101 protein-coding genes, 2 tRNA genes and 3 pseudogenes (1 of these 106 cut by a window edge) are annotated in these 114,227 nt (G+C 64.4%); 44 read left to right on the plus strand and 62 right to left on the minus strand.

The annotated features are described in order from the left end of the window. The 11 genes and pseudogenes from H4I97_RS13425 to H4I97_RS13475 form a co-directional block, all read left to right on the plus strand. Positions 1-98, plus strand: partial view of a FadR/GntR family transcriptional regulator gene (locus H4I97_RS13425; RefSeq protein ID WP_244658651.1) — the final stretch only. 757 nt of this gene lie to the left of the window's left edge; 98 of the gene's 855 nt are visible here — the last part of the coding sequence; the start codon falls outside the window, past its left edge; the stop codon is at positions 96-98. Beyond that, the gene (locus tag H4I97_RS13430) at positions 95-874 is read left to right on the plus strand and encodes a (Fe-S)-binding protein (protein WP_182305170.1); all 780 of its coding nucleotides are present in this window, start codon (positions 95-97) and stop codon (positions 872-874) included. Before H4I97_RS13425 ends, H4I97_RS13430 begins: the two co-directional genes overlap by 4 nt. An 11-nt stretch (positions 875-885) precedes the next feature. Continuing rightward, on the plus strand, positions 886-2,316 hold the full coding sequence (locus tag H4I97_RS13435) for a LutB/LldF family L-lactate oxidation iron-sulfur protein (RefSeq protein ID WP_182305171.1): 1,431 nt from the start codon (positions 886-888) through the stop codon (positions 2,314-2,316). A gap of 5 nt (positions 2,317-2,321) precedes the next feature. Beyond that, positions 2,322-3,005 carry a LutC/YkgG family protein gene (locus H4I97_RS13440; RefSeq protein ID WP_182305172.1) on the plus strand — a complete coding sequence of 228 codons (684 nt, stop codon included), beginning with the start codon at positions 2,322-2,324 and terminating at the stop codon, positions 3,003-3,005. 134 nt (positions 3,006-3,139) lie between these two features. Beyond that, positions 3,140-4,480: a glycosyltransferase family 4 protein gene (locus tag H4I97_RS13445; RefSeq protein WP_182305173.1), complete on the plus strand. Its 1,341-nt coding sequence runs from the start codon at positions 3,140-3,142 to the stop codon at positions 4,478-4,480. After that, positions 4,462-5,238: an HAD-IIB family hydrolase gene (locus tag H4I97_RS13450; protein WP_182305174.1), complete on the plus strand. Its 777-nt coding sequence runs from the start codon at positions 4,462-4,464 to the stop codon at positions 5,236-5,238. Before H4I97_RS13445 ends, H4I97_RS13450 begins: the two co-directional genes overlap by 19 nt. 194 nt (positions 5,239-5,432) lie before the next feature. Next, positions 5,433-5,902: pseudogene (locus H4I97_RS13455) on the plus strand (NUDIX hydrolase). A gap of 174 nt (positions 5,903-6,076) precedes the next feature. Beyond that, entirely contained in the window at positions 6,077-7,582 is a 1,506-nt protein-coding gene (locus H4I97_RS13460) for an inorganic phosphate transporter (protein ID WP_182305175.1), read from the plus strand. A gap of 18 nt (positions 7,583-7,600) precedes the next feature. Further along, entirely contained in the window at positions 7,601-8,338 is a 738-nt protein-coding gene (locus H4I97_RS13465) for a 16S rRNA (uracil(1498)-N(3))-methyltransferase (RefSeq protein ID WP_182305176.1), read from the plus strand. 139 nt (positions 8,339-8,477) lie between these two features. Then, positions 8,478-9,851 carry a glutamate--cysteine ligase gene (locus tag H4I97_RS13470; RefSeq protein ID WP_182305177.1) on the plus strand — a complete coding sequence of 458 codons (1,374 nt, stop codon included), beginning with the start codon at positions 8,478-8,480 and terminating at the stop codon, positions 9,849-9,851. Between the two features lie 123 nt (positions 9,852-9,974). Next, positions 9,975-10,889 (plus strand): DUF937 domain-containing protein, encoded by a 915-nt coding sequence (locus H4I97_RS13475; protein WP_182305178.1) that lies wholly within the window; start codon positions 9,975-9,977, stop codon positions 10,887-10,889. Positions 10,890-10,943: 54 nt separating this feature from the next. On the opposite strand, the gene H4I97_RS13480 is transcribed toward H4I97_RS13475, so the two are convergent. Continuing rightward, positions 10,944-13,415: a methyl-accepting chemotaxis protein gene (locus H4I97_RS13480; RefSeq protein ID WP_182305179.1), complete on the minus strand. Its 2,472-nt coding sequence runs from the start codon at positions 13,413-13,415 to the stop codon at positions 10,944-10,946. A gap of 216 nt (positions 13,416-13,631) precedes the next feature. Beyond that, positions 13,632-13,931 (minus strand): DUF1127 domain-containing protein, encoded by a 300-nt coding sequence (locus tag H4I97_RS13485; RefSeq protein ID WP_182305180.1) that lies wholly within the window; start codon positions 13,929-13,931, stop codon positions 13,632-13,634. A gap of 206 nt (positions 13,932-14,137) precedes the next feature. On the opposite strand from H4I97_RS13485, the gene H4I97_RS13490 reads away from it, so the two are divergent. Next, positions 14,138-15,091 (plus strand): LysR substrate-binding domain-containing protein, encoded by a 954-nt coding sequence (locus H4I97_RS13490; RefSeq protein ID WP_182305181.1) that lies wholly within the window; start codon positions 14,138-14,140, stop codon positions 15,089-15,091. Between the two features lie 174 nt (positions 15,092-15,265). Here H4I97_RS13490 and katG read toward each other — a convergent pair whose 3' ends face one another. After that, positions 15,266-17,476: a catalase/peroxidase HPI gene (gene katG / locus H4I97_RS13495; protein ID WP_182305182.1), complete on the minus strand. Its 2,211-nt coding sequence runs from the start codon at positions 17,474-17,476 to the stop codon at positions 15,266-15,268. Positions 17,477-17,584: 108 nt separating this feature from the next. Here katG and H4I97_RS13500 point away from each other — a divergent pair, with 108 nt between their 5' ends. Next, positions 17,585-18,556, plus strand: coding sequence for a hydrogen peroxide-inducible genes activator (locus H4I97_RS13500; protein ID WP_182305183.1), 972 nt, complete (start codon positions 17,585-17,587; stop codon positions 18,554-18,556). Here the strand turns inward: H4I97_RS13500 and H4I97_RS13505 are convergent. The 6 genes from H4I97_RS13505 to guaB form a co-directional block, all read right to left on the minus strand. Beyond that, complete coding sequence (locus H4I97_RS13505; RefSeq protein WP_182305184.1) at positions 18,521-19,303, minus strand: 3-hydroxybutyrate dehydrogenase; 783 nt, start codon at positions 19,301-19,303, stop codon at positions 18,521-18,523. The genes H4I97_RS13500 and H4I97_RS13505 overlap by 36 nt on opposite strands. A 72-nt stretch (positions 19,304-19,375) precedes the next feature. Further along, a complete protein-coding gene (locus H4I97_RS13510) occupies positions 19,376-20,497 on the minus strand; it encodes a DUF3734 domain-containing protein (RefSeq protein WP_182305185.1) in 1,122 nt (373 codons plus the stop codon). Between the two features lie 117 nt (positions 20,498-20,614). Then, positions 20,615-21,640 carry an alcohol dehydrogenase AdhP gene (gene adhP / locus H4I97_RS13515; protein ID WP_182305186.1) on the minus strand — a complete coding sequence of 342 codons (1,026 nt, stop codon included), beginning with the start codon at positions 21,638-21,640 and terminating at the stop codon, positions 20,615-20,617. A 195-nt stretch (positions 21,641-21,835) separates the two neighbouring features. Further along, the gene (locus tag H4I97_RS13520) at positions 21,836-22,711 is read right to left on the minus strand and encodes a dienelactone hydrolase family protein (RefSeq protein WP_182305187.1); all 876 of its coding nucleotides are present in this window, start codon (positions 22,709-22,711) and stop codon (positions 21,836-21,838) included. 97 nt (positions 22,712-22,808) lie between these two features. Continuing rightward, positions 22,809-23,363, minus strand: coding sequence for a hypothetical protein (locus H4I97_RS13525; protein WP_182305188.1), 555 nt, complete (start codon positions 23,361-23,363; stop codon positions 22,809-22,811). Positions 23,364-23,389: 26 nt separating this feature from the next. Beyond that, complete coding sequence (gene guaB, locus H4I97_RS13530; protein WP_182305189.1) at positions 23,390-24,883, minus strand: IMP dehydrogenase; 1,494 nt, start codon at positions 24,881-24,883, stop codon at positions 23,390-23,392. A gap of 315 nt (positions 24,884-25,198) precedes the next feature. Here guaB and H4I97_RS13535 point away from each other — a divergent pair, with 315 nt between their 5' ends. Continuing rightward, positions 25,199-26,605 (plus strand): DHA2 family efflux MFS transporter permease subunit, encoded by a 1,407-nt coding sequence (locus H4I97_RS13535; RefSeq protein ID WP_182307648.1) that lies wholly within the window; start codon positions 25,199-25,201, stop codon positions 26,603-26,605. 4 nt (positions 26,606-26,609) lie between these two features. Here the strand turns inward: H4I97_RS13535 and H4I97_RS13540 are convergent, their stop codons facing one another. From H4I97_RS13540 to H4I97_RS13550, 3 genes are read right to left on the minus strand one after another with little or no spacing between them, the layout of a single operon-like run. Continuing rightward, complete coding sequence (locus H4I97_RS13540; protein WP_182305190.1) at positions 26,610-26,993, minus strand: VOC family protein; 384 nt, start codon at positions 26,991-26,993, stop codon at positions 26,610-26,612. A 6-nt stretch (positions 26,994-26,999) separates the two neighbouring features. Next, complete coding sequence (locus H4I97_RS13545) at positions 27,000-27,731, minus strand: RlmE family RNA methyltransferase (RefSeq protein ID WP_182305191.1); 732 nt, start codon at positions 27,729-27,731, stop codon at positions 27,000-27,002. 16 nt (positions 27,732-27,747) lie between these two features. Then, the gene (locus H4I97_RS13550; RefSeq protein WP_182305192.1) at positions 27,748-29,298 is read right to left on the minus strand and encodes a Ppx/GppA phosphatase family protein; all 1,551 of its coding nucleotides are present in this window, start codon (positions 29,296-29,298) and stop codon (positions 27,748-27,750) included. Positions 29,299-29,562: 264 nt separating this feature from the next. Here H4I97_RS13550 and H4I97_RS13555 point away from each other — a divergent pair. Further along, a tRNA-Gln gene (locus H4I97_RS13555) sits at positions 29,563-29,636 on the plus strand. A 291-nt stretch (positions 29,637-29,927) separates the two neighbouring features. Here H4I97_RS13555 and H4I97_RS13560 read toward each other — a convergent pair. The 6 genes from H4I97_RS13560 to H4I97_RS13585 form a co-directional block, all read right to left on the minus strand. Then, positions 29,928-31,217 (minus strand): hypothetical protein, encoded by a 1,290-nt coding sequence (locus H4I97_RS13560; RefSeq protein WP_182305193.1) that lies wholly within the window; start codon positions 31,215-31,217, stop codon positions 29,928-29,930. 144 nt (positions 31,218-31,361) lie between these two features. Next, a complete protein-coding gene (locus tag H4I97_RS13565) occupies positions 31,362-31,766 on the minus strand; it encodes an OsmC family protein (RefSeq protein WP_182305194.1) in 405 nt (134 codons plus the stop codon). 94 nt (positions 31,767-31,860) lie between these two features. After that, entirely contained in the window at positions 31,861-32,283 is a 423-nt protein-coding gene (locus tag H4I97_RS13570; protein WP_182305195.1) for a rhodanese-like domain-containing protein, read from the minus strand. Then, positions 32,280-32,510, minus strand: a complete 231-nt coding sequence (locus tag H4I97_RS13575) for a thioredoxin family protein (protein ID WP_182305196.1) — start codon at positions 32,508-32,510, stop codon at positions 32,280-32,282. The genes H4I97_RS13570 and H4I97_RS13575 overlap by 4 nt, the downstream gene beginning before the upstream one ends. 38 nt (positions 32,511-32,548) lie before the next feature. Further along, positions 32,549-33,556 carry a permease gene (locus H4I97_RS13580; RefSeq protein ID WP_182305197.1) on the minus strand — a complete coding sequence of 336 codons (1,008 nt, stop codon included), beginning with the start codon at positions 33,554-33,556 and terminating at the stop codon, positions 32,549-32,551. A gap of 47 nt (positions 33,557-33,603) precedes the next feature. After that, the gene (locus H4I97_RS13585) at positions 33,604-33,897 is read right to left on the minus strand and encodes an ArsR/SmtB family transcription factor (protein ID WP_182305198.1); all 294 of its coding nucleotides are present in this window, start codon (positions 33,895-33,897) and stop codon (positions 33,604-33,606) included. Positions 33,898-34,026: 129 nt separating this feature from the next. Between H4I97_RS13585 and H4I97_RS13590 the strand changes: the two genes are divergently transcribed. Beyond that, positions 34,027-34,197 (plus strand): hypothetical protein, encoded by a 171-nt coding sequence (locus tag H4I97_RS13590; protein WP_182305199.1) that lies wholly within the window; start codon positions 34,027-34,029, stop codon positions 34,195-34,197. Between the two features lie 135 nt (positions 34,198-34,332). On the opposite strand, the gene H4I97_RS13595 is transcribed toward H4I97_RS13590, so the two are convergent. The 9 genes from H4I97_RS13595 to H4I97_RS13630 form a co-directional block, all read right to left on the minus strand. Beyond that, the gene (locus H4I97_RS13595) at positions 34,333-34,902 is read right to left on the minus strand and encodes a DUF2478 domain-containing protein (RefSeq protein ID WP_182305200.1); all 570 of its coding nucleotides are present in this window, start codon (positions 34,900-34,902) and stop codon (positions 34,333-34,335) included. Positions 34,903-34,960: 58 nt separating this feature from the next. Continuing rightward, positions 34,961-37,420 (minus strand): arsenate reductase (azurin) large subunit, encoded by a 2,460-nt coding sequence (locus tag H4I97_RS13600; protein WP_182305201.1) that lies wholly within the window; start codon positions 37,418-37,420, stop codon positions 34,961-34,963. Between the two features lie 10 nt (positions 37,421-37,430). Then, positions 37,431-37,958: an arsenate reductase (azurin) small subunit gene (locus tag H4I97_RS13605; protein ID WP_182305202.1), complete on the minus strand. Its 528-nt coding sequence runs from the start codon at positions 37,956-37,958 to the stop codon at positions 37,431-37,433. Positions 37,959-38,108: 150 nt separating this feature from the next. Further along, positions 38,109-39,314, minus strand: a complete 1,206-nt coding sequence (locus H4I97_RS13610) for a sigma-54-dependent transcriptional regulator (RefSeq protein WP_182305203.1) — start codon at positions 39,312-39,314, stop codon at positions 38,109-38,111. Then, on the minus strand, positions 39,307-39,543 hold the full coding sequence (locus H4I97_RS24920; protein WP_425306236.1) for an ATP-binding protein: 237 nt from the start codon (positions 39,541-39,543) through the stop codon (positions 39,307-39,309). Before H4I97_RS24920 ends, H4I97_RS13610 begins: the two co-directional genes overlap by 8 nt. Before the next feature lie 2 nt (positions 39,544-39,545). Then, positions 39,546-40,733, minus strand: a complete 1,188-nt coding sequence (locus tag H4I97_RS13615; RefSeq protein ID WP_210297077.1) for a histidine kinase dimerization/phospho-acceptor domain-containing protein — start codon at positions 40,731-40,733, stop codon at positions 39,546-39,548. After that, the gene (locus H4I97_RS13620) at positions 40,730-41,578 is read right to left on the minus strand and encodes a PhnD/SsuA/transferrin family substrate-binding protein (protein ID WP_182305204.1); all 849 of its coding nucleotides are present in this window, start codon (positions 41,576-41,578) and stop codon (positions 40,730-40,732) included. The genes H4I97_RS13615 and H4I97_RS13620 overlap by 4 nt, the downstream gene beginning before the upstream one ends. A 631-nt stretch (positions 41,579-42,209) precedes the next feature. Beyond that, positions 42,210-43,148: a cation diffusion facilitator family transporter gene (locus H4I97_RS13625; protein WP_182305205.1), complete on the minus strand. Its 939-nt coding sequence runs from the start codon at positions 43,146-43,148 to the stop codon at positions 42,210-42,212. Further along, positions 43,138-43,365, minus strand: coding sequence for a hypothetical protein (locus tag H4I97_RS13630; RefSeq protein ID WP_182305206.1), 228 nt, complete (start codon positions 43,363-43,365; stop codon positions 43,138-43,140). Before H4I97_RS13630 ends, H4I97_RS13625 begins: the two co-directional genes overlap by 11 nt. A gap of 347 nt (positions 43,366-43,712) precedes the next feature. Here H4I97_RS13630 and H4I97_RS13635 point away from each other — a divergent pair, with 347 nt between their 5' ends. The 4 genes from H4I97_RS13635 to H4I97_RS13650 all read left to right on the plus strand — a co-directional run bounded on the left by H4I97_RS13635 (position 43,713) and on the right by H4I97_RS13650 (position 48,846). Continuing rightward, the gene (locus H4I97_RS13635) at positions 43,713-44,417 is read left to right on the plus strand and encodes an SDR family oxidoreductase (RefSeq protein WP_182305207.1); all 705 of its coding nucleotides are present in this window, start codon (positions 43,713-43,715) and stop codon (positions 44,415-44,417) included. Positions 44,418-44,624: 207 nt separating this feature from the next. Further along, positions 44,625-45,878 carry an NAD(P)/FAD-dependent oxidoreductase gene (locus H4I97_RS13640; protein ID WP_182305208.1) on the plus strand — a complete coding sequence of 418 codons (1,254 nt, stop codon included), beginning with the start codon at positions 44,625-44,627 and terminating at the stop codon, positions 45,876-45,878. A 300-nt stretch (positions 45,879-46,178) separates the two neighbouring features. Then, on the plus strand, positions 46,179-47,537 hold the full coding sequence (locus H4I97_RS13645) for a glutamine synthetase family protein (protein WP_182305209.1): 1,359 nt from the start codon (positions 46,179-46,181) through the stop codon (positions 47,535-47,537). Positions 47,538-47,550: 13 nt separating this feature from the next. Further along, positions 47,551-48,846 (plus strand): NAD(P)/FAD-dependent oxidoreductase, encoded by a 1,296-nt coding sequence (locus tag H4I97_RS13650; RefSeq protein WP_182305210.1) that lies wholly within the window; start codon positions 47,551-47,553, stop codon positions 48,844-48,846. Between the two features lie 38 nt (positions 48,847-48,884). Here the strand turns inward: H4I97_RS13650 and H4I97_RS13655 are convergent, their stop codons facing one another. The 3 genes from H4I97_RS13655 to rirA all read right to left on the minus strand — a co-directional run bounded on the left by H4I97_RS13655 (position 48,885) and on the right by rirA (position 51,768). Continuing rightward, entirely contained in the window at positions 48,885-49,370 is a 486-nt protein-coding gene (locus H4I97_RS13655; protein ID WP_182307649.1) for a gluconokinase, read from the minus strand. 129 nt (positions 49,371-49,499) lie between these two features. Beyond that, positions 49,500-51,101: a GMC family oxidoreductase gene (locus H4I97_RS13660; RefSeq protein ID WP_182305211.1), complete on the minus strand. Its 1,602-nt coding sequence runs from the start codon at positions 51,099-51,101 to the stop codon at positions 49,500-49,502. A 193-nt stretch (positions 51,102-51,294) separates the two neighbouring features. Then, positions 51,295-51,768, minus strand: coding sequence for an iron-responsive transcriptional regulator RirA (rirA, locus tag H4I97_RS13665; RefSeq protein WP_182305212.1), 474 nt, complete (start codon positions 51,766-51,768; stop codon positions 51,295-51,297). Positions 51,769-51,948: 180 nt separating this feature from the next. Here rirA and H4I97_RS13670 point away from each other — a divergent pair, with 180 nt between their 5' ends. Beyond that, entirely contained in the window at positions 51,949-52,992 is a 1,044-nt protein-coding gene (locus H4I97_RS13670) for a Fe(3+) ABC transporter substrate-binding protein (RefSeq protein ID WP_182305213.1), read from the plus strand. A 101-nt stretch (positions 52,993-53,093) separates the two neighbouring features. On the opposite strand, the gene H4I97_RS13675 is transcribed toward H4I97_RS13670, so the two are convergent. After that, complete coding sequence (locus H4I97_RS13675; RefSeq protein WP_182305214.1) at positions 53,094-54,590, minus strand: CoA-acylating methylmalonate-semialdehyde dehydrogenase; 1,497 nt, start codon at positions 54,588-54,590, stop codon at positions 53,094-53,096. Positions 54,591-54,964: 374 nt separating this feature from the next. Between H4I97_RS13675 and H4I97_RS13680 the strand changes: the two genes are divergently transcribed. After that, the gene (locus tag H4I97_RS13680) at positions 54,965-55,846 is read left to right on the plus strand and encodes a LysR family transcriptional regulator (RefSeq protein WP_182305215.1); all 882 of its coding nucleotides are present in this window, start codon (positions 54,965-54,967) and stop codon (positions 55,844-55,846) included. A 3-nt stretch (positions 55,847-55,849) separates the two neighbouring features. On the opposite strand, the gene H4I97_RS13685 is transcribed toward H4I97_RS13680, so the two are convergent. The 3 genes from H4I97_RS13685 to H4I97_RS13695 are packed head-to-tail and all read right to left on the minus strand — an operon-like array spanning position 55,850 to position 57,791. Beyond that, the gene (locus H4I97_RS13685; RefSeq protein WP_182305216.1) at positions 55,850-56,446 is read right to left on the minus strand and encodes a DUF1007 family protein; all 597 of its coding nucleotides are present in this window, start codon (positions 56,444-56,446) and stop codon (positions 55,850-55,852) included. Beyond that, on the minus strand, positions 56,443-57,189 hold the full coding sequence (locus tag H4I97_RS13690) for a hypothetical protein (protein WP_182305217.1): 747 nt from the start codon (positions 57,187-57,189) through the stop codon (positions 56,443-56,445). The genes H4I97_RS13685 and H4I97_RS13690 overlap by 4 nt, the downstream gene beginning before the upstream one ends. Next, positions 57,189-57,791, minus strand: coding sequence for a HupE/UreJ family protein (locus H4I97_RS13695; protein ID WP_182305218.1), 603 nt, complete (start codon positions 57,789-57,791; stop codon positions 57,189-57,191). Before H4I97_RS13695 ends, H4I97_RS13690 begins: the two co-directional genes overlap by 1 nt. A 146-nt stretch (positions 57,792-57,937) precedes the next feature. Between H4I97_RS13695 and H4I97_RS13700 the strand changes: the two genes are divergently transcribed. Both H4I97_RS13700 and hemN read left to right on the plus strand, forming a co-directional pair. After that, positions 57,938-58,573 carry a HupE/UreJ family protein gene (locus H4I97_RS13700; RefSeq protein WP_182305219.1) on the plus strand — a complete coding sequence of 212 codons (636 nt, stop codon included), beginning with the start codon at positions 57,938-57,940 and terminating at the stop codon, positions 58,571-58,573. 110 nt (positions 58,574-58,683) lie between these two features. Next, a complete protein-coding gene (gene hemN, locus H4I97_RS13705; protein WP_182305220.1) occupies positions 58,684-60,036 on the plus strand; it encodes an oxygen-independent coproporphyrinogen III oxidase in 1,353 nt (450 codons plus the stop codon). A 94-nt stretch (positions 60,037-60,130) separates the two neighbouring features. Here the strand turns inward: hemN and H4I97_RS13710 are convergent, their stop codons facing one another. The 6 genes and pseudogenes from H4I97_RS13710 to H4I97_RS13735 form a co-directional block, all read right to left on the minus strand. After that, positions 60,131-62,029, minus strand: coding sequence for a nitric oxide reductase activation protein NorD (locus H4I97_RS13710; RefSeq protein WP_182305221.1), 1,899 nt, complete (start codon positions 62,027-62,029; stop codon positions 60,131-60,133). Between the two features lie 12 nt (positions 62,030-62,041). After that, positions 62,042-62,851: a CbbQ/NirQ/NorQ/GpvN family protein gene (locus tag H4I97_RS13715; RefSeq protein WP_182305222.1), complete on the minus strand. Its 810-nt coding sequence runs from the start codon at positions 62,849-62,851 to the stop codon at positions 62,042-62,044. An 81-nt stretch (positions 62,852-62,932) separates the two neighbouring features. After that, on the minus strand, positions 62,933-64,279 hold the full coding sequence (locus H4I97_RS13720; protein WP_182305223.1) for a nitric-oxide reductase large subunit: 1,347 nt from the start codon (positions 64,277-64,279) through the stop codon (positions 62,933-62,935). A gap of 25 nt (positions 64,280-64,304) precedes the next feature. Then, positions 64,305-64,756, minus strand: a pseudogene (locus H4I97_RS13725) (c-type cytochrome). A gap of 164 nt (positions 64,757-64,920) precedes the next feature. Further along, positions 64,921-65,199: a cytochrome C oxidase subunit IV family protein gene (locus tag H4I97_RS13730; protein ID WP_182305224.1), complete on the minus strand. Its 279-nt coding sequence runs from the start codon at positions 65,197-65,199 to the stop codon at positions 64,921-64,923. A 4-nt stretch (positions 65,200-65,203) separates the two neighbouring features. Continuing rightward, complete coding sequence (locus H4I97_RS13735) at positions 65,204-65,755, minus strand: cytochrome c oxidase subunit 3 (RefSeq protein WP_244658652.1); 552 nt, start codon at positions 65,753-65,755, stop codon at positions 65,204-65,206. 125 nt (positions 65,756-65,880) lie between these two features. Between H4I97_RS13735 and H4I97_RS13740 the strand changes: the two genes are divergently transcribed. Genes H4I97_RS13740 through H4I97_RS13750 form a run of 3 tightly spaced genes read left to right on the plus strand, consistent with a single transcriptional unit; the run spans position 65,881 to position 67,190 of the window. After that, the gene (locus tag H4I97_RS13740) at positions 65,881-66,036 is read left to right on the plus strand and encodes a hypothetical protein (protein ID WP_182305225.1); all 156 of its coding nucleotides are present in this window, start codon (positions 65,881-65,883) and stop codon (positions 66,034-66,036) included. A gap of 10 nt (positions 66,037-66,046) precedes the next feature. Beyond that, the gene (locus H4I97_RS13745; RefSeq protein WP_182305226.1) at positions 66,047-66,493 is read left to right on the plus strand and encodes a hemerythrin domain-containing protein; all 447 of its coding nucleotides are present in this window, start codon (positions 66,047-66,049) and stop codon (positions 66,491-66,493) included. 10 nt (positions 66,494-66,503) lie between these two features. Further along, the gene (locus tag H4I97_RS13750; RefSeq protein ID WP_182305227.1) at positions 66,504-67,190 is read left to right on the plus strand and encodes an NnrU family protein; all 687 of its coding nucleotides are present in this window, start codon (positions 66,504-66,506) and stop codon (positions 67,188-67,190) included. Between the two features lie 3 nt (positions 67,191-67,193). On the opposite strand, the gene H4I97_RS13755 is transcribed toward H4I97_RS13750, so the two are convergent. Both H4I97_RS13755 and H4I97_RS13760 read right to left on the minus strand, forming a co-directional pair. Further along, positions 67,194-67,766, minus strand: coding sequence for a UbiX family flavin prenyltransferase (locus H4I97_RS13755; protein WP_182305228.1), 573 nt, complete (start codon positions 67,764-67,766; stop codon positions 67,194-67,196). After that, positions 67,763-69,271, minus strand: coding sequence for a UbiD family decarboxylase (locus H4I97_RS13760; RefSeq protein ID WP_182305229.1), 1,509 nt, complete (start codon positions 69,269-69,271; stop codon positions 67,763-67,765). The genes H4I97_RS13755 and H4I97_RS13760 overlap by 4 nt, the downstream gene beginning before the upstream one ends. Positions 69,272-69,376: 105 nt before the next feature. Here H4I97_RS13760 and ubiT point away from each other — a divergent pair, with 105 nt between their 5' ends. The 4 genes from ubiT to H4I97_RS13780 are packed head-to-tail and all read left to right on the plus strand — an operon-like array spanning position 69,377 to position 72,216. Beyond that, the gene (ubiT, locus tag H4I97_RS13765; protein WP_182307651.1) at positions 69,377-69,886 is read left to right on the plus strand and encodes a ubiquinone anaerobic biosynthesis accessory factor UbiT; all 510 of its coding nucleotides are present in this window, start codon (positions 69,377-69,379) and stop codon (positions 69,884-69,886) included. Then, positions 69,877-70,854, plus strand: a complete 978-nt coding sequence (ubiU, locus tag H4I97_RS13770; RefSeq protein ID WP_182305230.1) for a ubiquinone anaerobic biosynthesis protein UbiU — start codon at positions 69,877-69,879, stop codon at positions 70,852-70,854. The genes ubiT and ubiU overlap by 10 nt, the downstream gene beginning before the upstream one ends. Positions 70,855-70,867: 13 nt before the next feature. Further along, positions 70,868-71,803 (plus strand): ubiquinone anaerobic biosynthesis protein UbiV, encoded by a 936-nt coding sequence (gene ubiV, locus H4I97_RS13775; protein ID WP_182307652.1) that lies wholly within the window; start codon positions 70,868-70,870, stop codon positions 71,801-71,803. Next, positions 71,800-72,216 (plus strand): hypothetical protein, encoded by a 417-nt coding sequence (locus tag H4I97_RS13780; RefSeq protein ID WP_182305231.1) that lies wholly within the window; start codon positions 71,800-71,802, stop codon positions 72,214-72,216. Before ubiV ends, H4I97_RS13780 begins: the two co-directional genes overlap by 4 nt. Positions 72,217-72,284: 68 nt before the next feature. Here H4I97_RS13780 and H4I97_RS13785 read toward each other — a convergent pair whose 3' ends face one another. From H4I97_RS13785 to H4I97_RS13795, 3 genes are all read right to left on the minus strand, one after another. Continuing rightward, positions 72,285-73,607 carry a TRAP transporter large permease gene (locus H4I97_RS13785; protein ID WP_182305232.1) on the minus strand — a complete coding sequence of 441 codons (1,323 nt, stop codon included), beginning with the start codon at positions 73,605-73,607 and terminating at the stop codon, positions 72,285-72,287. A gap of 3 nt (positions 73,608-73,610) precedes the next feature. Next, entirely contained in the window at positions 73,611-74,252 is a 642-nt protein-coding gene (locus H4I97_RS24560; protein ID WP_182305233.1) for a TRAP transporter small permease, read from the minus strand. 229 nt (positions 74,253-74,481) lie between these two features. Next, a complete protein-coding gene (locus H4I97_RS13795) occupies positions 74,482-75,489 on the minus strand; it encodes a TRAP transporter substrate-binding protein (RefSeq protein ID WP_182307653.1) in 1,008 nt (335 codons plus the stop codon). 312 nt (positions 75,490-75,801) lie between these two features. Here H4I97_RS13795 and H4I97_RS13800 point away from each other — a divergent pair, with 312 nt between their 5' ends. The 3 genes from H4I97_RS13800 to H4I97_RS13810 all read left to right on the plus strand — a co-directional run bounded on the left by H4I97_RS13800 (position 75,802) and on the right by H4I97_RS13810 (position 78,958). Continuing rightward, a complete protein-coding gene (locus tag H4I97_RS13800; RefSeq protein WP_210297078.1) occupies positions 75,802-76,164 on the plus strand; it encodes an SHOCT domain-containing protein in 363 nt (120 codons plus the stop codon). 179 nt (positions 76,165-76,343) lie between these two features. Further along, positions 76,344-78,326 (plus strand): PAS domain-containing sensor histidine kinase, encoded by a 1,983-nt coding sequence (locus tag H4I97_RS13805; RefSeq protein WP_210297079.1) that lies wholly within the window; start codon positions 76,344-76,346, stop codon positions 78,324-78,326. After that, complete coding sequence (locus H4I97_RS13810) at positions 78,323-78,958, plus strand: response regulator transcription factor (protein ID WP_182305234.1); 636 nt, start codon at positions 78,323-78,325, stop codon at positions 78,956-78,958. The genes H4I97_RS13805 and H4I97_RS13810 overlap by 4 nt, the downstream gene beginning before the upstream one ends. 13 nt (positions 78,959-78,971) lie before the next feature. Here H4I97_RS13810 and H4I97_RS13815 read toward each other — a convergent pair whose 3' ends face one another. The 4 genes from H4I97_RS13815 to H4I97_RS13830 are packed head-to-tail and all read right to left on the minus strand — an operon-like array spanning position 78,972 to position 84,185. Then, on the minus strand, positions 78,972-80,051 hold the full coding sequence (locus tag H4I97_RS13815; RefSeq protein WP_182305235.1) for a lipocalin-like domain-containing protein: 1,080 nt from the start codon (positions 80,049-80,051) through the stop codon (positions 78,972-78,974). Then, positions 80,041-82,449: an ABC transporter permease gene (locus H4I97_RS13820; protein WP_182307656.1), complete on the minus strand. Its 2,409-nt coding sequence runs from the start codon at positions 82,447-82,449 to the stop codon at positions 80,041-80,043. Before H4I97_RS13820 ends, H4I97_RS13815 begins: the two co-directional genes overlap by 11 nt. After that, positions 82,449-83,105: an ABC transporter ATP-binding protein gene (locus H4I97_RS13825; RefSeq protein WP_182305236.1), complete on the minus strand. Its 657-nt coding sequence runs from the start codon at positions 83,103-83,105 to the stop codon at positions 82,449-82,451. Before H4I97_RS13825 ends, H4I97_RS13820 begins: the two co-directional genes overlap by 1 nt. Before the next feature lie 45 nt (positions 83,106-83,150). Then, positions 83,151-84,185, minus strand: coding sequence for a hypothetical protein (locus H4I97_RS13830; RefSeq protein WP_182305237.1), 1,035 nt, complete (start codon positions 84,183-84,185; stop codon positions 83,151-83,153). Between the two features lie 186 nt (positions 84,186-84,371). Here H4I97_RS13830 and H4I97_RS13835 point away from each other — a divergent pair, with 186 nt between their 5' ends. After that, positions 84,372-85,865, plus strand: coding sequence for a ribose-phosphate diphosphokinase (locus H4I97_RS13835; protein ID WP_244658653.1), 1,494 nt, complete (start codon positions 84,372-84,374; stop codon positions 85,863-85,865). An 11-nt stretch (positions 85,866-85,876) separates the two neighbouring features. Here the strand turns inward: H4I97_RS13835 and H4I97_RS13840 are convergent, their stop codons facing one another. Next, a complete protein-coding gene (locus H4I97_RS13840) occupies positions 85,877-86,560 on the minus strand; it encodes a phosphoribosyltransferase (RefSeq protein WP_182305238.1) in 684 nt (227 codons plus the stop codon). A 93-nt stretch (positions 86,561-86,653) separates the two neighbouring features. Continuing rightward, entirely contained in the window at positions 86,654-86,920 is a 267-nt protein-coding gene (locus tag H4I97_RS13845; protein WP_244658654.1) for a hypothetical protein, read from the minus strand. A 260-nt stretch (positions 86,921-87,180) separates the two neighbouring features. Between H4I97_RS13845 and H4I97_RS13850 the strand changes: the two genes are divergently transcribed. Then, on the plus strand, positions 87,181-87,612 hold the full coding sequence (locus tag H4I97_RS13850; RefSeq protein WP_182305239.1) for a DUF1810 domain-containing protein: 432 nt from the start codon (positions 87,181-87,183) through the stop codon (positions 87,610-87,612). Between the two features lie 78 nt (positions 87,613-87,690). Here the strand turns inward: H4I97_RS13850 and H4I97_RS13855 are convergent. Both H4I97_RS13855 and H4I97_RS13860 read right to left on the minus strand, forming a co-directional pair. Next, positions 87,691-87,767 (minus strand) — tRNA-His (locus tag H4I97_RS13855). A 137-nt stretch (positions 87,768-87,904) separates the two neighbouring features. Then, positions 87,905-88,354: a phasin gene (locus H4I97_RS13860; RefSeq protein WP_182305240.1), complete on the minus strand. Its 450-nt coding sequence runs from the start codon at positions 88,352-88,354 to the stop codon at positions 87,905-87,907. 229 nt (positions 88,355-88,583) lie between these two features. Here H4I97_RS13860 and H4I97_RS13865 point away from each other — a divergent pair, with 229 nt between their 5' ends. Continuing rightward, on the plus strand, positions 88,584-92,027 hold the full coding sequence (locus tag H4I97_RS13865) for an ATP-binding protein (protein ID WP_182305241.1): 3,444 nt from the start codon (positions 88,584-88,586) through the stop codon (positions 92,025-92,027). Positions 92,028-92,241: 214 nt separating this feature from the next. Then, complete coding sequence (locus H4I97_RS13870) at positions 92,242-93,813, plus strand: ABC transporter permease (protein ID WP_182307659.1); 1,572 nt, start codon at positions 92,242-92,244, stop codon at positions 93,811-93,813. Positions 93,814-93,835: 22 nt separating this feature from the next. Here H4I97_RS13870 and H4I97_RS13875 read toward each other — a convergent pair whose 3' ends face one another. Beyond that, positions 93,836-95,788, minus strand: coding sequence for an acetoacetate--CoA ligase (locus H4I97_RS13875; RefSeq protein WP_182305242.1), 1,953 nt, complete (start codon positions 95,786-95,788; stop codon positions 93,836-93,838). 181 nt (positions 95,789-95,969) lie between these two features. Here H4I97_RS13875 and H4I97_RS13880 point away from each other — a divergent pair, with 181 nt between their 5' ends. Beyond that, the gene (locus H4I97_RS13880; RefSeq protein WP_182305243.1) at positions 95,970-97,787 is read left to right on the plus strand and encodes an AsmA family protein; all 1,818 of its coding nucleotides are present in this window, start codon (positions 95,970-95,972) and stop codon (positions 97,785-97,787) included. A gap of 9 nt (positions 97,788-97,796) precedes the next feature. Here the strand turns inward: H4I97_RS13880 and H4I97_RS13885 are convergent, their stop codons facing one another. The 5 genes and pseudogenes from H4I97_RS13885 to H4I97_RS13905 form a co-directional block, all read right to left on the minus strand. Next, positions 97,797-98,612, minus strand: coding sequence for an ABC transporter permease (locus H4I97_RS13885; RefSeq protein ID WP_182305244.1), 816 nt, complete (start codon positions 98,610-98,612; stop codon positions 97,797-97,799). A 9-nt stretch (positions 98,613-98,621) separates the two neighbouring features. Next, complete coding sequence (locus tag H4I97_RS13890; RefSeq protein ID WP_210297081.1) at positions 98,622-99,527, minus strand: ABC transporter permease subunit; 906 nt, start codon at positions 99,525-99,527, stop codon at positions 98,622-98,624. A 10-nt stretch (positions 99,528-99,537) separates the two neighbouring features. After that, positions 99,538-100,698: an ABC transporter ATP-binding protein gene (locus tag H4I97_RS13895; RefSeq protein WP_182305246.1), complete on the minus strand. Its 1,161-nt coding sequence runs from the start codon at positions 100,696-100,698 to the stop codon at positions 99,538-99,540. Positions 100,699-100,787: 89 nt separating this feature from the next. Next, positions 100,788-101,885: a polyamine ABC transporter substrate-binding protein gene (locus H4I97_RS13900; protein ID WP_182305247.1), complete on the minus strand. Its 1,098-nt coding sequence runs from the start codon at positions 101,883-101,885 to the stop codon at positions 100,788-100,790. A gap of 126 nt (positions 101,886-102,011) precedes the next feature. Next, a pseudogene (locus H4I97_RS13905) lies at positions 102,012-103,435 on the minus strand (helix-turn-helix domain-containing protein). 237 nt (positions 103,436-103,672) lie between these two features. Between H4I97_RS13905 and aceA the strand changes: the two are divergent. Next, positions 103,673-104,962, plus strand: coding sequence for an isocitrate lyase (gene aceA, locus H4I97_RS13910; protein WP_182305248.1), 1,290 nt, complete (start codon positions 103,673-103,675; stop codon positions 104,960-104,962). A gap of 160 nt (positions 104,963-105,122) precedes the next feature. Continuing rightward, a complete protein-coding gene (locus tag H4I97_RS13915) occupies positions 105,123-105,368 on the plus strand; it encodes an SMc00767 family acetate metabolism repressor (protein ID WP_182305249.1) in 246 nt (81 codons plus the stop codon). Positions 105,369-105,478: 110 nt separating this feature from the next. Here the strand turns inward: H4I97_RS13915 and H4I97_RS13920 are convergent, their stop codons facing one another. Beyond that, a complete protein-coding gene (locus tag H4I97_RS13920; RefSeq protein WP_182305250.1) occupies positions 105,479-108,010 on the minus strand; it encodes a methyl-accepting chemotaxis protein in 2,532 nt (843 codons plus the stop codon). 155 nt (positions 108,011-108,165) lie between these two features. Continuing rightward, positions 108,166-109,035, minus strand: coding sequence for a LysR family transcriptional regulator (locus H4I97_RS13925; RefSeq protein ID WP_182305251.1), 870 nt, complete (start codon positions 109,033-109,035; stop codon positions 108,166-108,168). Between the two features lie 91 nt (positions 109,036-109,126). Between H4I97_RS13925 and H4I97_RS13930 the strand changes: the two genes are divergently transcribed. Continuing rightward, positions 109,127-109,489 (plus strand): hypothetical protein, encoded by a 363-nt coding sequence (locus H4I97_RS13930; protein ID WP_182305252.1) that lies wholly within the window; start codon positions 109,127-109,129, stop codon positions 109,487-109,489. Between the two features lie 150 nt (positions 109,490-109,639). Here the strand turns inward: H4I97_RS13930 and H4I97_RS13935 are convergent, their stop codons facing one another. Next, a complete protein-coding gene (locus H4I97_RS13935) occupies positions 109,640-110,773 on the minus strand; it encodes a BaiN/RdsA family NAD(P)/FAD-dependent oxidoreductase (protein ID WP_244658786.1) in 1,134 nt (377 codons plus the stop codon). A 192-nt stretch (positions 110,774-110,965) separates the two neighbouring features. On the opposite strand from H4I97_RS13935, the gene H4I97_RS13940 reads away from it, so the two are divergent. Beyond that, entirely contained in the window at positions 110,966-112,384 is a 1,419-nt protein-coding gene (locus H4I97_RS13940; protein ID WP_378143214.1) for a glutamine synthetase family protein, read from the plus strand. 8 nt (positions 112,385-112,392) lie between these two features. Further along, positions 112,393-113,679: an NAD(P)/FAD-dependent oxidoreductase gene (locus H4I97_RS13945; RefSeq protein WP_378143213.1), complete on the plus strand. Its 1,287-nt coding sequence runs from the start codon at positions 112,393-112,395 to the stop codon at positions 113,677-113,679. Positions 113,680-114,227 lie beyond the last annotated feature (548 nt).

Here is a 114,227-nt window from a genome sequence, read left to right on the forward strand (position 1 = left end):
GTGTCGCACGCCTGCGGCTCCTGAGCCGCGCGGCACAGCCGGTTTCCGGCCGTGCTTCGAAACAGACGACAACCGAAGGAACGGATCTCTCCAAATGACCCCAGAACTGCAGCAAGCGCGGCCGCGCGTCGGCCTCTTCGCAACCTGTCTCGTCGATCTGTTCCGACCGAGCGTGGGATTTGCCGCCGCCAAGCTGATCGAGGATGCCGGCTGTGAGGTGCATGTTCCGATGGCACAGACCTGCTGCGGGCAGCCGGCCTACAATTCCGGAGACAAGGCCGATACGCGCGCACTTGCCAAACAGGTAATCGAGCTCTTCGAAGGGTTCGACTACGTCGTCGCGCCCTCCGGCTCCTGCGGCGCCATGCTGAAGAAGCACTATCCCGAACTCTTCAAGGATGACCCCGCCTGGGAGGCGCGCAGCCTCGCCTTCGCCGAAAAGGTCCATGAACTCGTCTCCTTCCTCACCGACGTGATGTTCGTGCCGAAGGTCGACGCGACTTTCGAGGGCAGCGTCACCTATCACGACAGCTGTTCGGGCTTGCGGGAACTCGGCATCAGCAAGCAGCCGCGCAAGCTTCTTGCCGGCGTCGAGGGGCTGGAACTCAAGGAAATGGCCGACAGCGACGTCTGCTGCGGTTTCGGCGGCACCTTCTGCATCAAGTATTCCGACATTTCCGGCAAGATCGTCGGCAAGAAGACGGAAAACATCGAAGCCGCCGGGGCCGACGTCCTGCTCGCCGGAGATATGGGGTGCCTGATGAACATGGCCGGCAAACTGCGGCGGGAGGGTTCGAAGGTCGAGGTCCGTCACGTGGCGGAAGTTCTCGCCGGCATGACGGACACGGCGCCGATCGCCGGCTCAGGCAAGTGAGGGAGGGGTCGATGCAGTTCACCGCTCCGCAGTTCAAGGAAAACAGCGCCGCCGCCCTTCACGATCCGCAGCTCCAGAAGGCGCTTAAGAATGTCGAGACCGGCTTCATCGCCAAGCGCGCGACGGCCGCCGCGGCACTTCCCGAGTTCGACCTCCTGCGCGACAACGCCCGGGACATCAAGAACCATACGCTCGCCCATCTCGACCTCTATCTCGAAGCCTACGAGGCGAAGGTGAAGGCGGCCGGCGGCCATGTTCACTGGGCCGAGAGCGCGGAAGACGCCCGCCGGATCATCCTCGACATCTGCCGCAAGGTGAACGCGAAGACGGTCACCAAGGGCAAATCGATGATCACCGAGGAGATCAACCTCAACGAATTCCTCGAAACCCAGGGCGTCGAGCCGGTCGAGACCGACCTCGGCGAATACATCATCCAGCTGCGGGGCGAGCATCCGAGCCACATCATCGCCCCGGCCGTGCACCTCAATAAGGACCAGGTGGAGGCCGATTTCCGCCGGGTCCACACCCACCTTCCGGCCGATCGCGACCTGACCGCACCGGAAACGCTGCTCTCCGAGGCGCGCGAGGTGCTGCGCAAGCGCTATTTCCAGGCGGATGTCGGCATCACCGGCGCCAATTTCCTGGTCGCCGAGACCGGTACTTCGGTCATCGTCACCAACGAGGGCAACGGCGACCTCACCCAGACGCTCGGCAAGGTGCATGTCGTCGTCGCCTCGCTGGAAAAGATCGTGCCGACGCTGGAGGACTGCGCGCAGATCCTCCGGCTGCTCGCCCGCTCTGCGACGGGCCAGGACATGTCGGTCTACACCACGTTCTCAACCGGCCCCCGCCGTCCGGAAGATCCCGACGGCCCGGAGGAATACCATGTCGTCCTGCTCGACAACGGCCGCTCGGCGATGCTCGGAACCGAGTTCGAGGAGATGCTGCGCTGTATCCGTTGCGGCGCCTGCATGAACCATTGTCCGGTCTACCATGCGGTCGGCGGCCACGCCTACGGCTCGGTCTATCCCGGCCCGATGGGTGCGGTCCTCACGCCGTCGCTTTTCGGCATCGACCAGTCCGGTCACCTGCCGAACGCCTCCACCTTCTGCGGACGCTGCGAGAGCGTCTGCCCGATGCGCATCCCGCTGCCGAAGATGATGCGGCACTGGCGCGAGCGGGAGTTCGAGCGACATCTCGCCCCGGCGACGAGCCGCTACGGGCTCGGCGTCTGGGCCTTCTTCGCCAAGCGGCCGGCGCTCTACCGGCTGGCGGCGTCACTCGGCGCCCGGACGCTCGCGATGCTCGGCGGCGACAAGCGGAGGATCGGCGCGCTGCCGCTCGCCTCCGGCTGGACCAAATATCGCGACCTGCCCGCACCGGAAGGCCGGACCTTCCTTCAGCAATGGGCAGATCGCCAGGCAAACAGGCGGGAGGCGTGAGCGTCATGGACGGAAAGTCGGCAATTCTCAAGAAGATCCGCACCTCGCTGAAGGCCTCGCCGGACGACGGCACACGCCGCACCGCCGTCACCTCGCGCCTCGCCGAGACGCCGCGCGGCATCATTCCTGCCCGCGGCCAGTTGCCGGGCCCGGCACGGGTCGATCTCTTCGTCGCGATGGCGGAAAAATACAGTGCGACTACGACACGCATCGCCGATCTCTCGGCGCTGCCGACGGCGGTCGCGGACTATCTGAAAGGCCGCAACCTTCCGGCCGCCGTGCGGATCGGCAATGATCCACGGCTTGCGGTCGCGCCCTGGGGCGAGGAGCGGACGCTCGAAATCCGTCACGGCGCCTCCGACGGCCACGACCTTGCCGCCGTCAGCCATGCCTTCGGCGCAATCGCCGAGACGGGAACGCTCGCGCTTCTCTCGGGTCCGGATAATCCGGTGACACTGACCTTCCTGCCGGAACACCATATCGTCGTCCTTGATGCACGCGACATCGCCGGCGACATGGAAGCGGTGTGGTCGAGGCTTCGCGCGGTGAACGGCAAGGCCGTCATGCCACGCACGGTGAACCTGGTTACCGGTCCCTCGCGCTCCGCCGACATCGAGCAGACGCTGCTGCTCGGCGCCCACGGGCCACGCGCACTGCACATCATCGTCGTCGGCGAACCTTCGACATGAAGCGGATGGCCCGCGGGCCATTCGTCCTTGCCGTCACCGGCGAAAAATAGAAATTTCGTTCTCATACAGGAACAAAGTCCGCCTTTTGGCATTAGAAACTTGCCTTTTATGAACCAAATTTCTACTGTTGCGGGATGACAAATACAATCAACGGATTAAACGAAACGCCGCGGATCGCGCTCGTCTCGACCCACGGCTATGTCGCCGCCCATCCGCCGCTCGGCGCCGCCGATACCGGCGGACAGGTGGTCTATGTCCTCGAACTGGCCAAGAAGCTCGGGCAGCTGGGTCATAAGGTCGATATCTATACGCGGCTCTTCGAAGACCAGCCGCAGATCGACACCGTCGACGAGAATGTGCGGGTCATCCGTATTCCGTGCGGCGGACCGGACTTCATCCCGAAGGAGTACCTGCACCGGTACCTGACGGAGTGGAGTGAAAAGGCCCTGCGTTTCATGAAGAACGAGAATCTCTCGTATCTCTTCGTCAACAGCCATTACTGGGACGGCGGCGTCGCCGGCCAGCGACTTTCCGAGGCGCTGTCGATCCCGCATATCCACACGCCGCACTCGCTCGGCATCTGGAAGAAGCGCCAGATGGAGACCGATTATCCGGAGCGCGCCGACAAGTTCGAGGAAGAATTCAACTTTCGTGAACGCATCCAGCACGAACTCATCGTCTACCGCAGCTGCCAGCTGGTGGTCGCCACGACACCGATCCAGCTCGACATGCTGATCGAGGATTATGGGCTCTCGCGCAATCGCGTCCACATGATCCCGCCCGGCTACGACGACAACCGCTTCTTCCCGGTCTCGCAGGCGTCGCGCCAGATGATCCGCCAGCGGCTCGGTCTTTCCGGACGTGTGGTGCTGGCCCTCGGGCGGCTCGCCACCAACAAGGGTTACGACCTGCTCATCGACGGCTTCTCGGTGCTGGCCAGCCGTATTCCGGATGCACGGCTGCGACTGGCGCTCGGCGGCGAGAATCTCGACCCGCAGGAGAGCACCCTCCTCAGGCAGTTGCACGAGCAGGTCGAAGCGCTCGGCCTCTCCGACCGCGTCGATTTCTCGGGCTTCGTTCCGGACGAGGAACTGCCGGACTACTACCGTGCCGCCGACCTCTTCGTGCTGTCGAGCCGCTACGAGCCCTTCGGCATGACGGCGATCGAGGCGATGGCCAGCGGCACGCCGACCGTGGTCACCATCCATGGTGGCCTCTTCCGTGCGGTCAGCTACGGCCGACACGCACTCTTTGCCGATCCCTTCGACAAGGAGGATCTCGGCATCACGATGATGAAGCCTCTCAAGCATCCGCGCCTCTATGATCGCCTGTCGAGGATGGGCGCACACAAGGCGCGCAGCCTCTTTACCTGGACCGGGATCGCACAGCAGCTCGTGGCACTCGTCGAAGGGCGGCCGGTGGCCAAAGCGCTCGACGATGCCGACTGGGACGAACCATGGAACGACGGCGACTGAGCCCCGTGCGGATCTTCTCCTCCGACCTCGACGGCACGCTTGCCGGGGATCGCGACGCCTCGCGGCGGTTCGCCGACTACTGGATGAGTCTCGATGACGCCAGCCGTCCGCTGCTCGTTTACAACAGCGGCCGGCTGATCGAGGACATCCTGGCCTTCATCGCCGAAGAGGGCCTGCCGGAGGCAGACTACCTCATCGGCGGCGTCGGTACGATGATGCACGCCGCGACGGTGCCGGAGATCGCGGAAGCCTACGCCGCGTCGCTCGACCGGGACTATGACCCGCTGCGGATTGCCGAACGCCTGCAGTCGCTTCCCGACATCAGGCGCCAACCGGAACGCTACCAACATGCGCTTAAGTCCAGCTGGTATCTTCACGATGCCCCGCTCGAACGGATCGAGGCGCTGGAAGAGGAACTGCGGGCCGAAGGACTTTCGGTGAAACTTGTTTATTCGAGCGGACGCGATCTGGACGTCCTGCCCGGCAATGCCGACAAGGGCAAGGCGCTGATCTGGCTTTGCCGAGAGCTCGGCATCGGCTTGCATGAGGCGGTCGTCGCCGGCGATACGGGCAACGATCTCGGCATGTTCCTGCTCGACGGCGTCCGCGGCATCGTCCCCGCCAACGCCCTTCCCGAACTGCGCCGGCTCGGGGAAGAACGCGACGACGTCTATCTTGCCGAACGGACCACGGCGGACGGCGTCATCGACGGACTTCGGCATTGGCGCGCGCAAGGTCGGCAACCGACCGACGGATAGCCCAAAAGTGGGCAAGCGCAACACTTGACCTGACGAACGGTTGATCCAACATCGACGGTTAAACGATCGCTTGACTGATTCGCCGTGCGTATCCGGAGAGGTCACCGAACGAACACAACCACAGCGTAAACTTCGAAAACAGGAGACAGCGGGAATTGACCATCATGAGCCGGATAGCTTCGGACGTGCAGTTGATGTTGCGGCGGCCGCCGCGCCAGCAATATGCCGCCCTGTGTTATCGCCCGCGCAAGAAGCAGGGGGCATAGAGATCCTTCTGCTGACCAGCCGCGACACCGGCCGATGGGTGATCCCGAAAGGCTGGCCGATGGCCGGCAAGAAGTCCCATACCGTCGCCGAGCGTGAGGCATGGGAGGAAGCAGGCGCCCGCGGCAAGATCTCTCGCGATCCGATCGGCTATTACAGTTACGCCAAAGGCATGGAAGGCGGCCTCAAGGTGGCGTGCCGAGTTCAGGTGCACGCACTCGAGGTCAAGGAGATGACCAAGGATTTTCCCGAGAAGGGAATGCGGCGGCTTGAATGGGTGAGCCCCGAGGAAGCGGCTGCCCGCGTCCGGGAGCCGGAACTGAAGGTGTTGCTGCACGCGTTCGCCGAAAAGACGGCCAGTGCGCTCACCAAGCCCAAGAATTCTGTCGAAGACCGGTAAAATCGGACTGTCACAAAACTGTCATATTGCGCGCGCGCGCCTTTGCTACTAGGGCAAGGGGCGAATTCGGAACCGCGCGCAGAACCGGACGGGCTCAGCGGCGTTTCGTCGTCACTACAGAAATTCGCGAAAGGGTGGCTCTCGGGGGTCGTCCCTCAGGAAGGCAGTATCGTCATGGCCAAGTCGCCACCCAGCCTCGTCAAGCCCACCCTCGACAAGGACCTCGACAAGTTCGCTTACGTCGAGGAGGCGGCCCACCACATTTCCCGTGGCTACGCGCCGGTCGGCATCGGCCTGATCTTCCTCGTGACGACGATGATCTTCGCCGGCGCCTATGTGATCAACCAGCCGGGCGCGGTCATGGTGGTCGCGGCGGCTGCCATCGGCGCCTATATGGCGATGAACATCGGCGCCAACGACGTGACGAACAATGTCGGCCCGGCGGTCGGGTCGCGGGCGATGACCATGGCGACGGCGCTCGTCATCGCGGTGATCTTCGAATCCGCCGGCGCCCTGATTGCAGGCGGCGACGTGGTCTCGACCATTTCCAAGGGAATCGTCGACCCGGCACAGGTGCCGAATGCACAAATCTTCGCCTGGGCGATGATGGCCGCGCTGCTTTCCTCGGCTCTGTGGGTCAATCTCGCGACCTGGATCGGCGCGCCTGTCTCGACCACTCATGCCGTCGTCGGCGGGGTGATGGGTTCGGGAATTGCCGCCGCCGGGGTCAAGGCGGTCAACTGGGAATCGATGATCGGGATCGCCGCGAGCTGGGTGATCTCACCGCTGCTCGGCGGCGTCATCGCCGCCCTGTTCCTCGCATTCATCAAGGAATTCATCATCTACCGGCACGACAAGATTGCGGCCGCGCGCCGCTGGGTGCCGATCCTGATCGCACTGATGCTCGGAACCTTCTCCGCCTATCTCGCGCTCAAGGGACTGAACCAGATCGTGCGCATCAGCCTGCCGGTCGCCGTGCTCATCGGCCTGGCGACGGGAGTGATCGGCTGGGCGCTCAGCGTGCCCCTCATCCGGCGCCAGTCGATCGGGCTCGAGAACCGCAACCAGTCGCTGCGCAAGCTCTTCCGCCTGCCGCTGATCTTCGCAGCAGCACTTCTTTCCTTCGCCCATGGTGCGAACGACGTGGCGAACGCCATCGGTCCGCTGTCGGCGATCGTCCATGCCGTCCGTGCGAACGAGATCGCCGCCAAGGTCGAAATCCCGATCTGGGTGATGGTGATCGGCGCGACCGGCATCTCGCTCGGCCTCTTCCTCTTCGGGCCGAAGCTCATCCGCCTCGTTGGCGAGCAGATCACCAAGCTCAATCCGATGCGCGCCTATTGTGTGTCGCTGTCGGCAGCCGTCACGGTTATCGTCGCCTCATGGCTCGGCCTTCCCGTCAGTTCCACTCACATTGCCGTCGGCGCGGTCTTCGGCGTCGGCTTCTTCCGCGAATGGTACACCCGCAACTCCAAGCGGCGCATGGACTACATCCGTGCCAAGTCGGACCGCTGGGTGGTCGAGGAAATCGCAGAGCGCAATTCCGACGAAATGCGCCGCCGCTATCTCGTCCGACGCTCGCACTTCATGACGATCGTGGCCGCCTGGGTCATCACCGTTCCGGCTGCCGCAGGGCTTGCGGCGCTGATCTACTGGGTTATGTTCCAGCTCTTCGTCTGAAGAGGGACCATCAGGACCATGCGCGCCAACTACCGGATGCAGAGGCTGTTCGTCGATGCCCCGCTTTTAGCGGGCGCAACGGTCGAGGCGAGCCCGGAGCAGTTCAACTACCTCGCCAACGTGCTCCGCATGACGGACGGCTCCGAACTCCTCCTCTTCAACGGCCACGACGGCGAATGGAGGGCGACGCTCGCCTTCCCGACCCGCAAGCGTATCCTCATGACCGCCATGGAGCAGACGCGGGAGCAGCCCGAACCCTGCGACCTGCGCTTCCTCTTCTCGCCGCTGAAGGTCGGGCGCATGGACTATCTCGTGCAGAAGGCCGTCGAGATGGGAGCCGGCGTGCTGCAACCGGTAATGACGCAGCACGTCCAGGGCAAGATCACCAATCTCGACCGGCTGCAGGCAAATGTCGTGGAGGCTGCCGAGCAGTGCGGCGTCCTTTCGATCCCGACCGTCGAGGCGCCGAAGCGGCTGAGAGACCTCCTGGAGCGCTGGCCGGAGACGCGGCGGATCATCTTCTGCGACGAGGACAGCACGACGCAGAATCCGCTCGCCGCCCTTCAGGGCATCCGCGAGCGGTCGCTCGCCCTGCTCGTCGGGCCGGAGGGCGGTTTTTCCGACGAGGAACGGGCGCTCCTGCGCGGGCTCGACTTCGTCACGGCAATTCCGCTCGGGCCGCGCATCCTGCGCGCCGATACCGCTGCGGTCGCAGCGCTTGCCGTCGTTCAGGCGACCGTCGGCGACTGGCATTGACGAGAGGGGCTTGACCTGCCGCAAGCTTCCGATTTTTTGACGAAGACTTGAGAGAATTTCACTTGCGCACCGGCTTCATTCCGGTCCATTCACGCGATGGTCCGATCCTTGGGCCGACCTCGCCAACAAGGTTCACCGCATGGCCCGCGACACCACCGATCACACTCCCCTCACATCGGTCGACGAAATGGTCGCCTACCTCGCAGAAGGCTGCAAGCCGCGCGAGGCCTTCCGGATCGGAACGGAACACGAGAAATTCGCCTTCTTCCGGGCAGACAACAGTCCTGTCCCCTATTTCGGCGAGGCGAGCATCTCAGCGCTGCTCAACGGCATGCAGCAGAAGCTCGGCTGGGAACCGATCATGGACGGAGAGAACATCATCGGCCTTGCCGGCGGAGACGGCGAAGGCGCGATCTCCATCGAGCCCGGTGGACAGTTCGAACTCTCCGGCGGTCCGCTCGAAACGCTTCACCAGACCTGCCGGGAATCGAACCAGCATCTCTCGGTGCTGCGCGACGTCGCCGAGCCGATGGGCATCCGCTTCCTCGGCATGGGCGGCAGCCCCAAGTGGACGCTGGCCGAGACGCCCCGGATGCCGAAGTCGCGCTACGAGATCATGACGCGCTACATGCCGACGGTGGGCAGCAAGGGCCTGGACATGATGTACCGGACCTGCACCATCCAGGTGAACCTCGACTTCTCCTCCGAAGAAGACATGCGCCGGAAGATGCGCGTGTCGATGAAACTGCAGTCGGTCGCGACGGCGCTCTTTGCCTCCTCGCCGTTTACCGAGGGCAAGCCGAACGGCCTGGTCTCCTGGCGCGGCGACATCTGGCGGGATACCGACAATGCACGCGCGGGCGCCCTGCCCTTCACTTTCAACGAGACGTTCGGCTTCAAGGATTACGTCGAATGGGCGCTCGACGTTCCGATGTATTTCGTCGTCCGCGACGGGCACTACCACGACTGCACCCATATCACCTTCCGCCAGTTCATGGCCGGAGCCCTGAAGGGTGAAATCGCCGAATGGGAACCGACGCTCGGCGACTGGACGAATCATCTTTCGACGCTCTTCCCGGACGTCCGGCTGAAGCGGTTCCTCGAGATGCGCGGCGCCGACGGCGGCCCGTGGCGGCGGATCTGCGCGCTGCCGGCCTTCTGGGTCGGCCTCCTCTACGACGATGCAAGCCTCGCAGCCGCCGACGACCTCACCCGCAGCTGGACCCATGCCGATGTCATCGCCATGCGCGATACCGTGCCGGCAAAGGGACTGGCCGCCGAAATCGCCGGCCGCAGTGTGCTCGACGTCGCGAGGCAGGTGGTCGATATCTCACGGGCAGGTCTCAAGTCACGGCGCCACCTCAACAGCGAGGGTCAGGACGAGAGCCTCTTCCTCGCACCGCTCGATGAAATCCTCGCCAAGAAGACGACGCTCGCCGAAGACATGCTGGCACTCTACGACGGACGCTGGAACCGCGACATCGACCACGTCTTCGAAGACTACCAGTACTGAGGTCGGGCGTCCTCCGCCGAATGCACGCTCGCGGCGGGTGGCGCTAAAAAGCGGTTTGCGCTCGGCTTTTTCCGGTTATAGTGCGGGAACGACGCGCTGTATGCAACCGGAGGGCCGCCATCCATGCTACCACTGTTCGAGATGATGTTGCGGGCACAGAACGGCACGGCGATGGAGGCAGTCGCGAGGCAGTTCAACCTCGCACAGGAGCAGGCGGCGCAAGCCGTGGCCGCGCTCATGCCGGCATTTTCCTCCGGATTCAAGCGCAACACCGCCAATCCGTATGACATGACGGCGCTCCTGGGCGCCATGGCCTCCGGCAACTATGCGAAATACTTCGAGGACATGACCGCGGCCTTCACGCCCCAGGGTGTCGCCGACGGCAACACGGTGCTTGAACAGCTCTTCGGCTCGAAAGAAGTGTCGCGGGCGATCGCAGCCCAGGCGGCGCAGTTCACCGGCATCAGCCAGGATATCTTCAAGAAGATGATGCCGGCTATGGCCGACACGATCATGGGCGGGCTTTCCAAGCAGACCACCGGACAGTTCGACGCTTCCGCATTCGCCAACTCGCCGATGGGCGCGATGACACAGCAATGGCTCGAAGGCATGGGCTTCGCACCGAAGGCGAAGCCCAAGGAACCGAACCTCTTCGACAACCCGTTCACGCAGGCCATGCAGACGATGTTCGGCGTGAAGCCGAACCAGCCGCAGCCCGCCCCCGCCGCCGGCAACCCCTTCTTCGACAATCCCTTCGCCAAGGCCTTTCAGGAAATGATGGCGAGCTACACCGGAACGGCGCCGGCCCCCAAGAGCGAAGCCGCCAAACCCGCCGGGAAGCCGGCGGATCAGGCCGCCGAAGCGAGCGAGCAGTTCACAACCATGGTGAACACCATGTTCGACAGCGGCCTCGAAGTGCAGAAGAGCTATCAGAAGAGCATGGAACAGATCTTCGAAAGCTATCTCGGCAAGGCGGGCGAGGCTCCCGACGAAAAGCCGGCTCCGCAAGGCGATGCCCCGCCGAACGGCAAGGCCTGATCCTTTCGCGTCAGCCCGCTCGCAGGCGGCAGCGAAAACCGCTGCCTGCCCGCCTTAAAATTCTTCCCAGTCTCCGCCCTTGGAAGCCTCGGTGCCGGACGCGCCGGTCTTCACGTTCAGCCGGTTGGTGATCTTTCCAAGAAGTGCACGGGCCGGCGAACTGACGGGACGCGAGGTCTGGCTGGCGGGGGTCACGCGCGGACGCGGCGACGGCGCAGAGGCCTGGAAGACGCGCGGCTCCACGGGGGCGCCGCCCGGCATCTGCCTCAGGCCGGACGCGCCCTGCGGCGCTAGGTTCCCGTCGACGTTGAACTGCCCGACAACATCGGAAAGCGTCTGCGTATCATTCGACAGCGTGGTCATCTCGCGGTCGGTCTGTTCGGCGGCGCGCGCGTTCTGCTGGGTGACGTCCTCCATACGCCCGACGGCCGAGTTGATTTCCTTGAGACCCTCCGACTGCTGCCGCGCTGCGGTAGCGATCGAATGGATGTGGTCGTTGATCTCGACCACCTGACCGGCGATCGACGACAGCAGGTCGCCACTCTCCTTGACGAGCCCGACGCCGCTTGCGACTTCGTCGCCCGACTTGATGATGAGTGCCTTGATCTCACGTGCGGCGTTTGCGGAACGCTGCGCGAGTTCGCGGACTTCCTGCGCGACGACGGCGAAGCCCTTGCCGGCTTCGCCCGCACGCGCCGCCTCGACGCCGGCATTGAGCGCCAGCAGGTTGGTCTGGAAGGCGATTTCATCGATGACGTTGATGATCTTCGAAATCTCCGAGGAGGCGTTCTCGATACGCGCCATGGCGTTCACCGCCTCGCCGACGATCCCGGCCGAGCGGTCGGAATTGTCCCGTGCCGTGCCGGCGAGCCGGGAGGCGGTTTCGGCGCGTTCGGAGGACTGGCGGATCGCCTCCATGATCTGGCGGATCGAATTGGTGGTTTCTTCGAGCGCCGCCGCCTGTTCCTCAGTCCGGCGCGACAGATCCTCGGTCGAGGCCCGGACCTTGACACTCTTGGCGTTGATCTCGTGGACATTGGAGTGGACGGCGGAGATCGTGCGCGACAGGCGTTCGAGCGAGGCGTTGAAGTCAACCCGCAGGCGGTCGAGGCCACTCGCAAAAGGCTTTTCGATCGTCGCGGTGAGATCGCCGCCGGCGAGCCGCTGCAATGCGTTACCAAGAACCTCGACGGCCTCGCTCATGCGCGCCTGCTCGGCGGCACGCTCGGCATCGCGGTCGCGGCGGTCCTTTTCGTCGGCCAGCCGGCGTGCTTCGGCGTCGGTTTCAAGCGTCCGCTTCTCGAGCGCCGCCTGACGGAAGACTGCGACCGAGCGAACCATCTCGCCGATCTCGTCCTGCCGGCCCTCGCCTTCGAGGGCGATCGCCGTGTTGCCGCTCGCGAGTTCGCCCATCGACTTGACGAGACGCGTGATCGGGCGCGTCAGCGAACGCGAGTAGAGAACGGCGATCACGATGCCGAGAAGCACGATCGGAGCACCGAAGAGCACGGACACCAGTGCCGTGCCGCGAAGGTTTGCCGCAACCTCGTCCTCGCCGATGAGCGCGAAGACGGCCCAGCGGGTGCCGGCGAATTCGAGCGGCACGCCGGCGGCGAGGCTGGTCATATCGCGGTAACCGGATAGTGTTCCAAAGGCGTCGCCGCCTTCCATGACCACCGGCAGCATCGTCGTGTCGACCTTCGCGGAAAGGATATCCTTCTCGGGCGTCAGCGTGCTGTCGTTCAGCAGCGTGCCCGCGGAGTCGACGAGAACGGTTTCGCCGGTCTCGCCGAGCCCCTTACGGTTGGCGAAGAGCGTGTCGAGGCGGTGGTTCGGCAGGCGGTAGGCGACGACGCCGATCGTGCGGCCGTTCATTGTGATCGGAACGGCAAGGAAGGATGCCGGAGCGCCTTCGGAAGGCGCATAGGCCGCAAAGCCGGACATTGCGACGGCGTTCGGATCGTTGGCGGCAATGACCTTGGCGAAGACCTCCGCCAGGCCGGAATCCTTGTACGGCCCCTTCGTGACGTTGGTGCCGTAGTCCTTCTCCTTCTGGACCGAATGGACGACGTTGCCGTCGAGATCGATCATCAGGATATCGTCGTAGCCCTGCGCCTGCAGATGATTGAGATAGTAGGCCTGATACTGCTTGTGGGCACGGTCGAAGGCATCCTTCTTGGCGCTGTCGAGCTTGTATTTCTCGCCGACCGGATTCGGATTCTCGTCGATATAGCGGCGGTGAAGCTCGGCAGCCGGGTCCTCGCCGAGGAATTTCCATGCTCCGGTGAAGCCGTAAAGCGCCTGCTGGGTGGTGACGTTCGAGGCGACCGCCGCAATATCGAGGCGCACGCTTTCGAGATAGCCCTTCGCTTCGTTGCGCCTTCCGTCGGCCGTCGCTTCCAGCTTCTGATAGACCTGCTGGCGCAGCGCACGGCTTTCGAGAAAGAGCGTCAAGGCGACCGATGCGCTGATGGCGACGATGGTGAAGACCGCCGCCGCGAGAGGAAGCTTCCTGGAAATCCGCATTGAAAAAGGCTCCGTGACCGTGCCCGGAGGAACCGGGGCCGCTGGCAATGGGAAAGAGAATCTCGTGCGGAAGTTAGAAATCTCTTACCGCGAACGGAAAACCTGTGGGAGGCTGGCGCAAAGATTCGCGCGCATAAAAAAATGCCCGGGACTGGGAGGGTCACCGGGCAAGTCGGCAGGGTTATTGGCAGTCACCCTGCGGGGATTGGGAGAGGGTCATTCGGACTTCGTCGACAGCAACGAACGGACGGCGCGACGGCGCGCGGTACGGGTGAGGAGGCGCGAAGGATCGTCCGCAATGCCGGAGGTTCGAAGGATGCTCTCGACGTCGGCGCGGGAAAGTCCGATGTCGCGCAACAGTGCATCATCGAGTTCGGCAAGGCGGTTCGCAGCTCGTCGGTTCCTGAGTGCGCGCAGAACGGACTTCGTCGCTTCCCACGTCACGGCGAGACGCGTGGCAAGCGTCGGCCGGGAAACCGCAAGATCGAGTTCTATCATCCGTTCGGTCGTGCTCATGGCGACGAAGTCCTTTCGATTTCGGCACGAATGGAGGCGGGCTCGTACCCGGAAAAGGGTAGAGCCAACCGTCGGGGCATGGAGGTTGGGGGGAGCCGATGGCGGCGGCTCCGGTTGAATTGCATCGTGATGATGCTGAAAAGCTATTGATCAGTCCAACGAATGTTTCTAATAGTTATCATCAATCCATCTGATGGAATTCCCCCATGTCAGCGCCACTCGATATCGATCAGCTCCAGACCTTCATCGCGATCGTCGACACCGGAAGCTTCACGAAGGCCGCGGGCCGTGTCTTCAAGACACAGTCGGCCGTTTCGATGCAGATGCGGCGGCTCGAGGAGCGCATCGGCAAGCAGCTCTTCATCAAGGACGGTCGCGGCAACCGACTGACAGCCGAAGGGGAGAAGCTCCTGAATTACGCGCGACGGATCATCCGGCTGAATTCGGAGGCGATCGCCGCCTTTGACGACAACCGGCTGGAAGGCACGCTGAGAATCGGCACGCCGGACGACTACGCCGACCGTTACATGCCGGAAATCATCGGACGGTTTGCGAAGACACACCCAAACGTCGAGCTCTACATCGTCTGCGAACCCTCGGTGGATCTCGCCGAGAAGATGGCCCGCGGCGAGCTCGACATTGCGCTTGTCACCCACAATCCGCGCGCGCGCAGCTCGGACGTCGTCCGCACCGAACCGCTCTGCTGGGTCGCATCGGCCAACCATCCGCTGCGTGACGACGCGCCGGTGCCGCTCGCCGTCGGGCGACGCGACTGCAACTGGCGCCAGCTCGCCTGCTCGGCTCTGGACGCCGACGGCCGCGATTACCAGATCCTGTTCACCAGCTGGTCCTCGACGGTGGTGGCTGCCGCCGTTCTTGCCGGCATGGCGGTTTCCGTGCTCCCGGAATCGGCGCTCCGCACCGGCATGAAGGTGCTGACCCAGTCCGACGGCTTTCCCCCCTTGCCGCCGGTGCAGATCGGCCTGATGAAGCGGCCGGGGCTTTCCACCTCGCTGATGAACGCGATCACCGACCACATCACCGCCTGCCTCGACAACATCACGCCATCGGCAGTCGATGACGATCTCGACGGCGACGTGAAAACCTATCCGCGATACTATCCGCGACTGCGCGCCGGCCACATGATCCCGGGCTGGTAAGCGGCCCGCAAAAATTGGTATCGACAGCAGAACAGAAACAGCCGGGGTGAACCCGGCTGTTTCTGTTTCCGGCCGGCACCCGAGTGCAGCGCGGGGTGCGGCGCTCTCCCGGTCCGGCTGCCGCTGTGCGACCCTGGCGGCGGGCCGCACAGCGGTGTTCCGTTCGCCCGGCGATCAGGCGACGTCGAAGCGGTCGGCGTCCATCACCTTCGCCCAGGCGGCGACGAAGTCGTCGACGAACTTCCGACGGGCGTCGTCCTGCGCATAGACTTCGGCAAGCGCGCGCAGCTGCGAATTGGCGCCGAAGACGAGGTCGACGCGCGTCGCCGTCCACTTTACCGCACCGGTCTTGCGGTCGCGGCCCTCGAACAGCGTCTCAGCCTTCGAGGTCGACGCCCAGGCCGTGCCCATGTCCGTCAGGTTGACGAAGAAGTCGTTCGTCAGGACACTCGGCCGGTGGGTGAAGACACCGTGCTGCGCATCGCCGTGGCTTACACCGAGCACCCGCAGGCCGCCGACGAGGACCGTCATTTCCGGTGCGCTCAAGGTCAGGAGCTGCGCCTTGTCGATCAGGAGTTCCTCGGGCGAAATGCTGAACTCGGTTTGCTGGTAGTTGCGGAAACCGTCGGCGACGGGTTCGAGAACGGCAAAGGCTTCGACGTCGGTCTGTTCCTGCGTCGCGTCGGTGCGGCCCGGCGTGAACGGTACCTCGATCGCCTCTCCCGCCGCCTTTGCCGCCTGTTCCACCGCGGCCACGCCGCCGAGGACGATCAGGTCGGCGAGTGACACCTTCTTGCCGCCGGACTGGGCGGCGTCAAAGGTGGCACGGATCGACTCGAGAACCGCCAGCACCTTGGCGAGCTGCTCGGGCTGGTTGGCTTCCCAGTCCTTCTGCGGCGCGAGGCGAATGCGGGCGCCATTGGCACCGCCGCGCTTGTCGGAGCCGCGGAACGTGGAGGCCGAGGCCCAGGCGGTGGAAACGAGCTCGGCGATCGTCAGGCCGGATGCGAGGATGCGGGCCTTGAGGTCGGCGATGTCCTTGGCATCGATCAGCGGATGATCGGCAGCCGGAACCGGGTCCTGCCAGATCAGGTCTTCCGCGGGAACTTCCGGACCGAGATAGCGGGCTTTCGGCCCCATGTCGCGGTGGGTGAGCTTGAACCAGGCGCGGGCGAAGGCGTCGGCGAACTTGTCGGGATTGGCGAGATAGTCGCGCGCGATCGGCTCGTAGACTGGATCGAACTTCAGCGAAAGGTCCGCCGTCGTCATCATCGGGCGATGCTTCTTCGACGGATCGTGGGCGTCGACGACCATGTCCTCTTCGTCGACATCCTTCGCCAGCCACTGGTGCGCGCCTGCGGGGCTCTTCACCAGCTCCCAGTCGTATTTGAAGAGGACCTTCAGATAACCCATGTCCCAGGTGGTCGGGTTCGGTTTCCAGGCACCTTCAATGCCGCTGCCGATCGCATCGCCGGCCTTGCCGATGCCATAGCTCGATTTCCAGCCGAGGCCCATTTCCTCGATCGGCGCTGCTTCCGGTTCCGGACCGACGAAGGCCGGGTCGCCGGCGCCGTGCGCCTTGCCGAAAGTGTGCCCGCCGGCGATCAGCGCGACGGTTTCCTCATCGTTCATCGCCATGCGCGCGAAAGTCTCGCGCACGTCGCGGCCGGAGGCGACCGGCTCGGGATTGCCGTTCGGACCTTCCGGGTTCACGTAGATCAGGCCCATCTGCACCGCGGCGAGCGGGTTTTCCAGCATGCGTTCGCCGGTATAACGCTTGTCGCCGAGCCACTCGGTCTCAGCACCCCAGTAGATGTCCTCTTCCGGCTCCCAGATGTCGGCACGGCCGCCGCCGAAACCGAAGGTCTTGAAGCCCATGGATTCGAGCGCGCAGTTGCCGGCAAGGATCATCAGGTCGGCCCAGGAAAGCCGGTTGCCGTATTTGCGCTTGATCGGCCAGAGCAGCCGCCGGGCCTTGTCGAGGTTGACGTTGTCCGGCCAGCTGTTGAGCGGGGCAAAGCGCTGGGTGCCGGCGGAGGCACCGCCACGGCCGTCACCCGTGCGGTAGGTGCCGGCGCTGTGCCAGGCCATGCGGATGAAGAGCGGCCCGTAGTGCCCGTAATCGGCCGGCCACCAGTCCTGGCTGTCGGTCATCAGCGCATAGAGATCGGCCTTCACTTCTTTGAGGTCGAGCTTGCCGAACTCCGCGGCGTAGTCGAATGCCGGGCCCATCGGGTCGGAAAGCGCCGAATTCTGATGGAGGATCTTGAGATTCAGCTGGTTCGGCCACCAGTCGCGGTTGGAGCGCATCGATACGTTGGTGGCTCCGTGCACGACAGGACACCTGGCCTGGCTGTCGTTGATCTCCTTGAGCTTCGCGTCCATGTTTGCCTCCTGTTTGTCTGCAGCAGTTGTCTTCGGGCGCCAGCTTCTTCCAAGCAGGTGATAATTTCCAATTGTATTTGATGTTATTGGCGATAGGATATTCCTATCATGATTACCATTCGTCAAATGCGCTACTTCGAGGCGCTCGCCGCAACACTGCATTTCGGCCGTGCGGCCGAAATGGTGCATGTCAGCCAGCCCGCTCTTTCGGCACAGATCATGGAGATGGAGAAGCATCTGGGGGTGGTGCTGGTGGAGCGGACACGTGGAGCGACGCTGCTGACGGCCAAGGGCGAGGAAATCCTTGCGCACGTGCGCAGCGTGCTCGCCGGCATCGACCGGCTGGAGGAGGCAGCGCGCCGCAGGAGCGGCATGCTGGAGGGCATGATCCGCATCGGCATCATTCCGACGGTGGCGCCCTATCTGGTGCCGCAGATGGTGCCTTATCTCCGGCGCGAGCATCCGCTGATCGAAATCGAACTCAAGGAGGCGGTGACGGACCGGCTGCTCGCCGACCTCGCCGAGGGCAGGCTCGACGCGGTGATCGCGGCCCTGCCGGTCGAAGCGGAGAACGTCGCCACCCGCAGCCTCTTCACCGACCGCTTCTTCGTCGCCATGGCCGACAACGAAAGCGACGTCCTTGTCTCACCTCTCGCCGAAACGCAGGTCGACCCGAACCGGCTGCTGCTGCTCGAAGAGGGACACTGCCTGCGTGAACAGGCGCTCGCCGTCTGTAAGTCGGCCAACAGGCGAAATCTCGTCAATGTAGGTGCGACCTCGATGACGACCCTTCTGCAGATGGTGTCGCACGACATGGGCATGACGCTCATTCCGGAAATGGCCGTCGATACGGAAACGGCGCGCACGGCGATCCGCATCGTGCCCTTCGCCGACCCGGCGCCGTCCCGCGAGATCGGCCTCGTCTGGCGACGGTCGAGCCCGCGCCGGCAGGACATGGAAGCGCTGGCCGCCGGCATCGTGGCGAGCCGCGGCAAGTTCCGCGAGGGCGGGCGTGGCCACGAGACCGACGCCCTTCCGTCGGGCTCAGTTCATGAACCAGCCATGGCTGACGACCAGTGACTGCCCCGTCAGCGCATTGGTCTCGAAACCGGCAAACATCAGCGCGACCTCGGCGACGTCCTCCACCGTGGTGAATTCGCCATCCACAGTCTCACCGAGCATGACCTTGCGGATCACGTCGTCCTCGGAAATGCCGAGTTCCTTCGCCTGTTCCGGGATCTGCCTGTCGACCAGCGGCGTCCGCACAAAGCCGGGGCAGATGACGTTCGCTCGAATGCCGGACGAGCCGCCTTCCTTGGCCACCACCCGCGCCAGCCCGAGCAATCCATGCTTGGCGGTGACATAGGCCGACTTCAACGGCGAGGCCTCGTGCGAATGCACCGATCCCATGTAGATGATGGCACCACCGCCCTGGCTCTTCATGTGCGGGATGCACGCTTTCGTGGTCAGGAAAGCGCCGTCGAGATGGATCGACAGCATCTTCTTCCAGTCGGCAAACGGAAAATCCTCGATTCGGTGGACGATCTGAATGCCGGCATTCGACACCAGAACATCGACACGTCCCCATTTTTCGACCGTCTTCGCCACGCCGGCATTGACCGCCGCCTCATCCGTCACGTCCATGGCGATGCCGAAGGCTTCGCCCGGGCCCATCGATGTCAGGGCATCGGCTGCCGCCTGGGCCTGATCTTCCTTCAGATCGGCGATGACGACTTTCGCACCCTCTTCCACATAGCGCTTGGCGATTGCGTGGCCGATGCCGCTGGCCGAGCCGGTGATGATGCAGACTTTACCTTCGAGTTTCATGGTCATTCTCCTTGTTGCCTGTCCGGGGTCGTGCGTCCTGCTGGCGCCGGTACCGGACGACGAGACGTGATGTCAGCTCTTCCCGTGCCGTTCGTGGGCGAGGTCGAAAATCTGAATTCCGTCGCGCGGGCGGCCACGGTTTTTCCACTTGTCGTGGTTGAGCGTGTGCATGACGTCGTCGTAACCCGCTGCCCAATGCTCCGTTATCGACGCCCGTGAAAATTCGGCATCCATGGCGTGCGTGGCAGAGGCCGCCCGCCGGTGGATGAGATGCACGATCGTCACGTCGTATTCGACGCCGATGGATCTCAGAATTCTGGCATCCTCGTCATCGGCGAATTCGGGCGGCAGCTTTTCGAGGAGCCGCTTGGCGGCACGGCGGACGACCTGCCTGCGGGCGAACTCGTCGGTGTTCAGGCGCGTCCGGCTGGAATAGCGGATCTCCTTAATACGGCTCTCCGCCTCGAAGTGATCCTTGGGCATGGTCCCGCGGGCGCTGAAGAGGTCGATCTGGAAGATCTCGAGGTCCCGGTTGGAGGCGTTGGTCGACAGGACGTGCTGTAGAGGCGTGTTGGAGACGAGGCCGCCATCCCAGTAGAAACGGCCGTCAATTTCGACCGGCGCGAACCCCGGCGGCAAGGCGCCCGAGGCGGCGATGTGCCGGGCATCCAGCGCCTGACGGCGGCTGTCGAAATAGGCGAAATTGCCTGACACAACCTCGACCGCGCCGAGACTGATGCGGGTCCGACAATTGTTCAGGAGGTCGAAGTCGACCAGTTCCTCCAGCGTCTTGAGCAGGGGCTCCGTGTCGTAGAAGCTGATGGTGGCGTCGCGATTGTAGAGGATCTGGTAAGGGGTGTAGAGGCGCGGTGAAAAGAATCCGGGTATGCCGGTGAGCGCTCCGGCCATCGCCGAAATCTCGTTGGAGATACGGCGAACATCGGCGCCGTCATGGCCGAACCCGAAGGTCAGGTTCGACGAAACCTTGTCCCAGAACTTCCGGAGATTTTCGACCCGGCGTTCCTTCGGCGCTCCGGCGATCAGCGCGGCATTGACGGAACCGATCGAAATTCCGGCGACCCAGTCGGGGTCGATATCATGTTCGTGCAGCGCCTCGTAGGCTCCCGCCTGATACGCTCCGAGCGCACCACCCCCTTGAAAGACAAAGATCTGTTCGCACTTGGAATTCGACATGGTGCCCTGCAACTTGAATATTGCACTGCACTATAAGTAGGAGATTCTGAACGGCTCGCCAGAGCAAGAGGCCGCATACGCGACCCCTTGCATTCACGTTTCGGTGTATGCACCGGTTCAGTTGAGATCGAGGACGATGCGGCCGTCGATCTTGCCTTCCTCCATGCGGTGGAAGATGTCGTTGATGTTCTCCAGCTTGTCCCAGGAGAAGTGCGAGGCGACCTTGCCCTCGCCCGCGAAGACCAGCGATTCCTCGAGATCCTGGCGGGTGCCGACGATCGAGCCGCGCACCGTGATGCGCTTCAGCACCGTGTCGAAGACCGGCAGCGAGATGAAGCCCGGCGGCAGACCGACCAGCGCCATCGTGCCCTTGGAGCGCAGGAAGCCATAGGCCTGCTCCATCGCCTTCGGGGAGACGGCGGTGACGAGTGCGCCGTGCACGCCGCCGGTCGCCTTCTGAACCTGCTCGATCGCATCGGCTGCACGGCCATTGACGGTGATGTCGGCGCCGAGCTCCTTCGCAAGCTTCAGCTTTTCATCAAAGATGTCGGCCGCCACGACATGCATGCCCATGGCCTTGGCATATTGCACGGCCATATGGCCGAGCCCGCCGATACCAGAGATGACGACCCATTCGCCGGGGCGCACCTCGGTCTCCTTCAGCGCCTTGTAAACGGTGACGCCGGCGCAGAGCACCGGAGCCGCAGGGCCGAATTCGAGATTGTCCGGCAGACGGCCGACGAAATCCGGATCGGCTAGGCCATACTGGGCGAAGGTGCCATTGACCGAATAGCCGGTGTTCTGCTGGCTGCCGCAGAGCGTCTCCCAGCCGGTGCGGCAGGGCGTGCAGCAACCGCAGGCGGTATGCAGCCACGGCACGCCGACGCGATCGCCTTCCTTAATGCGGGTGACGCCGGCGCCGAGCTTGGCGACATAGCCGACGCCCTCATGCCCCGGAATGAAGGGCGGGTTGGGCTTGACCGGCCAGTCGCCGTTCGCCGCATGCAGGTCCGTATGGCAAACGCCTGTCGCCAGATACCTGACGAGAATCTGACCCGGACCGGGGTCTGGTATCGCCATTTCCTCGATCACCAGCGGCTTGCCGAATTCCCGCACGACGGCGGCTTTCATGCTCGATGCCATTCTTTTCCTCCTCGACAGAAATCGTGTTGCGGAATCATCTGGCCGCCGGGATACACCCGTCACGACGTATGCATCCTAGCGTTGTCCCCGTCGAATTTCTTGATCCGGGTCAAGCCTGCGGCGCTTCACGACGGTTTCTGTCGCAGGGTTGCGACAGCCCCGGAAAGTTTCCGGCGCCATCGCAACAGCGAATATTCAGGAGAGATATTTCTTCAGGAAAGCAACCGTCCGCGACCAGGCAAGGTCGGCCGCCGCCTTGTCGTAGCGGGCTGCGGAGGTGTCATTGTTGAAGGCATGGTTCACGCCCTCATAAACATGGATCTCGTACGTCTTCTTGTTTGCGTCGAGGGCCGCCTTGTAGGCGTCGATGCCGGCATTGATGCGCTCGTCGAGCCCGGCATAGTGCAACAGAAGCGGCGCCTGGATGGACGGCACCTGATCGGCGGGGACCTGGGCGCCATAATAGGCGACCGCGGCGCCGAGCGCCGGCGAGGCGACCGCCAGACGATTCACCATGCCGCCGCCCCAGCAGAAGCCGACGGCGCCGACATTGCCGTTGGAATCGGCGTTGCCGGCCAGATAGACGCGGCCCGCCTCGGCATTGTTGACGGCCGCAGCCATGTCGAGGGTGGTGAACATCTCACGCGCCTTGTCCTCGTCGTCCGGCGTTCCGCCGTAGGGAGAGAGGAAATCCGGCGCCAGCACGACGAAGCCCTCGAGTGCTATGCGGCGGGCGACGTCGCGGATGTGCGGATTGAGACCGCGGTTTTCGTGAATGACGATGACGCCGGGCAGCGGGCCTGCGGCGTCCTTGGGGCGGACGAGGTAGGCCTGCATCTCGGTCGTTCCGCCGGGATAGGTCACATCCTCGGCCTTCAGGCGGGCGTCGCCCTCGGGGACGACGGCGGCACTCGCCTTGCTCGCGGCAAGCAGCGGCGCGATGGTGGCGGCAGCCGCTCCCGAGCCGGCGATTGCCGTCAGTCTTTCCATGAATGCACGGCGATCCAGAGTAAGATGAGTGTATTCGTCATAGGCGTCGATCATCGCCTGCGTGACTTTCGGCGTGTCCATGATGCTCCTCCGTTCAGGGTATCTGGATGGCGGCCCGAACGCAGGCGCGCCGAAGGCAGGATAGTGCCCACCGGCGATTGCGGGCAACACATCTTCGTTACCGGGCCGAGCGGCCGGAGAATAGCGTGACCCGCAAGGCAAGCAGCGCGGACACGAACAGCAGGACAAACTTGATGCGGGAAACCCATGGCAGGATGTCGGGCAGGTTTTCGGCGAGCCACGGACCCGGCTCGGCCGGCGGGAAATAGCTGAGGAACCCGATGTTCTCGATATAGTCAGAGACGCCGTAGGCGATCGGCAAAAGGCAAAGCAGCCAGGCATGGCGGACATCGAGGCGTCGGCCGTAGAGCACGACGCCGGGGGCATGGCCGCGAAAGAGCAGGCAGAGCGAGAGGGTGAGCGCAAACGGCAGGACGAGGTCCGGGCCGAGATACATCAGCTGAAGCAAGTCGCGTGCCTCGGCCCGTGCCGGATCGGCAAGTGCCGCCTGGAGGCCCCGCACCGCATCGGCCTCATAGCCGGACAGGCGGGCATCGAGGAAGCCCCCTGCCCCGCTCAGGTGCCGGAACTCCGGATCGAGCCCGAAGAACATCCAGGCGAGAAGGGCGCCGGAGAGGGCGAGCAGCAGCAGGATCACCTTGTTCGCTCCCATCTGCCGCTCCCCTCCATCCACTCGCCTCAGCCGCCGGCGCCCGGATAGTTCGGGCTTTCGCGGGTGATGGTGACGCCGTGCGGATGGCTTTCGCGCAAGCCCGCGCCGGAGATGCGGACGAAGGTCGCCTTCTCCTGGAAGTCCTTGATGTCGCGGCCGCCGACATAGCCCATGGCCGCCTTCAGGCCGCCCGCGAGCTGGTGCAGCACGGCCGAAACCGGGCCCTTGTACGGGACCTGGCCCTCGATGCCTTCCGGCACCAGCTTCAGCGTGTCGCGCACTTCCGCCTGGAAGTAGCGGTCGGCCGAGCCGCGCGCCATGGCGCCAACGGAACCCATGCCGCGATAGGCCTTGAAGGAGCGGCCCTGGTAGAGGAAGACCTCGCCCGGGCTTTCGTCCGTGCCGGCAAGCAGCGAGCCGACCATGACTGCGGAGGCGCCGGCGGCGATTGCCTTGGCAAGGTCGCCGGAGAACTTGATGCCGCCGTCGGCGATCACCGGAATGTCGCTCTTGGCGGCCTCTTCGGCAGCGGCCATGACCGCTGCAAGCTGCGGCACGCCGACGCCGGCGACGATGCGGGTGGTGCAGATCGAGCCGGGGCCGATGCCGACCTTGATGCAGTCGGCGCCGGCCTCGATGAGCGCGCGGGTGCCTTCGGCGGTCGCGACGTTGCCGGCGATGATGCGCACCGCGTTGGACATCTTCTTGACGACGCTGACGGCATCCAGAACCTTCTGCGAGTGACCGTGCGCGGTATCGACGACGATCACGTCGACGCCGGCGTCGATCAGCCGTTCGGCGCGCTCCCGGCCGTCTTCGCCGGTCGAGATGGCCGCGGCGACGCGCAGGCGCCCGTGGAGATCCTTGGCGGCGTTGGGATTGAGCTGGCTCTTCTCGATATCCTTGACGGTAATCAGGCCGACGCAGCGACCGTCGCCATCGACCACCAGCAATTTCTCGATACGATGGCTGTGCAGCAGGCGCTTGGCTTCCTGCTGGTCGACGCTTTCCTTGACGGTGACCAGGTTTTCCTTGGTCATCAGCTCATGGATCTTCTGCGAGGGATCGGAGGCGAAGCGGACGTCGCGGTTCGTCAGGATACCGACGAGGCGACCCGGGCGGCCACCGTTCTCGACCACCGGAATGCCGGAAATGCCGTGCGCCTTCATCAACGCCAGCGCCTCGGCGAGCGTCGCGTCGGGGCCGATGGTCACCGGGTTGACGACCATGCCGCTTTCGAACTTCTTGACCTGGCGGACTTCCTCGGCCTGTTCGCTGGGCGTGAGGTTGCGGTGGATGACGCCGATGCCGCCGGCCTGGGCCATAGCGATCGCGAGGCGGCTTTCGGTCACCGTGTCCATGGCGGAAGAGAGGATCGGCAGGCTGAGATCGATATCCTTGGCAATCCGCGTCGCGATATTGGTCTGCCCCGGCATGACCTCGGAATGTCCCGGCTGCAGAAGGACATCGTCGAAAGTCAGGGCTTCGGCTCCCGTGGCCGAAATTACGATGCGTGCCATTGCCAATTTCCTCTTTTCAAAAAATGCAGTGGCTCTCCGGGACGAATCGTCCGCCCGGCCGCTCCTGCAGGACAACGTGGAAGTTGGCGAGGGCTGGTAACACGTCTATGACAGGAAGGGAACAGAAAAATCCGCACAGGCACCGGTGCCGGGATTCTCCGGGCTCACCGGTGGCGAGGCTCCCCCTCACGCACACGTGAAATCTCTATTTTCACGCCGACCGATTCGCCGTTGGCAACGAAAGCAACCCTCGGATAGAAAAGGCGCCGCGCGACGCACTGGCGAAAGACACTCCTTCCCGTGAGCACTGCCCGCATGAACCGCATCGTTCCGCTGATCCTCGCCGTCGCGCTCTTCATGGAGCAGATGGATTCGACCGTCATCTCGACGGCGCTGCCGGCGATCGCCGCCGACCTCGGCGTCGGTCCGATCACACTCAAGCTCGCGCTCACCTCCTACATGGTGGCGCTCGCGATCTTCATTCCGGCCAGCGGCTGGATGGCCGACCGGTTCGGCGCGAAGGTCATCTTCCGCATGGCGATCCTCGTCTTCATGGCAGGCTCCGTCCTCTGCGCGGTTTCCGGATCGCTGCTCGCCTTCGTCGCGGCCCGGTTCCTGCAGGGCATGGGCGGCGCGATGATGACGCCGGTCGGACGCCTGGTGCTCCTGCGCACGACGGAGCGGAGCGAGCTCGTCTCGGCGATGGCGCTGCTGACGATTCCCGCCCTCATCGGTCCCTTGAGCGGGCCGCCGATCGGCGGCTTCATCACCACCTATTTCAGCTGGCACTGGATCTTTCTGATCAACGTACCGATCGGCCTTGCCGGCATCTGGCTGGCGACCGTCCACCTGCCGGAGGTGCCGCCGGTCGAAACGCCGCCGATCGACTGGTACGGTTTCGCGCTGAGCGCGCTTGCCGCCTCCGGCGTCGTCTTCGGTCTGTCGGTCATGAGCCTTCCGGCGCTGCCGCCTGCCGCCGGTGTGGGAGCGACGGCCATCGGCCTTGCCGCCGGCCTCCTCTATGTCCGCCATGCGCGACGCCATCCGGCGCCGCTTCTCGACCTCGGCCTCTTCCGTAACGCCACCTTCCGCGCCGCCGTCACCGCCGGGACGATCTTCCGCATCGCCGCGGGGGCAATCCCCTTCCTGATGCCGCTGATGCTACAGCTCGGCTTCGGCCTCACGCCTTTCCAGTCCGGCCTCATCACCTTCGTCGGCGCGATCGGCGCGATCACCACCAAATTCCTCGCGCGCCGGGTCTTCGCGGCGGTCGGCTTCCGCACCGTGCTCATCACGGCGGCAATCACCGGTGCCGCGACGACGGCGGCGAACGCCTTCTTCACGCCCGGCACGCCCTATCCGCTGATCATGGGAATGCTGCTGGCTGCAGGCTTCTGCCGGTCCTTCTTCTTCACCGGCATCAATGCGCTGAGCTATGCGGAGATCACCGATGCGAAGGCGAGCCAGGCGACCTCGATGAGCTCGGTGCTGCAACAGGTGAGCCTGGCGCTCGGAGTGGCAGCGGCCGCCGCCATTCTCGAGGGGAGCACGGCACTCGGGGGCCGTGCGCTCGGGCTTGCCGATTTCCATCTCGCCTTCGCGGTGGTGGCAGGTCTCTCGCTGCTCGCCGTCCTGCCCTTCCTGCGCATGCCGCGCGATGCCGGCGCCAACGTCTCGGGTCACGGACGAGCGCCGGAGCCCGACGGCGTCGCGGTGAAGTGAGCGCCTATTGCGGCTTCTCGCAAACGGCGGCGAGCTTGTTTCCGTCCGGATCGCGAACGAACGCCGCGTAGAAATTCGGATGGAAGGGCCGCAGCCCCGGAGGACCTTCGTCGGTGCCGCCATTCGCCAGCCCGGCCTTGTGGAAGGCATCGACGGCGACACGGCTCGGCGCCTCGATCGCGATCGTCGTGCCATTGCCGAATGTGGCGGGCTTGCCGTCATAGGGTTTCGTCACCCACAGGCGGCAGCGGCGGTCGTCGGCGGCCTCGTAACCGATCTCGTCCGCCTCAGTAACCCTGCGCTCATATCCGAGGGCCGCGAGAGCTGCGTCGTAAAAACGCTGAGCGCGCGTGAGATCGTTCGTTCCGAGCGTTACGTAAAGGAGCACAAGATTTCACCGATCCTGCTTGACGGCCTCCTCAGCCGTCGCGGGTTTACGTCCCTTGAACCCCTTGGCGAGCAGGAACATTTCGACCGATTCGGAGCGCGAGGCACCGGGCTTCACGTGCACGACCTGACGGAAGTTCTGTTTCAGCAGAGTCAAAAGCTCCCGCTCCGTGCCGCCCTGGAAGGTCTTGGCGAGGAAGTGACCGCCCTCGGCAAGCACCTCGATCGCAAAATGGGCGGCGACCTCGCAGAGATGCATGGTGCGCAGGTGGTCGGTCTTCTGGTGGCCGGTGGTCGGGGCGGCCATGTCGGAGATCACCAGATCCGGCGTGCCGCCGACGGCTTCGATCAGCTTTTCCGGCGCCTCCGGATCGAGGAAGTCGAGCTGCAGGATCTTCACGCCCGGCAGCGGCGCCATTTCGAGAAAGTCGATCGCGGCGACCCGCACGTCAGCATCGGTCGACCCGGTGACGTTGGCGGCGATCTGCGACCAGCTCCCCGGCGCGGCCCCGAGATCGATGATGCGGCGGGCGCCCTTCAGGATGTTGTGTTTCTCGTCGATTTCCAGCAGCTTGAAGGCCGCGCGGGCGCGATAGCCCTCGAGCTTGGCGCGCTGCACGTAGGGGTCGTTGATATGCCGTTCCAGCCAGCGGCGCGACGAAGCCTTGAGCTTGGTCTTCTTGACTTTCTGGCCGAGCTTGCGGCCGGTGCGGTTTCCGGCGACCGGAGCTTTGGTCATCTTCGTTCTTTCCTGTTCAGCGCCCGCGGTCGCGGAAGGGACGACGGCTGCGCGCGCGCCGCCAGACGCCGTCGTCGGCCATCATGTCGGTGAGCAGGCCTTCCCTCAAGCCCCTGTCGGCGACCCGCATGCGCGGCGAGGGCCAGCGGCGGCGGATCGCCTCGAGGATCGCGCAGCCGGCGAGCACGAGGTCGGCGCGGTCAGGACCAATGCAGGGATTGGCGGCGCGGCCCTTGTAATCCCAGGAAAGCAGCTTCGCCTGCATGGCGCTCACTTCGGCGTCGGAGAGCCAGAGCCCGTCGACGCGCCGGCGGTCATAGCGCGGCAGGTCGAGATGGACGCCGGCGAGCGTGGTCACCGTTCCCGACGTCCCGATCAGGTGAAAATCCTGAGGCACCGCGCCGTCTGCCGCACCGTCGAGCGGCGGGCAATCGAAGCGGGCAAGCATCTCTCCGACCTCGGCGGTCATCGCCTCGAACACCTCCGGCGTGACGTCGCGGCCGCCATGGCGCTCGGAGAGCGTCACGACCCCGACCGGCAGGGAGGTCCAGTGGGTGATGTGATTGGCGAGCCGGCTCGAACGGTTCTCGCCGATGCGAATAACGGCGATCTCGGAGGAGCCGCCGCCGATGTCGAAGAGCACGACCGACCGCGCCTCGCGGCCGACCAGCGACGAGCAGCCGGAAACGGCAAGCCGCGCTTCCGTCTCGCGGTTGATGATCTCCAGCTCGAGGCCGGTCTCGACGGTCACGCGGCGCAGGAATTCCTCGCCGTTCTCCGCCGCACGGCAGGCTTCGGTCGCGATCAGGCGCATGCGGCGGATCTGCCGGCCGGCGAGTTTCGCCGCGCAGACGCGGAGCGCCTCGACCGCGCGGTCCATCGCCTCGGCCGAAAGCCGGCCGCTCGCCGCAAGCCCCTCACCCAGGCGCACGATGCGCGAGAAGGCATCGACCACGCGGAATTGCCCGGGGCGTGTCGGCTGGGCGACGAGAAGACGGCAATTGTTGGTGCCGAGATCGAGCGCCGCGTAGAGATCGTTGGACCACTGCGAAACGGCAGCAGGCGGGCGCGGGCGTTCCGCGGCCGGCTGATGCTGCGGCCTGGCCGCAGGAGGCGTCTTGGCGGGAGCCGCGGCCGGTGTCGGCGAGGCCGAGGGGGCGGCGGTCGGCTTGCCGGAGGCGAGCGGACGGCCCTGCAGGCTGCGGCGATTGCGGTTGCGACGACGCTTCTTGCCGGATTTTCCGGGATGGGAATGCTCGGCCTCGGCCGAAGATACACCCGCCCTGTCGGCGTGTGCGGCACGCGGCAGATCGACGGTCTGGGCCTGTCCCGAATGACCGCGGCGCCGGCGCTTTCGCTTGCGAACCGGCTCATGCGCCTCGTTGGTGGCGGAACGTCCAGCCGGAGCCGACGTCGCCGCCTGCCCCTCGCCGGCCACGACGGCGGCGCCCGAAACCTTCGGCGCATTCGTCCTGGCCTTGCCGCGCCGGAGGGTTGCCTCCCCGCTGCGACTTTCTGCCGACGCCCCCTCGCTTGACGGCCTGAAGCCGCGATCGGGGTCTGTCACTTATCTATTCCGTTGCGCCGCGCAAGGCCGACTGCGGCATGCCGCTGGCGCCATATTCGATTTTCGTTGGCGCGATGATATCAGCGGGTCCGGTTTTAGCCAAACTGTTTTTCCGTCGAAGTCCGGCGAGCAACCGGGTCCCGGGCGCGTCTTCGCGTTAGCGGAATTTTTTCCGAATTTTTTGAGAACGGGTATTTGCAAGTCGCCGGCTTTTGTTTATAAGCCCGCCTCACCGACGGATCGCACACTTACGCGATCCACTGCTGGGGAATAGTTCAACGGTAGAACGACGGACTCTGACTCCGTTAATCTTGGTTCGAATCCAGGTTCCCCAGCCAATTCTCCCTAAAAGCCCTTAATTCCTTGATTTTCCAGTCGTGCCGGATATCGTTTTGGCGTCATTGGCGACCTGATGCCCACAGGTGATGCCCACGCGAAAAAGCGCGCGGGACGAACCTCCGGGAGAAGACAGGGCATTCGTCATGGCCGTGTTCAAACGGGTCTCGAAAAGTTGGCTGGGGACCCAGTTCCCTGAAACAGCATCTTCCGTCTCGCACCAGCAGCAGTCAGGCTTGTCCTCTGAGCATCGGAAGCGCCGGGAGGTTCCGGCACAATTGGCCTCAACGTCGTCAGACGGCCAATACCGAGGCGAATCCGCCGCCCGGCGTTCTGAAGTTCGTCGTCTGCCCCTGATAGAGTCGCGCGGCGGCCAGCAGAATGCGCCCGCCATAGGTGTAGAGCCGGACATCCATCTTGCGCGCCACGGCCGCGCCGTCGAGCCTGACCGCACGCTCGCCCGGCGAGGCGAAACGCTGGGCGACATATCCGCCGCGCGCGATCTCGGCCCAGACGCCGCGCGTCACCTTGTCACCGCGATAGACCGCCTTACTGCCATGGCCCGCGGCCGGCTTGAAAAACAGGTCCTTGCGCGTATGCCAGAGCAGATCGGCATTTTCGGGGGTGACCACAATTGTTTGCGGGATGCCGGCCAATTGCGCACGCAGTTCCGGCGAGGCTCCGAAAGCCTCCAGTGCCGCCGGGTCGGACAATAGCGTCAGATTGCGTTTGTCGGCCAAGAGCGCATGGTTGTGCGGATTCGGCGTCAGCACCACGGCACCCTCCCGATAGGCGGCGTTCAAAGCGGCGTGCTCGGGGCGCTCCAGCGCAAAGTCGACCAGGCGGTTGTAGACCATGCCGATCTCCAGATCACCAGCCAGGAGCCGTCCCTGCTCATAGCGGAGCTGGCTCGCATCGGCGATCACCGCATCGAGCCCTGCCTTCAGGAAGAGCTGCCGGGCCAGCACGAACTCCGGATAGAGATACTGCTCTTCGGGCCGGTCATCGATGATGGCAATCCGGGCAATGGGCGTGTCGCCACGTTGGCGATGCCACTCGTTCCGGAACATGCGCACGACCTCAACCTCGAAATCGCTTGCCCTTGCGGCGGTGATCGCGCCCTCGACCTCGGCGCAGCAGGCGAGCTGGGCGCGGGCGAGGAGCGCGTTGAGGAAGGCGCCGCCCGCGTTCGTGTTGATCTCGATCAGCTTCGGGCCGTCGTCATCGAGGTGGAAATCATAGCCCATGAAGGCACCGAGCGGCCCATGATCCTGCCGTGCGATCTCGGGCGCCCATGAGAGAACCGCGGCGCGGTAGGCAGGCAGTCGTGCTGCCTCCTCGATCGCCACAACGATCTTGCCCATTTTCACAATGGCCTCGGAAGGCAGGAACACCGGGACATTGGAAAACAGGTGCGGTTTTGTCTGGATGAAGGCGGCGCAGAATGCAGGGTCTTCGGACTCCCGCTCCAGGGCGCGGCAGAGCGCGTCCCGATCGAGCGTGATGCAGAAGCAACTCTGATTGAGCCGGTCCGCACTCGAAGCTGTCGAGATCCTTGGCGCCGGAATTGCTGTCGAACTCATCTTGCTACCTCAATCAGGTGTCTCGACAACGAGGGCAATGCCTCGACGGCGGCATAGGCCATGTTGAGCCCGGCGGCCCAATGGAAAGCGGGGCCAAGGCCGGTTGGCGGCGTCCGCGTGTGTGCTTGATCACGGGCCAAAAGATCAGCCTTTCCGCCGAATGCTACCGACAAGCTCAGTCGCATCGGCCAGCGTGTTGTAGATCGTACCGTATTTCTGAAGATTCCGGTGCAACAGGTCGAGCCGCGCATCTGACTCGGCAGTGTCGACCACGATTTCGTAGGCGATCCGCACCATTTTCGGCGGGCTGTCCTGCCGCAGTCCGTGCAGTTTGACCTCGATCCCCCGCAGATCGAAAGCCAGCATCGGGATCACCCGCTCGGCGCCCTTCAGGATGCAGGCCGCAAGGCTCGCCAGCAACATTTCGGCCGGGTTGAAGGCGTCGGGACGTCCGGCCATGTCGGTGTCGAGAACTATGCGGGCATCCTTGGCGAAGGCTTCCGATCCGTGGCTGTCGATCCGACGTGCCGACACTTTGTATTCAAGCATTCCGTCTCTCCTTTCGGGCAGTCCACTGAGCTTTGGCGCCTCTTGGCAAAGCCTGACCAGCTAACAGAAGGAAGCCGTGGTCGGCACCGACCGTTCAACAGCGGGCGTCAGCCTTCGGGCTCGCCGCGCCGCAGCCGCAACCGACCTCGGCGGCGGTCGACGATACCGACGCCTCGCCGATGACGGGGAAGCCGCGCTCGATCCAGCGCACCACGCCCTGCTTCATGTTGGTGACGCGATCGTAGCCCTCGTACATCAGGAAATAGGTCGCCTTGAGGCTTGCCTCGCCGTTCGTGCTGGCCACCACCACATCGCGGTTGCGCGGCACCTCGGACCAGCGCTGTTCGAAGGCGCTCAGCGGGATGTTCAGCACCTCGCAGTCGGCGAAGGAGACGCGCTCGACTTCGTCCTTTTCGCGGACATCGAGCAGCAGCGCACCTTCGGCCAGCAGACGTCGCGTCGTTGTCGGACAGACTTCGCGGGCCTCGGGCAGTTCCTTCCTTGCGGCCTCGGTCATTTCATCCACCCTTCCGCCTTTTCGGATGTCGGCACCGAGCCGACATGCACCACCTTGCCATCGATGACGACGCCGGGCGTCGACATCACGCCATAGCTGACGATTTCGCGCATGTCCTCGACCTTGGTGATCGAGACGTCGGCGCCTTTGGCCTTCGCCGCCTTTTGCAGAACGTCGACGGTCGCGGCGCACTTAGCGCAGCCGGGTCCGAGAACCTTGATTTCCATTGCGTGTCTCCTTTGCGTTTGAGGCGAGGACACCCGCCTCAGATGAACAGGTAGGCGATTGCGTTGAACAGGAAGCCGATCAGCAGGATGCCGATCGCGACGATGACGGTGAACAGCACCAGAAGCGGCATCTTCACCACCCGCTTCAGCATGATCAGCGAGGGCAGCGACAAAGCCGTGACCGCCATCATGAAGGCGAGCGCGGTGCCAAGGCCGACGCCCTTGGCGACCAGCGCCTCGGCGATCGGCAGCGTGCCGAAGATGTCGGCATACATCGGGATGCCGACCACGGTCGCGACCGGGACGGACCACCACTTGTCCTGGCCGAGCAGGCCGGTGATGACCTCTTCCGGCAGCCAGTTATGGATCGCCGCACCGATGCCGACACCGATCAGGATATAGGGCCAGACGCGCCGGACGATATCGGCGACCTGCTCCTTCGCATAGGCGGCGCGATCGCCACGCGTCATGACCTGCTGTTCCAGCTCGACATTCGGCATGGCGTAGACGAAATCCTCGACTTGGCCTTCCATGCCCGCCCGGCCGATGAACGTCCCGCCGATGACGGCCAGAACCAGTCCGACCGCCACATAGGCAAGCGCGACCGACCAGTTGAAGATGCTGGCGAGCAGGATCACCGAGGCGAGATCGACGAGCGGCGAGGAAATCAGGAACGAGAAGGTCACGCCGAGCGGCAAGCCGGCCGCGGTGAAGCCGATGAACAGCGGGATCGACGAGCAGGAGCAGAAGGGCGTGATGGTGCCGAGCAGGGCGCCGAGAATGTTGGCTCCGATGCCGTTGTAGCGGCCGAGGATGCGCCGAGTGCGCTCCGGGGGAAAATAGCTCTGCACCCAGGAGATCGAGAAGATCAGCACCGAGAGCAGGATGAAGATCTTGATGACGTCATAGATGAAGAAATGGATGCTTGCGCCGACCCGGCCGGCAAGATCGAGCCCCGCCAGATCGTGCAGCACATAGGCGACCAGATCCGACAGCCATTGCATGCGCAGCAACTGGTCATTCAGCCAGCCGAAGAGTGTTGTCATGGGGCATGCTCCGCGGAGACGGCGTCCCGCCGCTCCGTCCGTATGGGTCAGGCGGCGTTCTTTCTTTCGGCGGCATCGGTCGCGGCCATGACGGCGGCAAGCACGTTGCGCACCTCGGGCCTCATGTCAGGGTTCAGGCGATAGCGCACCCACTGCGCATCGCGTCGGTCCACCACCAGACCCGCCTGCTTCAGCGTCTGCATATGCCGGGACATGCGGCTCTGCGTGGCGTCGAGCCGCTTCATCAGTTCGCAGACACAGTGCTCGGAGCCGTCCCAGAGGATGGAAACCGCCGCAAGCCGGGTCGGTTCGGCAAGGGCCATCAGGGGAGAAAGTATCATGCATCACCTTTTGCGCTTATGCGCATAGACGCGTACGCCAGGGTACAGGATTTTGCAAGACGGCAGGAGGAGGGAAACGGCCTGCCGGACGAGATGTCGCAGGCGCGGCATCCCCGGACCACTTGGGCCTTGCGCAAGGACAGCGTGGACGTACCTGCCTGCGTGAACGGCAAGAAAGGTGAAACTTTTGCGGGAGAAGCAAAGGAGGTTTTACGGATGCGTCCGCAAGATCACGACGCGCTGATCCTGCTTCTCGGTGTCGCCCAGATCGTGCTCGTCTTGTTCATTCAAGGATATTGATCGGCACACGTGGTCTGCCGCTTATGATTGCGACATCCGACGGTGATTTGCGCTGAGAAGCCGTGGCAACCAGGCTTCCATATATAGGCCGGAGCCAACTCCCGGTGAAAGCGCCGGCTCCGCTTTCAGCAAGGATCAACAGAGGAGGCTAAGTTCGCGGGTTCGGGGCTCGTCCGCGCTGGGCGAAGACGCTCGGGCACCTTCCACCCGGGCCGAAGCCTTGCACCATTGGGCGATCAGGGCGGAGTCGGCCGGCAGGGCGAAGACGTCTTCCCCGGCGAAGGCGAGGAAGGCCGCAAGGTTGAGGCCATTCACGCCGATCAGGACGGGCAGACCCATCTCGAGCGCTTCGGCGATCACGGGGACCAGGCCCTTACCCTCGGCCTCACGCTTGCCGAACTTGTTGACGATCAGCATTTCTGCCCCCGGCAGTCGCTGCTGAACGGCGACCACCGTCTGCTCCAGCGCGCCGGAGTCGAGCGTGCAGCCGCGGGCCAGATCGCCCCGATCCTCACTGATCCGGACGATCGGCCCATCGGGCAGAACGGCCAGGTCCATGTCGCATTTGCGCCGGTCCGGGCGTTCGTGGTTTGACTGCACGGTCCCGGCCAGCCGGACCCCATCGGCCGCCAGCAGATGCGCCACTTCGGCGATCAGGGCATCGGTGCGACCGCGGCCCTGCAAGGTGACATAGGCAAGTTTCATGCGGCTTCCCCGAGACGAAGGCGCCGCCCGGACCCGTTCCGGGCGGCGTAGGCTCTGGTCAGAGCTCGACTTCCCACGACTTGTAGGAGACCGCCGCCGAGGCCGGGGTGGCATCCGAGATTTTGCGGATGTTGGCCCAGGTGTGCTTGTAGTTCGGCAGGATCAGCTCGTTCACGCCCGCGTTCACGATATTGCCTTGTGCACCGTTCGGCGCGCCGAAGATCATGAAGGTCTCGTTGCGTTTCGCGGTCGGCTCGGGGTACGCGAGCGCCTGCGTGGCCCCGACATCGTTGTGCACCTCGACCATATCGCCCGCCTTGATGCCCAGTTCGGCCATGTCCTCGGGATTGATCTGGATGAAAGGCACAGGGAAGCGGTCCATCACGAACTCGTTGGCCTGATCGAGGAACCAGTTCTGCCAGTTCATGTTGGCGCGGCCGTTGTTGATCAGGAAGCGGTAGTTGGCCTTTTGCTGGGCCTTGCCAGCCGCTTGCCACCCGCGCCATTCGCCCATGCAGAACAGGGCCTTCTTGTCCTCACGTCCGTGCCGCGTGAAGGCGCCGTCCTCATATAGTCGGTTGGTCCCGACAAGTTTGCCATCGGCAAAACCGGTCACCGGCTCAAGCACCCCGTCGTTGCCCATGGCGCGCAGGCGGTCATAGGTGACTTCCGGGTTGCCCTTATTGTAGCCGTCCAAGAAGGCGTCTTCCTCGGTGGCCCAATCATAGCCCTTGAACTGGTCGGCGTATTCCGTCCGACCCTCTTCGCGCAGAACACGCTCCAGCGCCTGGGCCAATCCGGCCGCGATCAGGCAGTCGGGTTTGGCCGATCCGGGTGCGTCCATGTACTTCTCTGTCAGACGCAGCCGACGTTCGCCATTCATCGAGGTGAGGTTCATCTCGCCCGACTCGACCGCTGGCAGGATCACATGCGCAGCTTGGCCTATCTGGCTGTGGATGATGTCTACATCGACCACGAACAGCCCGCCCGCGTTGATAGCCGCGACGATGGCATCGACCATCTCTTCACGCGTCGCCCCGGCACGGGCATCCATGGCTTCCTTCACCATGTTGGACCGGCGGTTGTAAACACGTTTGAATTCGGCCGCATTCAGGGTGGTCTTGTAGTGGTCGTTGGCCCAGATGTGATGCACCTTGCCACCGCCGGCGATGATCATCTGGTCGATGTAGGGGGCCGGGCGCCCAACATGGGCGTCCGACGGGCGATAGTAGCCCTCCTGGTGACCGCCGAGGCGGCAGCAACCGCCGCCTTCGCGGCCCACATTGCCCGTGGCGAGCGCAATGTTCAGCAGACTGCCGATGGCACGGTAGTTGTCGTTGCCCCAGATGATGCCCTTTTCATAGCCGGTCACGCATTTGCGGCGGCTGCCGTCGTCCTTGGGCTTGGCGATCCATTCGGCAGCCTGAATGATCTGAGCCTCGGTCAGGCCGGTGGCGGCGGCCCCGTCGGCCAGGCTCATCTTGCAGGCGACGCGAGCGGCCTCGAATGACCCAAGCGAGGCCGGATAGGCGCTGTCCGCCGCGACAGCCACATCGCCCTGGAAGGTCGATTTGGCGATGAAGTCCGAATCGACCCAGCCCTGATCCGCAATATAGGTGAAGAGCGTGTTGTGCAGTGCCACGTCCGACCCGGTGGTGATCGGCAGGTGCAGCACGTTTTCAGCGCCGGCGACTTGCTCACAGCTGTCCACCGTTACCGTGCGGCGCGGATCCGAGATGACCACCTTCGCCCCGTTCTGCATGCCCTTGACCATATGGTTCAGGAACAGATTGGTCTGACATTCCATCGGGTTGGTGCCGACGAGGAAGATCGTGTCGGTCACCTCGTAGTCGCCGTAGTTGTAGTTCAACTCGTCCACGCCCATGTCGCGGCTGGAATGGACCTCGGACATATAGGCCGGGCGGTTGTGGATGCGACAGTGCTTGACCTTCATCGACTCGAAGTAGAGCTTGCCGGTGCCCCAGGTGTTTTCATAGCCACCCGCCGATCCGCCGTGGTCGAACATCGAGACGTAAAGATCGTTCTCGTTGTCCTTGTCGATCACCCGGGCGGTGACGCGGGCCACCAGATCCAGCGCATCGTCCCATGAGGTCGGTTGCCAGGTGCCGTAGCGCCAGACCATCGGTTCCGTCAGGCGCTGCTGCTGGGTTCCGTTCACGTCCGAGCGACGGTTTTCCGCCATCCGCGCGCCGCGGATCGAGCCGAGGCCCGAGTTCACCTGGCAGTGCACATCGGGTTTGATGACCAGATGCACATCTTTGCCGTTCTGCTTGACGACGTTGTACATCGACGGCGCATACCAGGCTTCGGTCTCGGCAGCCTGCTGCTTGGACAGGTCTTCGCCGATCCAGTTGCTGTCCGTCGAGCCCTGGGTTTTCAGCGGCCAAGTATAGGCCTTGTAGCCGCAGCCGACGATACAGTAGTGGCAAGTGACGTTGTGTTCCTTGGCGCCTGCGGGAATGATCGGCAGGCGGTCGATGTTGCGTTTGTAAGCCATGATCGCCCCCTTACCCTTGCAGCACGTTGGACAGACGGCCATAGATCAGCTCGTCCGCGCCTTCGGCATAGATGTCGCCCTTCTCGTCTACCCGCAGGACGAACTGGGGCAGGTTCTGCGTGGCGTGGCCCCATACCTGCTGGCCACCCTTCTCGCAGTCGAACCGGCTGTAGTGGCCGGGACAGTTCAGGGTTTTGTCGGCGGCGTGGTAGCTCATGTAGAAACCCTTGTGCGGGCAGAGCACCGAATAGGCCACGACATCGCCGTCGGGGCCCGCGCCGCCCTCGACGGGGCTACCGAGTTTCAACAGGATGCCGGGGCTGTCGGCATCAGGATAGCCGATGTCCATCGGCTCGTTGACCTTCAGGTCCGAAAGATTGGCGAGCTTGGTGGAGGGATAGTCCACCATCGCGCGCGCCTGCTGCGCCTGTGCCTGCCCTGAAGGCATCACAGTCGCCGCCGCAGCCCCTGCCACGCCGAGAGCACCTCCGCGCAGGAACTGACGGCGGCCCACATCGACCAACCGATTGCATTTCATGGTATCTCTCCTCCCTAGAGCCAATTGCCCCAAGGATAAGGGAGGGGCCGGAGGCGAGGCAACGGCCCAACGGGCACCGCTGCGCTGCGGGAAGGCATTATAATTGCAAAGAAATTCCAGGTGTTCGGATTTCCGAACATGAGATGCCGCCTATAAGCCCAGCTTTTGCATCTTCTCCCACAGCGTCGTGCGCGACACCCGGAGCAGCTTTGCCGCCTCACCGACCTGCCCGCTGGTCCGATCCAGCGCCGCCATGATCTGTGCCCGTTCCGCTGCATCGCGCACCTCGGCGAGAGAACGCAGCGTCGCGTCCGCCGCGCGCTCGGGGAAAATGTCCGAGGTCAAGACCATCTCGCCTTCCGCCGCCTCGATCGCCCGCATCAGCCGGGCGCGCACTTCTCGCCCGTTGTCAGGCCAGTCGTGCGACCGGAGGGCATCTTCGGCCGCGGCCGTGATACCGATCAATGGCACGGCCCGGCGGGCGTTGAGGCCGGGGAACAGTCGTGCCGCCAGCCAAACCGCGTCATCGGGGCGGTCCGCCAGAGGGGGTACCACGACTTCATGCGAGCGAAGCAGAGCGGCAAGGTCGGACCGGAGGGCTTGCGCATCCTCGGCGGCCTGCGGCCCAGACGTGGCGATCAGCCGAAACGAGGGGGACGCCAAGGCTGCCATCAGAACATCTTGCGCAGCAGGCGTCAGTCGCGCGATCCCGACGATGACCAGCGAGCCATCGCGAACTTGCTCTATCGCTCTTTGCAACTCTTCGGGCCCGACGGTGTCGCGCAGCGCATTGCAGACCACGAACGGTGCGACCTTGCGGTCCGACAGATCATGCACGCGCCTTGCCAGCCGCAGCTTGCCAAGACCCGAGGCACCCCGGATCAGAAGTGCTGTTTCACGTAGCGCCGCCTCGGCCACCTGGCGGTCCACGGCACGCGCCGCGACGCTGATGCCGGTCTCCGGGGGCATATCCTGATCTGGCCGGGGTCGCATGACCGTGGCCAGACGTTTCAGGAAAGCCCCGATCTCAAAGGGCTTGGTGATGTAATCCGCCGCACCCGAGCGGATCAGTCGCACCGCTTGATCAACCCCGCCTTGCCCGGTGATGAACAGAAACGGCGGCGGATGGCCGGTGCTGATGAGGGTGTCGTAAAGCTCCTCGCCCGTGCCGTCCGGCAGACGAATGTCGCAGACCACCGCGTCCAGCACCTTGCGCGGCGTGCGGATGGCAGGCAGGGCACGGGCGACGCCTCGATGCCATTCCACCTCGGCCCCCTCCAGCGTCAGGCGCTGGACCAGGGATGCGCCCATGATCTTGTCGTCCTCCACCAACACGATCCGGCGTCCTTCAAGCATGGTCGCCCCCGTGCGGTGGCAGATTGACCCGAATCACCGTCTGATCGCCGATCCGCTCGTGGAGCAGCCTACCCCCAAGCCCCGCCACGATGTCATGCACCAACCGAAGACCGACCCCGCCCCCCGGTGGCAACGGGCCAGAGGCCAGGAGGCGCCCGAGATCGGCCTCGCTCATGGCCGCGCCGGTGTTACTCACCGAAATCGATAGCTCGTCGCCCTCATTCGCCACGTTCAGGCCAACCTGACCATTCTCCCCGCCGCCGCTCCGGCATTCAAAAGCAGGTTCAGCGCCACCTGCCGCACCGGGGCCGCGGGTTGACGCGCCAGCAGTGCCGCCCCCGCGGCAATCCGCCAATCCAGGACCTGACCGCGACCGTAAGCCTCGGGTTCAAACAGCAGATGCAGGTCCTCGAAGTCTTCGGCGCGCAGCGGTTGCCCCGCACGGTCAAGCCGGTTCTGATCAAGGATCGCCCGCGTCACGTCGCGCAGATGACCCAAGCCGCGCTGCATCAATTCTGCCGATTGGCGCACCACATCGGGCCGGTCGGCATAGGTGTGGATGGTGTCGGCGGCATTCAGCAGGCCTCCCAGCGGATTGTTGATCTCATGCGCCAACGAGGAGGAAAGTCGCCCCAGGCTGACAAAGCGCTCCCGGTCGGCCAGCCGACGTTCGGCTTCCGCCCGTTCCTCCACGGCTGTGGTCATGCGGTTATAGGTCTCGATCAACCTCGCCAACCTTGGATCGCCATGGGGGATCTCGGCCTCGGGAATGGGCCGTGGGGCACCGTCCGACGCATCCATCGCCTGCACCAATGCTCCAACGGGACGCAGGATACGCGCCACGGCGAACCAGCCGCCAAAGGCCAAAACCGCCGTCGCCAGGGCGTTGCCGAACAGAAGCCACAGGGTCACGTCACGCCGCTCGGCCAGCAGGTCGGTCACGTCCAGTTCCGTGACGATCCCGCCAACGGTACGGCCCTGATATTGCAGGGGTGCAGCCACCCGCAGGACGGGATTACCGGTCATCCGCACAGCTTCCGGAGCGACCGCCCCGCTCTCGAAATCCCGTGCATCCCCGCCCACCGGTGCGCGGCGCGGATCGGTTGCGGCGAGCACGCGAGCACGCTCATCCGTCACCACGGTCAGCAAAAGACGCTGCCCTTCGCTTCCCGGTCGCGCCCGGTCGAGGATGTCGTAAACCTCCCAGACATCCTGCCGCAGGACCGATGGGCCAAGGGCGACTGAAAGGCCCTCCATATGCAGCCGTGCCGTCTCGGACAGCCGGGCGTCCTGCACACGGCCCAGGGCGGAAAGCACGCCTTGGCTGGCCACCAGCCCCAGCAGAATCATCAGCGCGGCTGTAATCAAGGGCACGCGCAATGTGACGGGAAGGTTCCCAAAGCGGGACAGAGGCTTCATCCGCCCTCCATAATCGCCATGCGCGCGGCGATGCCGTCGAATAGCGGTGGCTCGGCGGCCGTGACACCGTCGAGATACAAGAGCTGCAACACCGTTTGGCCCTGATCGGTCTGATCAAGGCTCTTGAGCGCCGCCGCACAGGCCACAGTCCCAGCCTCGGCCATGCGGTCACTGCGTGCGACAAAGGGAGGAAAGCCGAGCTTTTCCGACCGCTCGACGACCCTGGTCCGGGCCGTCAGATCAGGCTCGACGCTGTTCAAGACCTCCCAGACATAGCCGTCGACGCTGCCTGACCGTGTCAGTCCGCCCGCGACCGCACGGACAACATTGCGGTGACCATAGGTAAAAATCGCCCGGGAAAAGAACTTGTCTGCCACCTCACCCATACGGACAAGATCTGATGCCGTGACCAGAAAGCCCGAATTGCTGTCGGGGTCCGAAAAGGCATGCGTGCCACCACGCAAGTCGGCTAAGCCCGTTGCGGGGTCGTCTTCAGCCACGATCAGATAGGACTGGTAGAGCGGCTCGCCCCGCCAGACGGGCACCCCAAGAAGCGACAGTTCCGCCCGGTGTTGCAGGAAGGGATAACCGCAAGTCCAGGCCGCATCGACCGACCCATCCAGAAGCGCGCCCGTGATCTCCTGATAGGTGCGCCTTTGAACAAGCTCGATCTCCTGTCCCATCGCAGCCGCAAGCGCCCCACGCAGGGCGGAGATCACGGCGGCATCATTGTCCAGAAAGACCGGGGTCAGCGCAAAGCGGAACGGCTCGGCCGTCTGTGCCCGCACCAGGGGTGCCGCACAGACGGCAGCCCCCATCATGATCGCGCTCCGCCGCGTGAGCATGTCATCCTCCCTCAAACCGCAAGAGGACAGGTTCTCCTCGGTTTCCGCCCATCAACGCAGATTGCCCCTTGCCAGTCAGCGCGTCAAATCGCAAATCGTCGATGCTCGAACGAAGGCCTCCTTGCGACAGACCCGGGACCTGATCCCTCTGGTTCCAAGGACCGGTATCGGTCCTTGTCGGTCATCTAACGCCTGCGTAGCGACGTTAGCTTTATGACGCGCTCTGGAGGAGGCCGTGCCCAAAGCGATGCCTGGTTCCGGCAAGCGCGACGGCGTCCTGCATGACCTACAAGTGGGCGCGAAGTAGCAGAGCGCTTTGTCGCCACCAGACGGCCAGTTCGAAGTCAGACAGCGGAAATAATTGCCGCTTTATCCGCCCGTTGACTGATGCCCAAAGCCAGGGCACATAGATGGCATCCACGGTCGCCCGGCGGGACAACATAGGGAACTCAAAGGCGATTTTGATAAGTCTTTGAAGTCATGTGAAAATCCAGGCCTCCCCAGCCAATTGTCACTAAAGCCCCTAATTCCCTGATTTTCCAGTCCTGCCGACCCATTCTGGCGAAAGGCCGACGGAAGGCGGTCGCCACACCTGTTGCCTGCCGCTCGCAATGCCGCATTCCGGCCACCGTCACTGCGTTTGCTCCTTCCGGTTCGCGCCATGTCCATAGAGGCCAGCGCCCCGATGGGCCTGATCCTCCCGCTCAAACTCGAGCGTCGAGTGAGCGATGCCGAACTCCTCCTCGAGCACCTGCTTGATGGCGCGCTTGATATCGTGGAGACGGCCCCAGGCTTCCTGCTCGACCACGACATGCGTATCGAGCGCGGCAGCATGTTCCTGCATCTGCCAGAGATGAGCGTGGTGGATGTCGACCACTCCGTCGACCGCGCGTATCGCGTTCACCACAGCGTTGTTGTCGATGTCGGGAGGACTGCCCAGCATGAGCGTTCGAATGGGGCCGCCGATCTCCGTGAAGGCCATGTAGAGAACATAGAGGGCAATGCCGATCGTCGTGGCGGGATCGACCCACCGCATGTCGTAAAGGATAATCACCGCGCCCGCGACGATGACCGCGACCGAGGCCAGCGCATCCGACAGGTTGTGCAGGAAAAGCGCTCGGATATTCACGCTCCCCTTCTGCATCGACCAGGTGAGCAGCGCAGTCAGCGTGTCCACCGCCAGCGCCACACCACCAAGAATGACGACCGTCCAGCCGCCTACCTCGGGCGGACTGATCATCCGCATGCCGCCTTCGTAGATGAGATAGAGGCCGACGAGGATCAACGTGGTATAGTTTATCAGCGCGGCGACAATCTCGATCCGACCGTAACCGAAGGTCATCGTCTCGTCCGCCGGTCGCCGCGCGATCTTGCGTGCCGCGAAGGCGATGACCAGCGAGGCCATGTCGGACAGGTTATGAAGCGCATCCGCGATGAGGGCCAGACTGCCGGACAGCAGGCCGCCGACAATCTGTGCGACGGTCAGCAGGCCGTTCGCCCAGATCGCGATGGAAACCCGGCGGTCCCCGGACTTGGGATCAATATGGGTATGCCCGTGATCATTCGGCATGTGCGATGTCCTCGTGAACGGCGCACGTCGCGGAGAGCGACGGCAATGCGACGGGCGAGCCGGTCCCGATCATCAGCCGGTTCCCGGAAAGATCAACTGCGACGGCGACATAAGTTCTCCACATGAAGCTGCCACTGCTGTCCGGCAGCGAAATATGTTCGATCAGCAACTCCGTACCGATGTCAACGACGCCAACCGCCGCAAACGGTGCGGCCACAACGGGCAGCCGACAGATAACCCACAGTTGTTTCTTTCAACAGCCGATCTCAGGGCGTCTCTGTGCCCATCGGCCGCCGAGAGAGCCCGCCGCCCACCGGCCCATCAACGGCACGACATCGCAGTTCCCGGCCAATGCTCGCCGGAAACTCTTACAGGCATCCCGGAGCCCGTTACGACATCGTCGGCGACCTGACGCCGGCAGTGCCGCGGCGCGTTCAGAAGCCAACGCTCCGATCGTTTTTCCTTGCCAAAAGGAGGAGGACCCCTTTCGTTACGATAAAACAGTCCTACGTCAGACGATATCGGGCCTGCGACGGAACCCATCATGAAAGAGAGGATCTTGCAATGTCGGTCAAGAAAGTAGCCATCGTCACCGCGGGCGGGAGCGGCATGGGAGCGGAATGCGCCCGGCGCCTTGCGGCGGATGGGTTCAACGTCGCGATCCTCTCCTCGTCCGGAAAGGGCGAGGCGCTGGCCGAAGAGCTGGGCGGCATCGGGATCACCGGCTCCAACCAGTCGAATGACGATCTCAAACGTCTCGTGGATGCCACCGTCGAGAAATGGGGGCGGGTCGACGTGCTGGTGAACAGCGCCGGCCACGGGCCGCGCAAGCCGGTCCTCGACCTGACCGACGAGGACTGGCACACGGGCATGGATGTCTATTTCCTCAACGCCGTGCGTCCGACGCGGCTCGTCATGCCGATCATGCAGAAGCAGAAATCCGGCGTCGTCATCAACATCTCGACCGCCTGGGCCTTCGAGCCGTCGTCGATGTTCCCCACCTCCGCGGTCGCCCGCGCGGGCCTTGCCGCCTTCACCAAAATCTTCGCGGATACCTATGCGGCGGACAATATCCGCATGAACAACGTCCTGCCCGGCTGGATCGACAGCCTGCCTGCCACCGAGGAACGCCGCTCGGCCGTGCCGATGAAACGCTACGGCACCAGCGCGGAAATCGCCGCGACCGTCGCCTTCCTCGCCTCCGATGGCGCCGCCTACATTACGGGACAGAACATCCGTGTCGACGGCGGGCTGACGCGCTCAGTGTGACGACCTGATGAAACCTGCGATCCGGAGCCGCCTCGACAACGGATCGTGGCTATTTTCATGGCCCTTGTCGAAGAGTCTGCGAAGACTCAGCGCATTTTTGCAACGCCTGCCGGCAATCGACAGATCTTTGCATTTTTCCATTTGCGCGGCGGCATCGACAATTGCAATGTTCACGAAAGACGTGACAGCAACGGAATCCTGAAAAGAATGTCTGCAGATTCGATCGTGCTCGGCGCCGGTATCGTCGGCGTTTCCACCGCCATCCATCTCGCCCGCCGCGGCCGCTCGGTGGTGCTGGTCGACCGGCGGGGGGCCGGTGAAGAAACCTCGTTCGGCAATGCGGGGTTGATCCAGCGCGAGGGCATCGTGCCCTACGGCTTCCCGCAGGAAGTCGGAATGCTGGTGCGCTACGGGCTCAACAACCGGATCGACGCGTATTACCATCCGACGGCCATGCCGAAGCTCGTGCCGTTCCTGTCGCGCTACTGGTGGCATTCGAACGAGGTGCGCCATCAGGCGATCGCCAACGCCTACGCGCCGCTCATCGAGAATTCGGTTTCGGAACATGCCGACCTGATCAAGGCCGCCGGTGCCGAGCGCCTGATCCGCAAGGACGGCTGGATGGAAGCCTTCCGCACCAAGGCGGCGATGGACAAGGAAGTCGCCGAGGCCGAGCGGCTGGCGAAGGTCGCGGCCATCAAATTCACCGCGCTGACGGCGGACGACCTCGCCCGCGTCGAGCCGCACCTGACGGGCAAGTTCGTCGGCGCGCTGAAATGGAACGACCCCTGGTCGGTCACCGACCCGCACGGGCTGACCATGGCCTATCTCGCCTATTTCGAAAGCCTCGGCGGCAAGTTCGTCAGGGGTGACGCCACGACGCTGAAGCCCGCCGCCTCCGGCAAGGGCTGGCAGGTCAAGACCGCCGACGGCACGGTGGAAGGCAAGGACGTCGTTCTGGCGCTCGGCCCCTGGTCGGAGGACGTGACCCGCACGCTCGGCTACAGCTTCATCGTCGGCGTCAAGCGCGGCTACCACATGCACTATGCGCCGGCCGGCAATGCCGTCCTCAACAACTGGACCATGGACAAGGAGCGCGGCTATTTCCTCGCGCCGATGGACAAGGGCATCCGCCTGACCACGGGTGCGGAATTCGCCGACCGCGACGCGCCGAAGTCGCCGGTGCAGGTCGAGCGCGCCGAAAAGGTGGCGCGCACGATCTTCCCGCTCGGCGAACGGCTCGATCCCGAACCGTGGATGGGGGCGCGGCCATGCACGCCGGACATGATGCCGATTATCGGCAAGGCGCCGCGCCACGACGGCCTCTGGTTCGCCTTCGGGCACGCCCATCACGGGCTCACCCTCGGCCCCGTCACCGGACGGCTGATCGCCGAGGCCGTCACCGGCGACACGCCGTTCCTCGACATGAGCGCCTGGCGGCCGGAGCGGTTCAAGGCTTGAGAGATTTGCCGCCCTGCCGCGCTCCTCGCCGCGGGGCTGGCAAATGCGGCAATTTCGTGATAGCGGTGTCTTCGGTCGAAAGACCAAGTTTCCGCGCGGTCGCGGAAATCTGCCGGGCTGTGTTCCTTATCTTCGCACCTTCCGATACGCCCCGGCAGAAGACTACTGTAGAGGCTGAGGCATGTTTCGCTTTCTGAACTACCACGGAGATTTCGGCGACCGTTAGCGTCGTTCGATACCGTTGCGCGTGCGTTTTTCCGCATGCGAAGGTCAGATCGTTGAAACCATTGCCGGTGCCTTATGGATATTGAATGCCAAGCCAAAACCTTTTTCGAAGCAAACCCCGACATCGAAGTGCTGGAAGCCTTCGTCATCGACGTCAATGGCGTTCCGCGGGGCAAGTGGATCCCGCGCGAACGCGCTCTCGACGTCCTGACCAAGGGCATGGCGATGCCGCGCTCGGTCTATGCGCTCGACGTATGGGGACGCGACGTCAATGCCGCGGGGCTCGCAGAAGGCACCGGTGACCCCGACGGGCTCTGCTTTCCGGTTCCCGGCACGCTGTCGCGCGTCACCTGGCTTTCGCGGCCGACGGCGCAGGTGCTGCTGGAGATGCGCAATCCGGACGGCAGCGGCTTTTACGCCAATCCGCGCAACGTGCTGGCAAGCGTGGTCGAGCGCTACCGCAAGCTCGGGCTGACGCCGGTCGTTGCGACCGAGCTCGAATTCTATCTCATCGATCCGGTGCGCTCGGCGCTCGATCCGGTGCGCCCGCCGAAGACTCGCGAGGGCCGCTGGCATACCGGCCAGACGCAGGTGCTTTCGATCGCCGAACTGCAGGATTTCGAGGAGGTCTTTTACGCGATTTCCACCGCCGCCCGCGCCCAGAAGGTGCCGGCCGACACGACGCTGCGCGAAAACGGCCCCGGCCAGTACGAGATCAACCTGAACCACGTGCCGGATGCGCTCGCCGCCGCCGACTATGCGGTGCTCCTGAAGCGCATCGTCAAGGGGGTTGCCCGCTGCCACGATCTCGACGCCACCTTCATGGCGAAGCCCTACGGCATGCAGGCGGGTAGCGGCATGCATGTGCACTTCTCGGTGCTCGACGAGACCGGTGCCAACATCTACGCCGGTGAAGACGGGCCGTCGGAGGCGCTCTTCCATTCGGTCGGCGGGCTTCTGGAATCCATGGGCGAGAGCATGGCTGTCTTCGCACCCCACCAGAATTCCTACCGGCGGCTGCGGCCGTCGGAACATGCGCCGACCTATGCCTCCTGGGGCTTCGACAACCGCTCGGCGGCGGTGCGCGTCATCACCGCGAGCCGGCCCGCGACCCGCATCGAGCATCGCGTCGCCGGCGCCGATACGAACCCCTATCTCGTCGTCGCGATGATCCTGAGCGCCGCGCTCGCCGGCATGAAGGAGAAGACGCAGCCGGGTGGCGCGATCAGCGGCGACGAGCACGCGATCAACCACGAGCCGCTCCCGACCAACTGGGACCAGTCGCTGCAGCGTTTTTCGAAGTCGAGCTTCGCCTATGCGGCGCTCGGCCCGAAGTATCGCGGGCTCTACACCGCCTGCAAGCAGCAGGAAATCTCGGAATTTTCGCTCCGCGTCACCGACGTGGAATACGACGCCTATATCCGGACCGTTTGAGAGGAACAGGACGATGCAGACTTCCCCGAACAATCCCGGCCACACTAATTCCTGGTATGCGGCAAGTGCCAACGACAAGCGCGTCCGTCCCGAACTCGAAGGCGAGACGGAGGCCGACGTCTGCGTGATCGGCGCCGGCTTCACCGGTATTTCCGCCGCACTGGAACTCGCTGAGAACGGCTTCTCGGTGGTGGTGCTCGAAGGCGAGCGCATCGGCTTCGGCGCCTCCGGCCGCAACGGCGGCCAGATCGTCAACGGCTACAGCCGTGACCTCGAAGTGATCGCGAAGCGTTACGGCCAGGAGAAGGCCGTGAAGCTCGGCGAGATGTCGCTCGAGGGTGGCGAAATCATCCGCCGCCGCGTCGCGACATACGGCATCCACTGCGATCTCGTCGACGGCGGCTTCTTTGCCGCCTTCACCGACAAGCAGGTCAAGGAGATGGCGCATGTGAAGGCGAACTGGGAAAAGCACGGGCATACCGGGCTCGAGATGGTCTCGAAATCCGAGGTCGGCCGCTACGTGAAGACCGACCGCTATGTCGGTGGCATGATCGATCGCCTCGGCGGTCACATTCACCCGCTCAATCTCGTGCTCGGCGAGGCCGCTGCTGCGGAAGGGCTCGGCGTGCGGATCTTCGAGAAGTCGCGGGTCACCGGCCTCGACATGGGCGCGAGCCCCGTCGTGAAGACGGCCAGGGGCCGGGTGAAGGCAAAATACGTTCTCGTCTGCGGCAATGCCTATCTCGGCTCCATGCTGCCGAAGATCACCGACCGGATGATGCCTGTCTCCAGCCAGGTCATGGCGACGGAGCCACTCGACGCAAAGCTGATCGAGGACCTGCTTCCGGCCAACTACTGCGTCGAGGATGCGAACTACGTGCTCGACTACTACCGCCGCACCGCCGACAACCGGCTGCTCTACGGCGGCGGCATCGGCTATGGCGGGCATGACCCGGCAAACCTCACCGGCGTCATCCGCCCGAATATGCTGAAGACCTTCCCGCAGCTGAAGGACGCCCGCATCGACTTCGCCTGGAGCGGCAATTTCGCCCTCACGCTCACACGCGTCCCGCATATCGGACGACTTTCGGAGAACGTCTATTTCTCCCACGGCGATTCCGGCCACGGGGTGACGACGACGCATCTCCTCGGCAAGATCCTCGGTGAAGCCGTCCGCGGACATGCCGGACGCTTCGACGTCTGGGCCTCGCTGCCGGCGCTTCCCTTCCCCGGCGGCCGAACCTTCCGCGTGCCGCTCACCGTTCTCGGCGCGTGGTGGTACGGCCTGCGCGACAAGCTCGGCGTCTGAGGAGCATCGAGCGGGCACCAAACAGCCCGCTCATTTTCTCAACGGATCGAAAGCCCCGCGACGGCAATATCTGCGATCTCGTCGATCTCCCGGTCGATACCGACCGTCACGACGCCCGGTTCGCCGGTCGGCACTTCGAGTGTTGCAAGCTGGCTGTCGAGGAGAGAGGTCGGCATGAAATGGCCCGTGCGGGACCCCATCCGCTCGCTCAGCAGCGCGCGCGTGCCTTCGAGATAGACGAAGGATAGCCGCCCGGCCACCGCATCGCGCAGCCGGTCGCGATAGACTTTCTTCAGCGCCGAGCAGGAGACGACGATCCCCTCGCCGCGGTCCAGAGCCTCGGCCATCCTCCGGCCGATGATTTCGAGCCACGGCCAGCGGTCATCGTCACTCAAGGGTTCGCCACGCGACATCTTCTCGACATTCGATTTCGGATGCAGGACATCGCCTTCGATGAAGGGCAGACCGAGGCGCTCGGCGATCGCCGCGCCGACGGATGACTTGCCGCAGCCGCAAACGCCCATCACGATGATCGCCCCCTGCCTTGCCGTCTTCGTCCGTTCCACCTGTCCGCTCCCGCCGTGCTCGTTGCGACGAAGCGGAAGATAGCGATCGGCGCGTCCAAGTCCACCCGCGGTGAACGTGAACTGCAGTCAGCCCGCGCGCATCTCGGCGGCGATCTTCTCGGCCATCATGATGACCGGCGCATTGGTGTTACCGCCGATCAGCGTCGGCATCGCCGAGGCGTCGATGACACGAAGCCCCTTGACACCCTGAACCCGGAGTGCCGGATCGACGACGGCGCGATCGTCCGAACCCATGCGGCAGGTGCCGACGGGATGGTAGATCGTGTCGGCGCGAGCGCGAATGCGTTCGGTGAGTGCCGCATCCGAGCCGCCGGCCTCTGCGTAGAGTTCACGCTTGCGGTAACCGGCGAGCGCACCCGCCTCCATGATGTCGCGCATCACCTTCGTGCCGGCGAGCATGCCCGCCATGTCACGCGGGTCGGAGAGATAGGCGGGGTCGATGCGGGGCGCCGCCCGCGGATCGGCGCTCCTCAACGTCACTGCCCCGCGCGAATGCGGCCTGAGCAGACAGACATGGCAGGAATAGCCGTAGCCTATATGCAGCCGGCGGGCATGATCATCGACCATGGCGACGACGAAGTGGAGCTGGATGTCCGGCCGGTCGAGCGCCGGATCGGTCTTCAGGAAGGCGCCCGACTCGGCGAAGGTCGAGCGCAGATGCCCGGTGCCTTCACGCCGCCATTCCCGCGCCGACCGGGCGATGTCGGCCGTGCCGTGAAGGCCGATGCCGATCATGTCGCGGTCACGCGAGCGGTAGATCATGGTGAAATCGAGATGGTCCTGCAGGTTGCGCCCGACCTCCGGACTGTCGGCGACGACCGCGATACCGTGGCGGCGCAGTTCGTCCGCGGGACCGATACCGGAGAGCATCAGCAATTGCGGCGACTGCAGCGCACCGCAGGCGACAATCACCTCGCGCGCGGCACGGGCAATCAGTTCGCGGCGACCGACCCGATAGGCGACAGCAGAGGCGCGGCCATGCTCGAAAAGCACGCGGCTCGCCCGAGCGCCGGTGACGATCGTCAGGTTCGGCCGGTCGAGATGGTCGGCCAGGTAGGCGGCGGACGCCGAGCAACGCTCGCCCTTGCGCGGACCGCGCCAGAACTGTGTCGCCTGGTAGAGGCCGATCCCCTCCTGATCCGGACCGTTGAAATCGTCGTTGCGACGAAAGCCGCGTTCCTCGCCGGCGGCAAGGAACGCTTGGTTCACCGGCCGCGCCCATTCGGCATCGCTGACCTGCAGCGGCCCGCCCGAGCCGTGAAGGGGGCCGGCACCACGCGCATTGTCCTCCGCTTTCAGGAACCACGGCAGCACGTCGGCAAAGGACCACCCGTCGCAACCGGCATCCGCCCAGTCGTCGTAGTCGCCGGCATGGCCCCGGACATAGAGCATCGCATTGATGAGGCTCGACCCGCCGAGACCGCGTCCGCGCGGCTGATAGCCGCGCCTGCCGTTCAGTTCCGCTTGCGGTTCGGTCTCGAAAGCCCAGTTGGCAAAGGGCAACCGCCCCGGCACGACCGCAGCGGCACCCGACGGCACACGCAGCAGCAATTCGCGTCCCAATCCCCCCGCCTCCAGCAGGCAAACCTTGACGTCTGGGTCCTCGCTCAACCTTGCAGCCAGAACCGCACCCGCCGAGCCGCCGCCAGCGATCACATAGTCGAACATGGTCCCCTCCCAAGGCCCCGGCAATACGACGCTCCGCGGCATCACCTTTCCGTTTACGTATACGTAAACCGACCAGAACGATCACTCAAGAGGGAGCGTTCGCCCAGTGGACGATTTCAGAGAGACAAGGCAAACGAAAACCCCGCCGACCTTTCGGTCCGGCGGGGTTCGACAAAAGGGGCTATTGTCGCGATCAGGCGGCCGGCGCGGAGACCGTCTTTGCCGGCGCGTCAGACAGGCCAAGCAGGAAGTTGATGTGCGGACGCGCCTTGACGAGGTCCTCGATCGTGTACTCCGACAGGACCTCGAAGAAGGCGCCGAGCGCGCGGCGCAGGGCCGCATTCAGCCCGCAGCTGTCGACGAGAGGGCAATCGATCTCGCCGTCATCCTCGAAACACTCGGCCATCGCAAAACTGTCTTCGGTAACCTTCACAACGTCGAACAGGGTGATCTTGTCGGCCGGACGGCCGAGCCGCACGCCGCCGTTACGGCCGCGTACCGTTTCCACCAGTCCCGCCTTGTTAAGCGGCTGCAGGATCTTGAACAGGAACAGTTCCGAAACGCCGTAAGCCCTGGCGATCTCCGGGATGCGGCTCAGACGGTCCTTGTTCGCCGCGCAGTACATCAGCATGCGCACGGCATAATTGGTCTGCTTCGTCAAACGCATGCATGACTCCTCGTGCTTGGGTTCCCCCTATATAGGACCTTTTGTACTTTTGAACAATTCCAAAATAGTCAAGTTCACATTTCTACACCGCCTCTGCGACGAAGAGTCCGTTGACACCTCTCCGTATTCATGACTATTACGCTCAAGAATATGCAACACGAGACAGGAAGGGACACCTTCATGACGTTTTCACGGATGCTGCGTTCGGGTCTTCTGGCTTCGGCGGCGTTTCTCGCCGCGGGCGGAGCCGCCATGGCCGATGGCGAGGTCAACATCTATTCCTATCGCCAGCCGGAACTCATCCAGCCGCTGATCGATGCCTTCTCCAAGGAAACCGGCGTCGAGGCGAATGTCCTGTTCCTCGACAAGGGCCTGGTCGAGCGTATCAGTGCAGAAGGCGTCAACTCGCCGGCCGACGTGATCCTGACGGTCGATATCGGTCGCCTGGTCGAGGCGAAGTCCGGAGGTGTCACCCAGCCGCTTTCCGACGAGGCGATCAACGCGCAGATTCCGGCCCAGTACCGCGATCCGGACGGTGACTGGTTCGGGCTCACCACCCGCGGCCGTGTCGTCTATGCCTCGAAGGACCGCGTCAAGGAAGACGCCATCACCTACGAGGAGCTCGCCGATCCCAAGTGGAAGGGCAAGATCTGCATGCGTGACGGTCAGCACTCCTACAATATCGGGCTCTTCGCCTCGATGGTCGCCCATCACGGCGAGGAATACACCGAAAAGTGGCTGCGCGGCCTGAAGGAGAACCTCGCCCGCAAGCCGGATGGCAACGACCGCAGCCAGGCCAAGGCGATCATGTCCGGCGAATGCGACATCGCGCTCGGCAACACCTATTACGTCGGCCTGATGCTTACCAACGACAAGGAGCCGGAAGAGAAGGAATGGGCGGCCGCCATCAAGGTCCTCTTCCCGAACGCCGCCGATCGCGGCACCCACGTCAACATCTCCGGCATGGCACTCGCGAAAAACGCACCGAACAAGGACAATGCCGTGAAGTTCATGGAATTCCTCGCCTCCAAGGAGGCACAGGAAATCTATGCCGAGCAGGTCTTCGAATATCCGGTCATGCCGGGCGCCAAGGTCTCCGACGTCGTCGCCTCCTTCGGCGAGATCAAGCCCGACACGCTGCCGCTCGCGGACATCGCCGCAAACCGCAAGAAAGCATCCGAGCTGGTCGACAAGGTCGGTCTCAACGACGGACCGTCGATGTAATCGGCGAACGCTTCCCATGAAATACGAACAGGCCCTTTCGGGCCCGTTTTGCTTTGCGGCGCCCCCTCGCCCGAGAGAGCGAGGGAGGTATGAGCCTCGTCTTACTTCATCGTCGGAATGGAGAACTCGGCGCCATCCTTGATGCCGGACGGCCAGCGGCTCGTGATCGTCTTGGTGCGGGTCCAGAACTTGATCGAGTCCGTGCCGTGCTGGTTCAGGTCGCCGAAGGACGAAGCCTTCCAGCCACCGAAGGAGTGGTAGGCGAGCGGAACCGGGATCGGAACGTTGACGCCGACCATGCCGATGTTGATGCGGCTTGCGAAGTCGCGGGCGGCGTCGCCGTCGCGGGTGTAGATCGCGACGCCATTGCCGTATTCGTGCTTCATCGGCAGCGAGAGCGCATCTTCATAGTTCTTGGCGCGGACCACCGAGAGAACCGGTCCGAAGATCTCGGTCTTGTAGATGTCCATGTCAGGGGTGACGTTGTCGAACAGGCAGCCGCCGACGAAGTTGCCGTTCTCATAGCCCTGCAGCTTGAAATCGCGGCCGTCGACGACGAGCTTCGCACCCTGTTCCACACCACGATTGATGAGACCGAGGACGCGTTCGCGTGCTTCCTTGGTGACGAGCGGGCCCAAATCGGCCTTGTCATCTGTATAGGGGCCGATGCGCAGTGACTCGACCATCGGGGTAAGCTTCTCGATGAGCCGGTTGGCGGTTTCCTCGCCGACCGGAACGGCGACCGAGATCGCCATGCAGCGCTCGCCGGCCGAACCGTAGCCCGCACCCATCAGGGCGTTGGCGGCCTGGTCCATGTCGGCATCGGGCATGATGATCATGTGGTTCTTGGCGCCGCCGAAGCACTGGGCGCGCTTGCCGTTCATCGCGGCCGTGCCGTAGACGTAGCGGGCGATCGGCGTCGAGCCGACGAAGGAGACCGCGCCGATTTCCGGATGGGTGAGGATACCGTCGACGGCTTCCTTGTCGCCGTTGACGACGTTGAGGATGCCGGCAGGAAGGCCAGCCTCGATCATCAGTTCGGCAAGACGCATCGGCACGGACGGGTCACGCTCGGACGGCTTCAGGATGAAGGCGTTGCCGCAGGCGATCGCCGGCGCGAACATCCACATCGGGATCATGCCGGGGAAGTTGAAGGGCGTGATGCCGGCGCCGATGCCGACCGGTTGGCGGATCGAATACATGTCGATGTTCGGGCCGGCGCCTTCGGTGAACTCGCTCTTGGAAAGATGCGGAATGCCGATCACGAACTCGCAGACTTCGAGGCCGCGGACGACGTCGCCCTTGGCGTCTTCGATGGTCTTGCCGTGCTCACGCGACAGCATTTCGGCAAGCTCGTCCATGTTGTCGTTCAGGAGCTGGACGAACTTCATGAACACACGGGCGCGGCGCTGCGGGTTGGTGGCAGCCCATTTCGGCTGTGCAGCCTTGGCAGACTGGACGGCGGCGTTCAGTTCGGCGGCGCTTGCAAGCGCCACCTGCGCCTGCACTTCGCCGGTCGCCGGATTGTAGACGGGGGCGGTGCGGCCGCTGGTGCCGGCGACGCGCTTGCCGTCGATGAAATGCCCGATCTCATACATGGATGTGCCTCCTCAGGTTTTTCGCTGGACACAGCATCCCACTTTAATTTGCACAACACAACGCGATGATATACGCATCTATTGTGCAGAAATTGATGTTTAATGGAGGCAGTTGCGAGATGCTCCGGCCGACGTTCAAGGCTCTCACCCCCCTCTGTCACTTCGTGACATCTCCCCCTCAGAGGGGAGATTGCTGCTGCCCGCATTATTCACCGCCAGTCACGCTGCACCTATTGAAGATGAGATTCTTCCGTTCGGGCACATGGGAAGCGACGCACGCTCCGTCCGGCCGATCTCCCCCCTTGAGGGGGAGATGCCCGGCAGGGCAGAGTGGGGTGTCGCCGCCACGACCCGTGAGGTTGCGGAGGCTCGCCATGAACTGGGATGACGTGCGTATCTTCCTTGCGGTGGCGCGGGCCGGCCAGATCCTTGCCGCGTCAAGGCGGCTCGGGGTCAATCATGCGACCCTGTCACGACGGCTGACCGCGCTCGAGGAGGCGCTGCAGACCCGGCTCTTCGTCCGGCGGACCAATGGCTGCGAACTCACCGCCGAAGGCGAAGGCTTTCTCGTCTCCGCCGAGCGCATCGAAACCGAAATGCTGGCCGCCCAGGCACGGCTCGGACGCACCGACACGGCGGTCGCCGGGACGGTCCGGATCGGCGCGCCGGACGGGTTCGGCGTCGCTTTCCTCGCGCCGCGGCTGGGGCGGCTCATCGACCGCCATCCGCAGCTCAAGATCCAGCTCGTGCCGGTGCCGCGGGCCTTTTCGCTCTCGAGCCGCGAGGCCGATATCGCGATCACCGTCGAGCGCCCGGAGACCGGCCGCCTCGTCTCCTCCAAGCTCACCGAATATACGCTCGGCCTCTATGCGTCGCGCGACTATCTCTCGGAGGCGGGCGGGCCGGCGAATGTCGAGGCGCTGAAGGAACACAGCCTGATCGGCTACGTGGAAGACCTCATCTACTCGGCCTCGCTCAATTATACCGGCGAGATATCGCGCAGCTGGGATTCCGCCTTCGAGATATCGAGTGCCATCGGGCAGACCGAAGCGGTGCGCTCCGGCGCCGGTATCGGCATCCTGCACACCTATATCGCCAGGCAGTATCCGGAGCTCTGCCGGGTGCTGCCGGATGTGGCGATCCGGCGCGCCTACTGGACGATCTTCCACGAAAGCGCCCGCGATCTGACGCGCGTGCGCACGGTCGTGCAATACCTGCAGGAGCTGGTGAACGAGGAACGGAAGATCTTCCTCTGACGCTCACCGGCAGGCGAGGACGACAGCTTCCGGCACGATCAGTCCGCCGAAATACGCGTCGGTGGGACGCATCTCGCGGCTGACAGTGCAGCCCTCGCCGCCTCGGACGAGCGCGGGCCGATCCGTAGCGAAGGCCACCGCGGCGGTATAGTCGCGATCCCGCACCATGAGTTCGATCTTGCGGCCGGCGACTGCGACGGGTTCCTTGAGCCGGAAGCCGAAAACGATGGTCACGATACCATTGGCAACCGTGGCATCGAAGGCGCCCGGCATGCCGAGCGCCACCCGCTGTCCGTCGGCCGAGAGCTCCGCAAAGAAGCGTGGTCCGCCGAGGTCGCCGGTCAGAGCCCGGCGCATCACCGCGCGTTCAGCCGGATCGAAGACGCCGTCACCATTCGCATCGAACCGGGCGATCATACGGCGGCTCGAGACTTCGTCGATTGCGAGGCTCTCGGCAACCGCGACCAGCCGGCCGGCCTTTACATCGAACAGCACGCGCGCGGTCACGGCGATATCCGGATGGCTCGCCGCGAGACCCGCGGACGCCAGCCAGAAAAGGGAGGCGACGAACGCCCGAACCGGCAAAGAACGGCGGATCATCCTGCAGGCTCCTTCCCGTCGAGTTCCTGCAGGACACGCCCGAAACCCGGGAACGCACCGTCGTCCGGCAGCGCCGGAAACGGCGGAGGTTCGAGCGCCGTGCGCTTTGCCGCCATATACGCCCCGCCGTATAGAAAGCCGATGGCGATCAGCCAGCTCGCGAAGATGCGGGCGGCAATCGTGAGCCAGGTCCGGTCGAAGGCGGCCGCGGCAAGCGCCACCGTGGCCGAGATCCAGACCTCAGCGGCAAAGGCCAGCGGCCGATAGCTCCACTCGTGCAGGGTCGGGTCGCCGAGAAGCGTCGCAATCGCAAGAGCCGCGCCCGCGGGCGCCAGCAGCGGCAGGGCGATCCATGCCCGCGCGCCACGCGGCAGCACGAGCGGCAGGCCGATGAGCACGCAGGCGATCGGCCCTGTGAGGAAGAAGTGCGCCGCCGCTCCCGACGCCGTCGCCATCAGTGTGAAGAACGGCTCACGGAAGAGAATACCGGCGGCCGTTCCGAATACGAGGGATGCCAGAGCAAACGGCAACGCCCGCCGCGGCAACTGGCCGAGGAGAAGGCCGAGGCCGGCAAGCGGCAGGATGCGTTCAGCGGTGAAGACGGAGGCGAGCAACCAGTTGCCCTGCCAGCCGGACTGATACGCTGAAGCAGCGAGCGCCACCGCGCCGGCGAGTGCAAGCGCACATGCCGCCAGACGGAGATTTCGGCGCGACGGCACCACCACCGGCTTTTGCAGTGACATCAGGAAACGAGGAAGTAGAGGCCGCCGAGGCCGATCAGCCCGCCGAGCGCACGCGACAGCTCGCCCGCACGCACGCGCTGGAAGAGAAGTCCGACCGCGATGCCGGCGATATGGATGAGACCGGTCGCGACGACAAAGCCGATCGCATAGTCGGCAGGGTCGGTGGCGTTCGGCAATTCGGCGCCGTGGGCATAGCCGTGGAAGATCGCGAAGACACCGATCACCGCAAGCGCGAGCCATTCCGGCGGGCGCCACAGCAGGGCGATCGAGGCGCCGAGGACGATGATGGAAAGAGCAATGCCGCTTTCGACGGCCGGCAGCGGAACGCCGGCAATCCCCAGCATACCGCCGGCGACCATGATCAGTGGGAAGGCGATCGGCAGGCTCCAGACGGCACGACCGCCCATCTGCGCGCCCCAGAGGCCGACGCAGAACATCGCCAGCATGTGGTCGACGCCCGAAAGGGGATGCTCGAAGCCATGAAGAAAGCCGCCAGCCTGCCCCTGCAGGATGTGCGCCTGCGCCACGGCCGGCACCGTCGCCAGCGCAAGGCCGCAAAGCACGACCGCTGCAACGCGACGCGGTACATTCGAAAACAGCATGGGTACGATCTCCCGTTCGACGTGTCGCAGGGCGCCGGCAGAGAGCCGGCGAGTCGGGTCTCGACTATATCCGAATCACCGGAGATTGTAGATGGATCGTGTCGGACGACGCTGTCGGACGCCATCGCGTACCCTGGAGAAATACCATGACCCGCCTGCCGAAGTCTCCCCGCCGGTCCAGAATCCGCCGCCGCGGCGCATCTTTCCTGCCGGTCATTTTTGCGACGGTCGGGATGGCGGCTGTGCCCGCGCAAGCCTTTGCCCATGCGCTTGGCGGCGTCATGGGCGGCTTCGGCAGCGGCTTCGGCCATCCGCTCGCCGGCTTCGATCACTTCCTCGCGATGCTGGCCGTCGGGCTCTGGGGCGCGCAGATGGGTGGCAGGTCGGTGTGGGCGCTTCCGGCCACCTTCCCGCTCATCATGTGCGTCGGCGGCTTTGCCGGCATGCTCGGGCTCTTTCCCGACGACCTCATCCGGATCGCGATCGCCGTCTCGCTCCTCGTGCTCGGCGGGGTGATCGCGGCCCGCTGGGTGGCACCGGAATGGGCAGCACTCGTCATCGTCGCGTTCTTCGCGATCTTCCACGGCTATCCACACGGACAGCTGACGCTCAGGGCGACCGATCCCGCCGCCTTCACCGTCGGCTTCGTCGTCTCGACTGGCCTCATCCACATCCTCGGCATCGGCATCGGCTTCGCGCTCGGCCAGCTCTATCGCGGCTACGTCGTGCGTGCGCTCGGCGGAATGATCGCCGCAAGCGGCGTCTATTACCTGCTGGTCTAGGTCGGTTTTTTGCCGGGGAGATAATCGCGCCGCTCCTTGGGATTTAACAAAGAACAAGTCTCGTGCCCGCCCTAGCGTGCGCTTCACCACAGAACGAGGGTCGAAGCGACATGGACAAGAACTTCATCGAAACCTATGGCGATGCGCGCCTGCCGCGCTACACCAGCTATCCGACCGCACCCCGCTTCTCCGCCGCCATCGGCGCCGGCACCTATGGCGACTGGCTGACGGCAATCCCGGCGCGCGAGGCGGTTTCGCTCTACCTGCACATCCCCTTCTGCCGGTCGATGTGCTGGTATTGCGGTTGCCATACCTCGATCACCCAGAAGGATCAGCCGATCCTCGACTATCTCGAGGTGCTGAAGCGCGAGGTCCGCGCCGTCGGCACGGCTGCCAAACGGCATTTGCGCGTCGGTAACGTGCACTTCGGCGGCGGGACGCCGACGATCATGGAAGCCGCCGAGTTCCTCGACCTCATGGCGTTCCTGCAGCAGAATTTCGATTTCTCGCCTGCCGCCGAGGTCGCCGTCGAAATCGATCCGCGCACGCTCAGGGCAGAGATGATCGCGGCCCTCGGACAGGCGGGCGTCAACCGTGCAAGCCTCGGCGTGCAGAGCTTCGATCCGGTCGTGCAGAAGGCGATCAACCGCATCCAGACCGCCGAGCAGACCGAGGCCGCGGCGAAGGGGCTGCGCCGGACCGGCGTCGACAGCATCAATTTCGACCTCATCTATGGCCTGCCGCACCAGACCGTGCGCTCCTGCATCGAGACCGCGGAAACCGCGATCGCCATGCGGCCGGACCGGTTCGCCGTCTTCGGCTACGCGCATATCCCCGCCTTCAAAAAGCACCAGCGGATGATCGACGAGGCTGCACTTCCGGGTGCCTCCGAACGCAATGCGCAGGCCGAGGCCATCGCCGAAACGCTTGTCGCCGCCGGATACCAGCGCATCGGGCTCGATCATTTCGCCCTGCCCGAGGACGAGCTCTCGCTTGCCCAGCGGCAGGGGCGGCTGCACCGGAATTTCCAGGGTTATACGACAGACGCCTGCAAGACCCTGATCGGCCTCGGCGCTTCGGCAATCGGGCGCACTGCGGAGGGCTATGCCCAGAACGAGGTGGCAATCGGGCAATATGCCCAGCACGTCGCCTCGGGTAGGCTCGCCACCGCGAAGGGCTATCGGCTGACGGCCGAGGATCGGTTGCGGGCGGCAGTGATCGAGCGGCTGATGTGCGATTTTCGCGCCGATCTTCACGGGATTGCGGGCGAGCACGGCTTTGATCCGGAAGTGCTGCTCGATGCAAACACGATGCTCGAACGGCTGAAAGGCGACGGCGTCGTGGATCTCGAGGACGGCATGCTCACAGTGAAGCCCGACCACCGCTTCCTCATCCGCTCCGTCGCCGCGTGCTTCGATGCCTATCTGGCGGAAGCCGGCCGTACCTATTCCAAGGTGGCGTGAAGAAGACCGCGCGCTGAGTTCGGCTTCACCTCAAAAAAATGTAAGGCCCGGCGATCCCCACCTCGCCGGGCCTTCCCGCAGCTGGCCTTCCGCCCTATCCGGCCAGGCCGCGGTAAATCGCCGGCAGCGCGGAAGGCAGCCGGGCAATGTGTGAAACGATCGCGTAGCCGTTCTGCCCGAAGATCGCCGGTACGTAGGCTTGCGCCTCCCTGTCTACCGTCACGCCGAACACCTGCACGCCCGAGCGGCGCGCCTCAATGACCGCCCGACGGCTGTCTTCGAGCGCAAAGCGCCCCTCGTAGTGATCGACGTCGTTCGGCTTGCCGTCGGTCAACACCAGCAGCAGGCGGCGACGGTTCGGCTGTTCCTTGAGCCCCGCGGTGGCATGACGGATTGCCGCGCCGATACGGGTATAGTAGCCCGGCTTCAGCGCCGCGATCCGGCGTTCCACCGTGGCATTCATCGGTTCTCCGAAGTCCTTGACCGTCTCAACCCGCACCCAGGAGCGCCGGCGCGAGGTGAACGTCAGGATCGAATGGTTGTCGCCGCAGGCCGAAAGCCCGTGTGCGAGGACCAGCAGAGCCTCCTTCTCGACGTCCAGCACCCGGCGGTCGTCGAACCAAGCATCCGTCGACAGAGAAACGTCGACGAGGATCGTCACCGCGAGATCGTGTGCCTGTGGGCGGCTCATCAGGTGAACACGGTCGCTGCCCTGCCCACCGGCGGCAAGGTCGGTCCTTGCGCGCACAACGGCGTCGAGATCGAGATCCGATCCGTCGATCTGTGCCCGCAGCACCTCGTGGCGCGGGCGTAGCACTTCGAACTGCCGCTTCACCCGACGGATGAGGCTGCGCATTTCGTCGCGGGCCTCCAGCGTTTCACCCTCCACCGGGGCGGGGCTCGCGAGCACGCGGCAATGGTTCTTCAGGTAGGCGTTCGACCGGTAGTCCCATTCCGGATAGGTGAGCTCCGCCGTGAGTGGCGTGCGGTCCAGCGCCTCCGGCGGCAGGTCGAGGTCGAAACGGAAGCGTGCGGAGGGCCTGCCCTTGCGCTCGCCGAGCGTCATGTCGTCCAGTTCCTCCGCCGCAGCGGCGTCGTGGTCGTCGCTGTCGTCGCCGGGGCGGTCGACGTTGACCATCTCGGCCATGGCGAGGATCTTTTCGAAGCGGTTGAGAATGAAGGGGCTGCGGGACTGCTCGCGTCCGTCCTTCTTTTCCCGGGTCGCGACGTGACGACCGGCAATGCCGGCCTGACGGTCTGCGGCAGAGGCCGGCGAATCCTCGTCCGTCCGGGCGTCGCTCTCTTCACGGATCAATGCGTCCGGCCAGAGCGGCACCGGCAGCATCGGCAGGTAGCCGGGCGGCGCGCGCTCCGGAAACTGGCGCGGCTCCGGCTCGGCAAGCCGACCGACGCCTTTCAGCAAAAGGTCGCGTATGCGGTCCTCGACACGCTGCTCGACTGACGGCAGGGTACCGCGGCGACGCTCCTTCAGCACCGCGGCGCAGAGCCTGCGATAGCGCGGCTCGAGCCCCGGAAAGGCAGACAGGACTGTGGTGACGGTCGCCTCCGCGCGGGCGAGAGCCTCGAGATCGCGCATGAGCGGATCACGCGCGTCCAGCGGCTCCAGCGGCATCACCGCCATGGTCGCGGCGAGCCAGACATAAAGGTCGCGATTGAGCGCCTTGTCGGGGAAGAGGTCGATTGCCGGCGGCAACATCAACGTCGCGTGGTCGCGGCAGGGCTGGACCAGTTTCTCCTCGCCTAATCCGAGCCGCTGGCGGAGCTTCAGGCGGTGGCCGGAGGTCCGTCCGCGAGCGGGCGCAACCTGCACGGCGTGCTCACCGCCGAACCCGCGGAAACAGACGGCGAGCACGGGCTGGATTTCATCGAGGCTTACCGCATCCCCGGGATAGCACGGCCATGTGCGGGTGTTCCCCGCCAGACGATGCCAGGCACGTCCGACCGTCTCTTCGAGTTCGAGGAAATCCAGCATAGTCCTGTCCTCTCAGCGGATCACCGCATCGGCGACTTCGAGGAGCCCGGCACGCACGTCCGGCTCGTCGGTCAAAGGCTCGATCATCGCCGAGCGCACCGCCTCGCGGATCGGCAGTCCTGCATCGATCAGGCTCGCGCAGTAGACGAGCAGGCGGGTCGAGACGCCTTCCTCGAGGTCGTGGCCCTTTAGCGCGCGGAGCTTGCGGGCAAGCTCGACGAGCATGGCGACCTGGCCTTCGGACAGGCCGCTTTCGGCGGAGACGACGGCGATCTCCTGCTCCTTCGGCAGGAAGTCGAATTCGATCGCCACGAAGCGCTGCCGCGTCGAAGGCTTCAGCGTCTTCAGGAGATTCTGGTAGCCGGGATTGTAGGAGACGACGAGCATGAAACCGGCCGGCGCTTCGAGCTCCTCGCCGGTCCGTTCGAGCGGCAGGATGCGGCGGTCGTCGGTCAGCGGATGCAGTACGACGGCGACATCCTTGCGGGCTTCGACCACCTCGTCGAGATAGCAGATGCCCCCTTCGCGCACTGCCCTTGTGAGCGGCCCGTCGACCCAGACCGTGTCTCCGCCCTTCAGCAGATAGCGGCCGGTGAGATCCGCGGCAGCGAGGTCGTCATGGCAGGAGACGGTGGACAGCGGGACGCCGAGCTTCGCCGCCATGTGGCTTACGAAGCGGGTCTTGCCGCAGCCCGTCGGTCCCTTGAGGAGCAGCGGCAGCTGCCGGGTCCAGGCTGTTTCGAAGAGCGCGCATTCGTTGCCGGCCGGCGTGTAGGACGGAATGTCGGCGGACGTGGACGCGGTCTTGAGCATCAGGTTCATTGGGGGTGTTCCTCGTGCTGAATTGTGTGGAGCCTGCTGCCTCCCCGCATGAGGGAGGCAGCATAGCGGTCGACGCGCGGATCACTCCGCCGGCTGCGCCAGACTTGTGTAGGTCGGCTCGCGCTTCTTGCCCGGCACAAGGATCGCCCAGATGAACATCAGGGCCGAAACAAGCACCACCGCACCCGAACCCAGGCGGATCCAGTAGAAGAGAGCAAGCTGGTCCTGCACGTCCATGTAGCTTTCGCCGAGGACGCGCTGCAGGTGCACCTGGAGGACGCCTGCGAAGGTGAGCGCGAAGGTCATCACCGACATCGCCGTGCACATCGCCCAGAAGCTGACCATGGAGAGCCACTGGTTATACGGTGCCCGTCCGCGGATTTCCGGCACGGCATAGGCCATCACCGCGAGGTTCAGCATCACATAGGCGCCGAAGAAGGCGAGGTGGCCGTGGGCGGCGGTGACCTGCGTGCCGTGGGTGTAGTAGTTCACCGACGACAGCGTGTGCAGGAAGCCCCATACGCCGGCGCCGAAGAAGGCCATGACCGAGCAGCCGATCGACCAAAGGAGCGCGGCACGGTTCGGATGCTTGCGGCCGGCCCTCCAGGTCATCACGAAGGTGAAGATAACCATGGTGAAGAAGGGCGCCACTTCGAGCGTCGAGAAGAGCGAGCCGATCCACTGCCAGTAGCCCGGAGCACCGATCCAGTAGAAGTGGTGACCAGTGCCGAGGATGCCCGAGAAGAGCGCCAGGCCGACGATGACGTAGAGCCACTTCTCGACGACCTCGCGGTCGATGCCGTTGAGCTTGATCATCAGGAAGGCGAGCACGGAGGCCATGATCAGTTCCCATACGCCCTCGACCCAGAGATGGACGACGTACCACCAGTACATCTTGTCGAGCGCGAGGTTCGCCGGGTTGTAGAAGGCGAAGAGGAAGAAGATCGCGACACCCCAGAGACCGAAGATCAGGATGTTGGTGACGACGGTCTTTCGGCCTTTCAGCACCGTCAGCGTGATGTTGAAGAGGAACATCAACGCGACGATCACAATGCCGACCTTGATCGCGAAGGGCTGTTCGAGGAACTCGCGGCCTTCGTGGATGTGGAAGAGATAGCCGACCACGGCGACCGCTGCGGCACCGAGGAAGAGCCAGAACTGGGCGATGGCGATCTTCGTGCTGAAGAGTTCTGTCTCGGTCTCCTCGGGGACCAGGTAGTAGGTCGCGCCCATGAAGCCCATGAGCAGCCAGACGATCAGCGCATTGGTGTGGATCATGCGCACGATATTGAAGGGCACAAGCTCGGAAAGCGTATTCGGCAGCACGTAGATGGTGCCGGCGAGGACGCCGAAGAGAACCTGCGCGAGGAAGAGGCCGAGCGCGCCGTAGAAATACAGCATCGCGACCTTTTGGGTTTGATATTTCATCGTCTTTTCTCCTTGTCGCTCGCTCTCAACCCGCGTCGTTCGGCGGCCAGTTCTGCGTCTTGATCTTGCTCGTCCATTCGAGGAAGTCGGCGAGATCATCGAGCTCCTGTTCCGTCAGGTTGAACTGCGGCATCTGGCGGCGCCCCTCGATGCCGGAGGGCTGGGCGGCCATCCACGCCTTGAGGGTGTCACGCGCGGCGGCGGGATCTGTATCGCCCCCCAGCGCTTCCAGACATTGCCGAGCTCCGGCGCGAAATAGGCGCCTTCGCCGAGCAGCGTGTGGCAGTTGATGCAGGAATTCTTCTCCCAGACGTGCTTGCCGCGGGCGACACCGTCGGTCAGCGTCGTCTCGTCCGTGGAGGTCGTTCTCATGTAATAGTGGCTGTGGGCCGTCAGGCCCACGAAGATCGTGAAGAAGAAGATGGAGCCGCCATAAAAGACGTTGCGGGCCCCGGTCTTGGTTAGGCGCTCTGCCATCCCATGGTCCTTTCCTAGTCCAGGCGGGCGCGTGGGCGCACCGGCGTGGGTTGTCCCCCGTCCCTTGCAGCGGCGCTGGGAGCGCGCACGCTGGGCGGGACCAGCCTCTTCTAGAGCTTCCCTCGATCCGTTCTTTGCGTTTTGGCAAAGATCAGAACGGAGGCTCAGCCGGCGAGTACCGCCGAGAGAGCAATCTTGCCGATGCCGGCAAGCGCGAAGGCGACCGGCCAGGCGATGAGGGCGATGCGCAGGGCCGGTGACGCGTTGCCGAGCCCCATGAAATCGATGATGACGAAGCGCGCCTTCAGGACCGCGAGCACGAGGATTGCCGCTCCTGCGGCAGGCACCGCGGCACCCCATGCCGCAAGCACCACGCCGGAAAGCGCCAGCGCGATCAGGATCGCGTAGGCGAGATTGAGCTGTCTTGCAGTTCCATGGGCCATGGCATCACACCAGATAGAAGAGCGGGAAAAGGACGATCCAGACGAGGTCGATCACGTGCCAGAGCGTTGTGATGAGCGCGACGTTGCTCCGCGTCGGCCGCCAGGCAACAAGCGCAAGCACGCCGGAGCCGAAGACGACGTGCAACAGATGAAAGCCTGTCACGAGAAAATAGAGCTCGAAGAAAGCGCCGAAGCTTTCGTCGCCGGCGATGCCGATCTCGCCACTGTACTCGAAGAGCTTCACAGCAAGGAAGATGAGGCCGAACAGAGCGGCCAGCAGAAGCCCGCGACGGGTTTCGCGGAGCGAAGCGCCCGGCCGTGCTGCGAGCGCAGCCTGCCAGCCGCTCGTCAGCAGGACGAGCGTGTTGAGAGCGGCAAGCCCGGGTCGCAGATGCGCCTGCGCGGCCGAGAAGGCCTGCGGGTCGAGAAGCGAGGCAATCAGAAAGGCACCGATCAGGATGCCGAATGCGACGAGCTCGCTCCAGGCGAGAATCCACAGGAGGAGTGTGTCGCCCTCCTCGCTCTCCGCGAACGTCGTTACGGTCATATCGGCCATGGCAAAGGCACCCCGTTCCGTTTCGGTTGCCTCTCTTTAGAGGATAGGACGCATGCTTCTTTGCGAAATCACAAAGAACGAGACGGCAGGCGGCCTAGGATTGCGGACGAACAGGAGAATTCCCCATGACCGACGCCCACATCGGCCTTTCCGTGGCCACCCCCGTCATCGTTGCGTTCGCCCTCATGCTCTATCGCATGGGCGTCCTGCAGCGCACCGGCACGATCTCGGCCGTACTCGCCTCGGTGGCGATCGCTGCCGTGCTCTTCATCGACCGATAGGAGAACGGCGATGACGCCCGCAAACGCCAGGACCGAGGCTATCCGCCACAACCATGAAGAACTGCTGGACCTCTGCGGCCAGCTGGAGACCATCGCCGACTCGCTGCCCTTCGAGCTCGACCATGAACTCTGCCGAGAGGTCGCAGACCGGATCGTTCCCGTGCTCACCCGTACCCAGACCGTGGAAGAACTGGTGCTCTACCCGTTCCTGGAGGAGAGCGCCGGCTCCTGCTTTTCCGCGATGACGATTGACAGGCTGAAGGGCGAACACATGTGCGACAGGATCGCCGCCGAGGAGGTTGCGCTCACCCTGGAGGCAGTGCTCGACAATCGCTGCGGGCTGACCTTCGAGACAGTCGGCTACATGCTGCGCGGCTTCTTCGAATGCCTGCGCCGGCACGTCGCCGCGGAACGAAGCCTTATCGAAATGTTTGGCACGCCCGACAGCGTCATGTAAGCTCGCGGCCATGACCGAATTCCTGATCGCCTTCGCCGTGTTCCTTGCGTTGCATTCGGTTCCGGCGATCCCGGCCATCCGCGGGCAGCTCATCGCCGCGCTCGGCCGGCGGCTTTATCTCGGCCTGTATTCGCTCGCCTCGATCGTTGCGATTGCCTGGCTGTTCTATGCAGCGCTCCGGATGGATTACGTCGAGCTGTGGGAACCCGCACCCTGGCAGGCGATAGTGACACTGGTCGCCGCACCCGTCGGTGTGTTCTTCGTGCTGGCCGGGCTCTTCTCCGGCAATCCCTATTCGATCACGCTGCGCAGCTCCGAGGCGCCGACAGGCGCGATCGTCGCCGTCACTCGCCACCCCGTACTCTGGGGCTTCAGCTTCTGGGCGCTCGGGCACCTCGTGCCGAACGGCGACCTGCGCTCACTCCTGCTCTTCGGCGGACTGGCGCTCTTTTCCTTCGGCGGCTTCTTCATGCTCGACCGTCGCGCGCGCCGGCGGCTCCCCGGCGACTGGAAGACCGAGACGGCCGCGGCCCCGCTCATTCCCTTTGCAGCGATACTTACCGGACGGGCATCGTTCAGGATCGACCGGGAGATAATCGCGGCATTCATGCTGACGGCAATCATCACCCTCTGGCTGCTCGCCGGCGGGCATGTCTTCCTCTTCGGTGCCGATCCTCTTCTGCTCGCCGGCTCGTGACGTTCAGCCCTCCCATTCGCGCGCAAGCGGCGGGATCGGCAGGCCGAGGAGATCGATCGCACGGGCAGCGATATGATCGACGATCGCGTCTACGCTTTCGGGCCTGTGATAGAAGGCCGGAACCGGCGGCATGACGATCGCGCCCATCTCGGCGACGGAACACATGTTGCGCAGGTGACCGAGATGAAGCGGCGTTTCCCGCGCAAGCAGGATCAGCCGGCGGCGTTCCTTGAGGTGGACATCGGCGGCACGCACGAGAAGGTTGTCGGCGATGCCTGTCGCGATCGCCGCAAGCGTGCGCATGGAGCAGGGCGCGACGATCATGCCCGCTGTGCGGAAGGAGCCGCTGGCGATCGTGGCGCCCACGTCGCGGATCGGGTGGTTCTCGGTCGCCATCGCCAGCAGGCGGCCGAGCGCGCCGGGGCCGCATTCGTGGGACAGGGTCCGCCGCGCCGCCTCAGAAACGACGAGGTGGGTCTCGACATCCTCGACCTCCTGCAGCCGCTCCAGGATGCGGAGCGGAATGGCGGCACCCGAAGCACCGGAGACACCGAGTACGATCCGCATCCGGCTCATGGCGCCTCTCCGATCCCGAGGTCCGCCCAGAGCGCGTCGACCTTCGCCGTGACCTCCGGCGACATCTTCAGCACCCGGCCCCATTCGCGTTCGCTCTCCGCGCCGATCTTCGTCGTGGCATCGAGCCCGAGCTTGCCGCCAAGGCCGGGTTTCGGCGAGGCGAAGTCGAGATAATCGATCGGCGTGTCGGCGATCACGGTGACGTCGCGGCTCGCATCGAAGCGGGTCGACAGCGCCCAGACGATATCGGGCCAGCTGCGCACATTGATATCCGGGTCGACCGCGATGATGAGCTTCGTGTAGCTGAATTGCGGCAACATCGACCACAGTCCCATCATCACCCGCCGCGCCTGCCCGGGATAACGCTTGTCGATTGCCACCACCATGGCGCGGTAGGAGCATGCCTCCGGCGGCAGCCAGAGATCGGCAATCTCCGGAAACTGGCGTTTGACGAGCGGCAGGAAGATCTCGCTCATCGCATCGCCGAGCACGGACGGCTCGTCGGGCGGTCGGCCGGTATAGGTCGAGAGATAGACCGGGTTGCGGCGCGTGGTGATCGCCGAAAGGGTCATGACCGGGAAGCGCTCGACGCTGTTGTAATAGCCGGTATGGTCGCCGTAAGGCCCCTCCTCCGCCGTCTCGCTTGCGGACACCGTGCCTTCGAGCACAATCTCGGCATTGGCCGGGACGGAGAGCGGGACGGTCACGGCGGGGGCGAGTTCGGACCGCCGGCCCTTCAGGAGGCCCGCAAAATTCATCTCGCTCATGCCCTCCGGCAGCGGCATGACGGCGGCGAGGATCGTCGCCGGATCGGCACCGATCGCGACCGTGACCGGCATATCCTGCCCGAGCTTCTGCCACATGCGATGGTGGCGGGCGCCGCCGCGATGGGCGAGCCAGCGCATGATCAGGCGTTGCCCGTCGAGGACCTGCATGCGGTAGATGCCGACATTGACGTCGGTCGGATCGTCCGGCGCCCGGGTAATGACGAGCGGCCAGGTGACGAGCGGCGCCGGCTCGCCCGGCCAGCACCACTGGACCGGCAGGCGCCCGAGATTGATCTCCTCCCCCCGCCAGACGACGTCCTGCACCGGCGGACGGCTGACGTTGCGCGGACGCATGGACAGCGCGGCCCTCAGGAGCGGCAGCTTGCCCCAGGCATCGCGCATGGATTTCGGAGGACGCGGATCGCGCAGGTCTGCGAGCATGTCGGCCAGCCGCGGCAGGCCGCCGTTCTCCAGCCCGAAGCCCCATTCGATTCGCTCCCGGGTGCCGAAAAGATTCGCAAGAAGCGGGACATCGCAAACCTTGCCAGCCGCATCGACGGGTTTTTCGAAGAGCAGCGCGGGGCCGCCGGCCTCCAGCGTCCGTCGATGGATTTCGGTGATCTCGTGAACGAGCGACACAGGCCTTTCCACCCGCTTCAGGCGGCCGCGGCGCTCGAGTTCGCCCACAAAATGCTGGAGATCGGAGAAACGGCGGATGGCCGGAGGAGCTTGGGTCATCCCGCCTCTGTGACCGAGGAAAACCTGCATGTCTTTGCGCTGGCTCAAATGACCGCACCCTCGATGCCGTTAGCATGGCGCGACCTCCCCTTTCGAAAGGTGCTCCTGATGCGTGTTCCGCCTGCCCTCGCCGATCCACTTGGCGTCATTCCGGTGTTCATGATCGAACGTGCGGCGAGACTGGCCTTCACCCGTGTCCTGAAAGCCCATCCAGGTCTCTTCGAGAGGCTCGGCGACTATCGCCAGAAGCGCTACGGCTTCGTGCCGGACGACCTGCCGATCGGCTTTCTCGTCGAGCCCTCCCGCCTCTCGCTCACCGTCGTGCGCAAGCCGAAGCTGCCGGATGCCGACGCCGCCGTCCAGGGACCGCTCTTTGTGCTTCTGGCGCTGCTCGAAGGTCGCTGCGACGCGGACGCGCTGTTCTTCTCCCGCGACCTGACCGTCACCGGTGACATGGAGGCGATGCTGGCCCTCAGAAACGCACTCGACGACAGCAATATCGACTTGCCGAAGGATATCGGTCGGGCTTCCGGCCCCTTTGCGCCGCTCGTCAGCAGGACGCTCTCCTATGTCCGCTCCCGCGCGCTTACCGGGGAGGCCGGCCAATGGAACTGATCTGCCCGGCGGGAACGCCCGCCGCCTTCCGCGAGGCGGTCAACGCCGGCGCGGACGCCGTCTATTGCGGCTTCCGGGACGAGACCAACGCCCGCAATTTTCCCGGCCTTAACTTCACGCCCGCAGAACTCGGCGAGGCGATCACCTTCGCCAAACGCAAGGGCGTCATGACCTTCGTGGCGCTCAATACCTTCATGCGGGCCGGCGCCGAAGACATTTGGTACAAGGCGGCCGACGAGGCCATCCGGCTCGGCGCCGATGCGCTGATCCTCGCCGATTTCGGCCTCATGGCCTACGTCGCGGAAAAGCACCCCGATCAGCGCCTGCATGTCTCGGTGCAGGCCTCCGCCTCCAACGCCGACGCTATCAACTTCCTGGTCGACGCCTTCAACGCGAAACGCGTGGTGCTGCCGCGCACGCTGACGATTGCCGACATCGCCCGGCTGGCGCCGCAGATCCGCTGCGAGATCGAAGTCTTCGTCTTCGGCGGCCTCTGCGTCATGGCCGAGGGACGGTGCTCGCTCTCCTCCTATGCCACCGGCAAGTCGCCGAATATGAACGGCGTGTGCTCGCCGGCAAGTCACGTGCGCTACCGCCAGGACGGCGCCGACCTCGTCTCCGAGCTCGGCGAATATACGATCAACCGCTTCCCGGCCGGCGAGGCCGCGGGCTATCCGACGCTCTGCAAGGGGCGTTTCGAAACGGGCGGCGACAGTGGTTACGCCTTCGAGGACCCGGTCTCGCTCGACGTCATGGATCACCTCGACGCACTTCGGGCGGCGGGCGTCTGCGCGCTCAAGGTCGAGGGGCGGCAACGCGGCAAGGCCTATGTCGCCGAGGTGGTCTCGACCTTACGCCAGGCGCTTTCGGCCGATGCGGCGGCACGGCCGGCGTTGCTCTCCCGCCTCAGGCTCCTCAGCGAAGGCCAGAAGACGACGTCCGGCGCCTACGAAAAGCGCTGGAGATAACAAGGACATGACCATGGTTTCAGCCAATCCGGCACTGGTGCTCGGGCCCGTTCTCTATCTCTGGGACGGCCCCAAGTGGCGCGACTTCTATTTCCGCATCGCCGACGAGGCACCCGTCGGCGAGGTGGTGATCGGCGAGACGGTCTGCTCGAAGCGCCTGCATTTCACCGAGCCACATCTCGCCGAGGTGGTGGAGCGGCTGGAGGCGGCGGGCAAGTCCGTCCGGCTCTCGACGCTGGCGCTGGTGACGATCGAGCGCGAGGCGCAGCACGTCCGCAATCTCATCCGCGACAGCGCGCATGTCGTCGAGGCGAACGACCTTTCGGCGCTCGGACTCCTGGCCGGCAAGCGGCACACGGTCGGGCCGCTGATCAACGTCTACAACGCCGCAACGGCAAAGCTTCTCGCCGGCCGCGGGGCGAGTTCGATCTGCCTGCCGCCGGAACTTTCGATGGCGTCCGTTGCCGAGATCACGGCGGGCGCTCCCGGTATCGCCTTCGAAGTCTTCGCCTTCGGCCGCATTCCGCTGGCGATCTCCGCACGCTGTGCGCATGCGCGTGCCAAGGGCCAGATCAAGGACAACTGCCAGTTCGTCTGCGGCGAGGAGCCGGACGGAATGCCTGTCCGCACGCTCGACCGGCAGTCCTTCCTGGCGCTCAACGGTGTCCAGACCGTCTCCCACACCTGCCAGGCCCTGGTCGGCGAACTGCCGGACCTCGTCGCCGCCGGCGTTTCACGCTTCCGCCTCTCGCCGCAGGACTGCGACATGGCGGCGATCGCGCGGGTCTACGAGGACGCGCTCGCCGAACGGATCGATGCGGAGGAGGCGGTCGCCCGGATCGGGGCAATCTATCCCGACGTGCCGCTCTCAAACGGCTTCCATCACGCGCGGGAGGGGGCCGCCTGGGTCGCACGGGCCCGCAACACAGCCCACGGAGCGCAGGCATGACGCGGGACACGTTGACCGTCATCGACAACGCCTCGCCCACCGCGGGGCACCGACGCGGTCTTCGCGAGGCGATCGGCCAGGTGCGCACGGTGGTCATGAACACGGCGCTCGATTGCGCCTGCCGCGAGAAGGTGGAAAGCGCACTGACGCGAATGGAACAGATGGAACGGAGAAAGGAGCAGAAACGTCTGCTCACCGCCGCCCATGACCAGCAACACAAGATCGCGGCTTTGCTCGGCCTGCTCTACGACTTCGACACGATCACCGGGGCCGATCCGGACCCGAGCCTGCTCGCCGAAGCGAGCCTGCTCTTCGACGATATCGCGGCCGCCGCCGCAGACGGCGCCGCCCGCTTGCGCGAACTTCTGAACGCTGAAGACGGCATCGCCCCGCCGGCAAGCGGCGAGGCGTAACAGGGAACCGTATCTCCCGGATGCTCCACCGGGCGAACGAACGTCCGCCCGGTGGTCGGAAATTCTCGTTACATGCCGAGGAAACGCGGCAGGAAGAGCGAGATTTCCGGGATGTAGGTCACCGCGAGCAGGAAGGCCAGCATGGTGAGCAGCCAGGGCATGACGGCAACCGTCAGCTCGGTGATGCCCATCTTGGTTATGCCGGAGGCCACGTAGAGGTTGAGGCCAACGGGCGGGTGGCACATGCCGACTTCCATGTTGACCACGATCATGATGCCGAAATGCACCGGATCGATACCGAGACGCACGGCGACCGGGAAGAGGATCGGCGCCATGATCAGCACGATCGATGACGGCTCCATGAAGTTGCCGGCGGCGAGCAGCAGGATGTTGACGGCGATCAGGAACATCCACCAGTTCAGGCCCGAGTTCACCATCCACTCGCCGAGCGCCTGCGGAATGTTCTCGTGCGTCATGAGGAACGAGAACAGCACGGCGTTGGTGATGATGTAGAGCAGCATCGCCGACATGTTGGCGGAGGACAGCAGCACCCGCGGAATGTCCGAGAGCTTCAGGTCCTTGTAGACGAAGACGGCGATGAAGAAGGCGTAGACGGCGCTCATCGCCGCGGCTTCGGTCGGGGTGAAGACACCGGTGTAGATGCCACCGATGACGATGATGATCAGCAGCAGGCCCCAGACGGCCTTGCGGAACGTCTGCCAGCGTTCGAGCCAGCTCGCCTTCGGCAGCCGCGGGTAGTCGTTCTTGTAGGCGCGGTACCAGGTGGTGGCCGCCAGCAGCGAGGCGAGAATGATGCCCGGGATCACACCGGCCATGAAGAGTTCGCCGACCGATGCCGCCGAGACCACCTGGCCGTCGGGACCGGTGGCCTGCATGCCCGAGGTCGCAACCGAATACATGACCATGACGATCGACGGCGGGATCAGGATGCCGAGCGCGCCGGATGTGGTGATGACGCCGGCGCCGAACTGCTTCGGGAAGCCCTGGCGGGTCATCGCCGGCAGGATCACCGAACCGATCGCCACGACGGTCGCAGGCGAGGAGCCGGAAACCGCCGCGAACAGCGCGCAGGCGATGACGCCCGCGAGCCCGAGCCCGCCATACCAGTGCCCCACCATGGAGGTCGCGAAATTGATCATGCGGCGGGCCACGCCGCCATGGGTCAGGAAGTTGCCGGCGAGGATGAAGAAGGGGATCGCCATGATCTCGAACTTCTCGATGCCGGTGAAGAGCTTCAGGGCCACGGTATCGATCGGCACCGCCGTCATCGTGAACAGGAAGGCAAGCACGGTGAGGCCGAGCGCGATCGAGATCGGCATGCCGGTCAGCATGAGGGCGACCAGCCCTCCGAAAATGATTGTCGCGTTCATGGCTCAGTGATCCTTCGCAGTCAGCGGGCTCGCGGCAATGGCCTCTGCCTCTTCGTCCATCCCGTCCACGTGTCCGTGGTCGTGGTGGGGCAGCTCGCCGGTGCGGCTGAAATTCCAGGCGACCTGCAGGAAACGGAAGCACATCAGCGAGGAGCCGAGCGGGATCGCGAGATAGACGAGCCACATCGGCAGTTCGAGATCCGGCGAGATCGAATCCGTATGGTACATGTGGTAGACGAAGTTCGCGCCGAGCGTCGCGATGACGCCGGTGAAGAAGGCGCCGGCGAGAAGGCCGAACAGGATCATCCGGGCGCGGTTCTTCGCCTGCATGCGGTTGATCACGACGTCGATACCGACGTGGATGCCGGTGCGCACGCCGTAGGCGGCGCCAAACTTCGCCATCCAGACGAAGAGGATGATGCAGAGCTCCTGCGCCCAGACGAGATTGACGGAGCGAAGGCCGAAATAGAGCGAGCGCGAGAAGCCCATCAGCCAGGGCATATCCAGGCTTCGGGACAGACTGACCGCGTCGGCGAGCAGTCCGAGGGAGTAGCGGTGAACGACGGCGACGAAGATGATCACGGTCGCCGCGGCAATCAGCGTGGCGATCAGGATCTCCTCGAGCCTGTCAAGTATGCGAAGCATGAAAGGGACCTCCTCGGTCGCATCGGCTGGACCCATGTGCGCCCGCTCGTCGGTGCCGGTGGAACCGGAACATCGAACTGTCGGCGGATTGCTGGGCCGTGCCGGTCACGCCCGCTTGCCGATACCCCGAGAGGCCGGACCGGCGCGGGCCGATTGTCCGAAACGAGAGCCGCACCGCTCCGTCTTAAGGAGCGGGGCGATGCGGCTTCAACTGTCGCTGAAACGTGCCTTACTTGGCGACGCCGGCTTCCTGCTGCACCTGCTTGATGAGGTCGGCGCCGATACGGTCAGCCATCTCGTCGTGAACCGGCAGCAGCGCCTTGTGCCAGGCAGCGAGTTCGTCGGCGGTAAGCTCGTGGAACTCCGTGGTGCCGGCGGCCTTCATCGCTTCCAGCGCCTTTTCGTTCTCTTCCTTGGCGATGCCGTTCGCATATTCGGTCGCTTCGGCCATTGCCTTGTCGAGGTTGCCGCGGACGTCGGCCGGCAGTTCGTCCCAGAACTTCTTGTTCACGATCACCGCATAGCCGAGGTAGCCGTGGTTGGAGAGCGTCGCGTGCTTCTGCACCTCATGCATCTTCTGCGTATACATGTTGGACGGCGGGTTTTCGGTACCGTCCACGACACCGGTCTGCAGCGCCTGGTAGACTTCGGAGAAGGCCATAACCTGCGGAACGGCACCGAGGGCGTTCATTTCGGCTTCAAGGACCTTCGAGGACTGGATGCGCATCTTGAGGCCGAGGAAGTCGTCAGGCGTCTTCAACGGGCTGTTCGCGCTCATGATCTTGAACCCGTTGTCCCAGAAGGCGAGACCCTGGATACCCTTGGCGCTCAGCTTGTCGAGCAGGCTCTTGCCGACCGGACCGTACGTTACCTTGTGCAGGCTGTCATAGCCGGAGAAGATGTAAGGGAGGTCGAAAACTTCAAATTCCTTGATGCCCAGCGGGCCGAACTTGGCAAGCGACGGCGCGAGCATCTGCACGGCGCCCAGCTGCAGCGCTTCGAGTTCTTCCTTGTCCTTGTAGAGCTGCGAGTTCGGATAGACCTCGACCTTCACGGCACCGTTCGTGTACTTCTCGGCGAGTTCCTTGAACTTGTCGGCACCCTTGCCCTTCGGCGTGTCGGGCGCGACGACATGCGAGAAACGGATGACGATCGGATCGGCAGCGGCGGCACCGGATGCGGCGAGCGCAAAGGCGGAAACGGAAAGCGAGACTGCAGCGGCAGTCCGCAGGAACATACGACGATCGAACATTGGATATCTCCTCCTGATATGCTCCGGGCCCACGCGAGAACAGTCCCCCCGCGTTCCACCACCCGGACTGTCGCTTTCTTAGGCCGTCGTGAAATGTGGCGCTATTGTGGATTTCCACATCACCGCGCCCGGACGAACCGGCGCCGTTGACACACGTTCAGTTCATTCGAGCACCCTGATTTTCACGTCCTGTCAATTACTTCGCACATTTGTCGCAGCAATCCGGCATTGCCGGACGATACTTTACGCGGTACTAATTGAGCCTGACGTGATTTTTCGCCAGCATGGGAGTCTCAGATGTACAGCAAGACTTTCGCCCGCACGGCGGCCATCGCCGCAATCTTCGCAGCATCGGCAATTCCGGCTCTCGCCCAGGCCGGATCCGACCCTCGGGACAGACCGTATTACTACGGTCATGGCATGATGTGGGGCGATCAATGGGGAGGTTTCGGCATGATATTCGGCCCGATCTTCATGATTCTCATCCTGGTGGCGATCGTCGTCGGGATCATCTATGCCCTCAAGTACATGGGAGCGATCAACCTGCCTTCGAACGCGTCCGGCAACGGCAAGGCGCTCGACCTTCTCAGGGACCGCTACGCCCGCGGCGAGATCGACCATCAGGAATTCGACGAACGCAAGAAACGGCTGATGGACTGACGGCAGGCCGACACCGCCGCCAATCCGCGCTCCGGCTGACCACCGGAGCCGGAACACTTGCTCGCCGCCGTTCCGACGCAGCGTGATGCCTGCTCCGGCGAGTGGATACCGACGCGCTTTTTTGTCGAAATCCGGCGGGTTTTGGCGTAGAAGTCGCCCGGGGAGGCATCAAAAGCGGCTTGACGATCTTCAGATCCAGCAGTGACGGACCGGATTCCGGTGACGGCGGCAGGCACGACCTGCTGCAGGTGATCCCGCTCGTCACCATCGTCGTGCTGACGGCGATGATCTCGCTGCTTCTCTGGGCCATCAACTACAATGAGAACGAACGGCTGCGCACCACCCTCATCTCGGATGCGCTCTGGGTCGAGCAGACGCTGCGCTTCCAGCTCTCGGTGGACGAGGATGCCATCGCGCGACTGGCGCTCGATCACGCCCATCACCAGATCGGCCTGCCGCAGTTCGGCGACCGCGCCCGCATTCACCTGCAGAACAATCCGGAAGTCCTGAGCATCGTCCTTTTTGATGCCGAAGGCCGGGCGGCCTTTTCCGTGCCGGAGGGCGCAGCCTACGGCGCGGACAAGACTTCACCACTACCCCACAAGACTGCCGCAGCCGCAAGCGTGAGGCCGATCTACGGACCGCTCACCAGGACCGCCGACGGCGATCTCGTGACCAGCATCTCGACGGCGCTCGGCGATGGCGGCAGCGTCTCGGCCGTCATATCGATCCGCTCTCTGATCGCACGCCAGATCCCCTGGTGGATCACCGAGAAATACGCCGTGCAGCTCGTCGACATCGACAATGCCGTGCTCGCGGAAAAGACCCGTGTCGAGCCGACCGATACGAGCCTCACCCACAAGATCAGCTTCGACCCGCCACTCGCAGGCGCATGGCTCGCGATATCGAGCTACCGGGTCGGCGGCAATCTCTCCAACAACCTTCTGGTCGCCGGCGTGTTGGGGCTGTCGCTCTTCGCCGTCTTCTCGCTTCTCGTCCTCTACCGCAACGGCCTCAAGCGCAAAGCCGCGGAAATGCGGCTGCGGTCGGAGATGGCCTTCCGGCGCTCGATGGAGGAAAGCCTGACCGTCGGGCTGCGTGCCCGCGACCACGAAGGCACGATCCTCTACGTCAACAACGCCTTTTGTCAGATGACCGGCTTCACCGCGGAGGAACTGACGGGGCGCAAGCCGCCAATGCCCTACTGGCACGAGGACCGCATCGCCGAGACACTCGCCCGCCACGAGGCTCTGAACAAGGGCGGGCTCAAGATCCAGAGCTTCGAGACCTGCTTCCGCCGCCGCGACGGCTCCGACCTCGAGGTGCAGGTCTTCGAGGCGCCGCTGATCGACGCGCATGGGCGGCATCGCGGCTGGATGGGCTCGATCATCGACATTTCCGACCAGAAGCGGGCCACAGAGATCGCCCGTGTCCAGTCGCAGAACCTGCAACGCACCGGCCGCCTCGTCACGCTCGGCGAGATGGCATCCTCGCTCGCCCACGAACTCAACCAGCCGCTGGCGGCGATCGCGAGCTATGCGGCAGGCTCGCTGAACCTCTTGCAGTCTCCGGATTGCGACCACCGGCAGGTGGTCGGGGCGCTCGAAAAACTCTCGCTCCAGACCGAGCGCGCCGGCCAGATCATCCGCCGCATCCAGGATTTCGTGCGCAAGCGTGACCCGAAGTTCCAGGATGTCGAGCTCGCCTCCGTCATCGTCGAGACGGCGTCCTTCCTCGAAGCCGATGCCAGCAACCGCCACGCGACGATAAAGGTCGTGGCGCCGAAGGGACTGGCGCCGGTGCGGGCGGACCGCATCCTGATGGAGCAGGTAATGATCAACCTGATGCGCAACGGCATCGAGGCGATGGCAGGGCCGCCGACGCGGCGCGTGCGGCTGGACGTCGAACTCCGCCAGGAGGATGATCACCAGATAATCGAGGTCCGGGACAGCGGGCCGGGCATTTCGCCGACGGTGGCCGGCCGTCTTTTCGAGCCCTTCGTCACCAGCAAGCAGGACGGCATGGGCATGGGCCTCAACATCTGCCGGACGATCATAGAACTCCATCACGGACGTCTGGAACACCGGCCGGGCCCGGCCGGCGGCACCGTGTTCTCGATCGTCCTGCCGGTGCCGCAACCCGAAAGGGCCGCGGCCGAATGATTACAGCGAAGCCCTTCCTGAAGGATGCAGCCGTCTATCTCGTCGACGACGACCCGGCGATCCGCGATTCTCTCGCCTTCCTGTTGATGTCCCGGCAGATGCGCGCCATTCCGCTCGAAAGCGGCGAGGCGCTGCTTGCCGCACTGCCGCTCGAACCTTTTTCCTGCATCATCCTCGACATGCGCATGGGCGGGCTGTCGGGGCTCGAGACCTTCAACCGGCTGAAGGCCGCCGGCTGCGAGGCGCCCGTGGTCTTCCTCACCGGGCACGGCGACGTGCCGGTCGCCGTCGAGGCGCTGAAGACCGGCGCTGCCGATTTCATCGAGAAGCCGTTCAACGACAACCAGCTCGTCAACACCGTCATCGCCTGCCTCGAGAAACGCTTCGGCAAGATGGCGGAGAGCCGCCAGCGGGCGATCATCGAACAGCAGCTGCAGCAGCTCTCGACACGCGAGCTCGATGTGCTGAAACTGCTGATGGCCGGCATGCTGAACAAGCAGATCGCGGATGCGCTTTCCATTTCGATGCGCACCGTCGAGGTCCACCGCGCCCGTATACTCGCCAAGATGCAGGCCCGGAATGCCGTGGAACTCGCCGCAAACCTCGCCTCGCACGGGATCGAGCTCGCCTGAATTGGGCCGGCGCCTACTTGTATCCGGTCATTTCGAGATAACCCTGCCCCTCGTGCGATCCCGAAAAGCGGATCGGCCCTTCCCAGTAGGGAAACGAGACGGCCATCCAGGCGTCGTCGTTCAGTGCTTCTGTCGTCACGTCGACGCCGTGGCCGGGAACTTCCACCCGCCAGCGAACCGGCAGGACGTGACCGGCCACCCTCGCGGTATCGAGCGGCGTGACCACGAGATCGGAGGGGCCGAGCGGTGTCGGCCGCCCGTCGGCGGAAATCCAGGTGCCGGACATGTAGCCCTGAGCATCGCCGCGCAGCCGGAAGGCCATCAGCTTCTCGCCGCTTTCGAGATGCAGGGAGAACCAGTCCCAGCCGGTCTGGCCGGCGGAGAGCGGCTGCGACGACCATTCCCTGTCGAGCCAGGCCTCGCCCGTGACGGCAACCTCGCCTTCGGGCAGGACCAGCGTGCCGCTGATCGTATAAAAGGGCTGAGAGTAATAGTAGCTCGCCTGCCCCTCTGCTGACTTGACCGAATAGCCGTGGTCCCCCTGCAGTACGAGCGGCCCCTTAGCCTCCAACTCCATCAAATAACGGAAATCCTTGCCCGAGGCGCCGAGGGCAAGCTTCGTCAGCGGGTCGGCGCCAGCGGCAAGTGCCTCCTCGCCCACGCGGCTTTCCATCTTCCACTCGTCGATCCACGCCGAAAACGGGTCCAGTGTCACGCCGGCCTGCCCGGTGCCGCCGCGGGCGAGGCGTTCGGCAACGAGGTGCAGTTCGGCAGACGTCACCGCCGCATGTCCCATCCAGATCTGCGAGGCATCCTTGCCGCCGGGCTCCAGCGCGGAACGAAACAGCGTCCATTGCAGTCCGAAGCTCCGCCCGTCGGCCGATTTCAGGTTCGCCGTCAGGTACCACCATTCGATCCGGTAGTCGGGGTGAGCGCCGTGATCGCGCGGGAAGGCCAGCGGCACGCCCCGCTCCGGTACGGCGAAGCCTTCCGCCTGCGTCCCGAGGCCGGCGAACCCCTGCGCCCGTGGTGATGCGGGCACCGCCGCGATGACCGAAAGCACCAGAAGAAGGAGATACGCCCTAACGTTCATTGGCGAAGACCTTGAGAAGATCGGCGGGTGTCACCCTTGCGAGCCGGCGCAATGGTAGCGCAACCGAAACGAGTGCCGCAAGTCCGGCGAAGAAGGCGAGGCGCAGCCAGTCGAGCGGGAAGAGGTGCATCGGCAGCCGCCAGCCGAAGGCGGCGACGTTGACGACCGAAAGCAGCACCCAGGCAAGGCCGATGCCGGTGGGGAGTGCCGCGACGAGCGTGAAGGCCGAAAGCAGCATGGTCCGCAGGAGTTCAAGCAGCACCAGACGCTTTCGCGTGAGGCCCATCGCCCAGACCGGCGCAATCTGCGCGAGGCGAATGCCGGAAAGCGTGGTGAGGCTCGCAAACATCGCCACGCCGGCCACGCCGAGTGTCAGCACGTTGAGTGCCGCCGTAACGGCAAAGGTACGCTCGAAGACCTGCAGCGAGCGCTGCTTGATCGTCGCCTGATCGAGCACATTCTGCGGCGGCAGGCCGAACTCGGTCCGCAAGGCATCGGCAAGCGCCGGTGCTTCGGCCGGCGGGAGCCTGAGGCCGAAGCGCAGCCGCGGCACATCCGGGTAGTGGGTGGTGAGCGCATCGATGCCGACGATCACCTGCCCGATCGGATTTCCGTAGTCAGAATAGATGCCGGCGACCGTGACCGTCCAGCCTCCCGGCAGGGCCAGCCGGTCGCCGGGCGCGATACCATGGCGGCGGGCGAGTTGCTCGTTGACCACCGCTGCGTTTCCGCGGGCAACGGCGTCCCATACCCCCTGAACGGATTCGATCAGTGGCCACTTTTCCCGGTAGGTCGCGTGATCGGCGACCCCGTAGATCTCCGCCGGCCCGCCCAGCACCTCGCCTTCGACGTGCCAGATCGGCAGCACGGCGTCGACGCGCGGCTCGAGCCAGTTGCGCAGCGCACGCGCCTCGTCTTCCGTCCGCGCGGTGACGTAGAGCTCGGAGGCAAGTCGCTGGTCGAGCCAGCCGGTGAAGGTGAGCCGGAAGCTCGCAACCATGGTGCCGACCCCGACATTGGCGGCAAGGGCCAGCAACAGCGCCATCAGCGCCAGCGAGAGCCGCGGCAGCTGCTGGCGGGTGTCGGCCCAGAACCATGAGGACACCGGCCCCGACGAAAGCCTCTCGAAAAGCGCAAGCAACGCCATCAGCAGCACCGGCAGGAAAAGTGCCGCGCCGAGCAGCAAGGCACCGAGTAGTCCGAAGCCGGCGACGAGGCCCTGTCCCCAGAGGCCAAGCACGAGTGCCACGGCAAACAGAGAAACGGCGGCGACCGCCTGTACCCGCAACCCCGCCTCCGAGGCGCGCGCCCATGCGCGTGGCTGAGCGGGGGCGAGAAGCGGCATCCGGGCGGCGCGCCAGAGATTCTGGCCGGCGGCGGCGAGCGTTCCGGCGACGGCGATCGCAAGCCCCGTCGCCCACCATTCCGGCCGCAGTTGCAGCGTCCCCGGCACGTCGGCGCCATAGAGGCCGCGAAGCGTCGCCGCCACGTCCGGCAGCAGTGCGGAGGCGACGACATAGCCGAGCGCGACGCCGGCGAGCCCGGCGACCAGCGAAAGGGTCGCCAGTTCGGCGACGAGCAGCGCCGTCAGGGCGTAAGCCGGAAGCCCGAGCGACCGCAGCGTGCGCAAGGTCGGCCGCCGCTGCTCGAAGGCAAGGCCGATCGCCGAATAGACGATAAACAGGCCGACGACGAAGGCCAGCATGCCGAAGGCGGTAAGGTTCAGATGGAAGCTGTCGGTGAGGCGGGCGAGATCGCCCTGCGCGTCGGGCTTTCGCAGCTCCAGATCCGGCGCAATAGCCGAGAGCGGCGCCCGCCCGAGCGGTTGCTCCTGAGCAACCACGAAGCGCGATATCGTCTCCATCTGCCCGAGAAGTCGTCGGGCGACGGCGATATCGGTGATCGCGGTTCCGGCCGGCAGATCCTCCGAGACCTCGACGGGAGGGAGACCTTCGCCGGCAACTTGCCCTGCCGTCTCGGGATTTGCGAAGAGGAGGCCGGGCGGCGTCAGGAAGCGACGCAGTGCCTCACCGCCGGTCACCTCCACCTGTCGCGCTTCGGAAGGCAATGTCAGCGGGTCGATGCCGATCAGGCGCAGGCGCAAGGTGCCCACCCGCAACTCGCCCTCGACCAACGGCGAGACGAGCCAGCCGCCGCGCCGCAAGGCCGCGAACCGCTCGCCGGCGATCGATCCTCCGTCCTTCGCCACGAGTTGTTCGAGCCGGTTCTGCCCGAGCATGGCGGCAGCCCGGCCATAGCTCGCCCGCGCCTCGGCATTGATTGCCTGCACGCCGGACCAGAGTGCGGTTGCGAGTGCTAGCCCGGCGAAGAGCATGAAAAATTGCAGCGGCTGGCGCCGCCAGTGGGAAAGGAGTGCGCCGAGCCCCGCGAGCCACATCATGCGATCCGCCCGGCCTTGAGATGCACGCGACGATCGAGCTGCGCGGCGAGCCGCTCGGAATGGGTCACCATCAGGAGAGCGGCTCCGGTCTCGGCGACCAGCGTCAGCATCAGGGCCAGCACGGCATCGCCCGTCGGCTCGTCGAGGTTGCCGGTCGGCTCGTCGGCGAGAACCAGCTTCGGGCGCGCGGCAAGTGTCCGGCCGATCGCGACCCGCTGCTGCTGGCCGCCGGAAAGCTGCTCGGGATAGCGCCGCGCGAGACCGCCAAGGCCGAGCCTTTCCGTCAGCTCCACCTGCCATCGCGGATCATGCCGGCCGGCGAGCCGCGCATGAAAGGCGAGGTTCGCCTCGACATCGAGGGAGGGAATGAGGTTGAACTGCTGGAAGACGAGCCCGACGGTGCCCCGCCGCAAAGCCGCCCGTCCCGCGTCGTCGAGGGTCGCAATCTCCTGACCTGCGACCTCGACCACGCCGGAATCGGCCTTGTCGAGGCCGGCAGCCAGATGAAGGAGGGTCGACTTGCCACTGCCCGATTCCCCGGTAAGCGCCAGTGTGCTTCCGGCATCGAGCGAGAGAGCGACCTCGTGAAGGATTTCGAGCGGCCCCTCGGCCGTCATATAGGACTTGCTGACCTTGCGCAGTCGAAGCAGCATCACGTCTCCCCTGTTCCGCGCGGAGCAGGTCCGGCGCGGCATCCATTACATACCGCGGATGGAGACGGCCGCCAGTTCCCGCTTGGCGAGAAAATGTCCTGCCAACGCAATGTAGCGGTCGGTCTTGCGTTCCCAGGCGGAGCGGTTCGTCGCAGATCCATAGACGAGGTGGCCGAGCGCCATGCGGGCGCGCATCGTGGCGCGGAAGGCGGAATAGAACTGATAGAGCTCCGGCGCGACCGAGTCATTTAAGGCCGCTCCGAGACGTGCGGAAAGCGCCTCGCCGATCTCCGGTACGCCGAGGAAGGCGCACTCCATGCCCAGAAATGCGATCTCGTCGAAAGGATCGACGAGGCGGAGCCGATAGCTGAACTCCAGGCAGTCGATGATGACGATCGGCTCAGTCAGGCAGACATGTTCCGGACGAAGGTCACCATGCCCCTCGACGAAACGGCCGTCGGCCACCCGCGCCTCGAGCAGCGGCCGGAGCACATGCAGGCATTCGTCGAGGCGGTTCAGCACATGCCGGATCGCCTCTGTGTCGACATCGAATTCCCGATGACAGAGCACCTGCCGGTTCTGCGCCTGCTGACTCTCAAAACACTGCACATGCTCCTGCGGGGAAAGCAGCGAACGCTCCGCCTTGCGGTAGAAATCCGCAAGCACCCGCGTCAATCTGTCGGCCGTCACCCCGTCCGCACCGCCGGCAGCGAGCACCGCGCTCAGCATGTTTTCGGCCGGCAGACGGCGCATCCGGACGAGCCAGTCGACCGCCTCGCCGGGTCCTCCGAGCGCAAGGGATCCATCCGCCCGGCGAACCAGCGCGACGGTGCCGAGATAGACGTCGGGCGCAAGCCGGCGGTTCAGGCGCACTTCTTCGCGGCAATTGTGTTCACGCGCATCGAGCGTCGTGAAGTCGACGAAGGGAAAATGCACCGGCTTCTTGATCTTGTAGACCTCGTCACCGACGAGAAAGACCCAGGACATATGGGTTTCTACCGCCTTCACCTCACCCGCCGCGTCGCCATAGGTCGCGGGATTTCGGAGCGCGTCGAGCTTCTCTTCGATCGTAACCGGCATGAGACCTATGGCTTCCGTTCATGAAGGCATCATAATATGCGAAGGATTAGACAGGGATGCCTTGACGCGTGTCAACGTGCGTCTTGCGGAAGGCTGCGTGTCGTCTTTTGATACCGATCAAGACGGAGGCCCTGCAGACGTGACAAGGCTCAAGGCCGACGCTCACGCATCCAATGCGAGGTTATCATGACGGTGCTTGCCCAACTCGACCCCGGCCTGAAGCAGTTCTTCGACCGCATCGACAGCGCGCCCAGTCCGCGCGACGAGGTGCTCGCGACGCTTCTCGATGTATGGAAGGACAAGCGCGCGGACCTGATCGCCCCGCCGGTTGCAGCGCTCGAACCCGCAGCACAGGCGAGCCCGCAGGCGGCCTTCATCTTTCGCCGGGCAAAGACGGCCGAGCGTGACTACGTGCTTCACGCAGGCGCCGACGCCGTCCGCCCGCTGATCGGCGAGGAGGGCGACACACGGTTGCTGTCGGATGCGGCCTTCCCACGCGGAAGCGTGCGCCTGCGCATGCTCTTCGAATTCGTCTGCCGGACAGGAGAACCGATCTCCGCCACCTTCACAACGCATGCCGCGGACGGCGGCCGCATCGTTGCCGAGCTCGTCGTCACCCCCCTCTCCGGCGACGGCCGATCGATCGACGCGGTATTCGGCGGCGTGCTGTTGCGTCCCGTCGCCGCGGCTGCCTCCGGCCCGGCCAAATCCGCCGCCGCAACCGCTCCCCTCATCTTCTCCTTCGCCCGCGACGTCGAGTTCGGCGGCAAGGTCGCACGCGCGATGGGACTTGAACTGAGCCTGCTCGAAGAGCGGGAATTCGAGGACGGTGAGCACAAGGCGCGACCGCTCGAAAGCGTGCGCGGCCGTGACGCCTTCGTCATCGCGAGCCTCAACGGCGGCGGCGGCCATTCTGCCAATGACCGGCTCTGCCGGCTGCTCTTCTTCATCGCGACGCTGAAGACCAACGGCGCGAAGAGCGTAACCGCCGTCACACCCTATCTCTGCTATCTCCGGAAGGACCGACAGACCAAGCCGCGCGATCCGCTCACCGGCCGCTACGTCGCCGAACTCATCGAGGCCATGGGCGCGGACCGCGTGATCACGATCGAGGCTCACAATGTCGCGGCCTACCAGTCGTCCTTCCGCATTCCGACGCTGCACCTTGAGGCCTATGACGTTTTCGCCCGTCGTACCGCGGAAAAGGTCGGCACCACCGAGGTCACCGTCGTCTCGCCTGATCTCGGCGGCGGCAAGCGCGCCGACAGCTTCCGCGAACGGCTGGAGAAGCAGCTCGGGCGACCGGTCGGCAAGGCCTTCATGGAGAAGCAGCGGAGCGCCGGCGTCGTTTCCGGCGACCTTTTCGCCGGCGATGTGAAGGACCGCGTGGCGATCATCATCGACGATCTCATCAGTTCCGGCGGAACGATGGTCAGGGTGGCCGAGGCCTGCATGGCGCGTGGTGCGAAGGAAGTTCGGCTGATCGCGACGCATGCGCTGTTTTCACAAGGAGCGGAAGAACGTCTCGCCAGGGCACCGATCGCGGAACTGCTGATCACCGACACCGTGCAGGTCGATGCCGCCGCCTCACCGCTCGGCGAACGGCTGGCAACCGTCTCGGTCGCGGAGACCTTCGCGGCGGCGATCACGCGCTGCCATCAGGTACCTTCCGGCAACTGATCGCGACGGCCTCAGGCCGGCGGAGGGCCACCGCCCGCCGGGCTCGCGGCGGCCGGCTTCGCGGCAGCATCGAGGCAGGCGACGACGTCGGCATCTTCAAGCTGGAGAAAATGGCGATAGTGGGCGCCGACGGCACCGATCGGGCCGAGGTCTTCGAGGCAAATGACCTTTTCGGCGAGTTCCTCGAGTTCGGGGATCAGGCTTGCCGGTATAACCGGCATGGCAACGACGATATGGCGCGGGTTCTTTGCGGCGAGGCCCTTGAGAGCGGCCTTCAACGTCGCGCCCGTCGCCACGCCGTCGTCCACGACGATCGCCGTCCTGCCGCCGACCGGGACGGGCTCGCGCCCCTTGAGGTAGACACCGCGGCGGCGCTCGATCTCTTCGAGCTGCTTGCGGCAGGCGGCGTCGAAATCCTTGTCCGAGATACCGGCATAGCGGATCACGTCTTCGTTGCGCACGACCTCCGGGCGATCACCGTCGACGATCGCGCCCATGGCAACTTCCGGCTGGAATGGCACACCGATCTTGCGCACCAGGAGAAGATCGAGCGGCAGACCGAGTGCCCGCGCGACGGGCAGGCCGACCTCGACGCCGCCCCGCGGCAGCGCGAGCACCACGGCGTCCGTACCGCGATAGGCGGCGAGCACTGTGGCGAGCCGTTCGCCCGCCTCTTCCCGATCGGCAAAGGACATGGGCCATCTCCCTTCGAAGAGCAGCTTGCAGGTTCTTGCGCAAGCATAACGCCGCCGACGGGCTCGCCGCAATCGCGCGATCGTCGCGGCAGCTCAGCCCGTGGACCCGCTGGTCTCCCCGCGCCCCCAGGCTTCGGCCCAGTCCATCAGCCGCAGCATGTCGCGCTTCAGCTGCTCCTGGCGGACGATCACATCCGCATGTTCGAGATTGCTGCGCGGATCGTAGAAGGTCGCAATCTCGGTCCCGGCGGCACGCCGCGCCGTCTCGAGCTGTACCTTCAGCGCGCCGACCTCGGCCTTGGTTTCAAAGTAGCGCTTCATCACCCGGATCAGGGTGACGTCGTCTTCAGAAATATCCAAGGGTTACCTCCCTCATGCTTCTTATTCGAGCGGGCTCTCTCATCCGATTCGGATGGCAAAGTCACGGCAGGAATTCCGCGCGGCCGGTTCTCGCCGAGCGCCTTCCTTGTCCCCGGCAGCCAAGATCACGGCATTTTCAGGCGAAAAATGGGCAGAATGCTACCTGTTGCAATCCTGCACGGCTGCGCGAAAATCGGCTGCCCGATGAGGACAGCCGGTCCGCCGCGTCCGCATGCGGGAGGAAGACGGAGGAGAGCCGTATGCAGAGCGACGATTTCGATCTCGACCGCTTCGTCGAGGCGCAGGCCCCGGTCTATGCTGACGTGCTCCGGGAATTACGCGAGGGCCGCAAGCGGACGCACTGGATGTGGTTCGTCTTTCCGCAGCTCTCCGGCCTCGGCCACTCGCCGATGGCGCAATATTATGGCATCGCCTCGCTCGACGAGGCCCGCGCCTATCTCACCCATCCGCTGCTCGGGCCGCGGCTGACGGAATGCGTCGAAGCCGTTCTCTCGCATCCCGAGCGGAGCGCGAACGCGATCTTCGGCACCCCTGACGACGCCAAGTTCCGTTCGTGCCTGACGCTCTTTCTGGCGGCGGATGCCGCGGATCACCCTTTCGGCGAGGCGCTCCGGCATTTCTATGTCAGTTCAGACCCGCGCACGCTCTCGCTCCTCGGGCAGGAGAAATAGCGAAGCCGAGACGAGCATGTGCCCGGACCAAGCGACGGTCACGGCACGGCGATTTTGGGAAATGTTCAAAAGGAGAAATGGTACGGTTGGTGGGAATCGAACCTACGACCTCAGGTGCCACAAACCTGCGCTCTAACCAACTGAGCTACAACCGCACAACCAGCGTCCGGGGACGTTGTAGGGGGTCACATACGAGCACTCGGCGATTTTTTCAAGCCCTTTTCGACACGGACAAAAAAAGACCGGAGCAAAGCCCCGGTCCTTTCATTCCGACGATACGGATAGGCGCGGATCAGGCAACCTTCAGCGAGGACATGGCCTTGTCGGCGGCTTCCTTGCCCTGCTTGGTAACGGTCTCGGCAACCTTCTTGGCGGCTTCCTGCATGGCCTTCGCCTGCTCGACAGTAACTTCGGCCTGCTTGCGCAGGAACGCGGTCTGGAGTTCGACGAGTTCGGCAACCGACTTCACACCGAGCAGGGCTTCCATGTGCGAGATCGACATGTCAGCGTTGGTGCGCAGGGCTTCGATGGCCTTGAGGCCGAGTTCGACGGTACCGGCCTGGGCGGTCTGCATCGTGTTCTCGACTGTCTTGCTGGCTTCCTCGGCGGCGGTCTTCATCTTGGCATAGGCGTCCTTCGACTGGGCGGCGCCCTTTTCGGCGAAGTCGCGGAAGGTCTCGGTGAACTTCGACGGGTCGAAGGCCGAGAAGGAGAAGACGTCGTTGTTCTTTGCATTTGCCATTTCAATGCGCTCCTGTGTTGGGACCTCTGAGGCATCCCGAATTGTTTGGATATCCCTTATATAGCACCTCCTCTTGTGCATTGCAACATTTTTGTGCGACGCACAATAGGCGGATCGGTTAACCGTGTTCCCCGAAAGCCCCGTGCCGCGCTGGACCCTCGCGGCACCCGGAGATATTAAGAATCTGTTAATTGCCGAACAGTGCGGCGGTTGCTAACTTAGGTCCATCATGCCCGTTCAGCAGTACCCGTTCATCGACGTCGCCGTGCACGAGAGTGTCCGCGGGCGCTTTGCGCGCGGCGAGGCCCTTGTGCTGTTTTCCACCGGGCTCGAGCAGGTGCTCTGGGCGAACGGCGCGGGCGCGCGCTTCTTCGGCAACGGCTCCATCTACGACTTTCTCGACCAGGGACCGGATCGGAGCGACCTCGCCTTTCGCCAGATCGAGTCGACGGCGCGGCAGTTGCAGAAGGTCGGCGAGCAGCGTTCGCTGCTTCTGCGCCTGACCCAGGGTTTCCAGCGCGTCCCGGTCCAGGCGACGGCGGAGATGGTCGAGATCCGCGCCGGTGAGCCCGTGGTCCTGCTCGCAATCCCGCCGACCGGCCCCCGACCGAGCGTCGACGAATGCGCCAGCGAGATGCTGACAGGGCTCGACGACCCGGACACGCACATGGCCATGCTCGCGGCCGACGGCCGTATCGTTGCCGCCTCGCCTGCCTTTTCAGCCCTGTCGATCACTCAGCAGACGGCACGTACGCTGGTGGCGCTCGTCGATGCCGACCGTGACCGGCTGGTGAAGCGTCCGATCCCGACCGGCCGCGGCTATCTGCCGGCGGCAATCGGCAAGGTCGCCGACGAGCCGCCGCTCTATCTCCTCTTCGCCGTAGAGACGATCCTCGGCAATCTCGATCCGAGCGACGGCTTCGAAGAGCCCGCGACAGAATCGCCGGCGGAAGAGGAATCGCCGGCCGAGGATACCGCCGCCTACGGTGCCGTGGTCGACGCGATCGGCGACATCGAGGAGATCGAGGCGGCGCCCGAGGTCCTGACGCCCGACGTAGAAGGCGCAGAGACGGAAGAGGCCGAGGCGGAAGAAACCGTCCTTCCCGTCGCCGACGCTCCTGAACCTCCGGCCGAAGAAGCCGTGGCATCCATCGAAGCGCAAGCCGCGCAGGAAGAGCCGCGCGAAGATGCGGAGCTTCCTGCCGCGGTTGAGAATGCTGCCGCACCCGAGGTGCCTGCGGCCACGTCCGAGACGAAATCCGGCGACGGCTTCATCTACCGTCCGAGCAATCGCGCCTCTCGCTTCGTCTGGAAGATCGATGCCGAAGGCCGTTTCAGCGAGGTCTCGAAGGAATTCGCCGAAGCTGTCGGGCCGCACTCGGCGGCGATCGAAGGGCGGTCGTTCGTCGAAGTCGCACAGACCTTCAACCTCGATCCCGAGGGAAAGATCGCCGACCTCCTGAAGCGTCGCGACACGTGGTCTGGACGTACCGTCACCTGGCCGGTGGAAGGCACGACCTTGCGCGTGCCCGTCGATCTCGCCGCGCTTCCCACCTACGACCGCAACCGCGATTTCGACGGCTTCCGCGGCTTCGGCATCGTGCGGCTGGCGGATGCCGTGGTGGACCCCGCCAGCACCGGTCTGACGCTCGGCGCTCCTTCCGAAGAGGTCTCGCCGCCGGTCGCAGAGACCCCGGAAGCCGCGGCAGCGGTGCCGCCGGAAACTTCCATTGCCCGTGAAACCGTAGAAAAGTGGGAGGAACCCTCCCAGCCGGAAAGCGAGCCTCCGGCGCTTCTCATCTCCGAGACACCCGGCAAGCGACATTCCGACAAGGTGGTGCAGCTCGAAGAGCGGCGCGCGCGCACCCGTGACGGCCTCACACCGGGCGAGCAGGCAGCTTTCCGCGAGATCGCCCGCCGGCTCGAGGCGAACGGCCTGATCGGCGCCGAAGCGCCGCAACAGGAACAGGGCCGTGACAGTGCTGCGGAGCCGCCGATCGACGAGGCCCGTCAGCCCGAGCCGCAAACCTCGACGTCTGAAACAGAAGAGAAGGCGGAGGAACAAACGGCAGCCGTCATGGAGAAGCCCGCTGAATCCGCCCCGGCTCAGCCGACGGAGGACCTCTCGCCGGCTGCATCCCCTGCCCAGCCACGCAGCCGTCGCGATATCGGCCTGTCGCCGGATGTGGTCGACCTGATGCCCGTGGCACTGCTCATCCATGTCGGCGACCGGCTGATCCACGCCAATCCCGAATTCCTGAACCTCACCGGCTACAGCTCTCTGGACGCGTTGGGAGAGGCCGGCGGCCTCGACGCCCTGCTTCAGCGCCAGGAGCTGGAAGGCGCCGCCGACCAGGCGAGCGGCATGGTGGTGGTGCGTGCAGACGATCAGCTGGTGCCGGTCACCGCACGCCTGCAGTCGGTACGCTGGGAGCAGTCGAGCGCGCTCCTGCTCGCCCTCATCCCCACCGAGGCGCCCGTCAAGGCCGCGCGGCCCCCGGTGCAACTAACCGTCGTCGAGCCCACGCCCAAGCCTGCCGACGAAGACCCGGCGCTGAAGGCCGAAATCGAGGAACTGCGTTCGATCCTCGAAACGGCCACCGACGGCGTCGTCGTCCTCGGCCCCGAGGGGGACATCCGCTCGATGAACCGCGCGGCAAGCGCGCTCTTCAACTTCGACGACGCGGAGACCCGCGGCAAACCCTTCGTGATGCTCTTCGCCCACGAGAGCCAGAAGGCGGTGCTCGACTATCTGGCGGGCCTTGCCGGCCATGGTGTCGCGAGCGTCCTGAACGACGGGCGCGAGGTGATCGGTCGTGAGGCGTCCGGCGGCTTCCTGCCGCTCTTCATGACCATCGGCAAGCTTGCCTCCTCGAACGGCTATTGCGCGGTCATCCGCGACATCACGCAATGGAAGCGGACCGAGGAGGAGCTGCGCAACGCCAAGCGCGCCGCCGAGACCGCCAATACCCACAAAAGTGACTTCCTCGCACGCGTCAGCCACGAAATCCGCACGCCGCTCAACGCGATCATCGGCTTCGCCGACATGATGGCCGGCGAGCGCTTCGGCCCGATCGGCCACCCGCGCTACACCGAATACGCCAACGACATCGTTCGCTCCGGCCGCCACGTGCTCGACATCGTCAACGACCTCCTCGACATTTCGAAGATCGAGGCGGGCGAGATGGAACTCGACTTCGAGGCCGTCGGGCTCAACGAAGCCGTCGCTTCCGCAGTCTCGCTCGTCCAGCCGCAGGCGAACACGCAACGCGTGATCATCCGTACGGCGCTGTCGCAGTCCGTGCCGAACGTCGTCGCCGACCTTCGTTCGGTGAAGCAGATCGTCCTCAACATTCTCGCGAATGCCATTCGCTTCACGCCCTCGGGCGGACAGATCATCGTATCGACCTCCTATGAGAGCAACGGCAGCGTCGTCCTGCGCATCCGCGACACCGGCATCGGCATGTCGCGCACCGAACTCGAGATGGCGATGAAGCCGTTCCGGCAGGTCGCCGCCGGCGGCCGTGGCCGCAGCGACGGCACCGGGCTCGGCCTGCCGCTGACCAAAGCGATGGTGGATGCCAACCGGGCGAGCTTCGCGATCCACTCGGCGCCGAACGAAGGCACGCTCGTCGAGATCACCTTCCCCTCGCCGCGGGTGCTGGCGAACTGACGCCGCGCCTGGCGGCAACGCAGCCGGTTCCCTTCCCTATCCGTTTCCGCTAGATGGTCGTCGTGGATCGCCCGTCGCGGGCGAGCATCTGGTATCGGAGGCGAAGGGCTTGTCGGTCGAAACGTCCGGAACAGCGACAGGATACGCAAGACCGGCGCAAGGCCGCGTCAGGGTTGCAGCCGTCTCGGCGGTCATCGCCGCGCTCGTCGTGACCATGCCGATCATCGCGATCTTCGTGATCGGGCTCGGCGACGGCGGCGACTGGCAACATATGCTGACCAATGTCGTGCCGCGGGCGACCGGCCGTACGCTGGCATTGCTTGCCGCCACCGGGGTTTTCACCGGCATTTTCGGGATCGGAGCCGCCTGGCTCGTCGCCTCCTGCGATTTCCCGCTGCGGCGCTTTCTTTCCTCCGCGCTGGTGCTGCCGCTTGCGATCCCGTCCTATCTCGCGGCCTACGCCTTCGGCGAATTCCTCGATTTCACCGGCCCGGTACAGAGCGCCTATCGCGCGCTCTTCGGCTTCCGGTCGGCCCGTGACTACAGCTTTCCCGACATCCGTTCGCTCGGCGGGGCCGTGCTGGTGATGTCGGCGGTGCTCTATCCTTACGTCTATCTCGCCTGCCGTTCGATGTTCGTCATGCAGGGCCGGGCCGCGGCCGACGTCGCGCGCACCCTCGGCGCGGGACCGCTCAGGGTCTTCGCCCGCGTGCAGATCCCGATGGCGCGGCCGGCGATCGTCGTCGGGCTGACGCTGGTCATGATGGAAACGCTGAACGACATCGGCGCGGTCGAATATCTCGGCGTCAACACGCTCACCTTCTCGATCTACGACACCTGGCTCAACCGGGGCAGCCTTTCGGGTGCGGCCCAGATCGCCTGCGTCATGCTCGTCTTCGTGGTCGGCCTGCTTGTGGTCGAGCGTCGCGCCCGGCGCCTGCAGCGCTTTTCCTCCAACAAGACGACGGCGGTCGTTCCCGACGCGGTGCGCCTGAAGCTCACGGGCCCCCGTCGCTGGAGCGCGACCGTCTTCTGCAGCATTCCGGTTCTCGTCGGCTTCGTGACGCCGGTCGCCGTTCTCTCGAGTTTCGCGCTCCGCCGCCTCGACGTCTTCGCGGACACGCGCCTCCTGAAGGCGTTCGGCCATTCGATACTGGTTTCCTCATCGGCGGCCGTGGCGACGATCCTTCTCGCCTTCATGCTCGCCTATGCCGCACGCACCGAGCGCACCAGACTGACGGCAGGTGCAAGCCGCCTCGCCTCGCTCGGCTATGGCGTGCCGGGAACGATCCTCGGCATGGGCGTGCTGATCCCGCTCGCGGCGATCGACAACGCCGTCGACGGTGCGCTGCGCTCGACCTTCGGCGTCTCGACGGGCCTGCTGCTGTCCGGCACCGGCTTTGCGATCGTCTACGCCGCGACCGTGCGTTTCCTCACGATGGCGGAGGGCACCATCGACGCCGGCTTCCACAAGCTCTCGCCACATCTCGACATGGCAGCGCGGGCGCTCGGGCGAACCCGTTTCCAGACGCTGAAGGAAGTGCTGCTGCCCAACATGCGGCCGGCCGTGTTGACCGCAGCCCTCCTCGTCTTCATCGAGACGATGAAGGAATTGTCGGCGACGATCCTGCTTCGCCCCTTCAACTTCAACACGCTGGCGACCCTCGTTTACGAGGACGCCTCACGAGCCAAGGTGCAGGACGCCTCGGTCGCCGCACTCATCATCATTATCGCGGGGCTGATCCCGGTCGTGCTCGTCTCGCGCTCGCTCGAGAACCGGGGCTGAACGCCCCGGCTCCGCGAGACGATCAGGACTTCAGTTCTTCGAGATCGGCGAAAAGGTCGAGCGCTTCCGGATTGGCGAGCGCCTCCTTGTTCTTCACCGGCCGGCCATGCACGACGTCACGAACGGCGAGCTCGACGATCTTGCCGGATTTCGTCCGCGGGATGTCGGAGACGGCAATCACCTTGGCCGGCACGTGTCGCGGCGAAGCGCCGGTGCGGATGCGGTTCTTCACCTTCTTCACCAGGTCGTCATCGAGACTGAGGCCGGTCGCAAGCCGGAGGAAAAGCACGACACGCACGTCGTCATCCCAGTCCTGTCCGATGCAGAGCGCCTCGACCACCTCTTCCAGCTGTTCGACCTGGTTGTAGATCTCCGCCGTGCCGATGCGTACGCCTCCCGGATTGAGCGTGGCATCCGAGCGCCCATGGATGATGATGCCGTCGTGGCTCGTCCATTCGGCGAAATCGCCATGGCACCAGACATTGTCGAAGCGCTCGAAATAGGCGGCGCGGTACTTCACCCCATCGGGATCGTTCCAGAACATCACCGGCATCGACGGGAAGGCCCTGGTGCAGACCAGCTCCCCCTTCTCGCCGCGCACCGGCTTGCCTTCGTCGTCCCAGACGTCGACGGCGAGGCCGAGCCCCGGTCCCTGGATTTCGCCACGCCAGACGGGTTTGAGCGGATTACCGAGGACGAAGCAGGAGACGATGTCGGTGCCGCCGGAGATCGAGGCGAGATGGAGATCAGACTTGATGCCCTCGTATACGAAGGAGAAGCCCTCCGGCGAGAGCGGCGATCCGGTCGAGGTCATCAGCCGCAGCGACGACAGATCGTGGGTGGTCTTCGGCGTGAAGCCTCCCTTGCGCACCGCGTCGATGTACTTGGCGGACGTCCCGAAGATCGCGAACTGTTCGGCTTGCGCGTAGTCGAAGAGAACGTTGCCGTCAGGATAGAAAGGCGAACCGTCGTAGAGGCAGAGGGTGGCGCCCGACGCGAGGCCGGAAACGAGCCAGTTCCACATCATCCAGCCGCAGGTGGTGAAATAGAAGAACTTCTCGCCGGCGCGGAGACCACAATGGAAGCGCTGCTCCTTCAGATGCTGCAGAAGCGTCCCGCCCGCCGAATGCACGATGCATTTCGGAATGCCGGTCGTGCCGGAAGAAAAGAGGATATAGAGCGGATGGGAGAACGGCAGCCGTAGGTATTCGACGGGTTTCGCCTGCCAGGGCGCCATGAAGGCCGCAAACGTCCTGCCGTCCGGAAGCGAGCCTGCGAGCGCATCCGCATCTCCGGCATAGGGCACGACGAGAACCGGGCACCCGAGCTTCTCGGCAACCGCCCGCACCTTTTCTGCCACGTCCTGCTTCTTGCCGTTGTACCAGTAGCCGTCGCAGCAGATGAAGAGCTTCGGTTCGATCTGGCCGAAGCGGTCGAGCACACCCTGCTCGCCGAAATCCGGGGAGCAGGATGACCAGATCGCCCCGAGGGACGCCGCAGCCAACATCAGCGCCACCGTCTCCGGCATGTTCGGCATCATTGCGGCGACCCGGTCGCCCTCCCCGATGCCGAGGCTCCGGAAGGCCTGCTGCAGGCGCGAAACCGTCGATCGCAATCGGTCCCACGACCAGCGGTCTTCGGCCTTGTCTTCGCCACGGAAAACAATGGCGTCCCCGTCGCCGGCGAGCGGCAGCAGGTTTTCGGCGAAATTGAGCCGGGCATCAGGAAAGAACCGGGCGGCGAGCATGTCGTCGCCCTCAGCGAGCAGGTGCTCACCCTTCTCGCCCTTGACGTCGCAATAATCCCAGACGGCTGACCAGAAGGCGCTGCGATCGGCGATCGACCAGTCGTAGAAGACGTCGTAATCGCGAAAATCACGCTTCGTGCGCTCGCCGCACCATTGCATGAACTGATAAAGCGGGGTCGACTTTCGGAATTCCTCAGACGGCGACCAAAGCGGCATTTCGTGTTGCATGGCGTCCTCCTCACGTCCTTTGCCTGTATAGCAGTTTGCACCGCAATATAAAGATCGCCGGCGCGGTAAGCGGGCGAATTGCCAGTCGCGGGCATTTGCGATATCGGCGGTCGAGACGCCGCATCGCCAAAACATTGTAACGGGCTTACATTCGAGCATGACCGACGAACGGAGCAGACCCTTGCGCAGGAAGAGGAGCCGGCAGAAGCGGAAGGCGGAACGCGTCCTGCAATGGACACTCGTCGCCGTCCTCGCGGTGCTTTCGGTCTATCTCGTCTCCCGCCTTGCCGCTCCCTATCTCGTGTCAAGCAGCCTCGTTCGCTCGGCGATGGAACGAGCCGTGGCGGAATGGACCGGGCACACCGTCCGGATCGACGGGACGCCTGAAATCTCTTTCTTCCCGGAGCCGCGGATCACCCTCAACGGCGTGCGGATCAGCAAGCCGACAGCCGACGGGGACAAGGTGCTGGCAGAAATCGAACGGCTCTCAGCCTCGTTCGGGCTGCTCGACGCGGTCGGTGGCGCACCGGAATTTCGCGAGTTTCGCCTGGTGCGGCCCCATGTCTTCGTCGAGCGCGACGCGCAAGGACGGCTCGACTGGGCGAGCGAGGGACGCCTGAGCAGGGCGGTGAAGAGCGTTCGTCCGCGCGAAGGCGGACACCAGACGCTGGAGGCAGCCGCCGACGCCGAGGTCGGCTCGGTGACGGTCGAGGAAGGCAGCATCGCGATCCACGATCAGGCATCGCGGCGAACCTTCGTCATCGACGGCATTCTGGCCGACGTCTCCTGGCCGCGGCTTTCCTCCACACTCACCGCCTATGCAACGCTCCGGATCGGGGGGCGAGAGGCCCGGCTGGATCTCTCGACGCCGCAACCGCTGCTGTTCTTCGGCGGACGTGAGGCATCGATCGGGCTCGCCTGGAGTTCGCCGATCCTGACCGCGTCGTTCGACGGGCGCGCGAGCATCGCAGGGGACGACCTGGTCTCCGGCACACTGAAAGCCAACGTCGCGGACGTCAAATCCCTCGCAGCCCTGAGCGGTACGCACCTGCCGGGCATAGAGACTGCCCGCACCGCCAGCGTGTCCGCCGAGCTCTTAAAGGCGGGTCGCGACCTGCGGTTCGACCAGTTGGACCTCACGGTCGACGACGCGCATGCGACCGGCATTCTCGAACTGTCGCCACCGGAGCGCGGGCGGCGCCGGCTTTCCGGCACGCTCGCCTTCGACCGTATAGACGTCACCCGACTGCTCGACGCCTTTTCCCAGAAAGACGGCTCTGGCGAGCCCCCCGTGCGCCAGCTCGATTTCGATCTTTCGCTCTCGGCAGGCGAAGCACAGCTTGCGTCCTTCACGATCGAGAACATCGCTGCGAGCCTGCTCGCAACACGCGACAAGATTCAGTTCGACATTGCCGACGGGACGTTTGCGAGCGGCCGGCTGCAGGTACGGCTCGACGGTATCGGCCCGAGTTTTGCGGGCGGCGGCGCATTACAGCTCTCGCTCGCCGATGCCGACTTGCCGGATCTTGGCGGACGACTCGCGCTCAAGGGCCCGCTGCCGAGCGGTCGAGGATCGCTGGACCTCGCCCTCAAGGCGGACCGGCCCATATGGGCGGCTGGCCCCGCCGCCATCAACGGCACGATGCGTTTCGCGGCCAGCGCCGGCGCCCTGCGGGGTGTCGATCCCGTGGCACTGCGTCGCCTCGCAGGAGAAAAGCCTTTCTTCCATCTCAGCGAAGCGCGCGGCGCCGACCTGCCCTTCGACACACTCGTTTTCGCAGCTCACCTCTCCGCAGGATCAGCGACGATCGACGAGGCACGGCTCGAAGGATCTTCGGCAGGCCTGCAGCTTTCCGGCATCATTCCCTATGCGAGTCAGGCGCTCGCACTTTCGGCCGTTCTCTCGTCGCCGTCCGCCACCGGGGAAGCCGCTGCACCACCGCTTCGCTTCTTCATCGGCGGCTCCTGGCCGGATCCCGTACTGTCACCGGCGCCTTGAGAAATTCCGTCACGCCTGGGTCGCGGCGACGTGCTCATCGCGCAGGCGCTGCAATTCGCGCTGCTTGGTCGTGATCGAGGCGATGATGACACCGATGGTCACGATGCCGATGAGGATGGTGCAGACGGCGTTGATCTCCGGCGTAACCCCCAGTCGGACCTGCGAATAGATCTTGATCGGCAGGGTCGTCGCTCCGGGACCGGTGGTGAAACTCGAGATGACCAGATCGTCGAGCGACAGCGTGAAGGCGAGCATCCAGCCGGAGACGACGGCCGGCATGATGAGCGGCAGCGTGATCCTGAAGAAGGTCCGGACCGGCGGGCAGCCGAGATCGAGCGCGGCTTCCTCCAGACTGCGGTCGAAAGTCAGCAGCCGCGACTGCACGACGATCGCCACGTAGCACATCGTGAAGGTGACGTGGGCGAGCGTCAACGTCAGCATGCCGCGATCGAGGCCGACCGCGACGAACAGCAGAAGCAGCGACAAGCCGGTGATGACCTCCGGCATGACGAGCGGCGCGTAGACCATGCCGGAAAACAGTATCCGCCCCGGAAACCGGCCGTAGCGCACCAGCGCCAGCGCTGCCAGCGTTCCAAGGACCGTGCCTGACGTAGCGCTGATCAGGCCGACACGGATCGTCACCCAGGCGGCATCGAGGAGGCCCTGGTTCTGCCAGAGCGCACCATACCATTTGAGCGAAAAACCGCCCCACACGGTGACGAGTTTCGATTCGTTGAAGGAATAGATGACGAGGATGACGATCGGGAGATAGAGGAAAGCGAACCCGATGGTGAGGACGGTGGCGTCGAACTTGCCCGGTTTCATGGCGTCACCTCACACCTTCTGCTGCTGGTTCTGGAAGATCATGATCGGGATGACCAGCAGCAGAAGCAGCACCACGGCGACCGCGGAGGCGAGCGGCCAGTCGCGGTTGCCGAAGAACTCCGTCCAGAGTGTCTTGCCGATCATCAAGGTGTTCGGGCCGCCGAGCAGATCGGGGATGACGAACTCGCCGGTGATCGGGATGAAGCAGATCATGGAACCGGCGATCACGCCGGGGATCGACAGCGGGAAGGTGATGCGCCAGAAGGCCTTCCACGGCGGGCAACCGAGGTCGCTCGCCGCCTCCAGCAGCGTGCCGTCGAGCTTTTCGAGCGCCGAATAGAGCGGCAGTACCATGAAGGGCAGATAGGAATAGACGATGCCTATGAAGATCGCCGTTTCGGTGCGGAAGATCTGCACCTGCTGATCCGGTCCGTAGATGTGCAAAGCCTGCAGCACGAGCGTCAGAAGCCCCTCCGGCTTGAGAATGCCGATCCAGGCGTAGACGCGGATCAGGAACGAGGTCCAGAAAGGCAGGATGACCAGCATCAGCAGCGTCGGGCGGATGGTCACCGACGCCCGTGCCATGCCGAGCGCGATCGGATACCCGATCAGCAGAAGAAGAAAGGTGGAAATCACCGCGATACGCAGCGACGACAGGTAAGCACTGTAATACAGCGGGTCTTCAGTCAGAAAGAGATAGTTTTCGAGATCGAGCTGGGAGACGAAGCCGCGAAGCGCGGAAAAGCCCTCGAATACGGGGAGGTAAGGCGGCATCGCGATCGCGGTGTCGGAAAGAGAAATCTTCACGACGATCAAGAAGGGCGCAAGAAAGAAAAGCGCCATCCACGCATAGGGAACGAGAACGACGAGCCAGCGCGCCGGGCTTGCCTTGGGGAGCGATATCTCTCCTTCCATCATCCCCTCCTCAGCGCGTCAGCACGAGACCGGCATCGGCCGGCCAGGTCAGCCATACCATGTCGCCGTAAGTGATTGGCCGATCGACGAGACGGGAAATGTTCGCCTGCGCCGCGCGGAAGGTGCGGCCGTCCTCCAGCTTGACGACGAAGACCGAAAAGTCACCGAGGTAGCCGATGTCCCAGACCTCGCCATAGAGGGCGTTGGTCGCGGTTTCCGCTGGCTTGTCCAGCGAGATGCGCACCTTTTCGGGGCGGACCGCGAAAGCGACGCTCGCGCCGGGGGCCACGTCGCATTGCTGCTCGACCGCCGCGGTGAAGCTTCCGCAAGACACCCTGACCATTTCGCTGCCGTTGCGACCGTCATTTGCCCGGCCCTCGAAGGTGCCTTCGACGATATTGATGTCGCCGATGAAATCCGCGACGTAGCGGCTGTTCGGTGCCTCGTAGATCTCCGCCGGCGTCGCCACCTGCACGATGACGCCCTTGTCCATGACGGCGATCCGGTCGGAAACCGTCATCGCCTCTTCCTGGTCGTGGGTAACGATCAGGAAGGTAAGGCCGAGCGTCGTCTGGATGTCGATCAATTCGAACTGCGTCTCCTCCCGCAACTTGCGATCAAGGGCGCCGAGCGGCTCGTCGAGCAACAATACCTTCGGGCGCTTGGCGAGAGAACGGGCAAGCGCCACGCGCTGACGCTGGCCACCTGAAAGCTGGTTCGGCTTGCGCTTGGCGAACTGCTCGAGCTTGACGAGCTTCAGCATCTCCTGGACGCGCGCGTCGATCTCGCCTTTCGGCAGCTTGTCCTGCTCGAGGCCGAAGGCGATGTTCTTCTCGACGGTCATGTGCGGGAAGAGCGCGTAGGACTGGAACATCATGTTGGTCGGCCGCCGATAGGGCGGCACGCCGGAAATGTCCTTGCCCTGCAGCAGGATGCGCCCCTCGGTGGGTTCTTCAAAGCCCGCCAGCATGCGCATTAGTGTGGTCTTGCCGCAACCGGACGGTCCGAGCAACGAGAAGAATTCCCGCTCATAAATGTCGAGGCTGAGATTGCTGACCGCCGTGAAGTCACCGAAGCGCTTGGTGACGTTCTCGAAGCGGATGAAGGGTACCGCCCCCGGATCGGTCCATGGTGAGAATTTTCGCTTTACCGGTCCCAGAGACTTCGCCATAGCCCGACCCAAATTCCTGAATGTAAAAGATTATTCCGTCAAAACGACACCGGGCGCGTCGATGCGCGCCCGGTCAATTCGCCTGCGGGTCAGTTGCCCGTTTTTATCTGTGTCCAGACACGGTTGAGGACACGCTGTTCCTTCGGGCCATAGGGAGAGATGGTGAAGAGCTTCTTCATCGTCTCCGGATCGGGATAGACGGAGGGGTTCTTGAAGACGCTCTCATCGAGCAGCGACTGCGAGGCGAGGTTGCCGTTCGCATACTGGACGTAGTTGGAAGCCTTGGCGATGACGTCGGGCTTCATCAGGAAGTTGATGAATTCGTGGGCTTCTTCGACGTTCTTGGCGTCCGCCGGGATCGCCAGGTTGTCGAACCACATATAGGTGCCTTCCTTCGGAATGACATATTCAATGTGGACGCCATTATTGGCTTCTTCGGCGCGGGCCTTGGCCTGCAGCACGTCGCCGGACCAGCCGATGGTCATGCAGATGTCGCCGTTGGCGAGGTCGTCGATGTAGGCCGACGAGTTGAAGGTCTTCACCGACGGACGGATGTTCATGTAGACCTTGCCGCCCTCTTCGAGTTCAGCCGCATCCTTGCTGTCCGGGTTCTTGCCGACGTAGTTGAGTGCGATCGCGAAGGTCTCGTCGGAGGCGTCGAGGATGTTGACACCGCAGGATTTCAGCTTCTCGGCATTCTCCGGCTTGAAGAGAACGTCCCAGCTGTCGACCGGAACGTCGCCGAGCGCAGCCTTTACCTTGTCGACATTGTAGCCGATGCCGGTCGTGCCCCACATGTAGTTGACGGCGTATTCATTGCCGGGGTCGTACTTGGCCAGGCGCTCCATGACGTCCGGCCACATGTTCTTCAGGTTCGGCAGCTTCGATTTGTCGAGCTTCTGGAACACGCCGGCCTGGATCTGGCGGGCGAGGAAGGGAGCGGTCGGAACGACGACGTCATAGCCCGAGCCGCCGGCGAGCAGCTTGGTCTCGAGCAGTTCGTTGCTGTCGAACACGTCGTAGACAACCTTGATCCCGGTCTCCTTGGTGAACTCTTCCAGGACCGATTCGTCGATGTAGTCCGACCAGTTGTAGACGTGAACCACGCGCTCCTGCGCGTTCGCGACGGTCGCAAACAGCAACGTCGCCGTGGCTGCGGACGCCAAACGAATGAAAGCGGATCTCATAATATCTCCTGTCTTATATTCCCCGGGGTGGGCGAACGCCCTTCATTATTCTTGGTTTTTGGCAGACTAGAAAGGAAATCAACAGGCGACAAGGGGAAAAAGGCGACGTCGAGAAGAAGAAGTCGCTCACTGGAAGTCGAAGGCGGAAAGCCCGGTCACCATCTCGTCCAGGCCGAGCGGACGCGTCACCGGAGGCTCGGCGCGGGCGAGACAGCCCTGCCTCTCGCAGAGCCGGCACACCGTACCGACGGCAACCGGCGGCAAGCCGCCGGCGACCGCCTGCCCGTAGACCACTTCGTCGCGATAGGCGATGTCGCAGCCGAGCAGCAGCGCCGTGCGCCGCACCCGCTCGTTGAACCCCGCCTGCGGCCCGTCGAGAGTCCGCGAAACCGTCAGGAAGCCGGTGCCGTCGGGCATCTCCACGTGGTCGACGAGGACTTGCGCCGGCTGGGCGAAGGCGGCGTGAATATTGAGCTTCGGACAACCGCCGCCGAATTTCGCCTGCGGGAAGCCGTTCGCACCGGCCTTGCGGAAACGATGGCCGGCATTGTCGACCTCGAGCATGAAGAAGGGAATGCCTGCCGCACCGGGGCGCTGCAGCATCGTCAACCGGTTCGCCACCTGTTCGTAGGAGACGGAAAAGCGCGAGCGCAGGACGTCGACGTCATATCGGGCACGCTGGGCCGCCGAAAGAAAGGCGCCGTAGGGCATGACGAGCGCATGGGCGGCATAACGGGCAAGCTCGAAACGGCCGAGACGCTTCGCCTCGCCGGTCGAGAAGGAGAGCGCCTCAAGCTCGGCGAGAATCTCCTCGCCCAGAGCCAGCAGACAGACCTCCATGGCGATTTCCCGCAACTGGTCGAAAGGTGACAGACGCTCGGACAGGAAGAGACGCATCGAGTGCCGGTCGTAGCGCCGGCGCAAATTGGGCATAGCGTGAATCGGCAGCGCCCGCACGACGATGCCGTGCTTCACCCGCAGCCAGTTCTTCAGCGCGACAGCGAGGTCATCGCCTGCCGAAAGACCGAGCTCGGCGTGAAACGCCTCGGCCGTGTCCTCGATGCGGGCAAAGAAGTTCGGCCGTTTCTCGAAGGTCTCCCGCACCTCGTCGATCGGCAGCCGGGTACCGGAGAGCGACGTCGCGTGCCCCTCGCGAGCCAGAAGCTCGGCGAGGTCCGTCAGGCGACCCGCCTGCTCACGATAGGCCCGGTAGAGCTTGATCACGCCGTTCGCGGCATTGGGTGCGGCCTCGGCCACCTCGATGAGCTCCTGGTCGCCCGGCACCTCGCCGGCAAGCAGGGGATCGCCAAAGACCTCGCGCAACTGGCTCGCGGTACCGCCGGCCTCCCCTGCAGTTCATCGAGATCGACCTTGTAGACGGTGGCCAGTTTCAGCAGGAGCTGTACCGTCAGCGGGCGTTGGTTGCGCTCGATCAGGTTCAGGTAGGACGGCGAGATTTCCAGCGCCTCGGCCATGGCTGTCTGGGTCAGGCCCAGACCGTTGCGGATACGCCGGACCCTGGGGCCTGCGAAGATCTTGTGTTCCGCCATTTTACATACCTTTACAGAACGGCACCGACCTGACGCCTCGGAATACCTTTACTACTTTTACAATTTTACAGCGCTGCGTTGTCAAACGCAATACATCCTAACCTCTTTCATCCCGTTGTTTTATCGAATTTTCTGGTCGTTTTTTGCGCCGCACTGTAAATATCGTCACATCAAGAGCGAGAAGCCGCGGATCAGAAAACCGGACTTCTTGAGCACCGGAGCAAAAGGGAGTTTGCTATGACTGATTTTTACAATCTCGTTCCGAGCGCGCCGAAGGACCGCTATGACGGCATCCAGCGTCCCTATACGCCGGAAGACGTCAAGCGCCTGCGCGGGTCGGTCGAGATCAAGTACTCGCTCGCCGAAATGGGGGCGAACCGGCTGTGGAAGCTGATCAACGAGGAGCCCTTCGTCAATGCGCTCGGTGCGCTCTCCGGCAACCAGGCCATGCAGATGGTCCGTGCCGGCCTGAAGGCAATCTACCTCTCCGGCTGGCAGGTTGCTGCCGACGCCAACACCGCATCCGCCATGTATCCGGACCAGTCGCTCTATCCGGCAAACGCCGCACCGGAGCTTGCCAAGCGCATCAACCGCACGCTGCAGCGCGCCGACCAGATCGAAACGTCCGAAGGCAAGGGCCTTTCGGTCGACACCTGGTTCGCTCCGATCGTCGCTGACGCGGAAGCAGGCTTCGGTGGCCCGCTCAACGCCTTTGAAATCATGAAGGCCTTCATCGAGGCGGGTGCTGCCGGCGTTCACTTCGAGGACCAACTCGCATCGGAAAAGAAGTGCGGCCATCTCGGCGGCAAGGTTCTGATCCCGACCGCCGCACATATCCGTAACCTGACCGCTGCGCGCCTGGCCGCCGACGTCATGGGTGTTCCGACGCTGATCGTCGCCCGTACCGACGCGGAAGCCGCGAAGCTCCTGACGTCGGACATCGACGAGCGCGACAAGCCCTTCGTCGACTACGACGCCGGCCGCACCGCGGAAGGCTTCTACCAGGTCAAGAACGGCATCGAGCCCTGCATTGCACGCGCCATCGCCTATGCTCCGCATTGCGACCTGATCTGGATGGAAACCGGCAAGCCGGACCTCGAACAGGCCCGCAAGTTTGCCGAGGCCGTGCAGAAGGCGCATCCGGGCAAGAAGCTCGCCTACAACTGCTCGCCGTCGTTCAACTGGAAGAAGAACCTCGACGACGCGACGATCGCCAAGTTCCAGAAGGAGCTGGGTGCGATGGGCTACAAGTTCCAGTTCATCACGCTCGCCGGCTTCCATCAGCTGAACTTCGGCATGTTCGAGCTCGCCCGCGGCTACAAGGATCGCCAGATGGCGGCCTATTCGGAGCTGCAGCAGGCGGAATTCGCGGCCGAGGCCAACGGTTACACGGCGACCAAGCACCAGCGCGAAGTCGGCACCGGCTACTTCGACGCCGTCTCGCTCGCCATCACCGCCGGCCAGTCGTCGACGACCGCGATGAAGGAATCGACCGAAACCGAGCAGTTCAAGCCGGCGGCTGAATAAGGATCGCACCCTCCCCTCGAGGGGGAGGGTCGGCACGCAAGTGCCGGGGTGGGGTGACCTTCGCAACCGCTAAAGGTTCACCCCACCCGCAGCTACGCTGCGACCTCCCCCCTCAAGGGGGAGGTGCTTCAAGAACCCCACATATAAGAGGAGAAATGCAATGACACCCCAGACCCGAGTCAAGGAACGCGCAGAAGAACAGGCATCGGCAATGACCGCCGATCAGCAGGCAATGATCCGCATGGTTGCGAACGACCTGCACCGCCTGAACCAGTCCGTCATGAAGGCCGTCGATGCCGGCGTATCCGTCGAGCTCGTCCGCTCTGCGCGCCATCACGGCGGCGACGGCAACTGGGGTGACCTGCTGATCCCGGTCATCGTAACTCAGGGGCGCAACGCCGCCTGACGAAACCCATCCCCAACCCGGCACCATCCATGAGTGCCGGAACTTGCCCGCGCGAGGCCCCGGTGGAGGAAATCCGGGATCTGCGCGGGCTCATTTTTTCCGTGAACCGATCAGGCCGCCGTGCGAGCCACCCGGTGCTCTTGAGAGCGACCGTCGATCCGAAACTGCCGAACAAGGCTCAGCAGCGCATCGGCCTCGGAGGCGAGCTGGCTGCTCGCCGCACTCGTCTCCTCGACCATGGCAGCATTCTGCTGGGTCATCTGGTCCATCTGGTTGACCGTATCATTGACCTCCGCAAGCGCCGCCGCCTGGTCCTGGCTGCCGCGGGCAATCACCTCGACGTGCTGGCTGATGGACATGATCTGCTCGCCGATGCGCGTTAGGACCTCGCCCGTCTGCTGGACGAGACGCGAGCCGCCGCCCACTTCGGTGGCTGCGGTGTTGATCAGGTCCTTGATCTCCTTCGCCGCTGAGCCGGAGCGCTGGGCAAGCTCGCGCACTTCCTGCGCGACGACGGCAAAGCCCTTGCCGGCGTCTCCGGCGCGGGCGGCCTCGATACCGGCGTTGAGCGCGAGCAGGTTCGTCTGGAAGGCGATGTCCTCGATCACATCGATGATCTGCTCGATCTTCTGAGATGCGTTCTCGATCCGGCCCATGGCCGAAATCGCGTTGTTGACAACCTCCGCGGAGGCGTCGGCGCTGCCGCGGGTCGCAACCACGATTGCGTTGGCCTCGCGGGCCCTTTCAGCCGACGAGCGCACGGTCACGGTGATTTCCTCGACAGCGGCCGCCGTTTCCTCCAGAGAGGCTGCCTGTGCTTCCGTCCGGCGCGAGAGTTCGGCCGCGGACTGCGACATCTGCTGGCCATTGCCCTGGATCAGCGACACGTTGGTAATGATCGTCCCGATCGTGTCCTGGAGGCGGGTCAGCGAACGGTTGAAGTCGTTGCGCAGGTCCTCGAGCCGGCCGACGAAGGGTGTCTCGATCGTCGCCGAGATATCGCCGTCGGCGAGCCGCCCGAGGCCGGCGGCAAGCGCGTTGACGGCGAATTCGATCTGCCGGTCGATTTCCTGCTTTTCGAGATCGTTGCGCTGCCGTTCGGCCTCCGCCGCGGCACGTTCCTGTTCGCTTTCCGCCTCGATGCGGATCTTGGCGAGCGCATTCTCCTTGAAGACGCCGAGCGCACGGGCCATCTCGCCGATCTCGTCGGCGCGGGCGTCGCCGTTGACGCCGGCATCGAGGTCGCCGGCCGCCAGCCGCCGCATGGCCGCGGTGATTTGCGTGATCGGCCCCTTGAAGGTGACGACGAGTCCGATGCCGGCGAAGACCGCGATCAGCACGCCGAGCATCGTCGCCGTCGCCGAGATGCGGTTGGCCTTGTCACGTTCGGACCCCGCCACCTCGCGCTGCAAGGCGGCAAAGGCGGTGAGGTTGGACCAGATCCCGTCGATATCGCTTGCGGCCGCCTTGAAGGATTCGGCTCGCTTCACGGAGAGCCCTACGAGGTCGCCGGCACGCTTGGCAATCGAGTCGACGAGCGGCAACAGCGCCGCCACCTTGTCGTGGGCATCCTTGGCGACGGCCGGATCCGAGGCAAACCTGTCGGCATCCGCACGCAGACCGTCGAGCGCGGTCTTCAGCCGCGAGAGGTTCTCTTCCTCAGGGGCTCCGAGGAAGCGCGAGGCGCGGGAATCCACCGTGTTGACCGCATCGGCGAGCTTCTGGGTCGCAGCAAGCAGCGCCGTCGCCTCGGCCATCGGCCGGTCGAGCGTACCGAAGACGCGCGTCGCCTCGCGCGATTTCACCGTCGAAGCGCCCTGCAGCTTGATGCCGGCCGGACGCAGGAGGTTGATCGCACGGTCGACGGTACCGATGGTTCCGTCGTTGACGACTCCGAGGTCGAGCTGTTTCTTAACCACTGCGACGCCGTCGGCGATTGCATTACCGAGAGCGACCTGGTCAATCGGCAGGACACTGGTGATGTCCGCGCTCGCGGTCGCGAGGTCCCCGAACTCCTTCTTGAGCAGATCCATCTTCTCCTGCGGTGTCGTCAGCATGTTGTAATCGGTGACGATCTTGGAGATGAGGGCGGCGCCGCGGTTGAGCTTCTCCGCCTGACGCAGCAGGCCCTTGGCCTTCGACTCGTCGGCGGCGAGCGTCTCACGCACGGTCGTCGCATATTTGATGAGTTCGCCGCGGGCTCTCATCAGGGCGGCGAGGTCACCTTCCAGTCCGGCGCGTAGCTTGACCTCGTCCTGATGCAGGCTCCAGAGGTTGGCCGCCTTGGCGCCGATCGCATCGGTTCCGGCGATCGCCGCATCCATCTCCGTCTGGCCTTCCAGCCCGGAAAGGCCGGCATGGGTATCCTTCAGCGCGGCCGACTGCGTTGCGATTTCTTCGTCGAGAGCGGCTCTGGTCTGTTCGTTCGTCTCCTGCAGGAACGTCGTCATCGAGACGTAGACCTTCTTGAACCCGCTCAGCGTCTGCAGGACGGTGTTGGAGATGTCCATACGGCCCTGCAACATGTTCGACGCATAGAGGCCGGTGAGCCCCACCGCCGAAATGCTCACGACGAACGGAAAGATGAAGACGAGAACCTTGGTCTGGATCTTGAAACGCGCCAGCAGACGATCGACCAGCATCAGCTTACCCCCATGAGTTGCCGTGTTCGATCACAAGGACCGAACCTGACGTTTGCCCCTGAAATGCTTCTCTCATGAGGGGCTGAAGAAATTCTGAACGGGATGCTACTAAAGTAAGGGGACAGACAGGTCCGGGGACTGCCCGACCACGGAAATCAGGCCAGCGGACGCTTCCCGCAGAAGAGCTCCTCATGCGCCTTCAGGAGTTTCGAAAGGCGATCTGCGACCGTCCGAATCTCCCGCCGATGGCGGTCGTCGTTGTTCATCACGATCCACTGGCGGTGGCGCAGGTCGGCGATCTCCGGCCCGGCCCGTTCGAGCTTCGACTCGAGATCGCCGACGAAGCACGGCAGGACCGCAATTCCCGCGCCGGCAAGCGCAAGGTCGCGCAGCGAGCGGGGGCGATTGACCGTCACGACGATGTTTTCGGCCTTGTTCTCATGCGGCCAACGCAGGTAGGCGGAGATCGCGTTTTCGGTGTCGACCGCCAGCCAGCGGCCCGGTCCGTGGTCTGCGGTGTTGCGCGCCCGGTAAGGGGCGTAAGCGGTGGTGCCGGCCGGGATCTTTGCGAGGTTCAACTCCTCGGGTTCGAAGGCGCGGATGCCAATGTCGCACTCGCGGTGAGCCAGAGCCGCCCGCTGCTCGGCGATGTGGAGATCGATACGGAACGGATCGCGCTCGGTAAGCAGCGCCGGAAAATTCTCGCTGACGAGCCATGCGATCCAGGTGCCGGCAGCCAGCCTGACCAGGGCCGGAGCGGCGGCTTCTTCGCGCCACGCTTCTATGCGACGGGCCGCCGCCTCCATGTCGCTCAATTGCTCCAGCAGTTGCCGCCCGTCGCCGGTAAGGGCATAGCCGCTCTGGCTGCGCACGAAGAGCGGACGGCCGATCCGGCGCTCGAACTCGATCATCCGCCGGCCGATGGTTGCCGGGCTCAAGCCGGTCTCACTGGCCGCACCGGAAAGGCCGCCGTGCCGGGCAACGAGCAGGAAAATCTGGTAGGCGTCCCAGGATGCATTTTTCATGGATGAAAAACGTAATGCATTCTCGTCGGTTTATGAAGCAAATTTGGCGCTATAGATAAGTGGATGTGTTTCATCCAGAGGAGATACATCCATGTACGAATTCGCAGGATTGCTGCTCGCCCGCCTGGTTTCGTCCCATACCGCCGCGCGGCGGCCGACGCTCGCAGAGGAAGATGCCTTTTACGCGCACTACGGCGAGGCTCCGTGGCAAAGGGCTCGCAAGATCTTCGCCCGGTGGTCCGGCCGGGCGAAGACAGCCGCCGCGGACGGGGAGGAAGAAGCCGCCTCGTCCGGAGGCAGCGTGGTGGCAATGCCCTGTCGCCTACAGGGCGAGTACGGCGAAGGCCATCAGAATGCAGCAGGCGGCAAAGCCGAGGGCGGCCGTGCGCCGAAGAAGAACGCGGCGGTCGTCCTGCGCCCTGGCAATGGCGATTGCGCGTGCTCTGCGATTTGACTGTCTCATCACTGCTACCCCACGAATACTGTTGAGCAACCTAGTTCACGGTTGTCGCGGTTCGCCACCCGACAAGATGTCGCAACGACGATCGTCGTATCCCGTCGGACGAGCATGCGCCCGCCCCGTTAACAAGTGCTGAAAAGCGTATCACACGCTCTCGCCGGCGGCATGGCCGGAGGCCCAGGCCCACTGGAAATTATAGCCGCCGAGCCAGCCGGTGACATCGACACATTCGCCGACGAAATAGAGGCCCGGCACACGCTTCGCCATCATCGTCTTCGAGTCGAGCTCCGCCGTATCGATGCCGCCGAGGGTCACTTCCGCCGTGCGATAACCTTCAGAGCCAGCCGGTTTGATCGCCCAGCCATGGAGGAATGCGGCAAGCGCCTCCAGCGCCTTGTCCGACAGATCGGCGAGCGGCCTGTCGACGGCAAACCGTTCGACGACATATTGCGCAAGCCGTTTCGGCAAATGCCGGGCGAGTACGGTCTGTACCGCCTGCCGACCGTTTTCGCGCTTCGCCGTTTTCAGCAGCGCGGCAAAATCAACATCCGGTTCGAGTGACAACGTGATCTCGTCACCTTCGCGCCAATAGCTCGAAATCTGCAGGATCGCCGGCCCGCTCAATCCTCTGTGGGTGAAAAGCAGCGCCTCACGGAACGCCGTCTTGCCGTGCCGTATCTCGGCATCGACGGAAACGCCGGCGAGCGGCGCAAGCTCGGCAAGTAGCGCCGGATCGAGCGTGAGCGGCACGAGGCCGGGGCGCGTCTCGGTCACCTTGAGGTCGAAGTCGGCGGCGACACGATAGGCGAAGCCGGTCGCGCCCATCTTCGGGATCGACTTGCCACCCGTCGCGATCACCACGGAAGCGGCGCGGATTTCTCCGACCGTCGTTTGCAGCCGAAAGCCACCCTCGCCCTTTTCAACCGCGGAAATCTCGACGCCGAGCTGCAGTTCCACACCCGCCGCCCGCATCTCGTCGAGCAGCATACGGATGATGTCCTTGGCGCTGTCGTCGCAAAAGAGCTGGCCGAGCGTCTTCTCGTGCCAGGCGATCCCGTGGCGGTCGACCATGGCGATGAAATCAGTGGGCGCGAAGCGGGCGAGTGCGGACTTGGCGAAATGCGGGTTTGCCGAAAGGAAGTTCTTCGGCCCAGCATGGATGTTGGTGAAGTTGCAGCGCCCGCCGCCCGAAATGCGAATCTTCTCCCCCGGCGCGTGCGCGTGGTCGAGCAGCAGCATCCGCCGGCCGCGCTTGCCGGCGACGAGCGCGCACATCATGCCTGCGGCACCCGCCCCTATGACAGCAACATCAAATATACGCGCCAAGTCCCGGCCCTCTGACAAAGAAGACCTGTGTTTTCGATCGGCGCCGCAAAGTCAACGTGGTTTCCCCCCTCGCCAATTTACGAAGTCCGGTTATGATGGCGCCATCAACAACCAAACCGGTGAGACATGCCTGCAAAGAAAACAATGCTCAGACCCCACGGCGCGGCATCAAAAAAGGCAAGCATTCCTCCGGACATCCAGTCGACCCGCGGCGTAAAGACGTGGAAGGATGCCACCGCATGGCTTCGCGCGCGCGGCATCGAGGACATCGAATGCATCACGCCGGACCTCGCCGGCGTTCCGCGCGGCAAGATGATGCCGACCTCGAAGTTCACGGGCGACACGTCGCTCGCGCTGCCTTCGGCGCTCTACCGCCACACGATCTCCGGCGAATACCCGGAAGAGAGCGGCCAGTTCCGCTACGAGCCGCGCGACAGCGACCTGAAGCTCGTGCCCGACCTTTCGACACTTTCCGTCGTGCCATGGGAGACCGACCCGACCGCGCAGGTGATCTGCGACGTCGTCGGCTCGAACGGCGAGCAGGTCTCCTATACGCCGCGCAACGTGCTGAAGAACGTCATGCGGCTCTACGAGGAGAAGGGCTGGCGACCGGTCGTCGCACCGGAAATCGAGTTCTACCTCGTCGCCATGAACGACGACCCCGACTATCCGCTGCATCCGCCGAAAGGTCGGTCGGGCCGGTCGATCCTCGGCGGTCAGGGCTATTCGATCGCCGGCATCAACGAGTTCGACGAGCTGATCGATGACATCTACCACTTCTCCGAAAAGCAGGGGCTGGAGATAGACACCCTCATTCACGAGGAGGGGCCGGCCCAGCTCGAGATCAACCTGCGCCACGGCGATCCGATCGAGCTCGCCGACCAGGTCTTCCTGTTCAAGCGGACGATCCGCGAGGCGGCGCTGAAGCACGGCATCTACGCGACCTTCATGGCCAAGCCGATGCAGGGCCAGCCGGGTTCGGCCATGCACATCCACCAGTCCGTCGTGGACAAGGAGACCGGCAAGAACATCTTCTCCAATCCGGACGGGTCGGCGTCGAAGGAATTCTTCCATTTCATCGGCGGCATGCAGGCCTTCGTGCCGAAGGCGCTGGTCATGATGGCGCCCTATGTGAACTCCTATCGTCGTCTGACGCCGGACATGTCGGCGCCCGTCAACAATGCCTGGGGCTACGACAACCGCACTACTGCCTTCCGCGTGCCGGTGTCGAACGCCGCCGCCCGCCGGGTCGAAAACCGCCTGCCGAGCTCGGACGCCAACCCGTACCTCGCGCTCGCCGCCTCGCTCGCCGCCGGCTATCTCGGCATCGTCAGGGGCGCGGATCCGACGGAAGCCTCCGAAGGCACCGCCAACGAAGGTTCGGTCGAGCTGCCGCGCGGGTTGCTCGAGGCCGTATCGGTGATGGAAGCCGAACCGGCGCTGGCCGAGGTGCTCGGCGAGGAGTTCATCGGGCTCTATGCCGGCGTGAAGCGCGGCGAGTTCGAGACCTTCATGCAGGTGATCAGCCCGTGGGAACGTGAATTCCTGCTGCTGAACGTGTGAGGGCGCCCATGACTTGGCAAAGCCCGATCGCGCCGGGGATTTCCTGGTATCAGGCAACGGTCGGCGAGCGTCCCGAATATCCGGCGCTCGACGGCTCGACCACGGCCGATATCGCCATTGTCGGCGGTGGCTATACGGGGCTGCAGGCCGCCTATACGCTTGCCAAGGGCGGCGTCTCGGTCGTCCTGATCGAGGCCAGCCGGATCGGCGACGGCGCGTCGGGGCGCAACGGCGGGCAGTTGGGCACCGGCCAGCGCGCCTATCCGGACGAACTCGAAGCCGAACTCGGCTACGAGCGGTCGAAGGCACTGTTCGACCTTGCCGAACACGCGAAAAAGTACCTCCTCGATTTCGCCGCCGAGCACCGGATCGACATGGAGTTCATGCCGGGGCAGATGAACGTCGCCCACAAGCCGGGGCACGAGAAGGAGTACCGGCACACGGCCGAGATCGCCGCGACCCGCTACGGCTATCCGCACCTGCGGTTCATGGATGCGAAGGAAACTGCCGAACGCCTCGGCTCCAGCCATTACCACTACGGCGTCCATGACAGCGGCACGGGCCACATCCACCCGCTGAAACTTGTTGTCGGGCTGGCGCGTGCGGCAAGCGCCGCGGGCGCTGCAATCCACGAGATGACGCCGGCCATTGCCATCCGGCGCGCCGGCGGCAAGACGCTGATCGACACGCCGAAGGGAACGATCACCGCAAGCCGCGTGCTGATCGCCACCAATGCTTATATCGGCAATCTCGAACCGGTCACCGCCGCGCATGTCATGCCGATCCGCTCCTTTATCGGGGCGACGGCGCCGCTCGATAAATTCCCGACCGTCATTCCTGGCGGCGAGGCCGTCGCCGACTCCCGTTTCGTCGTGCGCTATTTCCGCAAATCCCGTGACGGCCGGCTGCTCTTCGGCGGACGCGAGGCCTATACGGCCGACGCACCGCGGGACATCTCGGCCCATATCCGCCGGCAGATCGCCGAGATCTATCCGGAGCTGAGCGCGATCGAGATCACCCATGGCTGGGGCGGCTCGGTCGGCATCACCATGCCGCGCAAGCCCTTCGTTCGCGAGGTGATGCCGGGCGTCACCTCGATCGGCGGCTATTCCGGCCACGGCGTGATGTTGTCGAACTACTGCGGGAAGCTCTATGGCGAGACGGTGCTCGGCCGTTCGTCGGAGCTCGAATACCTGAGGGACCTGAGAATCCGGCCCTTCCCCGGCGGTCCGCGGCTCCGCAGCCCGCTCCTCTTCCTGGCGCTGACGTGGTATGCGTTGAGGGACAAGCTCTGAGAAGAAAGGCGGCGCCCTCAATGGCAACGGTAGAGAACGCGCCCGATCGGCCCGTCTGTGTCGCCACGGTTTTTGGAAAGGACGAGGTTGAAGTGACGCGCTCCTTTCTGAGGGCATATGGTATCAGTACCGTGGATGCCCCGGCTGGATCCTACCGAGACGAGCAATGGCCCAAAGGAACGGGGGCCTCTCCTATCCTTGTACCGGCCTCGCAGGCGCGCGATGCCGTAGACCTGCTGCGTTCGACTGAAGACGAGGATGCGGAGAGTTGCGAGGCTTCGGAGAGAGGTGCGGAAGATATGCACTCCAAGAATGAGGACGCGGGCCTCTTCATACAATGGTGGGGTCTCCTGACTGCGCCTTTCAGGTCCACCAACGATGTGGTCGCTCACGCCCAGAAACGCATCATTCATGATCTGCCCGCCGGCTCTAGCGAGGATCATGACCTCTAACATGCGCGACCGCGAATTGCTGCCGTGTGCTCCGGTCGGTGCTTTTTTCGGTTTGGCTACTGGCTTTTTTAAATCGATTAGATTAGAAACGCACCA

Source organism: Ciceribacter thiooxidans, from assembly GCF_014126615.1.
Classification (GTDB): domain Bacteria; phylum Pseudomonadota; class Alphaproteobacteria; order Rhizobiales; family Rhizobiaceae; genus Allorhizobium; species Allorhizobium thiooxidans.

Coding starts and splice junctions, on each gene's coding strand:
- H4I97_RS13635 (WP_182305207.1), top strand. CDS start 43,713: ATGTCGGTCAAGAAAGTAGCCATCGTCACCGCGGGCGGGAGCGGCATG.
- H4I97_RS13925 (WP_182305251.1), bottom strand. CDS start 109,035: ATGAAAAATGCATCCTGGGACGCCTACCAGATTTTCCTGCTCGTTGCC.
- H4I97_RS13610 (WP_182305203.1), bottom strand. CDS start 39,314: ATGCTTGAAGGACGCCGGATCGTGTTGGTGGAGGACGACAAGATCATG.
- H4I97_RS13915 (WP_182305249.1), top strand. CDS start 105,123: ATGACACCCCAGACCCGAGTCAAGGAACGCGCAGAAGAACAGGCATCG.
- H4I97_RS13620 (WP_182305204.1), bottom strand. CDS start 41,578: ATGCTCACGCGGCGGAGCGCGATCATGATGGGGGCTGCCGTCTGTGCG.
- H4I97_RS13755 (WP_182305228.1), bottom strand. CDS start 67,766: ATGAGCCGGATGCGGATCGTACTCGGTGTCTCCGGTGCTTCGGGTGCC.
- H4I97_RS13685 (WP_182305216.1), bottom strand. CDS start 56,446: ATGATCCGCCGTTCTTTGCCGGTTCGGGCGTTCGTCGCCTCCCTTTTC.
- H4I97_RS13615 (WP_210297077.1), bottom strand. CDS start 40,733: ATGAAGCCTCTGTCCCGCTTTGGGAACCTTCCCGTCACATTGCGCGTG.
- rirA (WP_182305212.1), bottom strand. CDS start 51,768: ATGCGTTTGACGAAGCAGACCAATTATGCCGTGCGCATGCTGATGTAC.
- H4I97_RS13740 (WP_182305225.1), top strand. CDS start 65,881: ATGACCGACGCCCACATCGGCCTTTCCGTGGCCACCCCCGTCATCGTT.
- H4I97_RS13945 (WP_378143213.1), top strand. CDS start 112,393: ATGACTTGGCAAAGCCCGATCGCGCCGGGGATTTCCTGGTATCAGGCA.
- H4I97_RS13735 (WP_244658652.1), bottom strand. CDS start 65,755: ATGGCCGATATGACCGTAACGACGTTCGCGGAGAGCGAGGAGGGCGAC.
- H4I97_RS13785 (WP_182305232.1), bottom strand. CDS start 73,607: ATGAACGCGACAATCATTTTCGGAGGGCTGGTCGCCCTCATGCTGACC.
- H4I97_RS13840 (WP_182305238.1), bottom strand. CDS start 86,560: ATGTCCTTTGCCGATCGGGAAGAGGCGGGCGAACGGCTCGCCACAGTG.
- H4I97_RS13500 (WP_182305183.1), top strand. CDS start 17,585: ATGATTACCATTCGTCAAATGCGCTACTTCGAGGCGCTCGCCGCAACA.
- H4I97_RS13850 (WP_182305239.1), top strand. CDS start 87,181: ATGCAGAGCGACGATTTCGATCTCGACCGCTTCGTCGAGGCGCAGGCC.
- H4I97_RS13885 (WP_182305244.1), bottom strand. CDS start 98,612: ATGAAACCGGGCAAGTTCGACGCCACCGTCCTCACCATCGGGTTCGCT.
- H4I97_RS13595 (WP_182305200.1), bottom strand. CDS start 34,902: ATGAAACTTGCCTATGTCACCTTGCAGGGCCGCGGTCGCACCGATGCC.
- H4I97_RS13650 (WP_182305210.1), top strand. CDS start 47,551: ATGCAGACTTCCCCGAACAATCCCGGCCACACTAATTCCTGGTATGCG.
- H4I97_RS13860 (WP_182305240.1), bottom strand. CDS start 88,354: ATGGCAAATGCAAAGAACAACGACGTCTTCTCCTTCTCGGCCTTCGAC.
- H4I97_RS13700 (WP_182305219.1), top strand. CDS start 57,938: ATGACCCGCCTGCCGAAGTCTCCCCGCCGGTCCAGAATCCGCCGCCGC.
- H4I97_RS13795 (WP_182307653.1), bottom strand. CDS start 75,489: ATGTTCCTGCGGACTGCCGCTGCAGTCTCGCTTTCCGTTTCCGCCTTT.
- ubiV (WP_182307652.1), top strand. CDS start 70,868: ATGGTTTCAGCCAATCCGGCACTGGTGCTCGGGCCCGTTCTCTATCTC.
- H4I97_RS13745 (WP_182305226.1), top strand. CDS start 66,047: ATGACGCCCGCAAACGCCAGGACCGAGGCTATCCGCCACAACCATGAA.
- H4I97_RS13445 (WP_182305173.1), top strand. CDS start 3,140: ATGACAAATACAATCAACGGATTAAACGAAACGCCGCGGATCGCGCTC.
- H4I97_RS13450 (WP_182305174.1), top strand. CDS start 4,462: ATGGAACGACGGCGACTGAGCCCCGTGCGGATCTTCTCCTCCGACCTC.
- H4I97_RS24560 (WP_182305233.1), bottom strand. CDS start 74,252: ATGCTTCGCATACTTGACAGGCTCGAGGAGATCCTGATCGCCACGCTG.
- H4I97_RS13690 (WP_182305217.1), bottom strand. CDS start 57,189: ATGTCACTGCAAAAGCCGGTGGTGGTGCCGTCGCGCCGAAATCTCCGT.
- H4I97_RS13465 (WP_182305176.1), top strand. CDS start 7,601: ATGCGCGCCAACTACCGGATGCAGAGGCTGTTCGTCGATGCCCCGCTT.
- H4I97_RS13585 (WP_182305198.1), bottom strand. CDS start 33,897: ATGATACTTTCTCCCCTGATGGCCCTTGCCGAACCGACCCGGCTTGCG.
- hemN (WP_182305220.1), top strand. CDS start 58,684: ATGGACAAGAACTTCATCGAAACCTATGGCGATGCGCGCCTGCCGCGC.
- guaB (WP_182305189.1), bottom strand. CDS start 24,883: ATGGCACGCATCGTAATTTCGGCCACGGGAGCCGAAGCCCTGACTTTC.
- H4I97_RS13520 (WP_182305187.1), bottom strand. CDS start 22,711: ATGGACACGCCGAAAGTCACGCAGGCGATGATCGACGCCTATGACGAA.
- H4I97_RS13440 (WP_182305172.1), top strand. CDS start 2,322: ATGGACGGAAAGTCGGCAATTCTCAAGAAGATCCGCACCTCGCTGAAG.
- H4I97_RS13830 (WP_182305237.1), bottom strand. CDS start 84,185: ATGCCGGTTACGATCGAAGAGAAGCTCGACGCGCTCCGAAATCCCGCG.
- adhP (WP_182305186.1), bottom strand. CDS start 21,640: ATGGCATCGAGCATGAAAGCCGCCGTCGTGCGGGAATTCGGCAAGCCG.
- H4I97_RS13875 (WP_182305242.1), bottom strand. CDS start 95,788: ATGCAACACGAAATGCCGCTTTGGTCGCCGTCTGAGGAATTCCGAAAG.
- H4I97_RS13730 (WP_182305224.1), bottom strand. CDS start 65,199: ATGGCCCATGGAACTGCAAGACAGCTCAATCTCGCCTACGCGATCCTG.
- ubiU (WP_182305230.1), top strand. CDS start 69,877: ATGGAACTGATCTGCCCGGCGGGAACGCCCGCCGCCTTCCGCGAGGCG.
- H4I97_RS13780 (WP_182305231.1), top strand. CDS start 71,800: ATGACGCGGGACACGTTGACCGTCATCGACAACGCCTCGCCCACCGCG.
- H4I97_RS13545 (WP_182305191.1), bottom strand. CDS start 27,731: ATGACCAAAGCTCCGGTCGCCGGAAACCGCACCGGCCGCAAGCTCGGC.
- H4I97_RS13895 (WP_182305246.1), bottom strand. CDS start 100,698: ATGGCGAAGTCTCTGGGACCGGTAAAGCGAAAATTCTCACCATGGACC.
- H4I97_RS13800 (WP_210297078.1), top strand. CDS start 75,802: ATGTACAGCAAGACTTTCGCCCGCACGGCGGCCATCGCCGCAATCTTC.
- H4I97_RS13865 (WP_182305241.1), top strand. CDS start 88,584: ATGCCCGTTCAGCAGTACCCGTTCATCGACGTCGCCGTGCACGAGAGT.
- H4I97_RS13695 (WP_182305218.1), bottom strand. CDS start 57,791: ATGCTGTTTTCGAATGTACCGCGTCGCGTTGCAGCGGTCGTGCTTTGC.
- H4I97_RS13710 (WP_182305221.1), bottom strand. CDS start 62,029: ATGCTGGATTTCCTCGAACTCGAAGAGACGGTCGGACGTGCCTGGCAT.
- H4I97_RS13675 (WP_182305214.1), bottom strand. CDS start 54,590: ATGTATGAGATCGGGCATTTCATCGACGGCAAGCGCGTCGCCGGCACC.
- H4I97_RS13645 (WP_182305209.1), top strand. CDS start 46,179: ATGGATATTGAATGCCAAGCCAAAACCTTTTTCGAAGCAAACCCCGAC.
- H4I97_RS13580 (WP_182305197.1), bottom strand. CDS start 33,556: ATGACAACACTCTTCGGCTGGCTGAATGACCAGTTGCTGCGCATGCAA.
- H4I97_RS13625 (WP_182305205.1), bottom strand. CDS start 43,148: ATGCCGAATGATCACGGGCATACCCATATTGATCCCAAGTCCGGGGAC.
- H4I97_RS13825 (WP_182305236.1), bottom strand. CDS start 83,105: ATGCTGCTTCGACTGCGCAAGGTCAGCAAGTCCTATATGACGGCCGAG.
- H4I97_RS13720 (WP_182305223.1), bottom strand. CDS start 64,279: ATGAAATATCAAACCCAAAAGGTCGCGATGCTGTATTTCTACGGCGCG.
- H4I97_RS13940 (WP_378143214.1), top strand. CDS start 110,966: ATGCTCAGACCCCACGGCGCGGCATCAAAAAAGGCAAGCATTCCTCCG.
- H4I97_RS13470 (WP_182305177.1), top strand. CDS start 8,478: ATGGCCCGCGACACCACCGATCACACTCCCCTCACATCGGTCGACGAA.
- H4I97_RS13430 (WP_182305170.1), top strand. CDS start 95: ATGACCCCAGAACTGCAGCAAGCGCGGCCGCGCGTCGGCCTCTTCGCA.
- H4I97_RS13900 (WP_182305247.1), bottom strand. CDS start 101,885: ATGAGATCCGCTTTCATTCGTTTGGCGTCCGCAGCCACGGCGACGTTG.
- H4I97_RS13505 (WP_182305184.1), bottom strand. CDS start 19,303: ATGAAACTCGAAGGTAAAGTCTGCATCATCACCGGCTCGGCCAGCGGC.
- H4I97_RS13525 (WP_182305188.1), bottom strand. CDS start 23,363: ATGGGAGCGAACAAGGTGATCCTGCTGCTGCTCGCCCTCTCCGGCGCC.
- H4I97_RS13460 (WP_182305175.1), top strand. CDS start 6,077: ATGGCCAAGTCGCCACCCAGCCTCGTCAAGCCCACCCTCGACAAGGAC.
- H4I97_RS13605 (WP_182305202.1), bottom strand. CDS start 37,958: ATGAAATGCAATCGGTTGGTCGATGTGGGCCGCCGTCAGTTCCTGCGC.
- H4I97_RS13715 (WP_182305222.1), bottom strand. CDS start 62,851: ATGAACCTGATGCTCAAGACCGCGTCCACGTCCGCCGACATTCCGTCC.
- H4I97_RS13485 (WP_182305180.1), bottom strand. CDS start 13,931: ATGAGCACGACCGAACGGATGATAGAACTCGATCTTGCGGTTTCCCGG.
- H4I97_RS13870 (WP_182307659.1), top strand. CDS start 92,242: ATGCCGATCATCGCGATCTTCGTGATCGGGCTCGGCGACGGCGGCGAC.
- H4I97_RS13435 (WP_182305171.1), top strand. CDS start 886: ATGCAGTTCACCGCTCCGCAGTTCAAGGAAAACAGCGCCGCCGCCCTT.
- H4I97_RS13680 (WP_182305215.1), top strand. CDS start 54,965: ATGAACTGGGATGACGTGCGTATCTTCCTTGCGGTGGCGCGGGCCGGC.
- H4I97_RS13670 (WP_182305213.1), top strand. CDS start 51,949: ATGACGTTTTCACGGATGCTGCGTTCGGGTCTTCTGGCTTCGGCGGCG.
- H4I97_RS13600 (WP_182305201.1), bottom strand. CDS start 37,420: ATGGCTTACAAACGCAACATCGACCGCCTGCCGATCATTCCCGCAGGC.
- H4I97_RS13490 (WP_182305181.1), top strand. CDS start 14,138: ATGTCAGCGCCACTCGATATCGATCAGCTCCAGACCTTCATCGCGATC.
- H4I97_RS13935 (WP_244658786.1), bottom strand. CDS start 110,773: ATGATGTGCGCGCTCGTCGCCGGCAAGCGCGGCCGGCGGATGCTGCTG.
- H4I97_RS13655 (WP_182307649.1), bottom strand. CDS start 49,370: ATGGGCGTTTGCGGCTGCGGCAAGTCATCCGTCGGCGCGGCGATCGCC.
- H4I97_RS13930 (WP_182305252.1), top strand. CDS start 109,127: ATGTACGAATTCGCAGGATTGCTGCTCGCCCGCCTGGTTTCGTCCCAT.
- H4I97_RS13760 (WP_182305229.1), bottom strand. CDS start 69,271: ATGACCCAAGCTCCTCCGGCCATCCGCCGTTTCTCCGATCTCCAGCAT.
- H4I97_RS13890 (WP_210297081.1), bottom strand. CDS start 99,527: ATGGAAGGAGAGATATCGCTCCCCAAGGCAAGCCCGGCGCGCTGGCTC.
- H4I97_RS13570 (WP_182305195.1), bottom strand. CDS start 32,283: ATGACCGAGGCCGCAAGGAAGGAACTGCCCGAGGCCCGCGAAGTCTGT.
- H4I97_RS13815 (WP_182305235.1), bottom strand. CDS start 80,051: ATGAACGTTAGGGCGTATCTCCTTCTTCTGGTGCTTTCGGTCATCGCG.
- H4I97_RS13475 (WP_182305178.1), top strand. CDS start 9,975: ATGCTACCACTGTTCGAGATGATGTTGCGGGCACAGAACGGCACGGCG.
- H4I97_RS13640 (WP_182305208.1), top strand. CDS start 44,625: ATGTCTGCAGATTCGATCGTGCTCGGCGCCGGTATCGTCGGCGTTTCC.
- H4I97_RS13750 (WP_182305227.1), top strand. CDS start 66,504: ATGACCGAATTCCTGATCGCCTTCGCCGTGTTCCTTGCGTTGCATTCG.
- katG (WP_182305182.1), bottom strand. CDS start 17,476: ATGGACGCGAAGCTCAAGGAGATCAACGACAGCCAGGCCAGGTGTCCT.
- H4I97_RS13820 (WP_182307656.1), bottom strand. CDS start 82,449: ATGTGGCTCGCGGGGCTCGGCGCACTCCTTTCCCACTGGCGGCGCCAG.
- H4I97_RS13660 (WP_182305211.1), bottom strand. CDS start 51,101: ATGTTCGACTATGTGATCGCTGGCGGCGGCTCGGCGGGTGCGGTTCTG.
- H4I97_RS13565 (WP_182305194.1), bottom strand. CDS start 31,766: ATGCTTGAATACAAAGTGTCGGCACGTCGGATCGACAGCCACGGATCG.
- H4I97_RS13835 (WP_244658653.1), top strand. CDS start 84,372: ATGACGGTGCTTGCCCAACTCGACCCCGGCCTGAAGCAGTTCTTCGAC.
- H4I97_RS13535 (WP_182307648.1), top strand. CDS start 25,199: ATGAACCGCATCGTTCCGCTGATCCTCGCCGTCGCGCTCTTCATGGAG.
- H4I97_RS13480 (WP_182305179.1), bottom strand. CDS start 13,415: ATGCGGATTTCCAGGAAGCTTCCTCTCGCGGCGGCGGTCTTCACCATC.
- aceA (WP_182305248.1), top strand. CDS start 103,673: ATGACTGATTTTTACAATCTCGTTCCGAGCGCGCCGAAGGACCGCTAT.
- H4I97_RS13920 (WP_182305250.1), bottom strand. CDS start 108,010: ATGCTGGTCGATCGTCTGCTGGCGCGTTTCAAGATCCAGACCAAGGTT.
- H4I97_RS13810 (WP_182305234.1), top strand. CDS start 78,323: ATGATTACAGCGAAGCCCTTCCTGAAGGATGCAGCCGTCTATCTCGTC.
- H4I97_RS13560 (WP_182305193.1), bottom strand. CDS start 31,217: ATGAGTTCGACAGCAATTCCGGCGCCAAGGATCTCGACAGCTTCGAGT.
- H4I97_RS13510 (WP_182305185.1), bottom strand. CDS start 20,497: ATGTCGAATTCCAAGTGCGAACAGATCTTTGTCTTTCAAGGGGGTGGT.
- H4I97_RS13575 (WP_182305196.1), bottom strand. CDS start 32,510: ATGGAAATCAAGGTTCTCGGACCCGGCTGCGCTAAGTGCGCCGCGACC.